The 96,161-nt window shown below is 62.0% G+C and carries 86 protein-coding genes, 1 tRNA gene and 1 riboswitch (1 of these 88 running past the window's edge); of the genes, 49 read left to right on the forward strand and 38 right to left on the reverse strand.

Annotated elements, in window-relative coordinates; genetic code table 11:
• From ACI3KQ_RS03420 to dinB, 3 genes are all read left to right on the forward strand, one after another.
• On the forward strand, window positions 1–375 hold the 3' portion of the coding sequence (locus ACI3KQ_RS03420; protein WP_404954803.1) for a ubiquinol-cytochrome C chaperone family protein. Its footprint begins 141 nt before the window's first position; the window shows 375 of its 516 coding nt (coding positions 142–516); its start codon lies beyond the left edge, outside the window; it ends in the stop codon at window positions 373–375.
• Window positions 372–899 carry a YceD family protein gene (locus ACI3KQ_RS03425; RefSeq protein WP_404954804.1) on the forward strand — a complete coding sequence of 176 codons (528 nt, stop codon included), beginning with the start codon at window positions 372–374 and terminating at the stop codon, window positions 897–899. The genes ACI3KQ_RS03420 and ACI3KQ_RS03425 overlap by 4 nt, the downstream gene beginning before the upstream one ends.
• Window positions 900–962: 63 nt before the next feature.
• Window positions 963–2,051: a DNA polymerase IV gene (gene dinB, locus ACI3KQ_RS03430; RefSeq protein ID WP_404954806.1), complete on the forward strand. Its 1,089-nt coding sequence runs from the start codon at window positions 963–965 to the stop codon at window positions 2,049–2,051.
• A 4-nt stretch (window positions 2,052–2,055) separates the two neighbouring features.
• Here the strand turns inward: dinB and ACI3KQ_RS03435 are convergent, their stop codons facing one another.
• Complete coding sequence (locus ACI3KQ_RS03435; protein WP_404954808.1) at window positions 2,056–2,838, reverse strand: EipA family protein; 783 nt, start codon at window positions 2,836–2,838, stop codon at window positions 2,056–2,058.
• Between the two features lie 234 nt (window positions 2,839–3,072).
• On the opposite strand from ACI3KQ_RS03435, the gene ACI3KQ_RS03440 reads away from it, so the two are divergent.
• From ACI3KQ_RS03440 to ACI3KQ_RS03450, 3 genes are all read left to right on the forward strand, one after another.
• Window positions 3,073–3,164: transfer RNA gene (locus ACI3KQ_RS03440), tRNA-Ser, on the forward strand.
• Window positions 3,165–3,360: 196 nt separating this feature from the next.
• Window positions 3,361–6,777, forward strand: a complete 3,417-nt coding sequence (locus ACI3KQ_RS03445; RefSeq protein WP_404954810.1) for a glycosyl hydrolase — start codon at window positions 3,361–3,363, stop codon at window positions 6,775–6,777.
• 163 nt (window positions 6,778–6,940) lie between these two features.
• Window positions 6,941–8,011 carry a hypothetical protein gene (locus tag ACI3KQ_RS03450; RefSeq protein WP_404954812.1) on the forward strand — a complete coding sequence of 357 codons (1,071 nt, stop codon included), beginning with the start codon at window positions 6,941–6,943 and terminating at the stop codon, window positions 8,009–8,011.
• Between the two features lie 99 nt (window positions 8,012–8,110).
• On the opposite strand, the gene ACI3KQ_RS03455 is transcribed toward ACI3KQ_RS03450, so the two are convergent.
• The 6 genes from ACI3KQ_RS03455 to ACI3KQ_RS03480 all read right to left on the reverse strand — a co-directional run bounded on the left by ACI3KQ_RS03455 (window position 8,111) and on the right by ACI3KQ_RS03480 (window position 16,936).
• On the reverse strand, window positions 8,111–8,818 hold the full coding sequence (locus tag ACI3KQ_RS03455; protein ID WP_404954813.1) for a TetR/AcrR family transcriptional regulator: 708 nt from the start codon (window positions 8,816–8,818) through the stop codon (window positions 8,111–8,113).
• 93 nt (window positions 8,819–8,911) lie between these two features.
• The gene (locus ACI3KQ_RS03460) at window positions 8,912–10,432 is read right to left on the reverse strand and encodes a PepSY domain-containing protein (protein WP_404954815.1); all 1,521 of its coding nucleotides are present in this window, start codon (window positions 10,430–10,432) and stop codon (window positions 8,912–8,914) included.
• On the reverse strand, window positions 10,419–12,545 hold the full coding sequence (locus ACI3KQ_RS03465) for a TonB-dependent receptor (RefSeq protein WP_404954817.1): 2,127 nt from the start codon (window positions 12,543–12,545) through the stop codon (window positions 10,419–10,421). The genes ACI3KQ_RS03460 and ACI3KQ_RS03465 overlap by 14 nt, the downstream gene beginning before the upstream one ends.
• Before the next feature lie 176 nt (window positions 12,546–12,721).
• Window positions 12,722–12,971: riboswitch (cobalamin riboswitch) on the reverse strand.
• Between the two features lie 116 nt (window positions 12,972–13,087).
• Window positions 13,088–14,083, reverse strand: a complete 996-nt coding sequence (locus ACI3KQ_RS03470) for a hypothetical protein (protein ID WP_404954819.1) — start codon at window positions 14,081–14,083, stop codon at window positions 13,088–13,090.
• 71 nt (window positions 14,084–14,154) lie between these two features.
• Window positions 14,155–14,649 carry a flavin reductase family protein gene (locus tag ACI3KQ_RS03475; RefSeq protein ID WP_404954821.1) on the reverse strand — a complete coding sequence of 165 codons (495 nt, stop codon included), beginning with the start codon at window positions 14,647–14,649 and terminating at the stop codon, window positions 14,155–14,157.
• A gap of 25 nt (window positions 14,650–14,674) precedes the next feature.
• Window positions 14,675–16,936 carry an NADP-dependent malic enzyme gene (locus tag ACI3KQ_RS03480; RefSeq protein ID WP_404954823.1) on the reverse strand — a complete coding sequence of 754 codons (2,262 nt, stop codon included), beginning with the start codon at window positions 16,934–16,936 and terminating at the stop codon, window positions 14,675–14,677.
• Window positions 16,937–17,061: 125 nt separating this feature from the next.
• Between ACI3KQ_RS03480 and mutS the strand changes: the two genes are divergently transcribed.
• Together mutS and ACI3KQ_RS03490 are read left to right on the forward strand one after the other, a co-directional pair.
• Complete coding sequence (mutS, locus tag ACI3KQ_RS03485; protein ID WP_404954825.1) at window positions 17,062–19,713, forward strand: DNA mismatch repair protein MutS; 2,652 nt, start codon at window positions 17,062–17,064, stop codon at window positions 19,711–19,713.
• Between the two features lie 9 nt (window positions 19,714–19,722).
• Window positions 19,723–22,485: a [protein-PII] uridylyltransferase gene (locus tag ACI3KQ_RS03490; RefSeq protein WP_404954827.1), complete on the forward strand. Its 2,763-nt coding sequence runs from the start codon at window positions 19,723–19,725 to the stop codon at window positions 22,483–22,485.
• On the opposite strand, the gene ACI3KQ_RS03495 is transcribed toward ACI3KQ_RS03490, so the two are convergent.
• From ACI3KQ_RS03495 to ACI3KQ_RS03545, 11 genes are all read right to left on the reverse strand, one after another.
• A complete protein-coding gene (locus ACI3KQ_RS03495; RefSeq protein ID WP_404954829.1) occupies window positions 22,482–22,982 on the reverse strand; it encodes a L,D-transpeptidase in 501 nt (166 codons plus the stop codon). The genes ACI3KQ_RS03490 and ACI3KQ_RS03495 overlap by 4 nt on opposite strands.
• Window positions 22,979–24,037 carry a GTP cyclohydrolase II gene (ribA, locus tag ACI3KQ_RS03500; protein WP_404954831.1) on the reverse strand — a complete coding sequence of 353 codons (1,059 nt, stop codon included), beginning with the start codon at window positions 24,035–24,037 and terminating at the stop codon, window positions 22,979–22,981. The genes ACI3KQ_RS03495 and ribA overlap by 4 nt, the downstream gene beginning before the upstream one ends.
• On the reverse strand, window positions 24,037–24,834 hold the full coding sequence (gene xth / locus ACI3KQ_RS03505) for an exodeoxyribonuclease III (protein WP_167302554.1): 798 nt from the start codon (window positions 24,832–24,834) through the stop codon (window positions 24,037–24,039). Before xth ends, ribA begins: the two co-directional genes overlap by 1 nt.
• Before the next feature lie 293 nt (window positions 24,835–25,127).
• Complete coding sequence (locus tag ACI3KQ_RS03510; protein ID WP_404954834.1) at window positions 25,128–25,763, reverse strand: LolA family protein; 636 nt, start codon at window positions 25,761–25,763, stop codon at window positions 25,128–25,130.
• A gap of 309 nt (window positions 25,764–26,072) precedes the next feature.
• Entirely contained in the window at window positions 26,073–28,403 is a 2,331-nt protein-coding gene (locus ACI3KQ_RS03515; RefSeq protein WP_404954836.1) for a DNA translocase FtsK 4TM domain-containing protein, read from the reverse strand.
• A 3-nt stretch (window positions 28,404–28,406) separates the two neighbouring features.
• Entirely contained in the window at window positions 28,407–29,381 is a 975-nt protein-coding gene (locus ACI3KQ_RS03520; protein WP_404954972.1) for a DMT family transporter, read from the reverse strand.
• Window positions 29,382–29,506: 125 nt separating this feature from the next.
• Window positions 29,507–30,667, reverse strand: coding sequence for a flavodoxin-dependent (E)-4-hydroxy-3-methylbut-2-enyl-diphosphate synthase (ispG, locus tag ACI3KQ_RS03525; protein ID WP_404954839.1), 1,161 nt, complete (start codon window positions 30,665–30,667; stop codon window positions 29,507–29,509).
• 52 nt (window positions 30,668–30,719) lie between these two features.
• Entirely contained in the window at window positions 30,720–32,018 is a 1,299-nt protein-coding gene (locus tag ACI3KQ_RS03530) for an OmpP1/FadL family transporter (RefSeq protein ID WP_404954841.1), read from the reverse strand.
• A 305-nt stretch (window positions 32,019–32,323) separates the two neighbouring features.
• The gene (gene pgmG, locus ACI3KQ_RS03535) at window positions 32,324–33,724 is read right to left on the reverse strand and encodes a phosphoglucomutase/phosphomannomutase PgmG (RefSeq protein ID WP_404954843.1); all 1,401 of its coding nucleotides are present in this window, start codon (window positions 33,722–33,724) and stop codon (window positions 32,324–32,326) included.
• Window positions 33,725–33,745: 21 nt separating this feature from the next.
• Window positions 33,746–34,195, reverse strand: a complete 450-nt coding sequence (locus ACI3KQ_RS03540) for a J domain-containing protein (RefSeq protein WP_404954845.1) — start codon at window positions 34,193–34,195, stop codon at window positions 33,746–33,748.
• On the reverse strand, window positions 34,195–35,001 hold the full coding sequence (locus ACI3KQ_RS03545) for a division plane positioning ATPase MipZ (protein WP_404954847.1): 807 nt from the start codon (window positions 34,999–35,001) through the stop codon (window positions 34,195–34,197). The genes ACI3KQ_RS03540 and ACI3KQ_RS03545 overlap by 1 nt, the downstream gene beginning before the upstream one ends.
• Before the next feature lie 110 nt (window positions 35,002–35,111).
• On the opposite strand from ACI3KQ_RS03545, the gene panC reads away from it, so the two are divergent.
• Window positions 35,112–35,957: a pantoate--beta-alanine ligase gene (panC, locus tag ACI3KQ_RS03550; protein ID WP_404954849.1), complete on the forward strand. Its 846-nt coding sequence runs from the start codon at window positions 35,112–35,114 to the stop codon at window positions 35,955–35,957.
• A 6-nt stretch (window positions 35,958–35,963) separates the two neighbouring features.
• Here the strand turns inward: panC and ACI3KQ_RS03555 are convergent, their stop codons facing one another.
• Window positions 35,964–36,404 (reverse strand): CopD family protein, encoded by a 441-nt coding sequence (locus ACI3KQ_RS03555; protein ID WP_404954850.1) that lies wholly within the window; start codon window positions 36,402–36,404, stop codon window positions 35,964–35,966.
• Complete coding sequence (gene hemE / locus ACI3KQ_RS03560) at window positions 36,404–37,468, reverse strand: uroporphyrinogen decarboxylase (RefSeq protein ID WP_404954852.1); 1,065 nt, start codon at window positions 37,466–37,468, stop codon at window positions 36,404–36,406. The genes ACI3KQ_RS03555 and hemE overlap by 1 nt, the downstream gene beginning before the upstream one ends.
• A 287-nt stretch (window positions 37,469–37,755) precedes the next feature.
• Between hemE and ACI3KQ_RS03565 the strand changes: the two genes are divergently transcribed.
• The 11 genes from ACI3KQ_RS03565 to ACI3KQ_RS03615 all read left to right on the forward strand — a co-directional run bounded on the left by ACI3KQ_RS03565 (window position 37,756) and on the right by ACI3KQ_RS03615 (window position 44,898).
• Window positions 37,756–38,583: a pyruvate, water dikinase regulatory protein gene (locus tag ACI3KQ_RS03565; RefSeq protein ID WP_404954854.1), complete on the forward strand. Its 828-nt coding sequence runs from the start codon at window positions 37,756–37,758 to the stop codon at window positions 38,581–38,583.
• The gene (locus ACI3KQ_RS03570; protein WP_404954856.1) at window positions 38,580–39,173 is read left to right on the forward strand and encodes a Maf family protein; all 594 of its coding nucleotides are present in this window, start codon (window positions 38,580–38,582) and stop codon (window positions 39,171–39,173) included. Before ACI3KQ_RS03565 ends, ACI3KQ_RS03570 begins: the two co-directional genes overlap by 4 nt.
• Window positions 39,170–39,991: a shikimate dehydrogenase gene (aroE, locus tag ACI3KQ_RS03575; RefSeq protein WP_404954858.1), complete on the forward strand. Its 822-nt coding sequence runs from the start codon at window positions 39,170–39,172 to the stop codon at window positions 39,989–39,991. The genes ACI3KQ_RS03570 and aroE overlap by 4 nt, the downstream gene beginning before the upstream one ends.
• 3 nt (window positions 39,992–39,994) lie before the next feature.
• Window positions 39,995–40,588 (forward strand): dephospho-CoA kinase, encoded by a 594-nt coding sequence (gene coaE, locus ACI3KQ_RS03580; RefSeq protein WP_404954860.1) that lies wholly within the window; start codon window positions 39,995–39,997, stop codon window positions 40,586–40,588.
• 34 nt (window positions 40,589–40,622) lie between these two features.
• Window positions 40,623–41,315, forward strand: coding sequence for a DNA polymerase III subunit epsilon (gene dnaQ, locus ACI3KQ_RS03585; protein WP_404954862.1), 693 nt, complete (start codon window positions 40,623–40,625; stop codon window positions 41,313–41,315).
• Between the two features lie 83 nt (window positions 41,316–41,398).
• Entirely contained in the window at window positions 41,399–41,992 is a 594-nt protein-coding gene (gene hpf, locus ACI3KQ_RS03590) for a ribosome hibernation-promoting factor, HPF/YfiA family (RefSeq protein ID WP_404954864.1), read from the forward strand.
• A gap of 129 nt (window positions 41,993–42,121) precedes the next feature.
• Window positions 42,122–42,589, forward strand: a complete 468-nt coding sequence (locus ACI3KQ_RS03595; protein WP_404954866.1) for a PTS sugar transporter subunit IIA — start codon at window positions 42,122–42,124, stop codon at window positions 42,587–42,589.
• Window positions 42,549–43,046: a PaaI family thioesterase gene (locus ACI3KQ_RS03600; RefSeq protein WP_404954868.1), complete on the forward strand. Its 498-nt coding sequence runs from the start codon at window positions 42,549–42,551 to the stop codon at window positions 43,044–43,046. Before ACI3KQ_RS03595 ends, ACI3KQ_RS03600 begins: the two co-directional genes overlap by 41 nt.
• The gene (locus tag ACI3KQ_RS03605) at window positions 43,036–43,374 is read left to right on the forward strand and encodes a DUF1491 family protein (protein WP_404954870.1); all 339 of its coding nucleotides are present in this window, start codon (window positions 43,036–43,038) and stop codon (window positions 43,372–43,374) included. Before ACI3KQ_RS03600 ends, ACI3KQ_RS03605 begins: the two co-directional genes overlap by 11 nt.
• Before the next feature lie 176 nt (window positions 43,375–43,550).
• On the forward strand, window positions 43,551–44,201 hold the full coding sequence (locus ACI3KQ_RS03610; RefSeq protein ID WP_404954872.1) for a cell wall hydrolase: 651 nt from the start codon (window positions 43,551–43,553) through the stop codon (window positions 44,199–44,201).
• Between the two features lie 193 nt (window positions 44,202–44,394).
• Window positions 44,395–44,898 carry an MmcB family DNA repair protein gene (locus tag ACI3KQ_RS03615; RefSeq protein ID WP_404954874.1) on the forward strand — a complete coding sequence of 168 codons (504 nt, stop codon included), beginning with the start codon at window positions 44,395–44,397 and terminating at the stop codon, window positions 44,896–44,898.
• A gap of 7 nt (window positions 44,899–44,905) precedes the next feature.
• Here ACI3KQ_RS03615 and ACI3KQ_RS03620 read toward each other — a convergent pair whose 3' ends face one another.
• Both ACI3KQ_RS03620 and ACI3KQ_RS03625 read right to left on the reverse strand, forming a co-directional pair.
• A complete protein-coding gene (locus ACI3KQ_RS03620) occupies window positions 44,906–45,145 on the reverse strand; it encodes a hypothetical protein (RefSeq protein ID WP_404954876.1) in 240 nt (79 codons plus the stop codon).
• Between the two features lie 120 nt (window positions 45,146–45,265).
• Entirely contained in the window at window positions 45,266–45,865 is a 600-nt protein-coding gene (locus ACI3KQ_RS03625) for an ankyrin repeat domain-containing protein (RefSeq protein WP_404954877.1), read from the reverse strand.
• A gap of 70 nt (window positions 45,866–45,935) precedes the next feature.
• Here ACI3KQ_RS03625 and ACI3KQ_RS03630 point away from each other — a divergent pair, with 70 nt between their 5' ends.
• The 3 genes from ACI3KQ_RS03630 to ACI3KQ_RS03640 are packed head-to-tail and all read left to right on the forward strand — an operon-like array spanning window position 45,936 to window position 47,709.
• Complete coding sequence (locus ACI3KQ_RS03630) at window positions 45,936–46,589, forward strand: SCO family protein (RefSeq protein ID WP_404954879.1); 654 nt, start codon at window positions 45,936–45,938, stop codon at window positions 46,587–46,589.
• A 3-nt stretch (window positions 46,590–46,592) separates the two neighbouring features.
• A complete protein-coding gene (locus ACI3KQ_RS03635) occupies window positions 46,593–47,018 on the forward strand; it encodes a YcgN family cysteine cluster protein (RefSeq protein ID WP_404954882.1) in 426 nt (141 codons plus the stop codon).
• Window positions 46,975–47,709, forward strand: a complete 735-nt coding sequence (locus ACI3KQ_RS03640; RefSeq protein WP_404954885.1) for a M48 family metallopeptidase — start codon at window positions 46,975–46,977, stop codon at window positions 47,707–47,709. The genes ACI3KQ_RS03635 and ACI3KQ_RS03640 overlap by 44 nt, the downstream gene beginning before the upstream one ends.
• Window positions 47,710–47,717: 8 nt before the next feature.
• On the opposite strand, the gene ACI3KQ_RS03645 is transcribed toward ACI3KQ_RS03640, so the two are convergent.
• Window positions 47,718–48,524: a rhodanese-related sulfurtransferase gene (locus ACI3KQ_RS03645; RefSeq protein WP_404954887.1), complete on the reverse strand. Its 807-nt coding sequence runs from the start codon at window positions 48,522–48,524 to the stop codon at window positions 47,718–47,720.
• Window positions 48,525–48,588: 64 nt separating this feature from the next.
• Here ACI3KQ_RS03645 and pdeM point away from each other — a divergent pair, with 64 nt between their 5' ends.
• Window positions 48,589–49,248, forward strand: a complete 660-nt coding sequence (gene pdeM, locus ACI3KQ_RS03650) for a ligase-associated DNA damage response endonuclease PdeM (protein ID WP_404954889.1) — start codon at window positions 48,589–48,591, stop codon at window positions 49,246–49,248.
• 187 nt (window positions 49,249–49,435) lie between these two features.
• On the forward strand, window positions 49,436–52,228 hold the full coding sequence (locus ACI3KQ_RS03655) for a TonB-dependent receptor (RefSeq protein WP_404954891.1): 2,793 nt from the start codon (window positions 49,436–49,438) through the stop codon (window positions 52,226–52,228).
• 59 nt (window positions 52,229–52,287) lie between these two features.
• On the opposite strand, the gene ACI3KQ_RS03660 is transcribed toward ACI3KQ_RS03655, so the two are convergent.
• Window positions 52,288–52,968: a YggS family pyridoxal phosphate-dependent enzyme gene (locus tag ACI3KQ_RS03660; protein WP_404954893.1), complete on the reverse strand. Its 681-nt coding sequence runs from the start codon at window positions 52,966–52,968 to the stop codon at window positions 52,288–52,290.
• Window positions 52,969–52,991: 23 nt separating this feature from the next.
• On the opposite strand from ACI3KQ_RS03660, the gene ACI3KQ_RS03665 reads away from it, so the two are divergent.
• Window positions 52,992–53,564 (forward strand): thiamine phosphate synthase, encoded by a 573-nt coding sequence (locus tag ACI3KQ_RS03665; RefSeq protein WP_404954895.1) that lies wholly within the window; start codon window positions 52,992–52,994, stop codon window positions 53,562–53,564.
• Between the two features lie 73 nt (window positions 53,565–53,637).
• Here the strand turns inward: ACI3KQ_RS03665 and ACI3KQ_RS03670 are convergent, their stop codons facing one another.
• Entirely contained in the window at window positions 53,638–54,366 is a 729-nt protein-coding gene (locus ACI3KQ_RS03670; protein ID WP_404954897.1) for a hypothetical protein, read from the reverse strand.
• Between the two features lie 230 nt (window positions 54,367–54,596).
• Between ACI3KQ_RS03670 and ACI3KQ_RS03675 the strand changes: the two genes are divergently transcribed.
• The 8 genes from ACI3KQ_RS03675 (at window position 54,597) to ACI3KQ_RS03710 (ending at window position 64,649) form a co-directional block, all read left to right on the forward strand.
• Entirely contained in the window at window positions 54,597–55,046 is a 450-nt protein-coding gene (locus tag ACI3KQ_RS03675) for a DUF3576 domain-containing protein (RefSeq protein WP_404954899.1), read from the forward strand.
• A gap of 87 nt (window positions 55,047–55,133) precedes the next feature.
• Window positions 55,134–57,734, forward strand: a complete 2,601-nt coding sequence (leuS, locus tag ACI3KQ_RS03680) for a leucine--tRNA ligase (protein WP_404954974.1) — start codon at window positions 55,134–55,136, stop codon at window positions 57,732–57,734.
• Between the two features lie 200 nt (window positions 57,735–57,934).
• Window positions 57,935–58,432: an LPS assembly lipoprotein LptE gene (gene lptE / locus ACI3KQ_RS03685; protein WP_404954901.1), complete on the forward strand. Its 498-nt coding sequence runs from the start codon at window positions 57,935–57,937 to the stop codon at window positions 58,430–58,432.
• Window positions 58,429–59,454, forward strand: a complete 1,026-nt coding sequence (gene holA / locus ACI3KQ_RS03690) for a DNA polymerase III subunit delta (RefSeq protein WP_404954903.1) — start codon at window positions 58,429–58,431, stop codon at window positions 59,452–59,454. Before lptE ends, holA begins: the two co-directional genes overlap by 4 nt.
• A gap of 58 nt (window positions 59,455–59,512) precedes the next feature.
• Window positions 59,513–59,917 carry a peptide-methionine (R)-S-oxide reductase MsrB gene (gene msrB, locus ACI3KQ_RS03695; protein WP_404954905.1) on the forward strand — a complete coding sequence of 135 codons (405 nt, stop codon included), beginning with the start codon at window positions 59,513–59,515 and terminating at the stop codon, window positions 59,915–59,917.
• A gap of 108 nt (window positions 59,918–60,025) precedes the next feature.
• Window positions 60,026–62,104 (forward strand): transglycosylase domain-containing protein, encoded by a 2,079-nt coding sequence (locus ACI3KQ_RS03700; protein WP_404954907.1) that lies wholly within the window; start codon window positions 60,026–60,028, stop codon window positions 62,102–62,104.
• Window positions 62,105–62,558: 454 nt separating this feature from the next.
• Window positions 62,559–63,815, forward strand: a complete 1,257-nt coding sequence (gene rho / locus ACI3KQ_RS03705; protein WP_404954909.1) for a transcription termination factor Rho — start codon at window positions 62,559–62,561, stop codon at window positions 63,813–63,815.
• Window positions 63,816–63,926: 111 nt separating this feature from the next.
• Window positions 63,927–64,649, forward strand: coding sequence for a YjbE family putative metal transport protein (locus ACI3KQ_RS03710; RefSeq protein WP_404954911.1), 723 nt, complete (start codon window positions 63,927–63,929; stop codon window positions 64,647–64,649).
• A gap of 56 nt (window positions 64,650–64,705) precedes the next feature.
• Here ACI3KQ_RS03710 and ACI3KQ_RS03715 read toward each other — a convergent pair whose 3' ends face one another.
• Entirely contained in the window at window positions 64,706–65,404 is a 699-nt protein-coding gene (locus ACI3KQ_RS03715; RefSeq protein WP_404954913.1) for a dienelactone hydrolase family protein, read from the reverse strand.
• A 150-nt stretch (window positions 65,405–65,554) separates the two neighbouring features.
• Here ACI3KQ_RS03715 and ACI3KQ_RS03720 point away from each other — a divergent pair, with 150 nt between their 5' ends.
• The 7 genes from ACI3KQ_RS03720 (at window position 65,555) to pepN (ending at window position 74,027) form a co-directional block, all read left to right on the forward strand.
• Complete coding sequence (locus tag ACI3KQ_RS03720; protein ID WP_404954916.1) at window positions 65,555–65,809, forward strand: DUF6489 family protein; 255 nt, start codon at window positions 65,555–65,557, stop codon at window positions 65,807–65,809.
• A gap of 4 nt (window positions 65,810–65,813) precedes the next feature.
• Window positions 65,814–67,094, forward strand: coding sequence for a tRNA uridine-5-carboxymethylaminomethyl(34) synthesis GTPase MnmE (mnmE, locus tag ACI3KQ_RS03725; RefSeq protein ID WP_404954918.1), 1,281 nt, complete (start codon window positions 65,814–65,816; stop codon window positions 67,092–67,094).
• Between the two features lie 62 nt (window positions 67,095–67,156).
• Window positions 67,157–69,007, forward strand: coding sequence for a tRNA uridine-5-carboxymethylaminomethyl(34) synthesis enzyme MnmG (gene mnmG, locus ACI3KQ_RS03730; protein WP_404954920.1), 1,851 nt, complete (start codon window positions 67,157–67,159; stop codon window positions 69,005–69,007).
• On the forward strand, window positions 69,004–69,645 hold the full coding sequence (gene rsmG, locus ACI3KQ_RS03735) for a 16S rRNA (guanine(527)-N(7))-methyltransferase RsmG (protein WP_404954922.1): 642 nt from the start codon (window positions 69,004–69,006) through the stop codon (window positions 69,643–69,645). The genes mnmG and rsmG overlap by 4 nt, the downstream gene beginning before the upstream one ends.
• Window positions 69,642–70,424, forward strand: a complete 783-nt coding sequence (locus ACI3KQ_RS03740) for a ParA family protein (RefSeq protein WP_404954924.1) — start codon at window positions 69,642–69,644, stop codon at window positions 70,422–70,424. The genes rsmG and ACI3KQ_RS03740 overlap by 4 nt, the downstream gene beginning before the upstream one ends.
• Window positions 70,421–71,347 carry a ParB/RepB/Spo0J family partition protein gene (locus ACI3KQ_RS03745; protein ID WP_404954926.1) on the forward strand — a complete coding sequence of 309 codons (927 nt, stop codon included), beginning with the start codon at window positions 70,421–70,423 and terminating at the stop codon, window positions 71,345–71,347. The genes ACI3KQ_RS03740 and ACI3KQ_RS03745 overlap by 4 nt, the downstream gene beginning before the upstream one ends.
• Window positions 71,348–71,426: 79 nt before the next feature.
• Window positions 71,427–74,027, forward strand: coding sequence for an aminopeptidase N (pepN, locus tag ACI3KQ_RS03750; RefSeq protein WP_404954927.1), 2,601 nt, complete (start codon window positions 71,427–71,429; stop codon window positions 74,025–74,027).
• 111 nt (window positions 74,028–74,138) lie between these two features.
• On the opposite strand, the gene ACI3KQ_RS03755 is transcribed toward pepN, so the two are convergent.
• Genes ACI3KQ_RS03755 through ACI3KQ_RS03770 form a run of 4 tightly spaced genes read right to left on the reverse strand, consistent with a single transcriptional unit; the run spans window position 74,139 to window position 77,712 of the window.
• Entirely contained in the window at window positions 74,139–74,753 is a 615-nt protein-coding gene (locus ACI3KQ_RS03755; protein ID WP_404954929.1) for an ABC-type transport auxiliary lipoprotein family protein, read from the reverse strand.
• Between the two features lie 11 nt (window positions 74,754–74,764).
• Window positions 74,765–75,727, reverse strand: coding sequence for an MlaD family protein (locus tag ACI3KQ_RS03760; protein ID WP_404954931.1), 963 nt, complete (start codon window positions 75,725–75,727; stop codon window positions 74,765–74,767).
• 3 nt (window positions 75,728–75,730) lie between these two features.
• The gene (locus tag ACI3KQ_RS03765) at window positions 75,731–76,603 is read right to left on the reverse strand and encodes an ABC transporter ATP-binding protein (protein ID WP_404954933.1); all 873 of its coding nucleotides are present in this window, start codon (window positions 76,601–76,603) and stop codon (window positions 75,731–75,733) included.
• The gene (locus ACI3KQ_RS03770; RefSeq protein ID WP_404954976.1) at window positions 76,603–77,712 is read right to left on the reverse strand and encodes an MlaE family lipid ABC transporter permease subunit; all 1,110 of its coding nucleotides are present in this window, start codon (window positions 77,710–77,712) and stop codon (window positions 76,603–76,605) included. The genes ACI3KQ_RS03765 and ACI3KQ_RS03770 overlap by 1 nt, the downstream gene beginning before the upstream one ends.
• Before the next feature lie 99 nt (window positions 77,713–77,811).
• On the opposite strand from ACI3KQ_RS03770, the gene ACI3KQ_RS03775 reads away from it, so the two are divergent.
• Window positions 77,812–78,486, forward strand: a complete 675-nt coding sequence (locus ACI3KQ_RS03775; RefSeq protein ID WP_404954934.1) for an HAD family hydrolase — start codon at window positions 77,812–77,814, stop codon at window positions 78,484–78,486.
• Window positions 78,487–78,518: 32 nt separating this feature from the next.
• On the opposite strand, the gene ACI3KQ_RS03780 is transcribed toward ACI3KQ_RS03775, so the two are convergent.
• Complete coding sequence (locus ACI3KQ_RS03780; RefSeq protein ID WP_404954936.1) at window positions 78,519–79,844, reverse strand: cystathionine gamma-synthase family protein; 1,326 nt, start codon at window positions 79,842–79,844, stop codon at window positions 78,519–78,521.
• Between the two features lie 177 nt (window positions 79,845–80,021).
• Between ACI3KQ_RS03780 and ACI3KQ_RS03785 the strand changes: the two genes are divergently transcribed.
• Window positions 80,022–82,433: a ligase-associated DNA damage response DEXH box helicase gene (locus ACI3KQ_RS03785; protein WP_404954978.1), complete on the forward strand. Its 2,412-nt coding sequence runs from the start codon at window positions 80,022–80,024 to the stop codon at window positions 82,431–82,433.
• Here ACI3KQ_RS03785 and ACI3KQ_RS03790 read toward each other — a convergent pair.
• On the reverse strand, window positions 82,430–82,978 hold the full coding sequence (locus ACI3KQ_RS03790) for a COG3650 family protein (protein ID WP_404954938.1): 549 nt from the start codon (window positions 82,976–82,978) through the stop codon (window positions 82,430–82,432). The two genes, ACI3KQ_RS03785 and ACI3KQ_RS03790, sit on opposite strands and share 4 nt — an antisense overlap.
• On the reverse strand, window positions 82,975–85,482 hold the full coding sequence (gene gyrB, locus ACI3KQ_RS03795) for a DNA topoisomerase (ATP-hydrolyzing) subunit B (protein ID WP_404954941.1): 2,508 nt from the start codon (window positions 85,480–85,482) through the stop codon (window positions 82,975–82,977). Before gyrB ends, ACI3KQ_RS03790 begins: the two co-directional genes overlap by 4 nt.
• 86 nt (window positions 85,483–85,568) lie before the next feature.
• Here gyrB and ACI3KQ_RS03800 point away from each other — a divergent pair, with 86 nt between their 5' ends.
• A complete protein-coding gene (locus ACI3KQ_RS03800; protein WP_404954980.1) occupies window positions 85,569–86,063 on the forward strand; it encodes a hypothetical protein in 495 nt (164 codons plus the stop codon).
• A gap of 85 nt (window positions 86,064–86,148) precedes the next feature.
• Here ACI3KQ_RS03800 and ppa read toward each other — a convergent pair whose 3' ends face one another.
• Together ppa and ACI3KQ_RS03810 are read right to left on the reverse strand one after the other, a co-directional pair.
• Window positions 86,149–86,691 carry an inorganic diphosphatase gene (gene ppa / locus ACI3KQ_RS03805; protein ID WP_404954943.1) on the reverse strand — a complete coding sequence of 181 codons (543 nt, stop codon included), beginning with the start codon at window positions 86,689–86,691 and terminating at the stop codon, window positions 86,149–86,151.
• 40 nt (window positions 86,692–86,731) lie between these two features.
• Window positions 86,732–88,648, reverse strand: coding sequence for a M61 family metallopeptidase (locus tag ACI3KQ_RS03810; protein WP_404954945.1), 1,917 nt, complete (start codon window positions 88,646–88,648; stop codon window positions 86,732–86,734).
• Between the two features lie 152 nt (window positions 88,649–88,800).
• Here ACI3KQ_RS03810 and hisS point away from each other — a divergent pair, with 152 nt between their 5' ends.
• The 4 genes from hisS to ACI3KQ_RS03830 all read left to right on the forward strand — a co-directional run bounded on the left by hisS (window position 88,801) and on the right by ACI3KQ_RS03830 (window position 93,083).
• Complete coding sequence (gene hisS / locus ACI3KQ_RS03815; protein WP_404954947.1) at window positions 88,801–90,078, forward strand: histidine--tRNA ligase; 1,278 nt, start codon at window positions 88,801–88,803, stop codon at window positions 90,076–90,078.
• Window positions 90,078–91,169, forward strand: a complete 1,092-nt coding sequence (gene prfA / locus ACI3KQ_RS03820) for a peptide chain release factor 1 (RefSeq protein ID WP_404954949.1) — start codon at window positions 90,078–90,080, stop codon at window positions 91,167–91,169. Before hisS ends, prfA begins: the two co-directional genes overlap by 1 nt.
• A complete protein-coding gene (gene prmC, locus ACI3KQ_RS03825) occupies window positions 91,166–91,996 on the forward strand; it encodes a peptide chain release factor N(5)-glutamine methyltransferase (protein ID WP_404954951.1) in 831 nt (276 codons plus the stop codon). The genes prfA and prmC overlap by 4 nt, the downstream gene beginning before the upstream one ends.
• Window positions 91,997–92,309: 313 nt before the next feature.
• Window positions 92,310–93,083, forward strand: coding sequence for a DUF4167 domain-containing protein (locus tag ACI3KQ_RS03830; RefSeq protein ID WP_404954953.1), 774 nt, complete (start codon window positions 92,310–92,312; stop codon window positions 93,081–93,083).
• Between the two features lie 122 nt (window positions 93,084–93,205).
• Here the strand turns inward: ACI3KQ_RS03830 and ACI3KQ_RS03835 are convergent, their stop codons facing one another.
• Both ACI3KQ_RS03835 and ACI3KQ_RS03840 read right to left on the reverse strand, forming a co-directional pair.
• Entirely contained in the window at window positions 93,206–93,583 is a 378-nt protein-coding gene (locus ACI3KQ_RS03835) for an acyl-CoA thioesterase (RefSeq protein ID WP_404954955.1), read from the reverse strand.
• Window positions 93,576–93,875, reverse strand: a complete 300-nt coding sequence (locus ACI3KQ_RS03840; protein WP_404954957.1) for a hypothetical protein — start codon at window positions 93,873–93,875, stop codon at window positions 93,576–93,578. The genes ACI3KQ_RS03835 and ACI3KQ_RS03840 overlap by 8 nt, the downstream gene beginning before the upstream one ends.
• 76 nt (window positions 93,876–93,951) lie before the next feature.
• Here ACI3KQ_RS03840 and ACI3KQ_RS03845 point away from each other — a divergent pair, with 76 nt between their 5' ends.
• The gene (locus ACI3KQ_RS03845; RefSeq protein ID WP_404954959.1) at window positions 93,952–94,380 is read left to right on the forward strand and encodes a CBS domain-containing protein; all 429 of its coding nucleotides are present in this window, start codon (window positions 93,952–93,954) and stop codon (window positions 94,378–94,380) included.
• Between the two features lie 4 nt (window positions 94,381–94,384).
• Here the strand turns inward: ACI3KQ_RS03845 and ACI3KQ_RS03850 are convergent, their stop codons facing one another.
• Entirely contained in the window at window positions 94,385–95,872 is a 1,488-nt protein-coding gene (locus ACI3KQ_RS03850; protein ID WP_404954961.1) for a lipopolysaccharide biosynthesis protein, read from the reverse strand.
• Window positions 95,873–96,161: the final 289 nt, after the last annotated feature.

Consider the following 96,161-nt stretch of genomic DNA (forward strand, 5'->3'; position numbering starts at 1 on the left):
TTTGACATGATCGTCGCCATCCTGGCGCAGGTGATGATGCGACTGGAAAGCCTGGACGCGGCGCAGGAAAGCGTGTGGCTGACGGAATTATTCATCGACGACATGGACGGACAGTTGCGGCAGGAAGGAATAGGCGATGTCGTCGTCGGCAAGCATATCGGAAGCATGATGAGCGCTCTTGGCGGCCGCCTGTCCGCCTATCGCGCAGCGCTGTCAGGCGAAACGGAATTGAGCGAAGCACTCAACCGCAACCTGTATCGCGGATCCCCCCCGACCGGTAGCGCGTTGGCTTATGTCGAATCGCGTCTGCGCGCTTATTGGGTCAGACTTGGCTCCGTCACCCGCCCCGCCCTTATTGCAGGAGAGTTGGGATGACGTCCCCCACCCCCGAATTTTCTCGGCCTGTCCGCATGGATCAGCTTGCCCGGCATGCGCAGGGCGTGACGATCAGCGCGGAGCCAGCCGAACGAGAAGCTTTGGCCCACCGATTCCATCTGTTGAGCCTTGACCGGTTGGAGGCGGAATATGGGCTGACCCAGGATTCGGGCGGCATATCGGCGCGTGGGCATCTGCGCGCGGAACTGGTACAAGCTTGCGTCGCAACTGGCCTGCCTGTCCCCGAAAGCATCGAAACCGACTTCGTGCTGCGCTTTGTCCCGGACAGCGAAACCGGTGGCGAAGGAGAAGAGCTGGAGATCGATTCGAACGATTGCGACGTCATTGGCTATGACGGGCAGGTGATCGACATGGGCGAAGCCGTCGCTGAAACCGTCGCGCTGGCAATGACGCCTTATCCCCGCTCCCCCGACGCGGACGCCCATCTTCGCGAAGCAGGGGTGTTGACGGAGGAACAGGCCAGCCCTTTCGCCGCGCTGCTGTCGCTCAAGGACAAGAAATGACCAAGGCGGGCTGAACCACCGCCTTGTTTCCCTTGGGTTCCTGCTGTGCCATAATCGCCCGCCATGGAAAGCCCGCCGACCGGCATACGCAAGATCATCCATGTCGATATGGACGCCTTTTACGCATCGGTCGAGCAGCGTGACGACCCAGCGTTGCGCGGGAAGCCGATCGCCGTGGGCGGAGGTGGGCCGCGCGGCGTGGTCGCGACCGCCAGCTACGAAGCGCGCATATTTGGCGTAAAGTCGGCCATGCCTGGTGCTCAAGCGCGGCGGCTCTGCCCGGATCTTTTGTTCGTAAAACCCCGTTTCGACGCCTATCGCGCCGCTTCATCCCAGATACGAACCATCTTTGGGCGCTTCACAGACATCATCCAGCCATTGTCACTGGACGAAGCCTATCTGGATGTAACCGTCAACAAACCCGGCCTCGCGTCGGCGACAATGATCGCTCAAGAGATTCGCCGCATGATCCAGGAAGAAACCGGCCTCACCGCCTCGGCTGGCGTGTCCTACAACAAGCTGATCGCCAAACTGGCATCGGACCAGAACAAGCCCGACGGCCTGTGCGTCGTTCGTCCCGATGAAGGGGCCCGCTTCATGGCCAGGATGCCAGTCCGTCGTATACACGGCGTCGGTCCGGTAACGGCACGGCGGATGCAGGAATTGGGCATAGAGACAGGCGCCGATCTTTGTGCGCGCGACCTTTCCTTTCTACAACAGCATTTCGGGAGTGCTGCCCCCTTCTACTATCGCGCGGCGCGGGGCGAAGACGACCGACCGGTACACGAACGGCAGGAGCGCAAATCTGTAAGTGTGGAGGACACGTTTTTTGGCGACCTTATCGCCGAAGATGCTCTGGTCACAGAATTGGAGCGCATCGCGGCTAGCCTGTGGACCAGGATCGAAAAAAGCGGTGCCTATGGCAGAACGATTGTGCTGAAGATCAAATTCGCTGATTTTCGCATCATTACGCGATCAAAGAGCTTTGCCGCGCCGGTACGCTCACCCGATCTGCTGGCGCAAACGGGTTGCGCGCTAATGCGGGCGCAACTGCCCTTGCGGATGGGCGCCAGGCTGCTGGGCCTTGGCATCCACAACCTCGATCATGAGGAGAGCGAAGACCCGGGGCCGCAGCTCAGCCTTCTTCTGTAGCCTGTCAAAAAGGCAGCCAGTTCCGCTTTTCAGTGAACTTCATATAGCCCGCGTTGATGCCGAGCCGATACCCGACACCCAGCCGGATCGGAATAAGCACGACGCTGCCCCAGCGGAGATAGCTGGCGGTGAAACCGCCGACCAGATAGGCCGTCCCCTCGGCTGCGGGGAACCGATGATACAGGTCCTGTGTGTCATAGAGATTATAGACGAGGACAAAGGTGTTGGCTGCGTTGCCGCCCACATCGAAACCGATCGACGGACCAGTCCAATAGACCTGACGGGTGCCTTCCACCTTATGGTTGAGCGTGCCGGACCCATAGCGCAGGCCGACAACGAATGCGCCGGAAGCCTCACGCCCGGCGATATAGGCATTTGGGCGGCCCTGATCCTTCAATATCTTTTCGATCAGGCCAGCCAGACCCTCTGCACCCTTGCCAAACACGCCTTCAGCCGCGCCGATCAGGTCATCCTCCTGATAGGATTCGCTGGCAGATGGAGCAGCCGGGGGTGAATTGGCGGTGACGGGTGCGCCCGTAGCCGTGTTGTCCGACATTGGGGGAACCGTTTCGGGCGCGGGTGTTCCGACAGGATCGAGCCCGGGATCGGTCGGCGTGTTATTCTGTGGTGGTACAGGAGCGAGATCGGAATCAATCGCACTGTTCGGATCGATCGTCCGAATCTGTGCCGATGCGGGGACCGGCGCCAGGGCAACCCCACCGATCGCCAGTATCAGCGTGCCCATGCGCGTCACGCGGGCTGTCGCCCGCTTCATTGTTCCGATCATGCCACTAGTCCCCGTTCTACCCGATCTTCAGTCATCCCGCAGATTATCCCGTTTCAAGCTGAAACGACAATGAACGAACGGCGACCGGAGTCGATTCCGCGCCGGAACGAATCGCCTGCCTGCCCTTCCCGTCAATTTTCGTGTCACAGGACCGTTGCCATGGGCAAAAGCCGCCGCTATAGCCCAATCCGCCTAGCCGCTGTCCCGCCCCAAGCGGGCGTTCAGGCCATGTTTGGAGACGTGGGTGAGTGGCTGAAACCAACGGTTTGCTAAACCGTCGTGCTGAGAATTCGGCACCGAGGGTTCGAATCCCTCCGTCTCCGCCATATTCCTTTATTTGTTGATCCTGGGGCTTCCCCCGCCCAATGCCTCCGCGTTTATACGGGCGATGGACCTGTCTTCACTGATTGGGTTGGCTCGCCACGTTTTCGCTGGTTTATCAGATCAAGCTCGCCCAGATTTCTTGAACTAACGCATGGCGAAGCCTACCACTTTGCGCAAAGCATCGTAGGAGGATAATCGTTGGCACGCTTTTCGCTGATCAAGCTCGCGTCCTGTGCGCTCACGATGGCTTTGCTATATTCTGGCGGCGTAGCTGCTGAAGACGTTTCTCTCGACTCTTTCCAGACCCCCCCGACCGCGGCCAAGCCTCGGGTGTGGTGGCACTGGAACAGCGGGCAAATTAGCAAGCAGGGGATCGACGCCGATCTGTCCTGGATGCAGCGTATCGGGTTGGGTGGATATCAGGCGTTTGACGTGGACGTTGGTGCGCCGCGGGTTTTGGAAGCGCCGCTGACATATATGAGTCCCGAGTGGAAGGATGCCTTCAAGCACGCGATCGACGGCAGCATCGCGCGAAATTTTGATATCGGCGTCGCCGGTTCCCCCGGCTGGAGCGAAAGCGGCGGCCCCTGGGTAAAGCCCGAACAGGCAATGAAGAAATATGTCTGGAGCGAGACACGGATCGACGGTGGCAAGCGCTTCACGGGCAAACTGGCGCAACCGCCGGGTACCGCTGGCCTGTTCCAGAACAACGCTAGTATCGACCCGCGAAACAGCACAGCCTTTTATCGGGATGCAAAGGTGGTCGCATTCCGTCTGCCCGCGCAATATATCCTGCCGCGCCCGGTCGCAACGGCCAGCGGCGGCAGCTTCAACACCGCCACCCTGAACGATGGCGATGTGGTTGCTACCAGCGAGCTGACAGCGAGCACGCCGGAAAGCGACGCCTGGCTGCAATATGATTATGGTCAGCCGGTGACGATCAGGGCGATTTCGATCGCGACCGGAAATTATGCGCCTATGGGTGGGACGGGCGGCGCGGGGCTTGGTCCGAACGCGCGGTTGGAAGCAAGTGATGACGGCCGATCCTGGAAAATGGTGGGTAGGCTGGAAACTGCGGGGCCGCAGCGCACGACTTCGGTGTCTACGACCACGGCCCGCATGTTCCGGGTCGTAGTTCCGACAGCTGTTAAGGAAGCACCGAAAAAGGACGCAATGCTGAACATCGGCGGGGGCGCCGCAGGTAGATTGTTGATTTCGGAGCTTGTGCTTCACGGCGCACCGATGATCAACGCCTGGGAAAGCAAGGCGGGATTTCAGGTGTCGCATGATTATTACGCATTGGCGACACCTGCCGAGCGAAGCGCTTTGCGGACTTCCGATGTCGTCGATCTGACAAGTAAACTGCGGGCCGATGGTTCCCTCGACTGGACCGCGCCGCGCGGTCAGTGGGTTGTGTTGCGCTTTGGTTATTCGCTTACGGGACAACATAACGCACCTGCTCAGGCGAGCGGATCGGGATTGGAGGTCGATAAGCTGAGTGGCGCGGACGTCACCAGCTATATCACCCAGTATCTCGACAAATATCGCGAGGCGAGTGGTGGCCGACTGGGGAAGCCCGGCGTCAGCAACATGATATTCGACAGCTGGGAAGCGGGAACGGCCAACTGGACCCCTGCAATGCTGGAGCAATTCAGACGACTGCGCGGCTATGATGCGGTGCCATATCTTCCCGCGCTGGCGGGCTATATCGTGGACAGCGCGGAAGTGAGTGATCGTTTCCTGTGGGATTTTCGTCGGACGCAGCAGGAGCTGGTGAAGACTGAGCATTATGACAGGCTGAGCGCGGAATTGCATAAGGTTGGGATGATCCGTTACGGCGAATCCCATGAAGGATCCCCCCATATGATTGGAGATGGGATGGAGATGAAGGCGTCGGCCGATGTGCCGATGGCGGCCATGTGGGTCCAGGGTGCGCCCGGATCATTCCGGGCGGAGCCGTTTGCGGATATTCGGGAATCGGCGTCGGTGGCCAATGTGTGGGGGCGCAATCTGGTTGCGGCGGAATCGCTGACGGCGGCGGGGTCGCCATGGTCGCTGTCGCCCCGTCTGCTAAAGCCCTATGCCGACCTGATGATGCTGGCCGGGGTCAACCGTTTCATCCTGCACAGCAGCGTTCACCAGCCGCTGATCGGCAAGGCGCCGGGGCTGGTGCTGGGGCCATTTGGCCATTGGTTCAACCGCAACGATACATGGGCGGAGCAGGCCGGACCCTGGATCAGCTATCTGGGGCGCGCATCCCACCTGTTGCAGCAGGGGCAGGCGGTCAATGATGTGGCGATTTTCTATGGCGAAGGCACGTCCATCGTCGCGCTGTTCGGCAAGGAGCCTCCGACCGTCCCGGAGGGCCTGCAATATGATTATGTCAACGCCGACGCCCTGAAGACCCGCCTGAGCGTCAAGGATGGACGCCTGGTGACGGAAAGCGGCATGTCGTGGCGGATATTGTACATGAGCGGACAGGTGCAGTGGGTGACGCTGCCCACGCTGGAACGGTTGCGCGACCTGGTGCGGGCAGGCGCTGTGCTGGTGGGCGAACGTCCGCTTGGGTCGCCCAGCCTGAGCGACGACCCGGCCAAGGTGCGCGCCGTCATAGCGGAACTGTGGCCGTCATCGAGTGGCGTGGCCAAGGTCGGCGCGGGCAAGGTATATGCGGCCAAACTGCCGGACGCCGCCCTGACCGCGGAAAAGATCGCCGCCGATTTCGAGCTGGTCCAGGCTCCTGCGGATGCGGAGGTCCGGTTCCTGCATCGGCGCGTGGGCGATAGCGACGTCTACTTCGTCGCCAACCGCAAGGACCGCGCCCAAAGGGTGCAGGCGTCGTTCCGCACGGCAGGCAAGGCGGCGGAACTGTGGGACCCCGTCACCGGAAAGGCCAGTCCGGCCAGCTATCGCACCGACAATGGGCGCACGATCGTCGATATCCCTTTCGATCCTTTCGGATCGACCTTCGTCGTCTTTCAGAAAGACGGACCGGATGCCCGGACCGTCCCGGCGGTTGCATCCCAGCAGATTGCCGACATGTCCGATGGCTGGTCGGTCGCGTTCCAGCCCGGACGGGGGGCACCGGCGAAACTTGCGCTGGGGCAATTGCGGGACCTGAGCAAAGATGCCGACCCTGGCGTCCGCTACTTTTCCGGCACGGCCAGTTACAAAAGGACGTTGAGCGTTCCCAAATCCTGGCTGAGCGGTGCGAGCGCCATCAAGCTGGACCTGGGTCAGGTTGAAGTCGTGGCGGAAGTGCTGGTCAACGGCCGGTCGGCGGGGATCGCATGGACGACGCCCTATCAGTTGGATGTCACCCCCCTGATCAAGCCGGGGGTGAACAAGTTCGAGGTTCGGGTCAGCAATTTGTGGGTGAACCGTGTCGTTGGGGACCGCCAGCCCGGCGTGACCAAACGGATCAGCTTCACCCATGAAGATGCGCCCAGCCTGGGATTGGAACAGCCCGCAACGGTGTTCGACAATATCGGCGCCGGGGGCAAGGCATTCGGCGCGACCCCTTATACAGCCGACACGCCGCTGCCGTCGTCAGGCCTGATCGGCCCGGTACGCCTGATCCGTGAAACCGGCGGGGGCGCTGCGGAGGGACGCTGACGCCTGCCACCATGGGGAACGGCCTTTGCTGCGGCGAGGGCACAATACGGGCCGTTCCCACCGCTTTCCATGGGTTCGGCATATTTCCGAAATGAATACGGATATTATTGCAGGCCGAGAAGCTGACTGCTACCATGGATCAAAGAGTCGAACGGAGTGGATCATGCCTGAGAACCTGCCCAACATCATTCGTCCCATTGCGCCTCCGCGCCTTCTGGAGGGCGTCTATAACGACGATCAGCATGGCCGGATCGTTCGCCTGATCCGCGACAAGGGTCCCTGGCAGATGATATTGGCGCAACATTTCGCGTCCGCCGAAGAGGTGGTGGCCACCATGTCCGGCGCGATGCCCGAAGGGGTTACGCCGACATTCGACATGTTCCTGACGCCGAATTTTCGCGGCTATCTGGCGAGGTTTGGCACATGCCTGCATCCAGAGATCGAGGATTGCTTCCTCAATTCGCCTTTCCTGGACATGGTGCGCAGTTACTGGAAGGCGGATTACGCCACCCCAGACAATATGCTGTTCAACATCAACGGCGCATGCGCCAGCCACGACCCGGCCCATATCGATGCAACGTCATTCCGGGGCATCAATCAACGCAACACGCCGATCTACATGTTGAACACCATGAGCAAATCAGGCCTGTTCACGCATTGGCGAACGAAAAAGGCGCAGATCGTGACCTGGTTCTACAAGGGTTCGACCGGCGGCGGCTTCACATACTGGCCCGATGGGCAATATGCCCAACCGGCCCGTATTGCGTCGCCGATGTGGAATCGCGCCGTCCTGGTCGAGAATGAAATGATGTTTCATCGGGCGGAAGCTGGTGGGCCGGTGGACCAGCGCAAACCTGAAGGCCTGGCGCTGAATACGCTGTTCGGGGCCGACCCCGATATCGCCGATGGGTGGCAGCTAACCACCGATGACAAGGTTATCCAGAAGGTGCCGGCACAGGAAATGCGCCTGATGGTGCATTGGGGCGCTGAAATCTTCATGGACTATGCAGAATTGAAGATGGTGATGGAGCATAGCGACGACCTGACCCACGACCAGATTTTCGACATATTCATCAAGGACCTGCGCGCGCGGGGCCATAGTTTCGAAATGCCTACCGACCCCATGCGCGACCAGGGCTTCATCAAGTTGCTGACCAATGTCTACGACCCCGGCGTTCCCCGTTTTTATCCCGCCGAAGCGCCGGGGCCGCACCAGCAGCAGATCGCAGCGTGAGAACAGGCGCGTGACATCAAGCGGGGGCCGGTTTCATGTCGGCCCCCGTCCGTTGCACAGCCTGGAGCATTTCCAAAGCCAGCAGATGGCTATATCTGCCTAGAAAATCCCCTGGTCGGTGGGCACCAGTGCCAGGACGCGCATGACCGCCTGCCGATCGAACGCCTCTCCCCTATCGGTTGCCACCGCCTCCAGCAGCAAGGCAAGCGTACTTTGCCACACGGGTTCGCGTTTGCTGAACATGGAGTGTTCCGACAGCAGAAGCGGTATTTCCCCTTCTTCGCGTTTCGCCATTGCGCGGATCGCCGCTTCTTCGAACGGTCCCCCGGCTGCTTCGAACGACCGCATGTGCATCAAGGTGACCGCTCCACCGATGACGATTTCGCCCATCTGGCGCTGAAGGCGAAGCGATTCACGCGGGTGGAAACCCCGCGCGGCCAGCGCCTCCAACCATGCTTCGGCGCGATCCAGCTCAACCTCTGGCCCCAGCCCGCCCGCGAAATATTGCGCGACCAGCTGGCCCGGCCCCGTGAGCAGCGAGAACAAGGCCGCGGCATGGCCAGCAACATAGAGCGTCCAATGCTGCCCGGCGTCGGCCGGAAAGTCATGGTCCTGCGCCGCACGCGCGGCGGCCAGACGGACCAGTTCCTCCCGGCCTGAAACATAGCCGTATAAAACGGTGATGGTCACGCCCAGCCGATCGGCAACCGCGCCCATCGTCAGACCGTCCAGACCCAGCGCAAGTCCGGCATCCAGAACCTGTTCAAGGGTCAATCGGCGCGGGCGACCCACGCCGCGTGTCTTCACGCCAGTCGGCGCCTTGGCAGCTTGTTTCATATGCGATGAATGGCAGCGGCGGCGCGACGCATCAAGACGGTTCCCGTCTTTCCGATCCGCAGGTCAGGGTTGCCTTGTTTTCTTTGGAAACAACCGTCGCCAACCGATCACGACGCCGCTTAAGGAAATGACCAGGCCAGCACCGGACAGAAGCCAGATGAAGATATGTCGCGCCGGGGGCCAGACCAGCAGCCATGGCAGGTCCAGGCTGTGCAGCGCGTTGAACAACCAGCGATAAGAGCGTCCTCCCGATCCCAATTGACCCAGCAAGGCTCCCGTCGCCGGATCGATGTGCAGCCATGTACGCGCCGGGTCGTCGAACTTCAGCCGCAATATCGGCAATGGGCGGCTGTCGTCACGAGGATCGCCGGTCGAATACCAGTAGCGATCGGGCTGTTCCAGCCGATCGGTCGTCGTCAGCCGGGCACCCGGCATGGCGCTTCGAGCGATCGCGGCGATATGCGCCCGGTCCGGGATCATCGCCTTGCCGCTGTTCGCATCCAGCAGCGCGGTCGGTCCATGGCCCCATATGCTGATGACAGGTCCACCGCCCAGATATGCAAAGCGCACTTCGCGGGCGCCATGGGCGGTGCGGGCCAATGTCGCTTTGTCGGTCGCCGGGAAGCTGTTGCGCGCGCCAGCATAGAGGCTGGCTACATCGCGCGCCTTGTCACGCAGTCCGCCCCAGGGACTCATGGACAGCCAGCCGCTGAACACCCAACAGATGAGGAAAATCCCGCCGAACAGCCCGACGACATGATGCCATTTCATCCAGCCGCGATAGGGACTGACCGACCCGGACTTGTACCGCCGGGCCAGGCGGACGCGCATCCAGCCGATCCAGAAGCCAGCGACCGCGCCCAACATGCCGATGCCCGATGTCCACAAGACGGTCTGTCGCCAGGGTTCCTGGAACAGGCGGAGCGCTTCGAAATAGATCCAGTGCGGCACCGCGCCCAGCCAGTTCCAGAAACGCTCATGCGAGGTCGTGTTCTGCACCACCTCGCCGGTCTTCTGGCTAACATAGACGTCGGTCGCCGCCGCGTCGGCCAGCCGCACCCGCCAGAAGGGAGCCATCGCCTTATAATGCCGGGTGACGACCCATTGGTCATGGTCGACCGGATCGACGGAAAGACTGGCCGCGCCGACAAGGGTCCCGGCGATCTGCCGGGCGTGCGATGCGTCGATGCCGTGGATTTCCCGACCGGTTCTTGCCGAGACCGCCCGCCTGCCCGCTTCGGTGGCAAAGCGATAGACCGGCTCTCCGCCTGTCATGCCGAGCCGCATTTTTGCGGGGAACTGCGGTTCTTTGAGGCGCGCCAGGGCCTGATCGGGACCGACATGCACTTGCCCCCAGTCGATCGGCGCTGCGGTCGCCACCCGCTCCGCCGCGCGGAAGGACGGGAAGGAGACATAGAGCATCACCAGCCCTGACAGAAACCAGATGGCGAAGAACAGGCACAGGACGATGCCTGTCCAGCGATGAAAGATATAAAGCCAGCGCTTGACCATCTTCCAGAGCGGCGCGGAGGCGGGAACCGATGGTCCCCGCCCCGCCACTCGTCCAAGGTCAGAAGCCGACATGCAGCGTCGCTTCCACCGTGCGCGGATCGCCCAGCACCCATTGCGTCATGCCATAGGTGGCGCGCGCGTAGGTTTCGTTGAAGACATTGCGCATGCGCAGGGCAAGGCTGGCCCCCGGCACCAGTTGCCACCGCACGCCTATGTCCGTCAGGGTATAGGCGGGGACGACGCGGCTGTTGGCGGCGTCCTGAAACCGCCGACCGACATGGCTGACGCCGCCGTCGGCGATCCAGCCCCTGGCGAATTCCCAACTCACAAAGGCGTTGGCGCTGTTTGCCGCCACATTGGTCGGGCGATTGCCAGTGCGATCGAACAGCGCGCCGCCTACCGATTCATTAAAGTCGTCGTAACGCGCGCGCAACAGGGCGGCGTTCAGGGAGATGCTCAGCCCGTCCAGCGGCTCCAGCGACAGCGATGCTTCGACGCCCCTGGACGATTGCTGGCCCACCTGCACCTGCAGCGTCGGGATCAGCGGATCGGATGTCAGCAGCTTTCGCTTGACGATATCATAGACGGCCAGGGTCCATTGGCCGCGCGATCCCCAGAAAATATGCTTGATCCCGGCCTCATATTGGCGGCCAGTCGACAGGTCGAAGCTGCTCTGGACGGTGCTGGTGGACACCAGCGCGCCGACCGGGTCGGCAGCCGTTGCATATTGCGCGTAAAAGGACAGGGTCGGCACGGGATTATAGACCGCCCCGGCGCGCCATGTGACCGCATCGGGCGTCGACGTGAAATTGTTGGCCGGGGTCACATGATCGGTCTTGGTGATTTCCGGGCGGTCGTAGCGGATTCCGCCCACCAGCGAGAAATGATCGCTGAACCTGATCCGGTCTTCGGCGAAGATCGAATATTGGCGGATCCGGTTGGTGTAGCGCGGCCTGGTCGGTGCGCCGGGTTGATGGATGAAGGTGCCAAGGCTGACCCCGTCCACATCCACGAAGCGGATCGCGTCATTGCCCGAATTGCTGACATTGGCATAGCTGATGCGGTTGAGATCGAAGCCCAGCACCATCTGATTTTCGACGCTGCCCAGGTCATGGCGCAGATTGGCGCTGACCCTGGCCCCGGTCTGTTTCTGGATATGATATAGTTCAAGGAAGCTAGACTGGCGAACCTGCGCGGGCGTCGTGCCGGTTTCGGGTATGAAGGTCAGACGTTCGGCATTCTTCCAATATTTATTGGCGGTCAGGCGATAGAGGGTGGCGTGCAACGTCAAGCCGTCCGAAGCGTCCCAATCGATCTTTGCCTGGGTCCAGTCGTCGCGAAAGCGCAACTGCGCGTCCGACACATTATAGTTTTTGCGACGCAAGGACGGGTCCAGCCTGTCATCCACCAGCGGCGTGCCGAACCATGTGCGCGGGCGTTGCTTGCTGTGATCATGCGACAATGTGACGGCAAGGTCGGGCGCGAGTTGCAGCTTTATCGCGCCAGCCACGGCGAATGCGTCGGAATCGCCGCGGTCCATCCATCCTTCCGACCGGCGATAGCTTGCGTCCGCGCGAAAGCTGAGGCCGTCGGTCAGGGGGCCGCCCGCGCCAGCCGCGACATTCAGGCTGTCATAGGATGCCACGCCGATGCGACCGCTGACCGTCATTTCATCGGACGGCTGCTTGCGCACCACGTTGACGGCGCCGCCGATCGCCCCTTCGCCATAAAGCACGGAGGCGGGGCCGCGAAGTATCTCAACGCTTTGCGCCATCCACGGATCGGCCGGGAAGGTCAGCGTATTATTGTACATGCGCATGCCGTCATACAGCGTCATCACCGAATTCTGCCCGGTGAAGCCACGGCTGGAGAGGCCATATCCAAAGACGCCCGATGTGTTGACAATGCCGGTGGCGCGGGCGGCGGCATCCTGAATGGTGAGGTCGCCGCGCAACCGGATCGCATCGCCGTCGATCGTTTCCACGCTCGCGGGCGTTTCCAGTGGGGTGAGGCCAAGGCGGCTGGCCCCTTCCACCCTGGTGTCGAGCCGCGGCGTTTCCACCGCGCCGGTTACGATGATCGCGGCGCTTTCCGCTTCGGGCGTGGCATCGGGTGTCGCCGCCCCGGCAAGGACAGGCACGGCATAAGCAATGGCCGCAGCAGCAGCCGAATATAGTCTGGTCATATATATACCCCGTCGGCGTCTTGCGACGTTCAGCAGGGGCGTGCCGTTCACGAACGGTCGGCAGCCGACATCGGCCGGACGCCAGGGGCGACCGACACGGCTTCCGATGCGGCCCCAGCCGCTCGGTCGTCGCTCAGACGGAGTTCACCGTGCCGCGGCCATCCCCTGGACCAAGGCAAGAGCGACCAGACGCCGGCAGGTCTCCTGGCTCATGGGTCATCGCTTGATATACGGCCTTCCCAGGCCTCGCAGGATTTAGCGTCCGGCCCAGTGGCTGGCGGAAGGGCGTGAATGCCGTCCGCACATGTATATCGCGCTCGCCACTTACAGTTGCAGGGACAGCCGCGGAATTGGGCCACTTGCGCAGCCCGCACCGCATTCCCTTTTCATCCCCGTTGCCGGGGAACCGACGCGATCTTGATCCTTCCCGCACCCATCGGATGCGGAATGGACAAGGCTCCTTATATTTCCGAATTTTACTATGCAAGGTCAGATCGACGGGGCCTGGACATGCCCGCAGCCACCGACGCAGACCCTTCGCCTCAGGCGGGGACGAGGCGCCGTTCATAGCGCCAGGTGCCCCAGATCTGCTGAGCCCGGCGCATGGCGGTGCGCATGCGGTTTGCAGGGAGGAGCGTCGGTTCGGCCCCTTTATCCGCCAATTCAGGTGGCAGGTCGTGGAATCCGGCGCTGCGGACGGTGGGTAGGCGTACAGCTTCCCGGCACAAGGCGGTGAAGCGCCGCATGACCCCATGGTTGGGCCGTCGCCGGTCGCGTGACAGCATTTCGAAACTGTGGGTCAGCGCAATGAAAGCGCCATGCCTGTCCTGCACCGCATGCCTGAGGCCTGCGCGCATTTCGCCAGCGGACATGGCGCATAGCTGGGCGGGGCGGAAGCTGCCGGGGCAGTCGATGATGCCGCTCACCGGCGCTTCCAGCACGCCCAGCTGGCGCGTGATCCCCGCCAGGGCGCGCGCGCCGGTGATGCGGCAGCCATGTCGGTGATAGGCCGGATTGACGCTGCTGTCCCAGGCGATGCCCAGCTGCGCCAGAGCGCGCAGCGTATCGTCATTCGCGCCGAAATTGCCCGCGCGGAAGGCGTTGATCGTTGGCGCGCCCGCGGCTTCGAGCCATGTTCGGGCCATGTGCAAAAGGATCAGCTGATCATCGAGCGAAAAGTCGCCGATATTGCGTCCTGTCCGCCCCTGAACCGGGGAACAGGCCGCGTCGGCCAGCCATTCGCTATGGATATGCAGCTGCACTTCATGCCCCCGCTGAACGATCGCGGAAACGATGGGCTTAAGGAAATCGGGCCCGAACACCAGCGCGGGCATGGGGTCGAGGAAGAAGACGCCTTTCAGCCCATATTCTTCCAACCGGTCCATCTGCCAGCCGATTCCGTAGCTGCCGCCATGCGCGTCCCCCCAGATCGAGCTGCGGATATTATCATCCAGGCTTATCCCCCGCTGATGCAGCAAGGCGGACAGTTCCGTGTCGACGGTGATCAACAGGGCGGTAGAGGGGTTATCGTCCAACATGATTCCGCACCCTAAGCGGTGCGGTTTAAGGAGCGGTAACTGCGCCCCGAAAGAAGAAACGGGGCGACAGATCAGACCAGCGGATTGAATTCCCCATAGCCGCCCTGGAAGAATAGCAGCGGTTTACCCGGCGTTCCCGCCTCCAGCGCCATGACGCGCCCGACGGCGATATAATGGTCGCCCACTTCATGGACCGCGTCCAGCGTGCAGTCGATCCAGGCGACCACCCCGTCCAGGATGGGGGAGCCATTGGCCGAGGCACGGTGCGTCACGCCGGAAAACCTGTCCTCCCCCTTGCCGGAAAGCTGCTGGCAGAGCGGCCTCTGGTCGCTACCCAGCACATTGACGCAGAATTTCCCCGCTCGTTCGATCAACGGCCAGCTGGTGGACGTCCTGGCAGGGAAAAAGGCGACGAGCGGCGGGTCCAGCGAGACCGAGGTGAAGGAACCAACCACCATGGCGACGGGGGCGCCCTGGTCCATGGCCGTCACGACGCAGACGCCGGTCGGATAATGGCCGAGCACGCGGCGGAAGGTTGCACTATCGATCGCCGCTATTTCCGTCATTGCCACGTGCCTGTTCCCGTCAAAATCAAAGCGCGACGCCTGCCGAGGCGAGCACCGCAAGCGTCAGAAGTTCCGAAGCGTTGGATGACATCGTCGCGATCTGCACCGATTTGTCCATGCCGACCAGCATCGGGCCGATGGTGGTGGACCCGCCGATTTCCCGCAGCAGCTTGGCCGAGATATTGGCCGATTGCAGGCCCGGCATCACCAGGACATTAGCCGGACCGGACAGGCGGCTGAACGGGTAGTTTTTCATGACGGTGGGATTGAGCGCCACGTCCGCCGCCATTTCCCCTTCATATTCGAAATCGACTTCCCGATTGTCGAGCACCTTGATGGCGTCACGCATATTTTCCAGATGCGCGCCGGGCGGATTGCCGAAGTTGGAATAGGACAGGAAGGCGACGCGCGGTTCATGGCCCATGCGGCGAGCGACGGCAGCGGTGCCTTCCGCAATATCGGCCAGTTCGCAAGCCGATGGCCGTTCATTGACCGTCGTATCGGCCAGGAACACCGTCTTGTCCTTCGAAATGACGACGTGGATGCCGAACGGCGTGCGGCCCGGCGCTGGGTCCATGACCCGCTTCACTTCGCGCAGGGTCTGGGCGAAAGGCCGGGTCATGCCGGTGATCATCGCATCGGCGACGCCCATGGTGACCAGCAGAGCGCCAAAGATGTTGCGATCGCGGTTCACCATGCGCTCGCAATCGCGTCGCAGATAGCCGCGCCGCTGCAACCGTTTGTAGAGGGCGTCCACCATGTCGGGCACCAGCGGCGAATTGACGCTGTTGTGCAGTTCAAAGCTTTCAGGGTCGCGCACGCCCAGGGCCTGCAGCTTTTCGATGACATTCTGCCGCCCGACCAGCACCGGAATGCCATAGCCAAGGTCGCGGAACTGGATGGCGGCGCGCAGCACCACTTCTTCTTCGGCTTCGGCGAAAACCACGCGCTTGGGGTTCGCCTTTGCCACTTCATAGGCGGTGGTCAGCACCGAGGTGGTCGGATTGAGACGGCCCTTGAGCGACTGGCGATATACGGCCATGTCCCCAATCGGCTTTTGAGCGACGCCCGATTCCATCGCCGCCTGCGCGACGGCGGCGGGCACGACTTCCATCAGGCGCGGGTCGAAGGGCGCGGGGATGATATAGTCGGGGCCAAAGCTGTGCGAACGGCCATAGGCCTTGGCCACTTCCTCAGGCACCTGTTCGCGCGCCAGTTCGGCAATGGCGTGCGCGGCGGCGACCTTCATCGGTTCGTTGATCGTCGTCGCCCGCACGTCGAGCGCCCCGCGGAAGATGAAGGGGAAGCCAAGGACGTTGTTGACCTGGTTGGCATAGTCCGACCGTCCGGTGGCGACGATGGCGTCGGGGCGCACCTCCAGCACGTCGGGTGGGGTGATTTCCGGGTCGGGATTGGCCATGGCGAAGATGATCGGGCGAGGAGCCATGGCCTTGACCATGTCCTGCGACACCGCGCCCGCGACCGACAGGCCCAGGAACACGTCCGCGCCCTTGATCGCTTCGCCCAGCGTGCGCGCGTCGGTTTTCACCGCATGCGCCGACTTCCACTGGTTCATGCCTTCGGTGCGGCCCTGGTAAATGACGCCCTTGCTGTCGCACATGATGACATTGTTGTGCGAAACGCCAATCGCCTTGATGAGTTCGGTGCAGGAAATGGAGGCCGCCCCTGCCCCGTTCACCACCACCTTCATGTCCTTTAGGTCACGGCCGGTCAGCATCGCCGCGTTGATGACGCCCGCCGCCGCGATGATCGCCGTGCCGTGCTGGTCATCATGAAAGACCGGAATGTTCATCCGTTCCTTCAGCGTCTGTTCGATGATGAAGCATTCGGGCGCCTTGATATCTTCAAGGTTGATGCCGCCAAAGGTCGGCTCCATCAATTCGACCGCATCGATGAACTTGTCGACATCCTCGGTCTTGAGCTCGATGTCGATCGAGTCCACGTCGGCGAAGCGTTTGAACAGGACCGCCTTGCCTTCCATCACCGGCTTGGACGCGAGCGCGCCCAGATTGCCCAGGCCCAGGATCGCCGTGCCGTTGGAGATGACCGCGACCAGATTACCCTTTGCGGTATAGTCGTAGGCGGTCGCCGGGTCTTCCGCGATGGCGCGCACCGGCACCGCGACGCCGGGGGAATAAGCGAGGCTAAGGTCGCGCTGCGTCGCCATCGGTTTGGACGCGATGATCTCAATCTTGCCCGGGCGGCCCGTCGAGTGGAAGAACAGCGCCTCGCGCTCTGAAAATTCCACACTCGACTTGTCGGCCATAGTCCCATCCATTCGCTTTTTTACTTCTAGCGGCCCTAGCGTCATGCCGTGCCTGTGGGCAAGCGCGAGAACGGATTTTTCGCGCTCTTCCCTCAACGAAGCCATGCGGCTATCGGCTGTAGGCGATGCCCACATCGAAGGATCCCGCCCCCTATCAACCCACGCCGATGATGGCGCAATATCTCGCGCTCAAGGGAGAGGCTCAGGATTGCCTGCTCTTTTACCGGATGGGGGATTTTTTCGAACTGTTCTTCGACGATGCGAAGGCGGCGGCGGCGACGCTCGACATCGCGCTCACCAGCCGGGGCGAACATGATGGCGCGCCGATCCCGATGTGCGGGGTGCCCGTGCACAGCGCGGAAAACTATCTGGCCCGGCTGATCAAGGCAGGGCATCGCGTCGCGATCGCCGAACAGACCGAAACCCCCGCCCAAGCCAAGGCGCGCGGGTCCAAGGCGTTGGTCGGACGCGCCATCGTCCGATATGTGACGGCGGGCACGCTGACCGAAGAAACATTGCTCGATTCCCGGCGCGACAACATGCTGGTGGCGATTTGCCAGACCGGCGGCGAAGGCGCGGGCGAATATGGCATTGCCGCCGCCGACATTTCGACCGGGCGTTTCGAAACGCTGATGCTGCGCGCGGGCGACCTGCCCGCTGAATTGGCCCGGCTGCGCCCCAGCGAAATCGTGATGCCAGAAGGCCTGGGCCTGGACCTGCCCGAAGCGCATCCCTTCGATCGTGCCGCCTTTTCAAGCGGCCGGGCCGAAGCCGCGATCAAGCGCCTGTTCGGCGTCGCCACGCTGGACGGCTTTGGTCAGTTCTCTCGCGCGGAACTGTCGGCGATGGGCGGGCTGCTGAGCTATCTGGACCATGCGGGCAAAGGCACCCTGCCCTTCCTGGCGCCGCCCATGCGCAAGGCGAGCGGGGCGCATGTCGCGATCGATGCGGCAACGCGCGAAAGCCTGGAAATCACCGCGACGATGAGCGGCGCGCGCGCGGGCAGCCTGTTGGGCGCGGTCGACCGCACGGTCACGGGGGCCGGGGCGCGGCTGCTGGCGCAGGATCTTTCCGCGCCATTGATGGACCGGGCCGCGATAGAAGCGCGGCTGGGGCTGGTCCAGCTGTTCCACGACGATCCGTTGCTGCGCGACCAGTTGCGCGCGGCCCTGCGCGCCCTGCCCGACATTGGGCGAGCGCTGGGGCGGGTGGCCATCGGTCGGGGCAGCCCCCGCGATCTGGGGCAATTGCGCGACGGGCTGGGCGAAGCGCGGCTGCTGCGCGAAAGGCTGGCGCGCTTGTCCGGCATGCCGCCGCTGCTTGCGCAACTACTGCCCGCGCTGGATGGTCATGGCGCGTTGGTCGATGGCCTTTCGCGCGCGCTGGTGCCCAGTCCGCCGACCGAGACGGCCAGTGGCGGCTATATCGCCGACGGTTACGATCCCGCCCTGGACGAACTGCGCCGTCTGGCGGGCGACGGACGACGGGCCATCGCGGCGCTGGAGGCGAAATATCGCGAGCAGACCGGCATCGCCAGCCTGAAAATCCGCCACAATGGCGTGCTGGGCTATCATGTCGAGGTTCCGGCACGGGCAGCCGACCCGTTGATGCAACCCGACAGCGGCTTTACCCACCGCCAGACGCTGGCCGGGGTTGTCCGCTTTAATTCGGTGGACCTGCATGAACAGGCCGGGCGCGTGTCGCAGGCAGGCGCACATGCGCTGATTGCCGAAGCGTCGCATCTGGAAGAACTGATTGCATCCGTGCTGGACCGGAAGGCCGAGATCGCGCTGGCCGCAGACGCGCTCGCGCGGCTGGACGTCGCCGCCGCTCTGGCCGAGCGCGCGGCGGAAGGCGGCTGGGCGCGGCCCCATTTCCTGGCCGATGATGGCGAGGGTCCCTGTCTGGAGATTGTCGGCGGTCGCCATCCGGTGGTGGAAGATTCGCTGCGCCGCGATGGCCAGCCCTTCATCGCCAACGACTGCCGCCTGGGCGATGCTGACCGGCTCTGGCTCGTCACCGGTCCCAATATGGGCGGTAAATCGACATTTTTGCGGCAGAATGCGCTGATCGTCCTGCTGGCGCAGGCGGGCGCCTATGTCCCGGCACAGTCGGCGACGCTGACCCTGGTCGACCGTCTGTTCAGCCGGGTTGGGGCATCGGACAATCTGGCGCGCGGCCGTTCGACCTTCATGGTCGAGATGGTGGAAACCGCCGCGATCCTGTCCCAGGCGACCGAACGCAGTTTCGTAATCCTGGACGAAGTGGGACGCGGCACGTCGACCTATGACGGTCTGGCGATCGCCTGGGCGGTGGTGGAGGCGGTGCATGAGATCAACCGTTGCCGCTGCCTGTTTGCGACCCATTATCATGAGCTGACGCGGCTCGCCGAAACGCTGCCGTCCCTGTCGCTCCATCACGTCCGCGCGCGCGAGTGGAAGGGCGATCTGGTCCTGCTGCACGAAGTGTCCGAAGGCCCGGCGGATCGCAGCTATGGCCTGGCGGTCGCGCGGCTGGCGGGGTTGCCGACCGCCGTGCTGAAGCGCGCCAAGGATGTCCTGTCCCGACTGGAAGCGGGGAAGGCAAAGACCGGCGGGATCGCCGCGGGGCTGGATGACCTGCCGCTGTTCGCCGCCGCCGCGGCCCAGGACGAGGAAAAGGCCGATCCGCTGCGCGCCGCAATCGACGCCATCGACGTGGACGCCCTGTCGCCGCGCGAGGCGCTGGATCAATTATACCGGCTGAAACAACTGGCCGCAGCGTCGGGCGAGGACTAGATTAGAGTCATGGTCATGCAGTTCCCCACATTGGGATCGCGCCGGGCGATCATCGACCGCCGCGCTATTTCCGACAGCATCAACGCCCTGGCGCAGGACCATCGAGGCGACACGATGAAGCTGCGCGGATTGATCGTGAAGGAACTGAAAGGCGCGCTGGACGAAGGTCGGCTGGAAGTCGCCCGTCGGCTTGACGCGAAGCCGACCAAGGGGCGGGAGGCCGTGAGCGCCTTTGCCTTTCTGATCGACCAGATATTGCGCGTGCTGTACGACGCGACCACCCATCATCTTTATCCCGCCAGCAACCGCAGCACGGGCGAACGGCTGGCCCTGTTGGCCGTGGGCGGATATGGCCGGGGCGAAATGGCGCCGCACAGCGACGTCGACATCGCCTTCATCACGCCATGGAAGCCGACCGGGTGGACCGAGCAGGTCATCGAATCCATGCTCTATTCGCTGTGGGACCTGGGTCTGAAGGTCGGCCATTCCAGCCGGTCGCTGGACGAAACGATGCGCATGGCCAAATCGGACCTGACCGTGCGCACCGCCTTGCTGGAGGCGCGCTACATCTGGGGCGATCGCGCCCTTTACGAAGAATCGGCCAAGCGGTTCGACGCCGAAATAATGCAGGGCACGGCCCGCGCGTTCGTGACGGAAAAGCTGGAGGAACGCGACGAGCGACATCGCCGGATGGGCGACAGCCGCTATGTGGTCGAACCCAATGTCAAGGAAGGCAAAGGCGGGCTGCGCGACCTGCACACGCTGTTCTGGATCGGCAAATATGTGAACCGCGTCCGGTCCGTCGCGGACCTGGTCGATGTGGGCCTGTTGACGCAGGTCGAACTGCGCCAGTTCCAGAAGGCAGAGGATTTCCTGTGGGCGGTGCGATGCCATTTGCACATGATCACAGGGCGGGCCGAAGACCGTCTGACATTCGACCTGCAGCTGGAAACGGCGACGCGCATGCACTTCACCGGACGGCAGGGCCGGTCCGGGGTGGAGCGTTTCATGCGCTATTATTTCCTGAACGCGAAAATCGTCGGCGACCTTACCGCCGTGTTCCTGGCGCATCTGGATGACCAGCTGGGCGCGAAGGGCCGCCGCTATATCCCGGCGATGTTCCGTCGTCCCAAGAAGCTGGACGGGTTCGTGCTGGACCGGGGGCGCCTTGCCCTGCCCGACGACGATTTCTTCAAGGCCGACCCCGTCCGGTTGCTGGAAATATTCGCCGTCGCCGACCGTCACGGGCTGGCCATCCATCCCAGCGCGATGCGGACGGCCAGCCGGGACGCTGGCCTGATCACCGCGAAGATCAGGCGCGACCCGCGCGCCAATGCCGCATTCATGGATGTGCTGACATCGCCCCGCGACCCCGAAACGGTGCTGCGATGGATGAACGAATCCACCGTTTTTGGCCGTTTCGTCCCCGATTTCCGCCGCGTCGTCGCGCAGATGCAGTTCGACATGTACCATCATTATACGGTCGACGAACACACGATCCGCGCCGTGGGCCTGCTGGCCAAGATTGAAAAGGGCGATCTGGCGCAGGATCACCCGCTGATGACCACGCTGATGGGCAAGCTGATTTCGCGGCGAGCGCTGTATGTTGCGGTGTTGCTGCACGACATCGCCAAGGGTCGTGGCGGCGATCACAGCGTCCTGGGGGCGGAGGTCGCCGAACATCTGTGCCCGCGCCTGGGCATGACCGCCGCCGAAACGGAAACGGTCGCCTGGCTGGTCCGCTATCATCTGCTGATGTCGGCCACAGCGTTCAAACGCGACCTGGCCGATTACAAGACGATCCTGGATTTCGTGGAGGTGGTGCAGAGCCCTGAGCGCCTGCGCCTGCTGCTGTGCCTGACGGTCGTCGATATCCGCGCGGTTGGTCCGGGCGTTTGGAACAGCTGGAAACGGCAATTATTGTCCGACCTATATGAGGCCGCCGAAGAAGTGCTGCGCCTGGGTCACAAGCAAAAGGGCCGGAGCGAGCGGGTCGCCGCCAAGCAGGAGGCGTTGCGGCAAGCGTTGGGGCTGACGGCAACCGACTTTGCGGCGCTGGCCAAGCGGCTGCCCGAATCCTACTGGATTGCCGAGCCTGAGGACATATTGATCCACAATGCCCAGCACATACTGGCGTCGACCGGGTCCCAGCTGTCGATCGCGGCGCAATATTATCCGCAGCGAGGCGCGACCCTGATCACCGTCTATGCCGCCGATCATCCGGGCCTGTTCTACCGTATCGCGGGCGCAATCCATCTGGCAGGCGGCAACATCATCGATGCGCGCATCCACACCACGCGCGACGGCGTGGCGGTCGACAATTTCCTGGTGCAGGACCCGTTGGGCGGCGCTTTCCACAGCCCCGACCAACTCACCCGCATCCGCAACGGCATCGAAGACGCCCTGTCGAACCGCCATCGCATGATCACGAGGCTGGAAGCGCGCCCCCTGCCCCGCACCCGCGCGGAAGCATTTCGCATCGAACCCAATGTTCTGATCGACAACAAGGCGTCGAACAGGTTCACCGTGATCGAAGTCAACGCCCGCGACCGCCCTGCCCTGCTGTTCAGCCTGGCCAACGCGTTGTTCCAGTCCAAGGTGACTGTCCACAGCGCCCATGTCGCCACCTATGGCGAGCGGGCGGTCGATACTTTCTATGTGACCGACCTGCTGGGCGGGAAGATTGAGAGCAAGGGGCGATTGCAGACGCTGGAGCGCAGGATGCTGGAAGCGGCAGGCGGCGGTGTTAATGAAACGCTGGAGCGGGCCTAGCTGATTTCCATCACGTCGCCCGGCGCGAGCAGCGGCAACAGCTTCAGCATGTCAGCCCGCTCCACGGCGACGCAGCCAGCGGTGGGCCGCCCTTCCGACAGGTGGAAGAAGATCGCGCTCCCCTGCCCCGGCACCGGTGGTGCGTCATTATGGCCCAGCACGACGATCACGTCATAGGCATCATCATCGCGCAGCAGCGATTCGGCTGAAAATGGGCGCGGCAACTGCACTGGCCGATTATAGGCAGGGTCAGCCGGATCGTCCGACCAGCCGTCCCCTTCCCTGATCCAGCGCCATGGCAGCCGGATGCCATCGGGCGCCGCCCTGCCCGGTCGCAGCAAGACGCCGCGCACCGGCCAGGACCCCAGCGGCGTGCAGCCGTCGCCTTCCCGCTTGTCCACCGCAGCGCAGACGCCGCCCCGACCGATGGTGCAGGGCATGTCGATCGCGCCGAAGCGGAGCCTGCCGGCTGCGCAATCGACGCGGATCGCCGTCACAATTGATGTCCCGTGCGGTCGCGCTTGGTCGCCAGATAATGTTCATTATGCGGGTTGGCGGGCAGGATGATCGGCAGGCGTTCCGCCACCTTGATACCTGCCGCCTCCAATCCCGCGACCTTGTTGGGATTGTTGGTCAGCAATCGCACCTGAGCCACGCCCAGCAGGTCCAGCATTCGCGCCGCCACCGAAAAATCGCGCGCGTCGATGGCAAAGCCCAGCCGGACATTGGCGTCCACCGTGTCGAAACCCTGGTCCTGCAAGGCATAGGCGCGCAGCTTGTTGATCAGGCCGATGCCGCGCCCTTCCTGCCGCAAATATAGCAGCACACCCCAGCGCGATCCTGCAATCTGGTGCAGGGCCTGATGCAATTGCGGTCCACAATCGCATTTCAGGCTGCCCAGCACATCGCCGGTCAGGCATTCGCTGTGCAGGCGAACAACCGGCAGGGAATCGTCGCGCTTGCCGATTACCAGCGCGACATGTTCGCGCGGTTCATCGGGACTGCGGAATGCGACGATTTCCGCCGTTTCGCTGGTGGATACCGGCAGCCGCGCCCGTGTTGCGATGGCCAGGTGCGAGGCATCGTCATAGGCATCGACATCTTCAGCGGCGACTTCCGCTTCGCTGGCGCCGGTGGAGGTCACGAAAAATGCGGGCAATATTCCGGCAAGCCGCGCGAGTTTCAGGCTGGTCTTGGCGGCGAGCGGGGCAGCCAGCGGCTTGGCGGAGAACGGCCCCTTCAGTGGTGACGCGAGATCCATCACCGGGTCCGCGATCGTCATCGCAACATCGCCGTCGATCCATGGCGCACGGGCAATCAGCACGGGCATGTCGGGATCAGCGGCGGCGAGCTGGTTTGCCAGCTTCAAGGTTTCGCCCCGCGCAGCCGCGATCAATATGTCCGCTTTGGCGGTCGGGTCGAAATCGGACAGGGTTACCGCGTCCGCTCCTTCGACCGCCATTACCCGGATTGCGCCATCGGCGGCGCTGACCGTCACCGCCCAGCCCCGTCGTAGCGCGTCAATGGCGCGAGCAGCGGCGCGCGCGCCCATCAGAAAGCGAATTCCGTGATGATCGGGATATGGTCCGACGGCTTGATCCAGCCGCGCGCGGGTTCGACGACACGGTGGCTGATCGCCTTGTCCGCCACGTCCTGCGTCATCCACATATGGTCCAGCCGCCGCCCGCGATCCGATTCCGCCCAGTCGCGGGCGCGATAGCTCCACCAAGTATAGAGCCGTTCAGGCGCGGGGTAAAATCGGCGGCCAATATCGACCCAATCGTTCGAATCCTGCAGGCGCGCCAGGATTTCGCATTCGATGGGGGTGTGGCTGACGACATTCAGCAGTTGCTTGTGGCTCCACACGTCGCATTCCATCGGGGCGACGTTGAAATCGCCGGTCAGGATGGTGGGCTTATCCTCCAACTGTGAGGACCATTCGATCATCCGTTCAAGAAAGTCGATTTTTTGGCCGAACTTCGGATTGACGGTGCGATCCGGCACATCGCCGCCGGCGGGCACATAGACATTTTCGATCCTGACCCCATTGTCGAGCCGCACGCCGACATGACGTGCTTCGCCATTGGCCTGCCAGTCGAGCCGGTCATCTTCCCACATCGGCACCTTGGAAAGGATCGCGACGCCATGGTGCATCCGCTGACCGTTCAGCACCTGATGCTGATAGCCCAGCTGGCGGAAATGCGCGGCGGGGAAAATGTCGTTCACCACCTTGGTTTCCTGAAGACATAATATGTCCGGCGCTTCTTCCCTCAGGAAATGTTCGACGATGTCGAGCCGGGCGCGAACGCTGTTGATATTCCAGGACGCGATGCTGAGTGTTTGCGGCATAAAGGTCCACTAGGACCCTGCGGCGAGCGGTGCAAGCTGCGGCAGGTTCACGCCCTCAATTCCACGGCGACGAAGTTGTGGCGCATCCACAAAGTAAGACCCCCGCTCCGGGGGCATGGAACGGGGGTCTCGATCGCGCCCTTGAAGCGCTTCGCGGAGAGAGTGAGTTCCGGGTAACAGGGGGGAAATCCCGGTCTTCGTCCCTCGCCGTGGACTTCCTATTAGGGGTCCTCATATGAGCGGCAGATGAACAATGCCGACGGTTTTTCCGTCCATCGCGCAGATGGAGCGATTCACCCTCCCGCAGCGCGGCCCTTTGGCCGGGGATCATTCCAGCGGAAGGTAGAATCGGACACCGGCACGCCATAGGCATGGTTGGAAAGCCGCACGGACGTCCGGTTATTCTGCGAATCCAGCGCGACCCATCCATAAAGCTGAAGTCCTGCCGGGCCGGACGGATCACGTTTGAAGATCATGGTGATCGTGCCGAATTCGGGACGACGCGGATCGCGCGCCTGCACGCTCAGCACCGACGGATCGCCGGTCTGAACGACCTTGCCGAATTTCGACAGGTCCTTTTTCGGATCGATCAGCGCGCCGAGCGGCGAATTGCCGATGGGCCAGCGCTGGACCTGCCGCACTTCATAATCGATCATGGTAAGCGCCTTGCCGTCGCCGACGATCAGCAGGGGGACGCCCTTTTGATACTGAAAGCGGATCTTGCCGGGCTGCTTGATCGTCAGCTTACCGCTGAGTGTCTGGCCGTTGCGATCGGTCTGGGTGAAATCAGCCGTCATCGTGGTGACGCCACGAATATAGGCGTTGACCCGGTCGAGCTGCTGGGCTTGCTGAGCGGCGGCGGTAGCCACCGGCAGCAGCACAGGTGCAGCGGCCAGGGCCATGATCAGGGGCGCTACGATGCGCTTCATGCAGTCTTCTCCGCTGTTGTTCTGATGATTTACCTAACGGGCGGGGTTTGAACCCGCTCTGAACTGTCTCGTTCCCTTTGAGACAGGTTTGGCGCGAAGAGCAACTCTGTTGCGCCGCCGCCGTCCTTCTGGAACAGACGGCGGCAAAGCAAAAAAAAGGCCGGTCCGAAGACCAGCCTGAAAAGTTTTAGGAGAGGATGCCTGAAAGGCAGGTCCCTTTTCCCTGATTCAGCTTCCCGTCGCAAATGCGAAAGGGGCGTTCACGATTGCGCTTTTTGCAATCAATGAAACGCCCTCGTTCATTTTCCCTTAAAGTGGGCTTCCATTCTCATCGCGCAGCACCTCGCGCCGCCCGACATGATTGGGGGGCCCCACCAGACCTTCTTCCTCCATGCGCTCGATTAGGCGGGCCGCGCTGTTATAGCCGATGCGCAACTGGCGCTGCAGCCAGCTGGTCGATGCCTTTTGATTTTCGAAAACCAGCTGACAGGCCTTGCGGAACAGCTGGGCGTCCGGGCTATCGTCGCCCAGGTCGACGCCATCCAGCGCGAAGCTGCCTTCCTCCGGCTCTTCGGTGACGGCGGCGATATAGTCGGGCTGTCCCTGGGCGCGCCAATGATCGGCGACCAACCGGACCTCATCATCCGAAACGAAGGGACCATGGACGCGCATCAGCCCCTTGCCGCCATGCATGTAGAGCATGTCGCCCTTGCCCAGCAACTGTTCGGCGCCCTGTTCACCCAAGATGGTGCGGCTGTCGATCTTTGATGTCACGAAGAAACTGATGCGGGTCGGCAGGTTCGCCTTGATGACGCCGGTGATGACATCGACCGACGGGCGCTGCGTCGCGAGGATCAGGTGGATGCCCGCCGCCCGCGCCTTTTGCGCCAGACGCTGGATCAGGAATTCCACTTCCTTGCCCGCCGTCATCATGAGGTCGGCCAGCTCGTCCACGACCACCACGATCTGTGGCAGCGGCTGGAAATCCAGCTGTTCCTCTTCGTAGATCGGCTTGCCGGTTTCGGGGTCGTAGCCGGTCTGGACGCGGCGGCCCAGCGGCTTGCCCTTGGCCTTCGCCGCCCGCACCTTTTCATTATAATTGGCAAGATTGCGGACGGAGATGGACGCCATCATGCGATAGCGATCCTCCATCTGTTCCACCGCCCATTTGAGCGCGCGGATCGCCTTGTTCGGTTCGGTGACGACGGGCGACAGGAGATGCGGGATGTCGTCATAGGTCGACAATTCCAACATCTTGGGATCGATCATGATCAGGCGCAGCTGGTCCGGCGTCATGCGGTAGAGCAAGGACAGGATCATGGCGTTGAGACCGACCGACTTGCCCGAACCGGTCGTACCCGCGATCAACAGGTGAGGCATGGGCGCCAGGTCGGCGATGATCGGTTCGCCGGAAATATTCTTGCCCAGGATGATCGGCAGGGTCGCGTCCTGCCCGAATTGTTCCGACGTAACCAGTTCGCGAAAGGACACGCCTTCGCGATTGGCGTTGGGCAGTTCGATGCCGATCACGGTGCGACCGGGAATCGTCGCCACGCGCGCAGAAAGCGCCGACATGTTGCGGGCGATGTCGTCGGCCAGCGCGATCACGCGGCTCGCCTTGATGCCGGGCGCAGGTTCCAGTTCATACATGGTGACGACGGGGCCGGGACGCACCTCGACAATGTTGCCCTTCACATGGAAGTCGTCGAGCACGCTTTCGAGCAGCCGGGCGTTGCGCTCCAGCGCGGCCTTGTCGATTTTCTGCCCCTGACTGGCGGGAATGGGATTGAGAAGATCGGCTGAGGGCAGCGAGCTGTTGCCGAACAGATCGTCCTGCGACACGGGCGCCATCTGCCGCTGGGCAGGCGCGGGTCGGGGCGTCTGGATATTGATGGGCGGCTTGGGTTCGCTAGTCACCGCGCGGCGGGGTGCGATGACGCGGTCTTCGACGTCATCATCGTCGTCAGCGTCGGACTGGGCAGCTGCGGATGCGCTCCCTGTCAGGGCAAAGCTGGGCCTGGGCAGGTTGAGTTGCGGCAATGTTGGACGCCGCAGCGCGATGATCGGCTTTTCCAGCGCCAGGCTGCGATACCAGATGAAAAAGCCGCTGATCAGCATCAGGACGATCAGGATGCCGGTGATCCAGCCCTGCGCCGCCGGAGCCTGCGCGGTAAGGCTGCGAACGCCGCTGGCCGTCGCCAGTCCCACCAACCCGCCCCAGCCCGATGGCAGGTCGATCAGGGAATCAGGCTGGAACATCGCCAGCCCGATGCTGACCATGGCTATGCCCAGCAGGCATTTGCCGAATTGGGCTTTCCAGTCGGCCATGTCCTGATCGCCCCACAAACGGCGGGCGGTGATCGCCAGCAACGGCAATATGAGTGCGACCGGCACGCCCAGCAGGGTCAGGAGCAGAGCGGACACCCATGCACCGGGCAGACCCATGATATTCTGGACGTGATTGTCGGCCACGGTCATCATCGAAGGGTCGCTCAGCCGAAAGCTCAGCAGCGCGAGCGCCAGGAACAACGTCGCCAGCATCAGCGTGATCGCGCTGATCAAAGCTCCGCTTCGGATCAGGCTGCGTTTCAGCATTTCGCGCCATTCCGGCGTGCGCTTGGCTCCGCGGCTGACAGCCATGGCTTAAATGTCCCCCAAATGTTCCGGTTTTGCACAATGCGCCGAGCGGGGAGTCCCCGTCAAGAGTCCGGCCGAACGGCTCGTCTTGCCCCGCCTGCCCGGCTTGCCGCCCCGATCGCCATAGGCAGCGATCAGGCATCCCGCGATGATCAGCGCCGCCCCCGCGACGGTGGCGAATGTCAGCCGTTCCCCAAAGATCAGCCAGCCCAGAATCGCGGCCCAGATGAAAGCGCTATATTCCACCGGGATGAGATATTGCGCCTCCGCCCGCGCATAGGCCCATGCGAATGCCGCGAGTGAGGTGAAGGCGAGGACGGTGGCAAGCAGGATCAGCAGCCAGGCGTGCAGTTGCGGCACGATCAAACCGGCGGCGAGGGCAGCGACGGCAAGGCCAGGCTGGCCCAGCAAGGCGATCAGGGGCGAGGGAGCAAGCCAGCTGACCAGCGCTGCGGCAGAAAATAGTCCGAGCATCACCAGATGCTGGAAGAAGGCGATTTCGATGGGCGAGGCAAGTTGCGCCTGCTGCCTTTGCAGGATGAGGTTCCAGGCAAAGAGCAGCGCCGACAGCAATACCGCGACCGCGCCGGGCAATGCATCCGCCCCATAATCGCCGCTCATCCGTCCTGAAAGGATGACGGCCACGCCTACGAGTCCCAATAGCGACGCGCCGACAGCCCGCCGCCCCACTTTTTCCTTCAGCAGGAGGGCGGCGAGGTAGAGTGCGACCAGCGGTGCGATGAAGGACAGGGCAATGGCTTCGGCCAGGGGCATGCGCATGATGCCCCAGAAAAACAGGCTGGCCATCACCGTCACGACCGCTCCGCGTAGCAGATGGAGCCGCAGCACCTGTGTCGACGGCCAACGCTGCCGCGTCAGCAGCATCAGGGAGACGCCCAGCACCGTGCCCGCCAGCGATCGCCAGAATAGCGCGTTGAACAGACCGATGGAAAGGCTGAGCCCCTTCATCACCGTGTCCATCACCGCAAAGAGGGCAACCGCCACGCAGCATAGCGCAAAGGCAATCGCGAACGGACGATGTGCGGGCGTGGACAGGGTATCGGACTGGGACGGAGCATCGAGCGGGGGCACGAGAGACGGCGGCCTTATTCCGCAGCGTGCGCCCGGCCTGCGTCGGTTGATTCCGCTTCCATCTTCGCCGCTTCGATTTCGGCGGCCTTGGCCTCCACCAGCTGCACGATGTGATCGATCATGCCTTCGTCCTGCACGACATGGTCGGTGACGCCGGACAGGTAGACCATATGCTTGCCCGCGCCGCCGCCAGTCAGGCCGATGTCGGTTTCGCGCGCTTCGCCGGGGCCGTTGACGACGCAGCCAAGCACGGACAGCGACAGGGGCGTGTGGATATGTTGCAGCCGTTCCTCCAGCGCCTGCACCGCGCGGATGACATCGAAGCCCTGACGCGCGCAACTGGGACAGGAAATGACCTTGACCCCGCGCGTGCGGATGCCGAGCGATTTCAGGATTTCATAGCCGACGCGCACCTCCTCCTCCGGTTCAGCTGAAAGGGAGACGCGGATCGTGTCGCCGACCCCGGCCCAGAGCAGATTGCCAATACCGATCGCGCTTTTCACGGTGCCGCCGATCAGCCCGCCCGCTTCGGTAATGCCCAGATGCAGGGGACAGTCCACCGCTTCGGCCAGTTGCATGTAGGCGGCGACCGCCAGGAATACGTCGCTGGCCTTCACCGCGACCTTATATTCGTGGAAATCCTGATCCTGCAGCAGCTTGATATGGTCAAGGGCGCTTTCGACCAGCGCTTCGGGGCAGGGTTCGCCATATTTTTCGAGCAGATCCTTTTCCAGGCTGCCTGCGTTGACGCCGATGCGTATGGCGCAACCATTCGCCTTGGCCGCATCGACCACTTCCTTGACGCGTGCGGACGATCCGATGTTGCCGGGGTTGATACGCAGGCACGCCGCGCCCGCGTCCGCCGCTTCCAGAGCGCGTTTATAGTGGAAATGGATGTCCGCGACGATCGGTACGCGCGCTGCGCGGACGATCTGCTTGAGCGCGGCGGTCGATTCTTCATCCGGGCAGGACACCCGAATGATGTCGACGCCCGCTTCTTCACAGCGCCGGATCTGATCGATCGTCGCGCGCGCGTCGGACGTCAGCGTGTTGGTCATGGTTTGCACCGTGACCGGCGCGCCACCACCCACCGGAACGTTGCCGACCATGATCTGGCGGCTGGGCCTGCGGGCTATGTCGCGCCAGGGGCGCAGGCCGGGATTATGATCGGACATGGAAAATGGGGCTCCAATATGATGAGGCCCCTATAGAGATATATGCCGCCGGTTAAAACCGCGCCGTGACCGATGCGGCAAGCTGATCAACATTGCCGCCAGCCCGTGACCGGGTCGTCGTCGTCACGGCAGCGCCGCCCGCATAATAATGGTCAGGACGGTTGATCGTCACGGACTGAATGAAATTATGCGCATAGCTGAGGTTCAGCGCCAGGGAGGGCGACAGATTCCAGGTCGCTCCGCCCGAAAGCCAGACCCGATCACCATCAGGCACGCGCGTGGTCAGATATTGCGGATTGGTCGGCGTGCGGTCGAACATCGTGCCCGCACGCAAGGTCAGCCGTTCGCTCACATCATATTCGCCGCCCGCGCTGACGCTGTAGCTGTCGCGATAGCGCACCTGCTTGACCGATGTGCCGGTGCCCGACCGGATGGTGATGGCCTGAAACACCGACCAATTATACCAACGCGCCGTCACCATCGCCCGTGCGCGCGGCGTCAGTCGACGCGTGACGCTGGCCGTGGCGATGTCGGGAAGGCTAAGGGGCGCGACCAGGTCCGACGTTCCGTTAAGGGCCGCGAGCGGTCCCTGCAGGTTTGAAAGCGTCGCCAGCCCTTCGATCCTATGTTTGATGCCCGACCGATAGTGAAGCCCGAACTGGGTGCCACCAGCATGATAGAACAGCCCGGCGTTCCAGCCGATCGACAGGTCGTCGCCCTTCATCCGGGCCAGTCCGTCGGTGGCGACGGGCGACAGATTCGGCAAGGCGTTGGTCAGCACCACCTTTACATATTGAACGTCCACGCCGCCGCCGATCGACAGGTTTTCGGTCAGGATGAAGGCAGCGGAAGGTTGAACATTATAGGTTTTAAGTTCGGTGTGGAGGGAGTCATAGCGCCCGAAAAAGTCTTCATCATAGTCCAGCTTCAATCCAAACGGCGCGGTTACGCCGACGCCCAGCCACAGGCGGTCGGTTACTTGCGCGGTAGCATGGAAGCTGGGGACCGCGATCAGGCTGGCGAAGGGCTTGCCGCCAGAACCGCCGCTGACGGATATTTCGCCGGGCGCGCCGGGCACCGTTCTGGTCGTACCAAGATCATTTTGCCGCGCGGTGACGGACAACAGCACTCCGCCTGTCGATATTTGCACGCCGGGCAAGGCGGTCATGCCAGCAGGATTGAAATAGACAATCGATGGATCATCCGCCGCCGCCGCGCCGCCGGACAGCGCCCGGCCCGTTTCCATGGGCGATTGTTCCTGCAGATAGAATCCGCCTGCCAAGGCCGGAGCGGGCATCATCGCGATGACCATGGGCAGCAGGCTGGCGATAGAACGGCGACGCAGGAACATGAGAATCCTCTTCAAGTCTGATCTGATGCCGGCGCTGCGCCGGACCGGGATTTTGATCTCAGTTAATCGGACATGGTTAAAATCCCGTTCATGGTTCGACCAGCCGCCAAAAACAAAAAAAAGCCGCCCCGAAGGACGGCTTGGAAGTTTTAGGAGAGGATGCCTGAAAGGCCCGTTCCTTTTGCGTTGCAGCAAAGATTCTCGCAAATGCGAAAGCCGCGTCGCCGATTGCGTTCAGCGCAATCGCTCCCGCATCCTCTGCTTTCCGTAGGGTCAGACGGTTGTGAAAAAATGTAGGGCAGCGATTATTTGCCGGTTCGTGGCGGTTCAGTCGAGCCGATGGCGGGGAGAACCCCTGATTCCGCCAGCTGCGAATCGAGCTGATTCATCAGCCGGTCCAATCCAGCCTGATCATGGGATTCGACACGCGCTACCAGCTCCGCCTGGGTGTTGGACGCGCGTAGCAGCCACCATCCGTCCGGGGTTGTCACCCGCGCACCGTCCGTTTCATTGACCTCGGCCCCAGCCATGCGGAGACGGTCGAGTATCCGGGTGACGATGGCGAACTTGCGTGCTTCCTCAACCGGGAATCGCAGTTCGGGGGTGGTCAGGAGGACCGGCATGGCGTCGCGAAGCGCGGTCACGCTGCTATCCAGCGTTGCCAGCGCGCGGATCAGCCGCACCGCTGCATAAAGTCCGTCGTCAAACCCATAATAGTCGTCCGCGAAGAAGATATGGCCGGTCATCTCACCGCCCAGGGGACTGCCGATGTCCTTCATTTTGGATTTGATCAGGCTGTGCCCGGTTTTCCACATGAGCGGTCGACCGCCCAGTTGCGCCACCCGGTCGAACAGGGCCTGACTGGCTTTTACATCCGCGACGATGGTGGCGCCGGGCATTTTCCGCAGCACGACCTCAGCAAACAGGCCCAGCAACTGATCGCCCCAGATCGGACGCCCCATCCCGTCGATCACGCCGATCCTGTCGCCGTCTCCGTCAAAAGCTACTCCGAAATCGAGCTTGTTAGAGAGGACAAGGGCGCGAAGATGCTCCAGATTCTTTTCGATTGTAGGATCGGGATGATGATGGGGAAAATTACCGTCTACCTGGGTGAAGAGCGTATGATGCTCACCCGGAAGCAGTTTGACGAGCTTTTCCACGACCGGTCCCGCGACACCACTGCCTGCGTCCCAGCCGATGCGGCAGGCGGGACCATCGAACCGTTCGACCAGGCGCGCCACATAGCGGTCCATGATGTCGACGGTTTCGACCCGCCCGTCGCCGGTCGTCCAGTCACCCGCCGCCGCGATTTCGCCGAGCCGCGCAATGTCCGCGCCAAAAAAAGGCTGATGGCCAAGTACCAGCTTGAAGCCATTGTGATCGGGGGGATTATGGCTGCCAGTTACCTGAATGCCGCCATCCACATCCAGGACCGCTTCGGCATAATAGAGCATTGGCGTGGGGCCAAGGCCTATGCGCAGCACATCAACACCGCCATCGGCCAGGCCGCGCACCACCTCGGCCTCCAATAAGGGTGAACTCAGTCTGCCATCATGGCCAAGCGCGACCCGTGATCCGCCCTGTTTCCTGACGACCGCCGCAAAGCTGCGGCCCAGGGCATAGCCATCCGCGGCGCCCAGCGTGTCGCCGAAGATGCCACGCATGTCATATTCACGCAGCAGGGATGGATGGAAGCAATGCGTCATGCGTCCTCCTTTGTCCCCTGATCAGGGCTTTGGCGCCGCATCCCGTTCAGCAAGGCGCGCCAGCAGCAGATCGCGCGCTGCGTTGAGCTGGGCGGCGAGCGCTTCGGTGCCGCCGCGATCGGGGTGGACGGATGCGATCAGCCTGCGATGGGCCGCGCGAATCTCCGCCGCATCGGCATCGGGCGTGACCCCTAGCAGCGCGCGGGCCTTGGCCACGTCATCCTGATCGGGGGCTGGCGGGGATTTGACCCTGCGACGGTGTGCCTTGTCCTTTTGCCCTTCCATGAAGAAGAACAGCGCCGCACCCAGCAGCAGAGGTGCGCCCATCACCGGCTTTCCCTTGGCCGCCATCACCGCGCCGACCAACGCCGCGCCCAGCACCATCCCGTCCTTCATGCTCATGCGCTGCAACCGTCCCGTCCAGATGAGCCAGGCAGCCAACCCGACGAACAAAAAGGCGAACAGCCCCATCAGGCTGCGCCAAGCAGGTCGACGGACGCCGTTTCCTCCCGCGCGGGCAGGGACAGGCCGGACACCATTTCGCGCAATTCCTGCCGCGCGGCGATGTGGCTGACGCCCAGTTCGCCCAGATGTCCCTTGTCCAGCAAGGTCAGGCCAGAGGGGAAAAGTTCACGAAAGATCACGCGTTCGGACAGGCCGGGGATCACCCGGAAGCCAACGCGGCGCGACAATTCCATCAGCGCGTCGCCCACACGCTTTTTGTTGCGGGCGTCATGATGCTGCACACGATTGCGCAACACCACCCAATCTATCGATACGCCGTCAGCTTTCGCCCGCGTCTTGCGTGCTTCGAAGATCAGTTCGGAATAGAAGGACAGGCGGCGGACCTTGAAGGTTTCGGCATCCACCTGGCCGATGAGGTCGAAATCGACAAAGCTGTCGTTCATCGGCGTCACCAGCGTATGGGCGCGCGCCGCCATGTGCCGTGCGAACAGATCGTCGCGACCCGGCGTATCCACCACCAGGAAATCCTTGCCCTCCGCGATCGCTCCGGCCTCTTCCTCCAGCGCTTCGATGCTATCGCCTTTCAGCACGGCAAAGTCGGGGGCGGGCAGGTCTATCCCGCGTCGCCGTGCTGTTTCCGCCCGATTTTCCAGATAACGGGTGACGGTGCGCTGGCGCGGATCAAGGTCGATCATCCCGACCCGATGGCCAAGCGCGGTCAGCGCGATCGCCGTGTGCACCGCTGTAGTCGATTTGCCGGTTCCGCCCTTTTCATTGGCGAAAACGATGTGATGCGTTTGGGCGTTCGCCATCGGACCTAGTTAACCCCGTTTTGAATGTCGCATGATTCTTGACCGTCCTGCCCGGCCATGCCTAGCAAGGATAACCCCTTGGCTGATGCCTTATCGGAGCCCCTCGTCCCGTGCAAATCTTCCGTGATATTCCCGCCCTGCGATCCGCCGTCGAGATGTTGAAAAGCGACGGGCGCGTCGCCCTGGTTCCCACGATGGGTGCGCTGCACGACGGCCATATCGCCCTGGTCGAGGAGGCCCGCCGCCACGCGGACCATGTCGTCGTGTCGATCTTCGTCAATCCACGCCAGTTCGGGCCGAATGAGGATCTGGACGCCTATCCCCGCAGGGAAGCCAAGGATGCGCAGATGCTTCAGGCGGCCGGCGTGGCGATACTATGGGCTCCCACGGTCGAAGTCATGTATCCCGATGGACATGCCACCAACATCAGCCTGTCAGGGGTTACCGAAGGGTTGGATGGGGCAGCGCGCCCCGGCCATTTCGACGGGGTGGCGACCGTCGTCACCAAATTATTCAATCAGGTACAGCCCAATGTCGCCCTGTTTGGCGAGAAGGATTATCAGCAGCTCGCCGTCATCCGCCGCATGGTGCGCGATCTGGACCTGCCCGTCGAGATCGTCGGCGTGCCGACCCAACGGGCCGAGGACGGGCTGGCCCTGTCATCACGTAACGCCTATCTGAGCGAAGACGAACGGCATAATGCCCTGGCCCTCCCCCGCGCATTGGGGGAAGCCGCGCGGCAGATGGAAAAGGGCGCAGCGGTCGATGCGGCCATTGCCAGGGCAATCGCCATGCTGGCCGCGCATGGATTCGATCCCGTCGACTATGTGAGCCTGTGCGACGCGCAAACGCTGGAACCGATGGCAGTGCTGGATCGACCGGCCCGGCTGCTGGGCGCGGCCAGGCTGGGGCGCACGCGGCTGATCGACAATATCGCCGTCAACCCGGCGGCCTGATCAGATTCAGAACGGCTTGACGATCACCGCGACGACAATGACGGCTGCGGCGACGCCGGGTATCTCGTTCAAGAGACGCAACCGTTTTTCGGTGAGTGGCCGCAAGCCCTGGGACAGCTTTTTCGTGTAGCTGGCGATCCAGCCATGATAGGCCGACAGACCCAGGACAAAGAGCAGTTTCAGGTGGAACCAGCCCAAACTCCACGCGCCGATTTCGACCATCAACATCAGGCCAAAGACCCAGACCAGTATCAGCGAAGGGTTGAGGATGATCTTGAGCAGGCGCCGTTCCCGATCGATCCACTTGCGGTCCTCTTCCGATCCCACTGGGCATTGATGGTGATAGACGAAGAAACGCGGCATCATGAACAATCCCGCCATCAGGAAGATGACGAAGATCAGATGGGCGGCCTTCACCCACAGATAGGCAGCGCCAAGATAAGGCATCAGCCCCCTCCTCCTTGCCGGACATAGGCGATCAAGGCTTCGACATGCGCGATCGGCGTGTCGGGCAGGATGCCATGGCCCAGGTTGAAGATATGCGGGCGACCTGCGAATCCAGCCCGGATATTGTCCACCGCGTCTTCCACCGCACGTCCCCCAGCAATCAGTGCGAGCGGGTCGAGATTTCCCTGAACCGGCAGCCCGACAGGCAAAGTGCGGTTGGCCCAGTGGGGATCGACGGTTTCGTCAACGCCCACGGCATCGACGCCCGTGCCCGTCGCATAATCCGCCAGCTTCGCCCCCGCCCCCTTGGGAAAGCCGATTATCGGAATGTTCGGGTGCAGGCGTTTCAGTCTTTCGACGATGGCCCGGTTGGGTTGAATCACCCAGCGGTCGAACTGTAGCGGCGCAAGGCTGCCGGCCCAGCTGTCAAACAGCTGCACGGCTTCTACGCCCGCATCGATCTGCCCGGACACATAGGTCACGGTGGCATCGACGATAGCATCGATGATCGCGCCGAAGCGCGCGGGGTCCTGATAGGCAAGCCGCCGGGCTGCGCCCTGATCCTTGCTGCCCTGCCCTGCGACCATATAGGTGGCGATCGTCCAGGGGCTGCCTGCAAAGCCGAGGAAGGTCACATTGGGGTCGAGTGCCGCCTTCACCTGCCGCACCGTTTCATAGATTGCGTCAAAGCGGGTGAAATCGGGTTTCAGCGCGGCAAGGTCGGTTTGATCAAGGGTTGGCGCGAGCCGTGGCCCCTCCCCCGTTTCGAACCACAGATTTTGACCCATGGCGTAGGGAACGATCAATATATCGGAAAAGAGGATCGCGCCGTCGAAGCCGAACCGGCGCAACGGTTGCAACGTGACTTCCGCAGCCGCCGCACTGTCATAGACCAGTTCGAGGAACCCGCCCTTTTCCGCGCGCAGATTGCGATATTCAGGCAGATATCGCCCCGCCTGCCGCATGAGCCACATTGGCGGCACGGTGGGTCGATTACCTTTCAGAACGGAAAGCAGCGGCTTGGGTGAAGTACCGCTTATATGGCCCATATCTGGTCCCGACATATACTCTCTTAATTAGATTCTAAATAGGATGATGGAGATAGTAGGCCGCTTGGCAGTGGGGTTTATGCGCTGCGCCCGGATTTGCCAACAGCTTGACTCTTTAGTGGCGGTTCGACCCCGTCGATTCACGGTGGTTATTCCCATTATCCACAGCATGTGGATGAAAATGAGGGTTTGTTGAAGGGCTGTGGATAAAAACAGGCTGATCGGAGAGAGGGAAATCAGCTCGATTTTCTCCGCAACCTATCCCTTGCTTTATCCACAGGCTCCACACAGAGATATGCTCCATGTCGCGCATCCATCTTCATCTGCTGTCGGACTCCACCGGCGAAACGTTGGAAAATATTGCCAAGGCAGCAATCGGCGCGTTCGAAAATGTGGAGGCGGTGCGCCATTTCTGGCCGATGGTCCGTTCGGACGTCCATCTGGACCGGATCATGGAGGAAATCGCGGCCAATCCGGGCCTTGTACTTTTCACCCTGTCCAATCACCAGTTGCGGCGGCGGCTGGAGACGCGATGCCGCGCACTGGGACTACCCCACGTCGCCGCACTCGACAGTGTTACCGATGCCTTGTCCAACATATTGGGCCAGGAAACCCGCAATCGCCCCGGTCGCAAGCATATCCTGGACGAAGCCTATTTCGCGCGGATCGAGGCGATCCAGTTCACCATCGCGCATGATGATGGCGTGGGTCATGAAAATTGGGAAGAGGCCGATATCGTCCTGGCCGGTGTGTCGCGCGCGTCCAAGACGCCGACCTCCATCTATCTGGCCAACAGGGGATATAAAACCGCCAATATCCCGCTGGTGCTGCAATCGCCCCCGCCCCAAAGCCTCTATTCTCTGAAGCATCCGATGGTCGTCGGCCTGACCGTAAGCCCGGAACGGCTGGTGCAGATCCGCCGCAATCGCTTGCTTTCGCTCAACCAGGCGCCCGAAACCAGCTATGTGAATATTGAGAAGGTGCAGGATGAACTGGCCTTTGCCCGTCGCATGTTCGCCGACAATGGATGGCCGGTGATCGACATGACTCGCCGGTCGATCGAGGAAGCAGCCGCGGCGATCATCAACCTGTTCAATGACCGCGTATTGGCGGAAGGAAATGACATATGATCGTGCTGGCGTCGCAAAGTTCGAGCCGCCGGGCGCTTTTGCAGGCCGCGCAGGTGCCGTTCGAGGCGCTGTCCCCTGGCGTGGATGAAGATGCAGCGAAGGACGCCCTGCGCGCTGATGGGCTGGACGCGCGGGCGCTGGCCGATGCATTGGCCGAATTGAAGGCCCTGCGGGTTTCGCGGCGCGTGCCTGGCGCCCTGGTGCTGGGCTGCGATCAGACGCTGAGCCTGGCCGACGGGACTATGATCGACAAGGCAGTGGATCGGGCGGACGCCGAACGGATATTGAAGCTGCTGTCGGGAAAGGTGCATCACCTCCACAGCGCCGCCGTCATCGTGATGAACGGCGAGCCGATCTGGCGGCATATTGAACGGGTGCGCATGACCGTGCGGCCGCTGTCCGACGCCTTCATTACATCCTATCTGGACAGCGAATGGGACCAATGCCGCTGGTGTGTCGGTTGTTATCGGATCGAAGGGCCTGGCGCGCAGCTGTTCAGCCGGATTGAGGGCAGCCAATTTGCGATTCAGGGCCTGCCCCTGCTCCCCTTGCTTGACTTTCTGCGGATACGGGGCGTTCTGCCGTCATGACTGACACGCTTCCTTATGCCGAAGTGATCGGTGATCCGATCGCGCACAGCAAATCGCCCCTCATCCACAATTTCTGGCTCGAATGCCTGGGGATCGAGGCGGAATATCGCAAGACTCATGTGACGAGCGAAGGGTTGGCCGCCTATTTCCTGGCGCGAAGGGCAGACCCGGACTGGCTGGGGTGCAACGTCACCATTCCCCACAAGATTGCGGTCATGGATTTTACCGACGACCCAGGCGGGGTGCGCGAACGGATCGGCGCGATGAACACTATCGCCAGTGAAACCGGCGGGCCGTTGATCGGCACCAACACGGATGCAGGCGGTTTCCTCCAGCCGCTTTTGCGGGACAAATGGAAGGGTGAGAGCGCCGTGCTGGTTGGCGCTGGCGGTGCGGCCCGAGCGATCCTGTTTGCGCTGACGAGTCTGGGCGTTGCCGACATCACCATCATGGTGAGGGACGCTGCAAAGGGGCAGGCGCTGCTTGACCGGGCCGGGATCAAGGGCCGGGTCATTGGAATGACCGACGCGCTGCCGCCCGCCGACCTGCTGGTCAATAGCAGTTCGCTGGGCATGGTGGGCCAGCCGACGCTGGACCTTGACCTGAAACCCCTGGCGGACGGGGCAACCGTATATGACATAGTCTATGCGCCGTTGGAGACGGCTTTGCTGACCGGCGCGCGGGCGCGTGGCCTCAAAGTGCTGGATGGCCTGGAGATGTTGATCGGGCAGGCAGCGCTGGCATTCGACATATTCTTTGACGCGCAAGCGCCCCGCGAAAGGGATGAGGAACTGCGCGCCCTGCTCCTCGCCGCCTGAGCGATGAAGATCTACGGACTGACTGGGTCGATTGGCATGGGCAAGTCAGCCGTCGCGCGCATGTTGCGGCGGGAAGGCGTGCCGGTGTTCGACGCCGATGCCGAGGTGCATCGGTTGCAGGGACCTGGCGGCGACCTGATCCCGGCGATCGAAGCGCGCTTTCCCGGCACCACTGGCCCCGCGGGCGTTGACCGGGTCAAGCTGGGCGCGGCGGTGTTTGGGCATCCCCATGAGCTGAAGGCCCTGGAGGCGATCGTCCATCCCGTGGTGGCGCAAAGGCGTGTCGTTTTCCTGCGCCGTCATCGAGCGCGTGCTTTCGTCGTGCTCGACATACCGCTGTTGTTCGAAAAGCATCATGACAGGAAGGTGGCGGGCGTCATCGTGGTCACGGCCCCCGCCTGGAAACAACGCAAGCGCGTGCTGGCGCGGCCGGGCATGACGGTCGCGAAATTCCGCCGGATCCTGCACCTTCAGACGCCCGACGCCGAAAAGCGTCGCCGCGCCGACCATGTGATCAATAGCGGAACGACATTTGCGTCCACACGGGCGCAAGTGCGTCGCTTGGTCGCTTGCCTTGAGGCCAAGACAGGCCGATAAGAGGAATCCGGCCAGAATCGGTTAAAAGAGGCCAATGCGCGAAATTATTTTCGATACCGAAACGACCGGGCTTGATCCCGCTTCAGGTGACCGCCTGGTGGAAATCGGGTGCATCGAACTGTTCAACCGCGTGCCGACCGGGCGCACGTTCCACGCATATTATAATCCACAAAGGCCGATGCCGTCGGCGGCTGAGGCTGTGCACGGGCTTTCCGATGTCTTCCTGAAGGACAAGCCGCTTTTTTCGGCCGGGGCGGAGCAGTTGCTGACCTTTCTGGAGGACAGCCATCTGGTTGCCCACAATGCCCGGTTCGATTTCGGCTTCCTCAATCATGAGTTGAAACGGTGCGGTTTGCCCGAAATCGGCCTGCACCGGATGATCGACACCGTTGCCATTGCGCGCCAGCTGCATCCGGGCGCGAAGCACAGCCTTGACGCGCTGTGCAGCCGTTATGGCATCGACCGCAGCCACCGCATCAAGCATGGCGCGCTGCTCGACGCCGAATTGCTGGCTCAACTCTATATCGAACTGACGGGCGGCCGTCAGATTGGCCTGGGCTTGGCACAGCAGGAGGAGAATGACGCTATTCAGGTGGAACTTGCGACCCTTGTCGCGGTTCGCCCTGTTCGCCCCGCGCGCATATTTCAGGCGAGCGTGGCGGAACTGGAACGGCATGCAGCGTTCATCGCGACGCTCGCAAAGCCGCTCTGGCTGGAAGAAGCCTGAAGGCCGGGTCTTAAAACCCGCTCTCCTGGCTTCCGCCAACCGGGTTGCTGTCCGGCGGCCCGGCAAGAACAAGGAGATGATATATGGATATTCGTGTTTCCGGGCATCAGGTCGACACAGGCGACGCGCTGAAGCAGCATGTCTGGACCCGGCTCGAAACGATGGCCGAGAAATATTTCGCCCGCACGATTTCCGCTCAGGTCACATTCCGGCCTGCTCCCCATGGAGCCTTCCATTGCGACATCGTCTGCCATGTCATGACTGGCCTGATCCTGAAGGGTTCAGGAGAAGCGCAGGAAGCCCATCCCGCCTTTGACCAGGCCGCTGAGCGGATTGAAAGGCAACTTACCCGTTATTTGCGCCGACTGAAGGATCGGCACCAGCAGGCAGTCGCGGCCGAGGCCCAGCGCGCCAACGGATTTGAGCTCAACGGTCTGGATGGGGCCGGTTATACGATCTTTGCTGGGGCAGAGATCGAGGAAGAACCTGCCGAAGCACCCCTGATCGTGGCGGAAACGCGCGTGGACATCCCGGAAGCCAGCGTATCCGACGCGGTGATGATGCTGGACCTGCGCAATACGAATGCATTGTTGTTCCGCAACGCAGGAACGGCGGCCTATAATATGGTGTATCGTCGCCAGGATGGCACGATCGGATGGGTCGAACCGCAGGTCTGACCCAACAGGCCCTGCCCTGGGCCGCCGGTTGACCTTGGTCAGCGGGCGGCTTATGGGGCCGGGCTTCATATTCCCGAGTAACGCGCAATTTGATGAATCCGGGCGCGGCTCGGCTGTTCCGGGTTGGTCATGGTCCATTTCACCGATATCCTCGCGCCTGACGCGCTTGCCACGAGCCTGTCGGTCAATGGCAAAAGAGCGCTTTTCCAAAAGGTGGGGCAGCTTGCCGCGACGGCTTATGGACTGGATGCCTCGGCAGTGGCCGAAGCCCTGTTCGAACGGGAACGGTTGGGCTCCACCGGCTTTGGCGGCGGAGTCGCCATCCCCCATGCGAAAATCCCCGGCCTTGACCGGATGCGCGCCGTGGTTGCCCTGCTCGACCCGGTGATGCCGTTCGACGCCGTTGACGATGCGCCGGTCGATATCGTCTTTGCCCTTCTGTCCCCGGTCGACAGCGGTGCCGAGCATCTCAAGACGCTGGCCCGCGTGTCGCGTTATTTGAGGGAAGAAGGACATGTCGCCCGGTTACGCGGGGCCAACTCACCAGAAGCGTTGCATGCGCTGCTGGCCGGGGGCGAAGCGCGTGACGCGGCCTGACGGGGCGGCCATTCCCAGCGGCGAAGCGGCGCATTTCCGCGCTCTGGAACATCTGTACCAGTCGGCGCCGATCAACAAATTGTTCAGGTCAGAGCTGGTCATCACCGAAGCGGGCCATTCGGTGATCGAATTTGATGTCGATGAAAGCCAGTTCCATGCGGCCGGGGCAATCCATGGGACGGTCTATTTCAAGATGCTGGACGATGCGGCCTTTTATGCCGCCAACAGCCTGGTCAGTGATCGTTTCCTGCTGACCACCGCGTTCAATCTGCTGTTTACGCGCCCCATCGGGCCGGGCCGGATTCGCGCGGAAGGACGATGGATCAGCGGCAAGCGCCGAGTCTTTGTCGCTGAAGCGAGCCTGATCGACATGGAGGGGGAGGAAGTGGGACGCGGGACCGGCACATTCATGCGGTCGCAATTCCCGCTGTCATCATTGCCGGGCTATGCAGGCTGACCGGCTGACCAGCGCCATGCTGATCGGCGTGCTGGTTCGCCGTGCCGCAGCCGCTGGAGGATTTGCCACGATATTGGTGAAGGGGGACGAAATTAGCGGCGTCATCCTGGTCCAGGCTGTTGAAAAGGGACGGGAATCGGGTCTTTTCGAGCGTGTTCCCAACCTGGATGGGGGCTACCGCCTGGCGCGCTGCGGACCCGATCCGGCAGAGGGCGGTGAAGCGCTGTCGCAATATATTGCACGTCGCCGCCGATCAGACCCCGACCTGTGGATCATTGAACTCGATATCGCGGAAGCGGAACGGTTCGCCGCTGAAACGATCTGCTGATCGTTGACTCTTTTCGCGCGGGAAGGCACTGGCCCCGCACGCTGAACGCGCAGGTTGCCGTTTTCGCCCGTGGGGGGCGGGCACGGTAAACACGCAGACGGGGGGCGGCCTGACGTCGATGCGAGTAGGGGTTTACGCGACGTCCCTGGCCAAGAACCGCACGTTTTTGAGAAGTAATGAGTTACCGTTTGAAGGCCGCGATTGCCGCGGCATTTGCCTTGTCCGCCAGTGCGGCGGTCACCGCAGCCGATATGTCGAGCGCCAGTGAAGCAGCTCCTTCGGCCAAAATGATCCCAGCTATTTCAGAGCTGAATGCAGCTCCGTCGGTGGCCACGAAGCCCGCCGTCGTTTTCGCCGCGCCGCGCGAAGTCGCGCAGCCGCTGGCCCCCCTTTCCGACAGCGCCGATTTCAAGGCGGATAATCTGGCCGCAATGGTCAACGCCCAGGGTGAAGCAGAATCGCTGGAAGGCGACATGAAGTGCCTTGCCGGAGCGGTTTATTTCGAATCGAAGGGCGAAAGCCTGGAAGGCCAGCTGGCCGTGGCGCGTGTCATCATCAATCGCGCCAAGTCGGGTCGTTTCGCCAGCAGCCTGTGCGGCGTCGTTTATCAGCCCGGCCAGTTCAGCTTTGTGCGCGGTCGCGGCATGCCGGCCATCCCGACGGCAAGCCAGAGCTGGCGCCGGGCGGTGGCCATCGCCCAGATCGCGATGGAAGACGCCTGGGACAGCCAGGCAGAAGGCGCTCTCTTTTTCCACGCCCGCCGTGTTTCGCCCGGCTGGGGCAAGGCCAAGCTGGCTGCGATCGACAATCATATTTTCTATCGCTGATCCAGCCGGGGCAGCAGAGATGAAGCAGGCCGGTTCGGGACATGCCGAATCGGCCTTTTCTTTTGTTCCTTCCCTGTTCTGGAGCAAGCCGCGCGACATGTGAATCGCGCAGCTTGCTCATATCTTTGTTGTCGCATCGCTTTTCGCGGAAAACCGGTTCCCACTTTTCCGCGCGATGCCCTAATATACCGCGATGACCGCACTGGCATCTACCTCACCCGATGGCTGCTCGCCCTTGACCGACGGCACTGCGATTGCGGTCGCGCGTGGCACTTTGCGCCTGTTTGTTCGGCATGACATGAGCGGGATATTGGAAGTGCCGCTTCCCAACGGCAGGCGAGCGGACATCATGGCGCTCGACAGTGCCGGGCGGATCACCATCGTCGAAATAAAATGCAGCCGCGCAGACCTGTTGGCTGACATGAAGTGGCCCGAATATTTCGACTTTTGCGATCGGTTCTTCTGGGCCGTTCCAGCGGGTTTCGATCTGTCGCCCTTCGACAGCGATGCGCTGTGGCCGGATCGCACCGGGTTGATCGTTGCCGATCAATATGATGCCGAACTGCTCCGCCCGGCGCCGATCGAGCCGCTGGCGGCTGCGCGGCGCAAGGCGGAAACGTTACGCTTTGCCCGCCGTGCGGCGCGAAGGCTGACCGCCATCGCCGACCCGGACCATGCTACTGAACTTCGCTGGTGAAGGTGGATCAGTAGAGGCGCTTGCCCCAATATTCGTCGGCCAGGCATCGCCCAAGGGTCGACGACCCCTGCCGCGCGGCCGTGCGGGCCATATGCTTGCGAATTTCGTAGCTGCTTGATCCCAGCGATGAGCCAAAGGCGTCGATCGCCTGAGCCACAGTGTCGCGGTCACTACCGGTATAGGGTTTGAAGATGTTACCGAGCGCCTGTTCCCAGGCTTTTTCGATCTGGATGCGTTTGCCGTCCATCGCCTTCCTCGTCGCGCAACGGATACAGGCATAAGATGGTGAGACGCGGGCGCGCGGACAAGGGGTCGGAAACGATTGGCGACGGGCGACCGCCGGTCGCGCCCGTCGCTGTAGCCAATGTCAGAATACCGGGCCTTGGACGGGACCCTTGGGCGCAGCCTTGTTCGTGGCGGCGCTCAACGCTTCCTCAAGCCCGGCGGTGCGGCCGTCCCGCTTTGCATAATCGCGCGCTGACATGCCTGCCAGAGTGTCGCGCCGGTCGGGATTGGCGCCCTGGGCCACCAACAGCCGGGTCAGCCCGATATCGCGCAACTGAACTGCCCGGATCAGGGGCGTTTCACCACTATTGTTGGTCTTGTCGATCTGAGCGCCATGGGTCAGCAGCGTGCGAACGCCATCTTCAAACCGGGTCTGCACCGCATCCATCAGCGGGGTGTTGCCGTCCCTGTCGGCAATGTCGGGATTGGCGCCCTTGCCCAGCAGGAATGCGAGCCAGGTGGCGTCCCGCCGCGCGATCACCAGGTGGAGCGCGGTTTCGCCGCTGGTGACATCGCGGCTGTTGATGACCGTGGAGCCGGGTTTCTGGATCAGATCCGTCACCTTTTGGCCGTCGGCATCCTTCACGGCCTTGAGGAAATTGTAATTGTCGGAAAATTGCGCATGCGCGGCGACCGGAGAAAGCAGCGCCAGCGCCAGGGCGGCTGCGCGGCCCACGCCCATCCAATGCGAAAAACATCCTGTCATCGTCTTATAGCCCCGTTGGGATTTGCAAAATGGGGGATAGCAGGGCATGGCTGGCGGCGCCATGAACAAAGCGCTTTTACCGCTCGCCCTGTCCCTTGGCGTCCTAGTGACCGCCTGCAATATGGGGGGCGGAGATGCCTCCAACAGCAGCCAGAGCGCGCCCGGCGATCTGGCCGGGGCGCGGATCGGCGCGCCCTTTACCTTGACCAACCAGGACGGGGCGAAAGTCCGCTGGGACGATTTCAAGGGCAGCTATCGCCTGGTCTATTTCGGTTACACCTATTGTCCTGACGTCTGCCCCGTGGACTTGCAGCGCATCATGCAGGCCTTCACCCGATTTGAAAAAGCGGACCCAGCGCGGGCTGCTAAGGTCCAGCCGATCTTCATCAGTCTGGATCCCGAACGCGACACGCCAGGGGTGATCAAAACCTATGTTGCCGCTTTTCATCCGCGCCTGACGGGCCTGACCGGCAGCAAGGACGATATTGCCAAGGTGGCGAAGGATTTCGTCGTCGTCTATGGCAAGGAAGAGGCCAAGGGCACGAGCGATTATCTGGTCAGCCACAGCCGCACGCCCTATCTGTTCGGCCCGGACGGAGAACCGGTGGCGCTGGTCCCGGTGGACGATCCCGGAACGGCGGACAAGGATGAAGGAGGGCCGGACGCAGTGCTCGCTTTCCTGGAAAAATGGGTCAAGTGACAGTTGGATTTTTGGGAAAAGCCTCTTGATCAGCTGGACCGGGCACAGTGGGAAGCCTTGTGCGACGGCTGCGGCAAATGTTGCCTGCACAAGGCCGAGGATGAGGACAGCGGTCGCATCTACCCCACCAATGTGGCCTGCAAGCTGCTGGACCGCCACAGCGGGCTTTGTTCCAACTACAAGGTTCGCCGCCGCTTCGTGCCTGACTGCGTCCGCCTGACGCCGCAGAAGGTGAAGACATTGAGCTGGCTGCCGCGCACCTGCGCCTATCGGCTGCGGGAAGAGGGACAGCCATTGCCGGAATGGCATTATCTGATCAGCGGCGACAGGGAATCGGTGCATCGCGCCCGTCAGTCGGTGCGCGGTTGGACAGTGGCCGAAGCGGATGCGGGCGACTGGGAAAACCATCTTGTCGATCGCGAAATCTGACGGCGCGATCCTGGTCGATGGCGTGACGGTGCCGGTGCGGGTCCGCCGGTCGGCCAAGGCGAAAACCTACCGCCTCTCACTCGACCGGGCGCTGGGTGAATTGCGGCTGTCCCTGCCCCTTCGCGCCGACGTCAAGCGCGCGCTGGGCTGGGCGCAGGGGCATGAAGGCTGGGTTCGGACACAACTGGCTGCCCAACCCGCCTTGGTGACGCTGGACGACGGCGTGACATTTCCGTTCGAAGGGCGCGACCTGCGGATATGCTGGACGGCGGGAACGTCCCGCAGCATCCGGGTTGAGGACAACCAGCTGCTGCTCGGTGGCGCGGCTGAATCCGTGCCGCAACGGGTGGTTCGTTGGCTCAAAGCGCGGGCCAGGGCGGTGCTGGAGACCGACACGCTGGCCATGGCGCAGGATCATGGGCTGATCGTCGCGTCGGTGGGCATTGGCGACCCGCGCAGCCGCTGGGCCAGTTGTTCTGCCAGCGGCGGCATCCGTTACAGCTGGCGGCTGATCCTGTGCCCGCCGGACGTGCGCAGGGCCACCGTCGCCCATGAATTGGCGCATCTGCTGCACATGGACCACAGCCCGGCCTTTCATGCGGCCCATCAGCGTATATTGGGCGAGGACCCCCGGCCAGCGCGTGCCTGGCTGCGGGCGCATGGATCAGCGTTGCATCGTTTTACGGACTGATCGCAGAGTCAGTCGCGTGCCGGGCAGGCATGATCTTCGTCCCGGCGATGGGGAAGGCCGCAGGCGCGGCAGAGGTCATGGCTACCCGATTTCAGGCCGTGTCCCACCGCCACCCGTTCATCGAAGACATAGCATTCGCCCTGCCATCGGCTTTGGCTTTCCGGCATTTCCTCCAGATAACGCAAAATGCCGCCGCGTAGATGATAGACATCGTCAAAGCCGCGCGCGCGGACCAGTGCCGTTGATTTTTCGCAGCGAATGCCGCCGGTGCAGAACATCGCGATCTTTGGCGTCCGGCCTTCGTCCCGCAGTTTTTGCGCAAAACCATCGAACCAGGCGGGGAAGTCTCCAAAGGAACGGGTGCCTGGATCGATCGCGCCTGCGAAGCTGCCTACCGACACTTCATAAGCGTTGCGGGTGTCGATGACGACGGTGTCGGGGTCGGCGATCAAGGCATTCCACGCATCGGGATCGAGATGGTGGCCAGCCTGGTGGGCGGGGTCCAGTTCCCCTGCGCCCAGCGTCACGATCTCACGCTTCACCTTTACCTTCATGCGGGCGAAAGGCGCTTCGATCGCCGTCGCATATTTGACGTCCAGATCGACGCAGCCCGGAAATGTGCGGATATGCGCGATCAGGGCGGCGATGGCGTCTTCGCTGCCCGCGACAGTGCCGTTAATCCCTTCGGTCGCGATGATCAGCGTGCCGCAGGTCTGCAATTCGGCGCAGACAGCGCGCAATTCCCGCGCCAGTCGGTCAGGATCGGGAAAGGTGGCGAAACGGTAAAGCGCGGCGATGGTGAAGGGAGCGGGCATGTCGGCCCCATAGCCGCTCCGCCGCCCTCTTGAAAGACGCGGCGCAAGCGCGCATAGGCGGGCGATGGTTCCCCTTTCGTTCGCAGGTCACGATTTTTTGGCGCTGCCCGAAGCGGCGCTCTTTTGGCCTGCAAAGCGCGCATTATTGGTGGCCGACCTCCATTTTGAAAAGGCCAGCTGGTTCGGACGGTTCGGCCAGTTCCTGCCGCCGCACGACAGCCAGGCCACGCTAGAGCTGATCGCGGCGCTGGTGGAGCGGACCGGCGCGCAGTCGGTCTGGTCGCTGGGCGACAGCTTTCACGACGCGGATGGCCCGGCCCGGCTGCCTTCGAAAGCGCGGGCGCGGCTGGCGGCACTGACAGAACAGGTCGACTGGGTTTGGATCACGGGCAATCATGATATCGGCATGACGGCGACCCCCGGCGGGCGGCGGCTGGCGGAAGCGGAGGTGGATGGCATCTGGCTGCGGCACGAAGCCGATCCCGCCGATACGCGTCCCGAAATTTCAGGCCATTTCCATCCAAAGCTGCGGCTGTCGCTGCGCGGTCGGCATGTGTCGCGGCGCTGCTTCGTCGGATCGTCGTCCAAGCTGATTCTACCCGCTTTGGGCACGTTGACCGGGGGCCTGGATGCCGGTCATGGAGAAATCCGCCGCGCCGTGGGGCCGGGCGCGACAGCGCTGGTGCCGCTTGCCGACCGATTGCTGCGCTTTCCGCTCGCATAGCGGACCGTTACGGAAACCTGGTTTTAAACTTGTTGACTGTATCGATTGTAGAGGAGCGCTCGACTGCTGGTGAGCAATTAAGGGAAGAATGGTTTGCTTTGCTTGTCTTAGACCGTTCGTAGCTGCATAATCATACATGGGTGACGACGTGGAAATACCATGCGTTCCAGGAGAGAAAGGGTCTGTCATGAACAAGAATTTCTGGCTGCTATCGGTCGGACTGGCGGCCTTGACCGCCCCATTTTCCATCGTTCACGCACAGGAAGCAGCGGAACAGGCTGCCGTTGAAGACAATGGCGCCGTGATCATCGTCACCGCGACCCGCCGGGCCAGTCCCTTGTCGGACGTGCCGATCGCTGTGTCCGCCGTAAGCGGGCAGGCCATGCAGAATAGCGGGGCGAGCGACATTCGCAGCCTGAACCAGCTGGCCCCTTCGCTGCTGGTGTCATCTACCGGATCGGAAGCCAATGCTTCGGCCCGCGTGCGCGGCATCGGCACGGTCGGCGACAATCCGGGGCTGGAAAGCTCCGTCGCGGTATTTATCGACGGCGTATATCGCTCCCGCACTGGCGCAGGCCTTAATGAACTGGGCGAGATTGAGCGGGTCGAAGTGCTGCGCGGGCCGCAGGGAACATTGTTCGGACGCAACGCGTCGGCAGGCCTGATCAACATCATCAGCAAGGCCCCGGAATTCAAGCTGGGAGGCAAGGCTGAGGTCACTTACGGCAATTATGACTTTTGGCGGCTCGCAGGGCGCATCACCGGTCCCGTCACCGACAGCCTGGCGCTCAGCCTGGACGGCGTGTGGTCGAAGCGGGACGGCTTTTTCGACCTGGTCGACACAAATGGAGACAAGGTCGGTGAAACGAACGACCGCGACCGCTATTTTCTGCGCGGGCAGGCGCTGTTTGAACCCAATGACGCGCTCTCCATCCGCCTGATCGGGGATTATACCAACCGCGATGAAAGCTGTTGCGGCGCGGCTTATATCGAAACGCGCGAACGGCAACCGCTGCCCGGCGGCGGCTACGCCACCGCACCTTTCAATCGCATCGCCGCCATCCTGTCGGGGCAGGGCAGCGTCTTTCCATCCGATCCCTATGACCGCGACCTGACGATCACCGAAGGGCGCAACTATGTCAGCAAGGTCAAGGATTGGGGCCTGTCGGGCGAGGTCAACTATGATCTGGACGGGGTGAAGCTGACCAGCATCACGGCCTATCGCGATTATAAGAGCCAGGACTATGGCGATTATGATTATAGCGGGGCCGACCTGCTCTATCGCGATCCCGACACTTATCGCCAGTTCAAGACCTTTACCCAGGAACTGCGCGCGCAGGGATCGGCCTTCAACGACGTGCTCGATTGGTTGGTCGGCGGCTATTATGCGAATGAAAAGCTGACGCTGGAGGACAATATCGTCTTTGGCGCGGATTATGGTCGCTTTGCCGCTTGCCGCCTGATGGCGGGCGCGGCGGTCAACAGTAATTTGACCGCTCCACAACTCGCCGCCTGTGGCAGCGGGCTGGCCACGCAGGCGTTGATCACCGGGACGCAGGCGCAGCTTAATGCAGCGCTGACCCCCGCCGTCGGCGCGGGGCAAGCGGGAGCGATCTCAACCGGACTGGGCAATGGATTGCGCGCGCTGGCCGCCATCCCGTCGGGGACCGGGGATGTCGGCTCCGTCTATCGTCAGAAGAGCGAAAACTGGGCGCTGTTCACGCACAATATCATCCATATTACCAAGCAGCTCGATCTGACGCTGGGCCTGCGTTACACGCATGAGACCAAGCGTTTCTCGGCCGATCTGAACAATAATAACGCGACCTGCGCGGCGTTGCAGGCGTCCAGCCTGCCGACATTGGCGACCACTCAGGCGCTGGGATCGGCTGCAGCGCTGGCGGGCGGCATATTGACGCTTGGCTGCCTGGGTAACAGCTCGACCGGCCTTAACGCGCTGAACCTGAACGACAGGATCAGCGACGGTGAGTTTTCGGGGACAGCGGTGCTGTCCTGGAAGCCGCTGGACGAAATGCTGGTCTATGGCAGCTATTCCAAGGGGTATAAGGCAGGTGGCTATAATCTGGATCGGTTCCAGCTTGGCACCACCGGCGTCAATCCGGTTCCCGCGGTATTTTCGCCCCGCAGCAACGCCGATGTGACCAGTTTGCGATTTGCCGCTGAAAAGGTGGATTCCTTTGAAATCGGCCTGAAATATACGCAGCCGAAATGGAGCGTGAACATCGCCGCGTTCCGGCAGGAGTTCAAGAATTTCCAGTTGAATACGTTCAACGGCACCAGCTTCATCGTGCAGAATATCAACGGTTGCGAAAGCGATTTGTCCATCGCGCGAACCTGCGACAATGACGATGTCGGGCCGGGCCTTATCAGCCAGGGCGTGGAACTGGAACTGGCGGCGTCGCCGGTCCGCAATGTTCGCCTGACCGGCGGGTTCACCTATGCGCGGGCGAAGTTCGCCAACCGGCTGGTTGGCAGCGCCGACGGCAGCGTGCCGCTGGATCAGGGAAGCGACGGGCGGTCGGGTCTGGTGCTGCTGCCGGGCCAGATCAATTCGCAAGCGCCAGAGCTGGTGACGACGGTGAGCGCCGCATGGACCCCTGAACTGGGGTCGAGCGGTTTGTCGGCGCTGTTCTACATCGATGGCCGCATGACCAGCGATTTCAATACCGGTTCGGACCTGTTCCCCGAAAAGGTGCAGGATGGCTATGCGGTCTTTAACGCGCGCGTCGGTATTCGTGGGCCGCAGCAGCGTTGGGCGGTCGAGTTCTGGGGGCAGAATATCTTCAACCAGGATTATACCCAGGTAGCGTTCAGCAGCCCGCTGCAATCGAGCAGCCCCGGAACCTCCACCACCGGCCAGTTCGCGCTGACGCCGCCGTCGCCGATGGCGAACCAGTTGATCTCTGGTTATCTGGGTGAGCCAAGGACGTACGGCATCACCTTGCGCGGCAGCTTCTAACCTGCCGCGTCAGGCATCAGGCCCGCTCCGCGATCGTGCGGAGCGGGCTTTTTTGTGACTCAGGTGGTTGGGCGTTCACCGAACAGGGCCGTGCCGACGCGGATGTCGGTCGCGCCCAGCATGATTGCCGTTTCGAAATCACCTGACATGCCCATGGACAGGCGGTCCAGTCCTTCTTCCCGCGCCATCTTGGCCAGCAGGGCAAAATAGGGCGCCGGTTCGACATCGGCGGGCGGGACGCACATCAGGCCGAGCAGCGGAATGTCAGCGTCCCGCGCTGCGCGGATGAGGGCAGGGGTTTCCGCGATCGGACAACCGCCCTTTTGCTCTTCTGCACCGACATTGACCTGAATGAAGCAGGGCACCCGCTTGTCGGCGGCATCCATTGCACGGGCGAGCGCCGTCAGCAGGGAAGGGCGGTCCAGCGAGTGGATGATATCGAACAGGGCCACGGCATCGGCTGCCTTGTTCGATTGAAGCTGGCCCACAAGATGCAGCGTGATGTCGGGCGTTTCCGTTCGCAGGAGCGGCCATTTGCTCTGTGCTTCCTGCACGCGATTTTCGCCGAAGCTGCGCTGTCCCGCCATGATCAGAGGGCGGATAGCGGAGGCTTCCTGCATTTTCGATACAGCGATCAGGTTGATGTCGTTGGCGGTGCGGCCCGTCAGGCGGGCGGCGCGCTGCGCTGCGTCGCGCACGGCGTTCAGCCTTTCGGCCGCTTCGATGCTTTCAGTCGTCATGGCGGCTGCTATAGGCGAGGGTGATGACGCGCCGCCACCGCAAAAATCTGCCTTCCAATTGGCTGATGACGGATGAACGCGTCGGCAACGATGCGTTGCTGGAGGCGGTGGGAAGGTTGCCAAGGGGGCAGGCGGGGATCATTTTTCGCCATCATCGCACCCCCCGTGCGGAGCGGCGCATGCTTTTCGATCAGTTGGCGCGGATAGCGCGTCGGCGGCGGCTGATGATCCTGGTCGCGGGACCGGAAAGGCTGGCAATCGCCTGGAAAGCGGATGGGTGGCATGGGCCGACATGGGGACGGGGGAATCGCGCCCTCATCCACAGCATGGCCGCCCATGATGCGCGCGAGTTGGCTGCGGCGCAGCGTTGCGGGGCGGATCTGATTTTCCTTTCACCGCTGTTCGCCACGCAGTCGCATCCTGGCGCGCGGGCGCTGGGGCGGGTGCGCTTTGGTGCTTTGGCGCGCCTGTCGTCAGTGCCCGTAATGGCGCTGGGGGGCGTGAATGCCGGTCATCGCAGGATGTTGAAGGCGCTCGGCGCTTCGGGATGGGGCGCGATTGATGGGCTGGTCTGCCGTGGTCGCGGGATAAGCTGAGACTGCAATAAGTACCGCAAGCCTAGCGCGAGATCAGAAATGTAGGAAATCGGGCCGATGCAGCGTCAGCGGATCAGAATTTGAAGACCGTACCCAGATAGACGGCCTGATTATCCTGCCGATCATCGGTCATCGGCGTCAACCGACCGATCACGCTGTTGTTATAACGCAGCCCGGCGGTCACGTTCAGGTTGCGCGTCAGCGAATAGGAGCTGGCCAGATCCAGCGAATAATCCTTTTCCGCAGCCGGATTGCGAACGGCTTCGCCCGGTTCACGGCGGTTTTCGATCATCACCTTGGTGCTGAACCGGGTCTTATGTTCCTGATCCAGCGAGAAATTCTTTGCACCGGCAACCTGATCCAGCGCAACCGGGTCCAGTTCCTTGCGGCCCATCGTTTCGGGCAAGGCGAATTTGCGCCAATTATGTGCGGTATTGAGGCTGAACGCCACGGGAGCGATGTTGAGCGAATCAAGCGTACGGCTGACTGTGACGCGATCATCGTCGCCTGCACGCACCATCACAGTGATCGACCGCTGGCCGCTGAGCGAGCCGCTGGTCGGGGTGAAACGAAAACTCTGCCGACCAGCCGAAGCGGCAATCCTGGCATAAGCGGCAGCGAGTCGCGGATCCTTCGTCGTGGGTGTGAACGAAGAAATGCTGCCAAGTGCACCGAGGGAGACAGGCGTGTTGGCGCGCATGCGCACAATGTCCGTCGCTGCGCCAATGGCGGGGGACAGCATAAAGCCAGCCACGGCGATCGCCGAGCCTGCCAATGCAATATATCCCCTATTCACACGCATGACGCGAATCTCTTCCCCACCGACCTTTTTGAAGTTCTACACGCGAAACGTCCCGATAGGTAGTGCGTGCGGCCTTTTTGTGCAATCTGTTGCAAGGAACACACAGGCGTCCCGCGCGCAGCCCGTTCTACCGAAGAAGGATGCCAGCGGCCCCCCTTGCCCCCCCTTGCCCATTGCCGCCGGTCCTCTATAGAAGCTGGGCGTTTTTCTTCAGATATGGGACATTCCTGATGGTCCGCCGCCTTCCTGCCTCTCTATCCGCCGGTCTGCTGCTGGCCGCACTTCTGCCGCTTGCCGCCTGTGGCGGTGGATCGAAGGAAAGGCCAAAGGCCGATCTTGCCGCGGCCAAGATCACGACGATCGGGGTCAACAGCTATTTGTGGCGCGCGACCCTGGACACGATTTCTTTCATGCCGCTGGTCCAGACGGATTCGAACGGCGGGGTGATCGTCACCGACTGGTACGCCAATCCCAACAGCCCCAATGAGCGCATGAAGCTGACAGTATCGATCCTGGACCAGGACCTGCGGGCCGATGCGCTGCGCGTGGCCGCCAGCCGTCAGGTCAGCCAGGGCGGCCAGTGGGTCGATGCGCCGGTACAGGCCGCTACCGTCCAGAAGCTGGAAGAGATCATCCTGACCAAGGCCCGCGACCTGCGCCGTATGGCGATCACGGGATAAGCTATTCCTTTTATTCCAATTTCTTGAACAACCGGGGGCTGGGCTTGGAAGAGCTCAGCCCGCATGCATTTTGAGGACGTGATACAGATGCAAAGGCGCTTCAACCCGCTTGAGGCCGATGCCCGCTGGCAGGCCGTTTGGGACGAGAAGCAGACGTTCAAGGCGTCGGACACGAGCGATAAGCCGCGTTCCTATGTGCTGGAGATGTTCCCCTATCCGTCCGGGCGCATCCATATCGGCCATGTGCGCAACTATTCGATGGGCGACGTGCTGGCGCGCTTTCGCCGGATGACCGGGCATGAAGTGCTGCATCCGATGGGTTGGGACGCGTTCGGCATGCCGGCGGAAAATGCCGCCATGGAAAAGAAGGTGCATCCGGGCGACTGGACCCGATCCAACATCGCGACGATGCGGGCGCAGCTGAAGAAGCTGGGCTTTGCGCTGGACTGGAGCCGGGAACTGGCGACCTGCGAGCCAGATTATTATGGGCAGGAGCAGGCGCTGTTCCTTGACATGATGGAAGCGGGGCTGGTTTACCGGAAGGAAAGCGCGGTCAATTGGGACCCGGTCGATATGACCGTGCTGGCCAATGAGCAGGTGATCGATGGCAAGGGTTGGCGTTCGGGTGCGCTGGTCGAGAAGCGGAAGCTTAGCCAATGGTTCCTGAAGATCACGCAATTTGCCGACGATTTGCTGGGGGGTCTCAAGACGCTGGATCAGTGGCCCGAGAAGGTGCGGTTGATGCAGGAGAATTGGATCGGCAAGTCGGTCGGTCTGCAATTCCGCTTCAAGCTGGATGAGGCTGTGGATGGTATCGGGGAACTGGAGGTCTTTTCGACCCGGCCCGATACGATCTTCGGGGCGAGCTTTGCGGCGATTGCGGCGGATCATCCGATTGCATTGGCGCTGGAGGCGAAGGATGCGGGTCTGGCTGCGTTCGCTGAGGAATGCCGTCATAGCGGCACTGCTGCGGCGGAGATCGAGACGCAGGAGAAGAAGGGTTATGACACCGGGCGGTCGGTGATCCATCCCTTTACCGGCCGCAAGCTGCCGCTGTTCGTCGCGAATTTCGTGCTGATGGAATATGGCACGGGTGCCGTGATGGCGGTGCCGGGGCATGACCAGCGCGACCTGGATTTCGCGCGCAAATATATGCTGTCCGTCGAGCGCGTGGTCGCAGCTGAGGGTGACGAGGACAAGGGCATCGGCGACGAGGCTTATGCCGGGCCGGGCAAGCTGGTAAATTCCGATTTCCTCAACGGCATGAGTGTCGAGGATGCCAAGGCCGAAATCATCCGCCGCGCCGAAGAGGGCGGTTGGGGGACCGGCACGACCGTGTTCCGCCTGCGCGACTGGGGCGTGTCGCGCCAGCGTTATTGGGGGACGCCGATCCCGGTCATCCATTGCGATGATTGCGGCGTGGTGGGCGTGCCCAAGGCGCAGTTGCCGGTGGTGCTGCCGGAGGATGTCAGCTTCGACATTCCGGGCAATCCGCTCGACCGCCATCCGACCTGGAAACATGTCGATTGCCCGAAGTGCGGCAAGGCCGCGCGGCGTGAGACCGATACGCTGGATACTTTTGCGGATTCAAGCTGGTATTTCATCCGCTTTGCGAGCCAGCCCAAGGACAAGCCGTTCGACCGGGAAACGGTCGAGAAGTGGCTGCCGGTGGGACAATATATTGGCGGCGTGGAACATGCGATCCTGCACCTGCTCTATGCGCGATTCTGGACGCGCGCGCTCCAGCATATGGGGCAGATCGGTTTTGCCGAGCCGTTCACCGGCCTGTTCACGCAGGGGATGGTGACGCACGAGACTTATAAACTTCCGAATGTCGTCAGAGCGATGACTGAGGAGGAGTTCAAAGCCTTTTGGCCGAACGATCAGTACGATCCTAAGACAGAAATGACGGAAATTGGTCCGTGGCTTGCGCCCTCCGAGATAGAGAAACGAGGCGATAAGGTTTTCGAAGCGGCAACCGGACGTGAAGCTATTCTCGGCCGCGTTGAGAAAATGTCCAAGTCCAAGAAGAATGTTGTCGATCCCGATGACATCATCGCCCAATATGGCGCGGATGCGGTGCGCTGGTTCATGCTGTCCGACAGCCCGCCGGAGCGCGACCTGCCCTGGACCGAAAGCGGCATTGAAGGGTCGTGGCGCTTCATCAACCGGCTGTGGAGGCTGTTTGGAGAGGCGGACAAGGCGGCCGAAGGTGAAGACAAGGCTCTGGACCGCAAGCTGCACCAGACGATTGACGGCATTGCCAAGGATATCGAGGCGCTGTCCTTCAACAAGGCGGTGGCGAAGATCTATGAGCTGACCAATGCTATCGAGAAGGCCAAGCCTTCGGCGAGCCGTAGCGCGGCGATCCGGGCGCTGGCATTGCTGGTCGCGCCGATGACGCCGCATCTGGCCGAGGAAGCATGGGCGGACATGGGCGAGCAGGGTCTGGTAGCGGATGCCGCTTGGCCGGAAGTGGATCCGGCGCTGCTGGTCGAGGATGAGGTTACCATCGCCTGCCAGGTCATGGGCAAGCTGCGCGATACCATCACGGTTCCCAAGGGAACGAGCAAGGATGAGCTGGAACGCCTCGCCCTCGCTGCGCCCAATGTGGTTCGCATCCTCGACGGCGCCACGCCCAAAAAGGTGATTGTGGTGCCGGATCGTCTGGTGAATCTGGTGATCTAAAGCATCGTGCGCGAAAGTGGGAACCGGTTTTGCGCCTAAAAGGATGCGATAACAAAAAACTGGAGCGCGCAACCTGCGTCCGATTAAACGCAGCGCGCTCTAACAACCAACCGTTGTCTGAACTTGTCGAAAAGCTCTCTTTTCCTCAAAAGAAGAACAGGGCTTCGACAGGCTCGGCCCGAACGGGTAGAGAGTGTTTCATGAAGCGCATTTTGCCACTGATCGGTCTAGCCGCCCTGCTTTCCGCTTGCGGACTTCGCCCCGTCTATAGCGGCGGCAGCCACGGTGCCGTCGCGCAGACGCTTGGCAATGTCGAGGTCCAGCCCATCGAAGGAAAAGGCGGCTGGCTGGTCCGCAACGCGCTGAATGACCGGCTGGCGGCGATGAGCGGCAATGGCCCGACCTACAAGCTGGTGGTGAAGCTGGACGACCAGATCAGCGGTTTTGGGCTGCGCGCCGATACGGCCATCACGCGCGAACGGCGGACGTTGCGCGCTCGCTATCAGCTGGTCGATGTCGCCACGGGCGCTCAGCTGATCGACGACACGGCTGGATCGGATGCCGGCATCGACGTTACCTCCAGCGAATATGCGACGATCGCGGCGGAAGACACCGCGCTTGAGCGGCTGTCGCAGACCCTGGCCGATCAGATCGTGGCGCGGATCGCCCTTTACGCGGCGCGGGACACGCAACGTTGAAGGCCAGTCGCGGCCAAATTGAAAAGGCGCTGGACGCTCCACCCGCTGACATTCGCCTCTTCCTGCTGCATGGTCCCGACGAAGCGGGCAGCATGGCGCTGGGCAAACGGCTGGAACGGGCGATGGGCGCGCAGGCGGAGCGCGTTGACCTGGATGGATCAGCGCTTCGCGACGATCCGGCACGGCTGGCGGACGAGGCCGCGTCCTTTTCCATGTTCGGGGATCGCCGCTGGATCCGCATCAACGGCATGGGCGATGAGTCCCTGCCTGCCGTCATGGCGTTGATGGAGGCCCAAGCGGCGGGCAACCCGGTGATCGCCGTCGCAGGCGCGATCAAATCCACGTCCAAATTGCTCAAGCTGGCGCTGGACAGCCCGATGGCGATGGTATTCGCTTCCTATCAGCCTGACGCGCGCGAGGCGGAGCAGATCGCTGCGGGAATCGCGCGGGAAGGGGGGCTGCGTCTGGGGCCTGAACTGGCCAGGCGCATTGTCGATCTTGCCAATGGCAACCGCGCGCTGATGACTGGCGAAATCGAAAAGCTGATCCTTTATCTGGATGCGTCGCCCGATAGCCCGCGCGACGCGACGGCAGAGGCGTTGGACGCCCTGTCTGCGGACAATCCCGATTCCGACGCGGCTCCTTTGGTCAACGCCGTTCTGGGGGGCGACTTGCCCGCGATGCACCGTGAACTGGGCAGGCTGGTCGAAACCGGAACCGCGATGGCGGCGGTGCTGCGGCCGTTGATCACCCGTGCCATGCTGATCGCCAACATAAGGATGTCCTTTGACGACAGCGGGCGGCTGGAGGCGGCCATAGACAGCGCTGGAAAGCAGATATTCTGGAAGGACAAACCGCTGGTGACCCGCCAGGTGCGCCTCTGGAACGCTCAAGGGATCGCTCGCGTCATCCAGCGGCTGGCGCAGGCGGAACGGGCGAGCAGGTCGGGCAAGGGGCTGGGCGACCTGCTGGTCCGTCACGAACTGTTGGCGATCACCCGGCAGGCGGCGCGGGAACGGTAGCGCGCGCAGGCAATGTTAAGCGCTTGAACGGGCGTGACCCCGCCGCCATATTGCCGGGATGGAAAAGCTCAACCTGACCGACGCTGAATGGCGCGAGCGCCTTTCGCCCGAACAATATCATGTCTTGCGGGAGGCAGGTACGGAACGGGCCTTTACCGGCAAATATAACAGCAACAAGGCCGAGGGCGTCTATTATTGCGCCGGATGCGGGGCCGAACTGTTCGATGCCGATGAGAAATATGACAGCGGGTCCGGCTGGCCCAGCTTTACAGCGCCGACGGACATCGATGCCGTCGAGGAAATTCGGGACAGCAGCCATGGCATGATGCGCACGGAAGTACGCTGCGCCAAGTGCGAAGGCCATTTAGGCCACGTCTTTCCCGACGGACCGGGCGTCAACGGCCTGCGCTATTGCATGAACAGTGCGTCGCTCGACTTCAAGCCGCGCGGCGAGGTTGAATAATCGTTCATCCCCGGTAAAGCGTCAGTCTCCTTGAGAAGCAGGGCTTTTCGTGCGGCTGCGTGATGATCGCTGGCCGCCTTCCGACTGAGCGGGTATTGCGCGAGACATATGGCACGATCAGGCAAGAGCAAGGGAACGCCGGGCAAGGCAAGGCTGTGGCTGATGCGAGCCGTGAAGGCTGGAATTGTCGCGGCGCTGGGCGGGCTGCTTGCCATCGTCATCGCAGTCGTCATCGCCTATCAATCCCTGCCCAGCTATGAATCGCTGAAATCATCGCCCAATGGCCAGATGATCCGCGTTCATGCGGCGGATGGCAGCGTCATCGTTTCGCTGGGACCAAGCTTTGGGCGGTGGCTGTCCTATGACCAGATTCCCGCTGTGATGGTCGACGCGATGGTGTCGACCGAGGATCGGCGTTTCTATCATCACCCCGGCGTCGATCCGATCGGCATGGGCCGCGCCGCCTGGGTGGCGGTTGAAAACCGGGGTAAGGGCCGACGCTGGCAGGGGGCGTCGACCATTACCCAGCAGGTGACGCGCAATATTTTCCTCAACAACAGCTACAGCTGGGGCCGCAAGGTCCGGGAAGTCATCCTGGCATTGGCGCTGGAACGCAAATTTTCCAAGCGGCAGATCCTGGAACTCTATTTGAACAAGGTCTATTTCGGCGGTGGCGCCTATGGCATCGACGCGGCCAGCCGGAAATTCTTTGGTCATCCCGCAACGGCAATCGACCTGCCAGAAGCAGCCATCATCGCGGGGCTGGTCAAGGCGCCGTCCAGCTATTCGCCGACCGCCGACGCGGAAGCCGCCATCGGCCGCGCGGGGGTCGTATTGGACCTGATGCAGGAAAATGGCGTGATCAGCCCGTCGGAACGGGCAGGCATAGACCTGAATGACGTCAAGATGGCGCCCGAACCGCCGCAGAACAGCGTCCGCTACTTCACCGACTGGGCGCTGCCGCAGCTGGACATATTGGTGGATGAACCCAACGAACCGTTGGAAGTCTATACCACCATCGACCTCAACATGCAGAAGGCGGCGACTGCGGCGATTCAGGCGAATGCCCCATCCGGGACGCAGGGCGCGCTGGTGTCGGTGGACCGCGACGGAGCTGTCCGTGCGATGGTGGGTGGCCTCGACTATGTGTCCTCCAACTATAATCGGGCAACCACCGCCACGCGCCAGCCCGGATCGGCGTGGAAGATATTCGTCTATATGGCGGCGCTGGAATCGGGCTACACACCCGATACGGGCGTGACCGACAGTCCGGTCAACATCAACGGCTGGAGTCCGCGCAACAGCAGCGGGCGCTATTCGGGCGAGATCGATATACGCACCGCCTTCGCCTATTCCATCAATACCGTGGCCGCGAAGCTGGGGGTCGAGGTGGGCTTTCCTACCGTCGCCGACATGGCCCGGCGGTTTGGCGTCACGACGCCCATCAATACACATCCCTCCATGGTTCTGGGCACGTCCGATGTGCGCCTGATCGACATGACGCGCGCCTTTGCGTCGATTGCGCGCAAGGGCGTGGCCGTCACGCCATATGGGATTACCAAGGTGACGACTGCCGACGGAAGGCTGCTGTACCAGCATCAGGACGACACCAGCCGAGTGCTGGTCGCGCCATGGGTGGCAGCGGGCATGACCGACCTTATGCAAACCGCCGTCAGCACCGGCACCGGGAAGGCAGCGCAGATCGGTCGCCCCGTGGCGGGCAAGACCGGCACCACCAGCAGCAACAAGGATGGTTGGTTCCTCGGCTTTTCCAGCGGCATCACGACCGGCGTCTGGATGGGGCGCGACGATGCGCGTGCGGTCGGGGTGCTGCAAGGTGGCCGCGCGCCGGCCCGCGCCTTTGCCGATTACATGAAGGTTGCCGTAGCGCGCCGTCCCGTTGAACAGTTCGAAACGCAGGTGACTTTGCCCGAATGGCAGTTGGAGCCGGACGAGGAAGCCTATTATGGCCAGCCTGATAACGGCCTGATCGTCGATGAAAATGGCTTGCCCGTGGAGGCAGGTCAGCAGCAGCCGCTGCCGCTGGAAGAAACGGAGCCGGGCGAGGAGGAGGAGGGGGTGTCACAGGCGCGGCCTGTTCGTCCCACTCCACCGCGCCTGGATCAGCAGTGGATCGATCAGGTTCTGGGCCGCGACCGGCAACGTTCGGCGCCGCAACCCCGTTAACGTCGCAGCGCCTCATGGACTTTGGCCGCCAACGCTTGCGGACTTAAGGCGCTGTCGTCGGGCGTCAGGAAGTCCATCTTTCCCGGCCGAAATCGATTGCGATCCGGATTTTCCTCCTGAGCCATCGCGGGCAGGGCCAAGGTCAGCAAAGTCACGCAGCGATGGAACGCAGCCGTTCCAGGAAACTCACCTCTCCGCCTGATGTGGTCATATTATCATGGTCGAAGCGGGGCGGTCTGTCGCCGCAAGTTGGGCACCATCTGGCGCGAAGCGGGAGCTTCATCCTGTTTTGGACGACTGGAGGTTCGCCAGCCGCCTTGACTTTTTGCAAAGCTCGCCGTTAAACGCGGAACGATCCTTCCCAGCCGTCCGGCGTGGGCGTCCCGGCATTTGCGGCCGGGCATCTTTCCCTGGCTTTCCATATCAGTTCCTCTTTCCATCGGACTCAAGTCGAATGCACCTCAAGGACCTCAAAAAGAAATCGCCCGCCGACCTTGTCACCATGGCGGAGGAGCTGGGCGTCGAAGGCGCGTCGACCCTGCGCAAGCAAGATCTGATGTTCGCAATCCTCAAGGCCGAGGCGGAAAATGGCGAACAGATCATGGGCGAGGGCACGATTGAGGTGTTGCCCGACGGCTTCGGCTTTCTGCGGTCGCCGGAAGCCAATTTTCTTGCCGGTCCCGATGACATCTATGTGTCGCCCAATCAGGTCCGCAAATTCGGCCTGCGCACCGGCGATACGGTGGAAGGCGAAATCCGCGCGCCCAAGGATGGGGAGCGTTATTTCGCCCTCACCAGGCTCATGTCGGTCAATTTCGATGATCCTGACGTCGTCCGCCATCGTGTCAATTTCGACAATCTGACGCCGCTTTATCCGACGGAAAAACTGGTGCTCGATACGCTCGACCCGACCGTAAAGGACAAGTCGGCACGCGTCATCGACATCGTGTCGCCGCAGGGCAAGGGCCAGCGCGCGCTGATCGTCGCGCCGCCGCGGACCGGCAAGACCGTGCTGCTGCAGAACATCGCCAAGGCGATTACCGACAATCACCCCGAAGTCTTTCTGATCGTGTTGTTGATCGACGAGCGGCCGGAAGAAGTCACCGATATGCAGCGCAGCGTGAAGGGGGAGGTTGTGTCCTCCACCTTTGACGAGCCTGCGTCGCGCCACGTCCAGGTCGCCGAAATGGTGCTGGAAAAGGCAAAGCGCCTCGTGGAACACAAGAAGGACGTGGTCATCCTGCTGGATTCGATCACGCGTCTGGGCCGCGCCTATAACACGGTCGTCCCAAGTTCTGGCAAGGTCTTGACGGGCGGTGTGGACGCAAACGCGCTCCAGCGGCCCAAGCGCTTCTTCGGCGCTGCGCGCAATATCGAGGAAGGCGGATCGCTGTCGATCATCGCCACCGCGCTGATCGATACCGGTAGCCGCATGGACGAAGTTATCTTCGAAGAATTCAAGGGCACCGGCAATTCCGAAATCGTCCTGGACCGCAAGGTGGCGGACAAGCGCATTTTCCCGGCGCTGGACGTCGGCAAATCGGGCACGCGCAAGGAAGAGCTGCTGGTCGACAAGGCCAAGCTCAGCAAGATGTGGGTGCTGCGCCGTATCCTGATGCAGATGGGCACGATCGATGCCATGGAATTCCTGCTCGACAAGATGAAGGATTCCAAGACCAACGAAGACTTCTTCGATTCCATGAACCAGTAATCGCAAGCGTTACGGTGCGGCGGAGCGGGCGCATATCCCTGCCTCCCCCGCCCCCTGTTTCGCACAAGATTTTCGATTGACCGATTTCCACTAAAGGGACGTCAGGCCGCCATGTTCGACCTATTCGCCACTGCCGCCGCCGCTGCTCAGGGACTTGGCTCTCCAGCCGATATCTGGGGCCATATTGTCACCGATTTCAGTAATATAGGATCGCCCCAGGCGCTCGCGGCCTTTGGCCAAGTGCTGATGATCGACATATTGCTGGCGGGCGACAATGCGATCGTGGTGGGCGCGCTGGCGGCCGGGCTTCCGGTGCAGCAGCGCCAGCGGGTCATCATGATCGGCATCATCGCCGCGCTGGTGCTGCGGATCGGCTTTGCATTGGTTGTGACGCAGCTGATGCAGATTGTCGGCCTGATCCTGGCGGGCGGGCTGCTGCTCTTGTGGGTCAGCTGGAAGATGTGGCGTGAATTGCACCCCAAGCGGGGTGGCGATACGCCCGATGATCCAAGCGACGATGATATTTCAGGCCTGCGCCCGGCCAAGAGCTTTGCAGCCGCTGCCTGGGCGGTTGCGGTTGCGGACGTGTCGATGAGCCTGGACAATGTGCTGGCCGTGGCAGGCGCGGCGCGCGATCATCCGGGCATCCTGATCATTGGCCTTATTCTGTCCGTTGCATTGATGGGCATCGCAGCCAACATCATCGCCAAATATATCGAGCGGTTCCGCTGGATCGCCTATGTTGGCCTGGTCGTCATCGTCTATGTTGCGGTGAAGATGATTTACGATGGCATCGTTGATCACCAGGTTGGCGTCTTGACGCTGTTCGTCTGACCACCTGTTCCCGATCCCGCTCAACGCGGGATCGGGCGTATGCGGTTATAGCCGCCTCACAGATTCTGGGCGAAGAAATCAGCGGTTCGTTTGTCGGCCAACTGGGCTGCTTCCTCGCGGCGACGATCACCCGTTTCCGCTGCGAAACCATGATCCAGCCCTTCATAATCATGCAGCGTAACGTGCCGGTTCCCCTTTAGCCCTTCGTGCATTTTCGCCTGCGCTTCCGGCGGGACAAAGCCGTCGGCTGTCGGAATATGAAGTAGGACCGGCTTCCCGATTGCGCGCTGTTCATCCAGCAGATTGTCGATGCCGACGCCATAATAGCCAACAAAGGCATCGCCATCGGTTCGGCAAGCCGCCATGAATGCCAACCGCCCACCCAGGCAATAGCCGACGACACCCACCTTCCCGGCGCCGCCCAGTTCAGCGCGAGCGGCCCTGATCGTGGCTTCGATGTCGCGGATGGCGCTGTCCTGATCGAGCCGCTGCATATGGCCGAGCGCCGCCTGGAAATCTTCCGGCTGGTCAGCGTCCAATTCTACATGCGCCTTGTCACGCCAGAACAGGTCCGGGGCGAGCGCCAGATACCCTTGCTCCGCCCACTTATCACACTTGCGCCGGATGCCGTCATTGACGCCGAAAATCTCCTGAATGACGATGATAGCCGCCTTGGGCGTGTCGGCCGGACGCGCGACATAGACGTCGAAGCTGGCGTCACCCTCCAGAGTCGCGACGGGCGTGTAAAGTGTCATGGCAGGATCCTTTCCGCTGTTTCTCGGCTTTGGCATGTAGGGATAATCGCCTTTGTCCGGCACGCCAACCGCTCGATAGCGCAAAAAATTTGCCATTATGGCCTATGTTGCGGCATGAGACGGGAAAGCCCATGGCAAGGAATTGGCAAGATGAAGGTTAGCCTGGACGTCGATTGCACCCCCGCGGAAGCTCGGGCATTTCTGGGCCTGCCAGATGTGACGCCTATTCACGACAAATATGTGAAGACCGTTCTGGACAGCATCGATGGCGTCACCAACATCGAACAGATTGAAACGATGATGAAGGGTTTCGCTCCCATGGGCGATGCCGGGATGAAATTGTTCAAGCAGATGATGGACATCGGCCTGTCCGGTATGACTTCCAAGGGTGGCGATAAGTCCTAGTCCAATGCAGGACACTATTTTCGCCCTGTCGAGCGGAGCACCGCCGGCGGGGATCGGCCTTATTCGCATAAGCGGCCCTGGTGCCGGGGCAGCGTTGAAGGCCTTGACGGCGCAAGCGTTGCCAACCCCTCGCCACGCGCGGCTTTCAAAATTGTATGACCCACGCACCGGTGAACTCCTCGACCGGGCCGTGACATTGTGGTTTCCCGGTCCATCGACGGTTACGGGCGAGGATTTGGCGGAGCTTCATTGCCATGGTGGCCGGGCGATCGTTGCAGCCGTGGAAAGTGCGTTGGCGTCGATCCCCGGCGTGCGGCTTGCCGATCCGGGTGAGTTTACCCGGCGGGCCTTCCTTAACGGGCGCATCGACCTCAACGCCGTGGAAGGCCTTTCAGACCTGTTGGCGGCGGAGACCCAGCAACAGCGTCGCGCTGCCCTGCTCATGGCGGAAGGGCATTTTTCAAGACGGGTTGAAAGCTGGCGGTCGGCATTGCTGGAGGTCTCCGCCATGGCCGAGGCCGCGCTCGACTTTTCCGATGAAGATGATGTTCCCGAAACGGGAATCGAAATACATATATATGATCAGCTGCAGCACTTGGCCGCACAGGTGCAAACCATATTGGCAGCGCCATCGGCAGAGCGTTTGCGAGATGGCGTCCGCGTGGTGCTCGCCGGGCCACCCAACGCCGGTAAGTCGACGCTGCTCAATGCCTTAGTGGGTAGGGAGGCGGCGATCGTTTCCGATATTGCAGGGACAACCCGCGACCGAATCGAAGTTCCTGCCGCTCTGGGCGGCGTTGCATTTCTGTTCACGGATACGGCGGGGCTGCGGGATCAGTCCGCAGATCCGGTGGAAATGATTGGTATCGAGCGCGCTCGCATGGCCCTGGCGGCTGCTGACATCATATTATGGCTTGGCGAAGCCGCAGAGTTGCCTCGGGATGACGCCATCCTTGTTTCGGCTCAGGCTGACCGGATGCCCCCCCGGAATGGGTTGCCCGTCTCTGCCGTCACGGGCGAAGGCATGGATCAGTTGGTGGATGTGCTACTTGAAGGGGCACGCAGCCTCCTGCCGGGGCAGGGCGACTATGCCCTACATCAGCGGCAGCGGGATGGAGCCTCTCAGCTCCTTCGTCATCTCATAGCTGCGCAAGAGGCTAGAGACTTGCTTATTACGGCAGAAGAGCTTCGGCAGGCCAGAAATGCAATAGATCAGCTGACGGGACAGGCGGGAACCGACGACATGCTCGACCGGCTTTTTGCAGGCTTCTGCATCGGGAAATAGCGCCTTTGTTCCACGTGGAACAACTTTGACCGGCAGCCCCAATATCTGATAAAGGCGCGCCCATGCAAAAGAGCTATGACGTGATTGTGGTTGGCGGTGGCCATGCGGGCTGCGAAGCTGCAGCGGCGGCCGCTCGAAAGGGTGCGCGTGTGGCGCTGTTGACCTTTTCGAGAGCGACGGTCGGATCGATGTCATGCAACCCGGCGATTGGCGGCCTCGGAAAGGGGCATCTTGTCCGTGAGGTTGACGCGCTCGACGGCCTTATCGCACGCGCAGCCGACGCGGCGGCGATCCATTACCGCATGTTGAACAGCAGTAAGGGGGCGGCTGTTCAGGGGCCACGTGTTCAGGCTGACAGGGCGCTGTACCGAGCAGCCATTCACCAGCTGCTGGCAACCTATCCGACCCTGGACATTGTCGAGGGTGAGGCGGCCGACATCGATTTGAAGCAGGGACAGGTGAGCGGACTGATCCTGGCCGATGGCACTAGGTTGGTCACAACTGCGATCATACTCGCGACGGGCACCTTTTTGGGAGGCAGGCTGTTCCGGGGCGAGGACGTTGACGTCGGCGGGCGCACCGGCGAACGGGCGGCCACACAACTGGGCGTTCGATTGAGAGCTATGGGCCTGCCGATCGGTCGCCTGAAAACCGGGACGCCGCCGCGACTGGACGGGCGGACGATAGAGTGGGCCAAGTTGGAAGAGCAGCCTTCTGACGAGGGTGACTGGACCATGTCCTCTCTCACGCCCGCTCGCATCTTGCCGCAACTCAGTTGCGCTGTGACGCGGACGAATGAGCGCACCCATGCGATCATCCGCGAGGGTTTGGGGCGTTCACCCTTGTTCAGCGGCGCGATCGAGGGAAGGGGGCCGCGATATTGTCCTTCGATTGAGGACAAGGTTGTGCGCTTCGGCGACCGCGATGGCCATCAGATTTTTCTGGAGCCTGAGGGGATTGCCGATCATCTCGTCTATCCAAATGGGATCAGCACGTCGCTGCCGACGGATGTCCAGAAGGCGATGGTCCAGTCCATGCCTGGCTTGGAGAAGGCAGAGATCATCGTTCCGGGTTATGCGGTTGAATATGATCATATCGACCCGCGCGCACTGGATTCGACACTGGAGGTGCGCGCGGTGCCGGGACTTTTCTGTGCTGGACAGATTAACGGCACGACGGGCTATGAAGAAGCCGCGGCTCAGGGGCTGGTTGCAGGCGTGAATGCTGCGGCGCGCGCTGCTGACGCTCCGCCCATGGTGCTGGACCGGGCCAGCAGCTACATCGGCGTGATGATTGACGACTTGGTGCTTCAGGGCGTTACCGAGCCATATCGGATGCTGACGGCACGGGCTGAATATCGGCTTCGGTTGCGCGCTGACAATGCAGGGAGTCGGCTTGGAGCTATTGGCCAGGACCATGGGATCATCGGAGCCGAGCGCCGAGCTCATTATGATGCGCGCAGGGCACAACGGCATGAAGCAGAGGGTCAGTTGGCGCGAAATTTGAGCGCCACGGAAATGGCGAGAGCAGGAGCTGCTGTTCGGCAGGATGGCGCTCGGCAGTCGCTCTTTGATTGGGCGCGCTTCCCTGAGGTGTCGCGCTCATTGCTTTTCGAACTAGCGCCCGTCCTTGCCGAGATGGATGCTGACGTGCGGAACGAGCTGCTGGAGGATGCGCACTATGCGCCGTACTTGGAAAGGCAGGATGCCGAAATTGCGGACCTGCGTCGCAACGAGCGGGTCGGCATACCGGCTGACTTCGATTATGGAGCCATCGGGGGTTTGTCGACGGAGATGGTCGAGCGGCTTGGGACTGCACGCCCCGATACGCTGGCGGCGGCGAGCCGCATAAGGGGCGTGACGCCTGCTGCGCTCGCGGCCGTTCTGGTTCATGTGCGGCGGCGCGCGGCGTGAGCGAAGATGAAGCGCGCGCTTGGCTAAGCGATCATTTTTCTGTTTCACGTGGAACATGGGAACTGCTGGAGCGCTACGTCGGGCTGCTGCTGGCGGAAATGTCCAATCAGAATCTGATTGCCGAATCGACCCGGTCTCAGATGTGGGCGCGCCATATCGTTGATTCGGCCCAACTATCGTTGTTGACAGGATCGGCGGGAACCGGCCCTTGGGTCGACTTGGGATCAGGAGCAGGATTGCCCGGTGTGGTCGTGGCGATCCTCTCCGAACGGGAAATGCTGATGATCGAAAGTCGGCGCAAGCGCGTCGAGTTCTTGAACACCGTTATTACCGAGCTGAAGTTGAGCAATGCGCGCATATATGGTGGACGTGTGGAGACTGCACCTGCCATCAACGCCGCTGTCATTAGCGCGCGGGCCTATGCGCCGCTTCCCAAATTGCTCGGCTCGGCGCTGCACTTTTCCACAGATGAAACGCTTTGGGTGCTGCCAAAGGGGCGAAATGCCGAAAATGAACTGGAGGCGGCGCGCTCATCATGGCAGGGTGTGTTTCACGTGGAACGCAGCGTCACTGACGCCGACAGTGCCATCATCGTGGGGCATGCCGTCAAACCCAAGGTCAGGAAAGGTCGAGGATGATTTGTATCGCCATCGCCAATCAGAAGGGGGGGGTGGGCAAGACCACGACCGCAATCAATCTGGCTACGGGCTTGGCCGCCACTGGCTTACGCGTTCTGCTGGTTGACCTTGATCCGCAGGGGAATGCTTCAACCGGGCTGGGCGTTACCCAATCCGACCGGACGAGGTCCAGCTACGACCTTCTGGTCGGCAATTGCGCTTTGGACGAAGCCGTTCTTTCCACGCGCGTTCCCAAACTCGATATCGTGCCCGCAACTCAAGACCTGTCGGGTGCGGAGATTGAGCTGATCGAATATGAGCAGCGCACCCACCGTCTGGAGCGGGTGTTGAGCGAAGCCCAGACGGGCCGCTGGGACATATGCCTGATCGATTGTCCGCCTTCTCTTGGGCTGTTGACGATCAACGCAATGGTCGCTGCGCAATTTCTGCTGGTGCCGTTGCAATGCGAGTTTTTCGCGCTGGAGGGACTGTCGCAATTGTTGCAGACGGTCGAACGCATCAGGGGGCGATTTAACCCCAATCTTTCCATCATGGGCGTTGCCCTGACAATGTATGACCGCCGCAACCGTTTGACCGATCAGGTTGCGGATGACGTTCGCGCCTGTCTGGGCGAACTGGTCTTCAACACTGTTATCCCCCGTAATGTGCGCCTTTCCGAAGCGCCGAGCCATGGCGTTCCCGCGTTGATTTACGATTTTCGCTGTTCAGGGTCGGAGGCTTATATGCGCTTGGCCCGTGAACTGATATCGCGATTGCCCGAACAGGAGGCTGCGGCTTGAGCAACGAAGTCGATAATAAGCTGAAGGTGGGCAAGCGCCCGCAAGGACTGGGACGCGGCTTATCAGCGTTGCTTGGCGATGTCGCAAGGGAAGCGCCGGTAGCGCCTGCGGAACCCGCTATTGCGTCCAGCAAAGCCATTCAGAATATCGAGGTCGCGCTGGTCCAGCCCCATCCTGAACAGCCACGCCGTCACTTTGACGAAGGTGCGCTGGCGGAGTTGGCGGACAGCATCAGCAAGCGGGGTGTCATTCAGCCCATCATCGTGCGCCCCCATGGCGGCGGCTTTCAGATCGTCGCCGGAGAGCGCCGCTGGCGTGCGGCGCAGCGCGCCCAGTTGCACCGCATTCCGGCCATTGTGCGAGATTTTGATGAAGCTGAAACGCTGGAAATCGCGTTGGTCGAAAATATCCAGCGCGAAGACCTGAACCCCATCGAAGAGGCGGAAGCCTATCGCAAGCTGATCGCGGACTTTAATCACAGCCAGGAAGCGCTGGGACGGCTGGTCGGGAAATCCCGTAGCCATATCGCGAATCTGATGCGCTTGCTGGACCTGCCCGCTTCGGTGCAGCAGCAAGTGGTCGAACAGAAGCTATCTATGGGACATGCTCGCGCGCTCATCGGTGCGCCCGATTGCGAAGGCCTGGCCCGCGCGGTGGAATCCAAGGGGCTGTCGGTCCGTGACACAGAGCAGCTTGTACGGCGTGCAAAAAAGGGTGAGGACGCATCGCCCCGCGAGCGGATGGGGCCAGTTGGGGATAAGGACCCCGACATTGCCGCTCTTGAGCAGCATCTGGCGGACATTCTGGGTTTGCGGATCGACATTGCCCATGCAGGCGGAGGCGCGGGCACCTTGTCACTGCGCTATTCCACGCTGGATCAGTTGGACATGCTGTGTCAGCGGCTGTCAGGCGAGCGGATTTAGTCTTCTTAAAACCCTGCAGACTTAGCTTTTATCGCCTGTCCCACTGGCCTTTTTCGCGGTCAGTGCCTAGCTTGTCCGCATGGCTGACATGCAATCTTCCGCTGGAACCGCGCCCCTGATCGTCCACCGTCAGGACTATCGCCCGCCTGATTGGCTGGTCCCGGACATTGCGCTTTTCCTTTCTCTGGACCCTCTGCATACGCAGGTTCGTTCCGTTTTGACCGTGCGCCGCAACGGGGAGCATGATCGGCCGCTGAAGCTGGACGGAGATGAACTCACAGCGATTGAAGTGAAGGTCGACGGTCACCTTCTCACGGCAGACCAGTGGTTCATGGAAGGGGGCGCGCTCGTCATCCCGCTTTTCGGGGCCGCGCATGAGGTTGAAACGCTGGTCGAACTCGCGCCGGAGAAGAATAGCAAGCTGATGGGACTTTACGCCAGCGGCGGTCTGCTATGCACCCAGTGCGAAGCCGAAGGCTTTCGTCGGATCACGTTCTTCCCCGACCGCCCGGATGTTCTTTCCCGTTACTCCGTCCGGCTGGAAGCGGATCAAGCCCTTTATCCAATCTTGCTGGCGAATGGCGATCCGGTCGAAAAGGGCAATCTGCCGGGCGGGCGCCACTGGGCATTGTGGACTGACCCCTACCCAAAGCCCTGTTATCTGTTCGCGTTGGTCGCCGGGGACCTGGCGTGCAACGTTGACAGCTTTGTCACGATGGGCGGGCGCACCGTGAAGCTGGGCATATGGGTCAAGGAAGGCGATCTGCCTAAAACCGCCCATGCCATGCAAGCGTTGAAGAACAGCATGGCCTGGGATGAGCGGGTTTATGGGCGCGAATATGATCTGGACGTGTTCAATATCGTCGCCGTTGCCGATTTCAACTTCGGCGCGATGGAGAACAAGGGGCTTAACATATTCAATTCACGCTATATTCTGGCCGATCCCGATACGGCGACTGACATCGACTATGACGGTGTCGAGGGCGTGGTCGCGCATGAATATTTTCACAACTGGTCGGGCAATCGTGTCACCTGTCGCGATTGGTTCCAGCTTTCCTTGAAGGAGGGCTTCACCGTCTTTCGCGATCAGGATTTTTCCGCCGACATGGGCAGCGCTGCGGTCAAGCGGATTGAAGATGTCCGCGTGTTGAGAGCTGCGCAGTTTCAGGAGGACTCAGGACCTCTGGCCCACCCCGTGCGCCCCGAATCCTACATGGAAATCAGTAACTTCTACACCGCGACCATCTATAATAAGGGCGCCGAACTGATCCGCATGATGGCCCTGATGTTGGGGCCAGAACGGTTTCGGTCGGGCTCGGACCTATATTTTGAAAGGCATGACGGGCAGGCGGCGACCTGTGAAGATTTTGTCCGGGCGATGGAAGATGGAGGAGGGATAGACCTTACCCAGTTCCGCCGCTGGTATGAGCAAGCAGGAACGCCTCGCGTGCGGGCCTTGCTAACCCATGACCCGGAGAGCCGGACGGCCGAACTGGTGCTGGAGCAGACCGTGCCCCCGACGCCCGGCCAATCAAACAAGCAGCCGATGGCCATTCCGTTGCGCATCGCGCTGTTCGATCGGGAAACCGGCGAAAGCCGGGGCGACGAGTTGCTGATGCTGACGGAAGCGCGCCAGAGCTTTGCCTTTAATGACTTCGCCACGCCGCCGCTGCTGTCGATCAATCGCGGCTTTTCAGCGCCGGTGGTGATCGAAACGGATCGCACCCAGGCCGATCTGGCCTTTCTATCCGCGCACGACGACGATCCCTTCGCCCGATATGAAGCGATGCAGCAACTGATGGTGAATGTGCTCGTAGGCCGGATTGGCGGGCAGATCGTTGATGAAGCCGCAGTGGTTGCCGCGATTCGGAACACCGCGACCGATCCCGCGCTGGACGATGCGTTCATAGCAGAGGCTATTCGCCTGCCGAGCGAGGCCTATATTGGCGACCAACTGGCCATGGTCGATCCCGATGCTATCCATTCCGCTCGTGATGCCCTCCAGCGCCGGATCGGGGCTGAACTGGAGCCGCTATGGCGCGATATCCATTGCAGAACCCAGTCAAACAGCTTTTCATTGTCCGCCGCGGCGAAGGGCGCCCGCAAGCTGCGCAACACCGCACTCCTTTACCTTTGCGCTTCAGGCATGGAGGAGGGCCCCACGGTCGCCTTTTCCCAGTTCAGCGATGCGGACAATATGACGGAGCGGCAGGCGGCGCTGGCCATATTGGCGAACGGGACCAGCGCGGAGCGGGAAGCCGCCCTTGATATTTTCTACAATCGCTACCGGGATGATGCGCTGACTTTGGACAAATGGTTCCAGACACAGGCCTTTGCCCTTCATCCCGATACTGTTGACCTGGTAGAGGAACTGGGCCGTCATCCTGACTTCACGTTGACCAATCCCAATCGGATCCGGTCGCTCTATGGCGCTTTTGCGGGCAATCAGTGGGCCTTTCACCATCGATCCGGCAAGGGCTACCGCCTGGTTGCCGACTGCATCATCGCTCTCGACAAGATCAATCCGCAGACGGCCGCTCGTCTGGTGCCGCCACTGGGGCGCTGGCGTCGTTTCGATGAAGAGCGTGCCGGTTTGATGCGGGCCGAACTGCAGCGCATCCTGGCTCAGCCCGGCCTATCAAGGGACGTGACTGAGCAAGCGAGCAAAAGCCTTGATTGAGCAAGGAGCAAACCACAGGCTTGCTGCGACCCGAACGTTGAGCCGCTGATCTACAAGGGCTGAAAACATAGTGGGGCCAGATGATCCGATGTCATCTGGCCTACCGCTTTTTTAGCGACCTGAAGCCGCCAGCCAGGCAGCGACATCGGTCGCCACCTTGTTGGCGGCGCTGTTCAAAGGCGCGCCGACGCTGGTGGCCGTGATCTTCGCGCCTACGGGGACGCTGGCGGTGAAGCGCTGGCGCGTGATGGCGGTGCCGCCTGGCCCTGCCAGGATCGCATCGAAAGTAACGATCGCGCTGTTGCTGGCTTCGTCCAGGCCAAATTCCACCAACTCCCCCATCAGCCGCTGACCCGCATCAGCCGAATATTGCCCAGGATCGAGCACGATTCGATTGCTGGTCGCGGCGATAGTTTCCGACAAAAGCCGCTGGAACAAATGGCGCGGCGTGTCCGCCCACTGCACATCGGTGACATAAGCGAGAGACGTGGGCGTGGTCCGCACCGGCACGCGCACGGTGTCCAGCAGCTTGGGCGCTTCCGGATCGGCGACTGTTATGCTGGTCCCCGACGCGGCGCTGCGCACTGTGCCTGGCGCGACCTTCTGGGCTGCATCAAGGGACAGCAACTGGGCAGGCGGCTTTCCGCCAATCGATATGCAGCCGGGCAACGTCAGGATGAGCGCGAGGGCTGCCGACATGGCGGCTTGTTTCTTGTGGAACATCATGTGGGTCCCTCTCATGGCTTATAATCGGGCAATTTGGGCGATCCGACGATCGACCCCGCGCCCTGCTGATCGAGCTTTTCGGCGACGCCACGGAAAGCGCGCGACATTTCACGCAGGTCGCGCACCAACTGGTTCACTTCCGGCATGGTCTGGTTGCTGAACGCGCGCACACCGGGTTGGGCTTCGGCGATGGTCTTGTCCAGCGTATCGATGCTGCGCGTGGCCGACTGCACGCTCTTGCGCAGGTCCGCCATCAGCGGGCGGCCTTCGTCATTCAGCAAGCTGTCGGTGGTCGCGGCCAGCTGACCGATCTGTTCCGCAGCAATGCCAGTCCGCTGCACCGCGATGCGGGCTTCGGCAAGCGTCGCCGCGATTTCGGGGCTGCGGTCGGCCAGGGAGGCGGACAGCCGCTCCACATTGGCCAGAATGCCAGCGATGGACTGCTGATTCTTGTCGTTCAGCAGTTCGGTCAGCCGTTCAGTCAGGGTCGAAAGCCGTTCCAGCAGTTGCGGCGCATTGTTGAGCAGTTCGCCCAACGCGCCTGGCTTGGTCGGAATCACCGGCACGCCATCGGGGCAGGCGGCCAGCAAATTTTGTTCCGGGCAGATGATGGGCGGCGCGCCCTTGACCGCGCCGTCGAGCACGATTTCACTGACACCGGTAAAGCCCACGCCGGCAATGGTTGCGGTGGTGCCCTGCAGCACCGGGGTGCCTTCTTTGACGGAAATGCGGACTTTGACGAAGCTGGGGTCGCGCTTCCACAATTCGATGCGCTCAACCTGACCGGATGGCACGCCGGAATAATTGACGCTCGACCCCTTCGCGAGGCCATTCACCGACTGTTTGAAGAAGATGTCATATTCCTTGTTATCGCCCTCGGACAGGCGCGAAAACCAGAAGGCGGCGATCATAATGGCCGCCAGCAGCAGCAGCGTGACCGTGCCCACCAGCACATGGTTGGATCGGGTTTCCATATCCTATTGCCTTCCGTCCGATGGGTGTTCAGCCCGCTTGCCGCTTTCGCGCGCCACTGCTGCTGTCGCCGCGCGGCCGCGCGGACCGTTGAAATATTCCTGAATCCACGGGTGATCGGTGGCCAGCAGTTCGTCTATCGTGCCCACGGCAATGACCTTTCCGTCGGCCAGCACCGCCACCCGGTCGCAGATTGAAAAAAGCGTGTCCAGGTCGTGCGTGATGAGAAAGACGGTAAGACCCAGTGTCTGCTGCAGCTTTCGCGTCTGTTCGTCGAACGCCGCCGCACCGATCGGGTCCAGTCCCGCCGTCGGTTCGTCCAGGAACAGCAGGTCAGGATCCAGCGCCAGGGCGCGGGCCAGACCCGCCCGCTTCTTCATGCCACCCGACAATTCGGCTGGATATTTTGGTCCGGCTTCGGCGGGGAGTCCGGTCATGCGAATCTTGTAGGCCGCGATCTCGTCACGCAGCTGCGCGCCGATATTGGGATAATATTCGCGGATCGGCACTTCGACATTTTCCGCCACAGTGAGCGTGGAGAAAAGTGCGCCCCCCTGAAACAGCACGCCCCACCGTTTGCGGATTGCCAGCGCCTCATCGTCCAGCCGACCGATCATTGATTCGCCAAAGACATGCACTTCGCCTTCATCGGGCGTCTGCAGGCCGATGATGGACCGCATCAGCACGGACTTGCCCGTGCCCGATCCCCCAACGACGCCCAATATTTCGCCCTTGCGGACGTCGAGGTCGAGCCCCTGGTGCACGACCTGGTCGCCAAAGCTGTTCTTGAGGCCACGCACGGAAATGGCGGTGCTGTCGCGTTTGACGGCTTCGTCGACCCGCGCTTCTTCGGCGACGATTTCCTCTTCCGGCGCCATCAGTTCCAGCCCAGCCAGGTGAAGAAGACCGCGAAAAAGGCGTCGATGACGATGACGAGGAAGATCGCCTGCACCACCGCCGATGTCGTGCGCATCCCCACTTCTTCGGCATTGCCCTTGACCTGCATGCCTTGGAAACAGCCCGCCAGCGCAATGATGACGCCAAAGACGGGAGCCTTGATCAAGCCCACCCACAGGTCGGTGATTGGCACGACTTCCCGCAGCCGCTGGATGAAGGTGATTGGCGGTATTTCCAGTGACACGGCGCACAGGAACCCGCCGCCGATGACCGCCATGATCGATGCATAAAAGCCGAGCAGCGGCATCATGACAACCACGGCCAAGGTGCGCGGCAGCACCAGCGCCTCCATCGGCGAAACGCCGATGGTGCGCATCGCGTCCACTTCCTCGGTCAGCTTCATGGTGCCAAGCTGGGCGGCAAAGGCGGAACCGGATCGCCCTGCGACCATGATGGCGGTCATCAGCACGCCCAGTTCGCGAAAGGTCAGTCGACCCACCAGGTTGATGGTCAGCATTTCCATGCCGAACTGCCGCAGCTGCACCGATCCTTGCTGCGCAATGACGATGCCGATCAGGAAGCTCATGAGGCCGATGATGCCCAGCGCCGAGACGCCGACCACTTCAAAGCGTTGGACGACGGCGTTCAGGCGAAAACGGCTTGGGTGCCGAATGACGTTCCAGCTTGCGACCAATGTGCTGCCGAAAAAGCCCAGCAGGCCCAGCAGCGTCGCTCCCGCATTGATCGTGGCTTCACCGATCTGTCCGACGACACGCTGCCATGGTGTCACATAGGCGGGGCGTACGCTGACGGGTTCATCCAGCTTTCCGACCGTTTCGATCAGGCGAAGCGAGTCCTTGTTGCCGCCGACAATTTCACAGTCCAGCCGCTTGGCCGTGCGATGGATGGTCCAGGCGCCGATTGTGTCCATGTGGTGCACATCGGAAACGTCGATTGCCGCAACCGGACCGGCCAGCGCGTCCAGTCGGGCGGGCAGATCGTGCAGGCAGGCAATCGATAAATGGCCTGAAAGCCGTACGATAGCACCGCCATCGCGCGGTTCTTCCACAAGATCGGCGACATTATTCATCAAGCGGATTTAGTGGTCCATTATCGGTTGCACGGCAAGCCGAAACGGCCCATCCGCAAGGCAGAACGACGGGCAAGGGCAAAAAGTTTCGGAAACGGCATGACGCATCGAATTGCGATATATGACATGGACCGCACGGTGACGTTCACCGGCACCTACACCGGCTTCCTGATTCACGTGGCCCGTCGGCTTGCGCCATGGCGGCTGGTCCTGTTCCCCTGCGTGATCCTGCTGATGCTCGCCTATGTGTTGAAGCTGATTTCGCGGCAGCGTTTGAAGGAACTCAATCAGGCGTTGATGATCGGCTATAATGTCGAACGTGCCAGGTTGATGCCCCATGTCGAAAGCTATGCTGCTAAGGTCGTGGCCACGAACGTCCGCGCCGGAGCGCTGGCGCAGATCGCCGGGGACAAGGCAGCGGGGTGCACGCTGGTGCTGGCCACCGCATCCTATCGCCTTTATGTCGAACCGATTGCCCGGCGCTTGGGTTTTGACGCGGTCATCGCCACGGATCATCTGAGCCAGGATCTGCGCTATGTCCGCGCCAGGATCGCGGGCGAAAATTGCTACGACACGGGAAAGCTGCGCATGATCAAGGCGTGGATGGCGGCGGAGGCGATCGACCGTTCGATGGCGCACATCCGGGCCTATTCCGACCATGTGTCCGACGCGCCGATGCTGGAATTCGCGGACATTGCCTTCGCGTCCAATCCGCACAAGCCGTTGGCGAAACTCGCGGCGCAGCGCGGCTGGACGCGGGTCGACTGGAACTGATCCCCGTCCGGTCCAAGCCGCCTGGCCGCCATTCACCCAATCGCCCGCAGCGCTTGGGAAAAATCGGCGATGAGATCGTCCGCATCCTCGCAGCCAATGGAGATGCGCACCATATTGTCGCTGATCGCCAGCGCCTTCTTGCGCTCTGTGGGCACTGACAAATGGGTCATCGCCGCCGGATGGCTCGCCAGTGTTTCGGTCCCACCCAAGCTGACCGCCAGCTTTGCGATCTTCAGCGCGTCGAGAAAGGCGAAGGCTTCGGCTTCTCCTCCCTTCAGATATAAGGAGAAGGTCGATCCCGCGCCGGTGCAATGACGCCGATAGACATCGGCCTGCCGGTCATTGTCCGGGAAGCCAAGATAGCCGACCTTTTCGACCTGCGGCTGGTCCTTGAGCCATGCGCAGACCTTTGCGGCATTTTCTCCCGCCCGGCTCATCCGCAGCTCCAGCGTCTCCAGGCTGCGCAACAGCATCCATGCGCTGTGCGGGTCCAATATCGTGCCGATCGTGTTGCGCATCATGCGGATGCCGTTGATGAGCGCGTTGGACCCCAGCACGCCGCCCGCGACCAGGTCGCTATGCCCGCCTGCATATTTGGTAAGGCTGTAGATGACGAGGTCAGCCCCATGCGCAATCGGATGGTGCCACAGCGGCCCCAGGAATGTGTTGTCGATTGCGATTGGCGGCACATGCGCTTCGCCGCCGAACATCTGGTCGCGCAGTGCGACGACAGCATCCAGGTCGACCAGAACGTTGGTCGGATTAGCCGGGCTTTCCAGATAGATAAGGGCGACCCGGCCAAGCGCCTTTGCCCGTGCCATCACCTCGCCAATCTCATCCCCGGTCGCGGCGGCGGGGAAGTCCAGCCATTGCACCCCGAACTTGCCCAATATCCGCCCGATCAGCGATTCGGTTGCTGCGTAGAGGGGCGCGGAATGGACGATCACGTCACCCGGCTGAACGAGCGCCAAAAGGGTGGTCGCGATTGCCGACATGCCGCTGGAAAAGAGCAGCGCGTCCTCTGCCTCCTCCCATATCGCCAGCCGGTCTTCGGCGATTTCCTGGTTGGGGCCGTTGAAGCGTGAGTAAACCAACCCTTCCGCGCGCCCCGGACGGATGCCCGTCACGCCTTCGAAATGCCGCTTGCCCGCCGCCGCGCTTTCAAAGGCAAAGGTGGATGTGAGGAATATCGGCGGCTTCAGCGATCCTTCGGACAGGCTGGGATCATAGCCATGGCCCATCATCATTGTTGCGGGTTTCAGCTTGCGACCGTCAATCTCCATGATCGACTGTTTGGGCCGACGCCGGTTGCGGGTTGGCTCTGCGCCGGTCAGGTCGGCTTCGGTTTCGCCGGTCATCTGTTTCTCCTGCGATCTTTCGGGGCGTCGGCTGCGCCTGCACCCCGCAAGTGTAACGCTTCGGACGGGCGAGGGGCCAGAGGCGCGGTGACTTTATTCCGCTGAGACAAACTTATATTGCCAAAGGATAATCGGGCCACCGATGACAGCCGCGCTTCGCCGCCCTACATCCTGGCCATGACGTCTAGCCTGCCCTTGCCGCTGGAGCATTGGTTCGCCTCCCGCGGCTGGACTCCGCGCCGCCATCAGATCGATATGCTCGCCGCAGCACGCGCTGGCGATCATGCGTTGCTGGTCGCGCCCACTGGGGCGGGCAAGACGCTGGCGGGATTCCTGCCGACCATCACCGACCTGATCGATGCGCCGGTTGATGGGCTTCACACCCTCTATGTTTCGCCGCTCAAGGCGCTGGCCGTCGATGTGCGCCGTAATCTGCTGACCCCGATTGAGGAAATGGGGCTGCCGATTCAGGTGGAAACCCGGACGGGGGATACCCCATCCGACAGGAAAGCGCGCCAACGCGCGCGACCGCCGCAGATATTGCTGACGACGCCTGAATCGCTGTCGCTGTTGCTCAGCTATCCCGACAGTTTTCTGCTGTTCTCAGGCTTGAAAACGGTCATCATCGATGAAGTTCACGCCTTCGCCAGCCAGAAGCGTGGCGACCTTCTCAACCTGTCGCTGTCCCGCCTGCAGGCGATCAATCCGGGGCTGCGGCGCGTGGCCCTGTCCGCCACCGTTGCGGATGTCGATGCCTATCGCGCCTGGCTTGCGCCCGACGGCGACATCAACGCCGTCGCGCCGGTCATGGGCGAAGCTGGCGCCGATCCCAATGTTGCAATCCTGATCCCGGAAGGGCGAATCCCCTGGTCGGGGCACTCCGGCAAATATGCAGCAAAGCAGGTGATGGCCGAGATTGAGCGGCGCGCGACCACCCTGATATTCTGCAACACTCGCGGGCTTGCCGAACTGATCTTTCAGGAACTCTGGTCCGCCAATGAAGCGAACCTGCCGATCGCGATTCATCATGGCAGCCTTTCCATCGATGCGCGACGCAAGGTGGAAAGCGCGATGGCGGCGGGCAAGCTGCGCGGGCTGGTCGCCACCGCCTCGCTCGACCTGGGCGTGGACTGGGGCAATGTGGATTGCGTCATCCAGATGGGCGCGCCCAAAGGCAGCTCGCGCCTGCTCCAGCGGATCGGCCGCGCCAATCACCGGCTCGACATGTCGAGCGAGGCGATCCTGATTCCGGGCAACCGCTTTGAATATCTGGAGGCGCGGGCGGCGCTGGACGCGGTGGAGGAAGGGGAGAGGGACGCCGATGATTTCCGCGCGGGCAGCCTGGATGTGTTGGCCCAGCATGTGATGGGGCTGGCTTGCGCCGCGCCCTTTCGACAGGAAGATCTGCTTCGCGAAATCCGGTCTTCCACGCCCTATAGTGCGCTGACGGATGACGCCTTCGTCAATGTCCTGCATTTTATCGAGGGCGGGGGCTATGCCCTGCGCGCCTATGACCGGTTCAAGCGGCTGACTCAGGAAGATGACGGGACGTGGCGTGTGTCTCACCCGCGATTCGTCCAGCAGCATCGGCTGAATGCAGGGATCATCGTCGACCAGCCGGCGCTGAATGTGCGCTTTGCAAACGGTCGCAAGCTCGGCACCGTGGAGGAGAGCTTTGCCGCGACGCTGCGACAGGGCGACAGCTTCTTCTTTTCGGGCATGGCGCTGGAAGTGGTGCGGATCGAACTGACCGACCTGGTCGTCCGCGCTACCGCCAAACAGGCGCGCATCCCCAGTTGGGGCGGCACGCGCATGGCAATGTCGACGCGGCTGGCCGACCGGGTCCGGCATTTCCTCGCTGAACCGGAAGAATGGCATCGTTTCCCCGAAGATGTCCGCGAATGGCTGGAAATGCAGAAATATCGGTCGGCATTGCCACAGCCGGGGCAGTTGCTGGTCGAAACATTCCCCCATGAAGGGCGGCATTATCTGGTCTGCTACAGTTTCGAAGGCTGGAATGCGCACCAGTCGCTCGGCATGCTGCTGACCCGCCGCATGGATGCCCAGGGACTGATGCCGCTGGGCTTCGTTTCGAATGACTATGCGCTTGCCATTTATGGGATGAAGCCGGTCACTGACCCGCAAAGCCTGTTTTCCGCCGACATATTGGACCATGAGTTCATTGACTGGGTCGAACAGTCCAGCCTTCTGAAGCGAGCCTTCCGCGATGTCGCGGTGATATCTGGCCTGATCGAGCGGCAACATCCCGGCAAGCGCAAGACGGGGCGGCAGGTCACTTTTTCGACCGACCTCATCTATGACGTGCTGCGCAAATATGAGCCTGGACATATGCTGCTAAAGGCCGCCTGGGCCGATGCGCGGGCGCGGATGACCGATGTGGGACGGCTGGGCGACCTGATCGACCGGGCCAGTGCGACCATGCTGCATGTCGCATTGGACAGGGTAAGTCCGCTTGCCGTGCCGGTCCTCATCATCATTGGCCGGGAACAGGTGGCGCAGGCCGCTGCCGAGGATGCGTTGTTGATCGAAGCGGAAGCACTGATCGCGCAGGCCATGCGCCCGGATTAGAACTGGGCGTCGTCAGGGTCCTGCCGATCACCGCCGCAGCCCTTCAGCGTTCCTTCGCCAAATGCGACTGAAACCTGATCGGACCAGATGGCGTCGCTCATCCCATCGCTGCACGGTCCGTCCGTCACCGTCATGGTGAACCCGTTGCCCTGAAAGCGGAGAGAACGACTCTCATCGGTCCGCGAAACGGCGAAGGAGGCTGGCTGCTTGTCCGGCCGTTCCAGGATCGCGGTCGTTCCCTTCACCGTCACGGCCCAGAAAGGCTCGGTGCCCAGCGCACGATAGCGTTCCGGCTGCGGCACTTTGGGATCAGGGGCAGGGACGGGCTTCCCATCGCCCTGAGCCGTTTCACCCTGCTGCTGCTCATTGCCAACAGTCTGGTTCACAATAGCTGTGTTGGCCACCGGCGCGCTGGAATTATCCCCGCGCACCGCGTTGATCTGAGCCGGTTCGGAACCGCATGCGGTCAGCAACAGCATGGCAAGGATGGCCGCCCCCCTGATGCCGCCACCATTGGCGAGGCGTGAGGGGGACGCCAGGATCATACGTCCAGATTGGCGACGTTCAGGGCGTTGTCCTGAATGAACTCGCGCCGGGGTTCGACCACATCGCCCATCAGGCGCGTGAAGATTTCGTCGGCGACGTCCGCCTGTTCGACCTCCACCCGCAGCATGGATCGGTTGTCGGGGTCCAGCGTGGTTTCCCACAGCTGTTCGGCGTTCATTTCGCCCAGACCCTTGTAGCGCTGGATCGCCAGGCCCTTACGCCCAGCGGCAAGCACCGCCTCCAGCAATTCGCTCGGACGGGTGACCAGCGTCGATCCCTTGGTCGCGACGGGCAGTTCGTCGTCGCCAGCCTCGTCAGCGGCCTGTGCCGACTTGGCGGTCACCAGTCGGCTCGGCGTGCGGTAACTGCCCGCTTCTTCCGCCGCGATACTGTGCAACTTGCGCGCTTCCGCCGATCCGATGAAGCCATGCTCGATCATGTGATGATCGGTGACGCCACGCCACAGCCGTTCGAAATGGAATCCGCCTTCTTCGGCGATCCGGCCGCTCCAGCGCCCTTCCTCATCCTGCGTGCCCATCCACTTGACCGTTTCGGTCAGGCGTTCCGCCTGCGCGTCATTGCCAAGTTCGGGGTCGAGTGCGCCATTGACGGCCAGCGCTTCGATGATCGCCGGATCATAGCGGCGTGGCACGTAACGCATCACCGCGCGGATGCGGCGGCCATGTTCGATCAGGTGGCGCAAATCTTCGCCGGAGCGGCGGCCCTCACTCGTTTCCAGCGCCATCGATTCGACGCCGTTGTCGATCAGATATTGCTCCAGCGCCGCTTCGTTCTTCAGATAGACTTCCGACCGCCCGCGCGTCGCCTTGTAGAGCGGCGGCTGGGCGATGTAGAGGTGTCCGGCCTCGATGATCTGCGGCATCTGGCGATAGAAGAAGGTCAGCAGCAGCGTGCGGATATGCGCGCCGTCGACGTCGGCGTCGGTCATGATGACGATCTTGTGGTAGCGCAGCTTTTCCAGATTGAAATCGTCGCGAATTCCGGTTCCCATCGCCTGGATGAGCGTGCCGACTTCCTTCGACGACAGCATCCGGTCGAACCGTGCGCGCTCGACGTTCAGGATCTTGCCCTTCAAGGGCAGGATCGCCTGATTGTGCCGGTTGCGGCCTTGCTTGGCCGACCCGCCTGCCGAATCGCCTTCGACCAGGAACAGTTCGGACTTGGCGGGGTCGCGTTCCTGACAGTCGGCCAGCTTGCCGGGCAGGGAGGCGATGTCCATCACGCCCTTGCGCCGGGTCAGCTCGCGCGCCTTCTTTGCAGCTTCGCGGGCGGCGGCGGCGTCGATCACCTTCTGGATGATCATCTTGCCATGGCCGGGATTTTCTTCCAGCCATTCCGCCATCTTGTCGGCCATCAGGCTTTCCAGCGGCTGGCGTACTTCGGAAGAGACCAGCTTGTCCTTGGTCTGTGAGGAGAATTTGGGATCAGGCAGCTTGACCGACACGATGGCGGTCAGCCCCTCGCGCATGTCTTCCCCGGTCAGGGTCACCTTTTCCTTCTTCAGCATGCCCGACTTGTCGGCATAATTGTTGAGCGTGCGGGTCAGCGCCGCGCGGAAGGCAGCAAGGTGGGTGCCGCCATCGCGCTGGGGAATATTGTTCGTGAAGCAGAGGACATTCTCATAATAGGAATCGTTCCATTCCAGCGCGACATCGATGGTCACATCGTCGCGACTGCCCGAGATGGCAATCGGATCGGGCATCAGCGGCGTCTTGTTGCGATCAAGATATTTGACGAAGGCCGCAATGCCGCCTTCATAGAACAGCTCGACCTCCTTCTTTTCCTCATGCCGTGCATCGGCCAGGAACAGCCGCACACCCGAATTGAGGAAAGCCAGCTCGCGATAGCGGTGCTCCAGCTTTTCGAAATCAAACTCAGTGTGATTTTTGAAGGTGCCGCCGTCGCCGGGCACTTTTTCGGTCGAAGGAAGGAAGGTGACGCGCGTGCCCTTCTTGCCTTCAGGGGCGTCGCCGATGATCTTGAGAGGGGCCACCGCATCTCCGTAGGCAAAGCGCATATAATGCTCCTTGCCATCCCGCCAGATGTTGAGGTCCAGAAATTCGGAAAGCGCATTCACCACGCTGACGCCCACGCCGTGCAGGCCGCCCGACACCTTATAGGCATTGTCGTCCGACGTATTCTCGAACTTACCGCCCGCGTGCAGCTGGGTCATGATGACCTCTGCCGCCGATACGCCTTCTTCCGTGTGGATGCCGGTCGGGATGCCGCGCCCATTATCTTCGACGCTGACGGAACCGTCCGGGTTCAGCGTGATCAGAATGCGGTCGCAATGTCCGGCCAGCGCCTCGTCGATTGCATTGTCGGAAACCTCGAACACCATGTGGTGCAGGCCCGATCCGTCATCGGTATCGCCGATATACATGCCGGGCCGCTTGCGCACCGCGTCCAGGCCTTTCAGGACCTTGATGCTGTCGGCGCCATAGGCGTTGTTGTTCGGGCTGTTTTGACTTTCCTCGCTCATGGCGGGCATATAGGGAATTGGGCCGCGAAACTAAAGCGAAACATGGCGGCTTTCGCCCCGCCCGGCCAGGGGCTATCACGCTGGATATGCGCAGCGTCCTGTCCTTGATCTTCCTCCTTTGCGCCTGTTCCGACAGCAGCGACGTGCTGGAGCAGTTGCCCAACAGCTCAATCGCTGGAGCGCCGCGGGACGCCATGCCCGAAACCCGGCTGGAAGCCAGGATCACGCGCCCCGTGACGATCGGCGAAGACGGGCCGCGTCTGGACGCCTGCGGTGCGATGGGGCAGGTCGTCCGCGTCGGCCCGTCCGGCCTTGCCCTGCGGGCGGCGCCTTTTACCGAAGCGCAGGAGATCGGGCGCTTGGGAGAAGGTTCGCGCGCCCATGTCTGCACCCGCAGCATCGACCAAAGATGGCTTGGCGTGGTCGTGGCGCCGCCCCCATCCCAGCCAGATTCCGGCGAGGCAGCGTCTGGCGATGTGGATTGCGGCGTGTCCGGGCCGGTAGATCGCAAGCAGCCTTATGACGGGCCTTGCCTTAGCGGTTGGGTCTCCAGCGCCTCGATCCGGCTTGTCGCAGGCTGACGCGGCGGAATCATTTATAAGGACAACAAAAAAGGCCGCGCAGGTCATCCCGGCGCGGCTCTTTTTCTAACGTGGATCGGTTGGCTTACGCGGCCTTTTTGTCGGCCTTGTAGCGCTCGATCGCTTCCAGCGTGATGCGCTTTGCATCTTCAGCGCCGCCCCAGGTGCCGATGCGCACCCACTTCTGCTTTTCCAGATCCTTATAGTGGGTGAAGAAATGTTCGATCTGCTCCATCACGATACCGGGCAGATCGTCCTTTTCATCGACGTCGCTATAATAGGGGAAGGTCTTGTTATCGGGAACGCAGACCAGCTTTTCGTCGCCGCCGGCTTCATCTTCCAGGTTAAGCACTGCAATCGGACGAGCGCGCACGACCGATCCGGGGACGAAGGGCGAACGGGCGATGACCAACGCGTCCAGCGGATCGCCATCGGGCGACAGGGTGTGCGGCACAAAGCCGTAATTGGCCGGATAGCGCATCGGCGTATGGAGGATGCGGTCAACGAACAGTGCGCCCGACGCCTTGTCGAACTCATATTTCACAGGCTCGCCGCCAATCGGCACCTCGATGATGACGTTCAGGCTGTTGGGCGGATCGTCGCCGACCGGAATCAGTTCGATATTCATGGACTTCAAGCCTTTTGATGCACGTTCGCGTTGCGGGTGATTATGTCCTTGGTTTTAGCAGCCGGTCGAGGCTGCCTTCACCCTCTCCTATTTTTGCGAGGCGCGGATAGCGCAGCCCGCCGGAATAAGCGAGCGTCAAAGTGCGATAGTATTTGTCCTGGCGGAGGATGATCTGCATCGGCTTTCCGGCTTTCAGCGCAGCCTTGAAGATATCGCTCGAATATTCATCGCCATTGATCGCGACGATCTTCGCCCCAGTCACCAGTCCCGCCTTGAACGCCGCGCTGTCCCAGACGACGTTCGAAATTTCCCCATCGCCCTTCACGATCAGGCCGACGCCGAAACTTTGATCTACATTCTTGCCCTCGGCCGCCTTGGTAAAGGCGTTGGGCGTGTCGCCATAGACGAGCTGGTAGCCGCCCATGGCAAAGCCGCCCTTGGGCGTTTCCTGTGTCGTGCCGTCGACATATCGGGCAAAAAATCCAGCCCAGTCATAGGATGGGGCGATGATATTCAGCGTCTTGATGACGTCCGCGCGGTTATAGACGACCTGGCCCCAGTCGCCGGGATTGATGCCGAAAAACGCCTTGGCAAAATCGTCCAGGCCCTTTGCGCCCCTGGTCTGGCGGCGGATGATCGCGTCGGCTTCCAGCCAGATCATCAGCCCTTCATTATAATAATCCTCCGACCGCTGCCAGCTGGACCACCCCTTGGGCCGACGGGCGGAAATGATGGGGTCATGAGTGGTGTCCTCCATCGGCCGCCATTCGCGCCCCCGCGTGGTGTCCAGCTTGGCGGCGATATGGGCATAGGCGTCCAGCGTTTCCTGCTTGGTGAACAGGCCCGATCGCGCGCCCAGCACATAGCCCCAGAATTGCGTCTGCCCTTCATAGACCCACAGCAGATTGTCCTGCATCGGCACGTTGAAGTCGGGCGTCCATAGCAGGTCCGGGCGGCGGAATTTGCCGTCCCAGCTATGGACGAATTCATGCGGCAACAGATTGCGGTCCAGCAGCGCCGCGCTCTCGCTCCATTTCTTGAAATAGCCCGGCTCAACCTGATTTTCCGAAGATCGGTGATGTTCCAGGCCGATGCCCCCCATCTCGTCGGTGATGGCGAACAGGAAATCATAATGGTCGAAATGAAACGTGCCGAACAGCGCCTGCGCCTCATCCACCAGTTTCTTGTGTTTCGCGATCTGGTCAGGCTTGGCGTCCAACTCGTCCGCATCGTCGGCAACGATGTTCAGCGTGACATTGTGGCCCAGGTCCACTGGCTTGAAATAACGCCCGGCGAAGACCGGCGAATCCTGCAGCGCTTCATAATCGATCGGGTCATAGGTGACCGTCGATCCGCTTTGCCTGCCACGCAGGGCGGTCGCGGCCTGCCATCCGTCGGGATAGGTCACGGTCGCCTGGATCGGGATCTGCCGCGTGTAATAGCCCGCAGGGTAGAGCGAAACCGATTCCCACTGAATGTTCAACATCTTGGGCGTCACCACCACGCGGCCCTGATTGGGCTGAGTGGCGGACAGGAACTGGAACGACGCCACGACTTCGCGCGCGCCCTGCGGCACATCGATCACAAAGCCGTACACGTTGAGCGGATCACGCTTCCAGCTGAGCGGCTTGCCATCCACGGTAAAGGTTACGCCGCTGATCTTTTCGATCTGCCCGCGGGGCGCGTGATTGCCTGGCAGCCATTGGGGCATCAGCAGCGTCATCGGGCCGCTCGAAACGACGGGGATATATTCCTTCACGCGGAAGATGCGCTGGGTCGTATCGCTTGCGTCAACCTCCAGCCTGATGGTGCCGCCGGGATAAGGAATGTCGCGCGGCGCCGGACTTGCGTCATTGACCGGCAGGGCGACCGGCTTTGACCTTACGGCATCCTGGGCGACAAGCGGGCTGGCGATGGCGGTGGAAAGCAGAAGGGCGGCAGCAAGGCTGCGGATCATGGCTGTCTCCAAAAAAGGATGAGGCTGGAACGCCTTATGAAGTCAGCATGACGAGCGAAGTAGTCCACGTCCACCCCGAAGAAGAGTTGTAAAATGATGCGTTGAAAAAGCGCGTTTCCTTAGCCCTTCTTTGCCGCTAAAGGCGCATTCCCATGGCGAAAATCGAAAACCCGCGCCCAAAGACACCCAATGCGGTGCGCGGCACGCAGGACATGCTGGGGGGCACGGCGCAAGCGTTCCAGGAACGCTTCGCGCATGTCGTGGCGACCTTTGACCGGGTGCGAAGCCTCTATGGCTTTCACCGGGTGGAAGTGCCGGTCTTCGAATCGACAGCTGTGTTCGCGCGGTCGCTCGGCGAAAGCACCGATGTCGTGTCGAAGGAAATGTACACCTTCGATGATCGCGGCGGCGACAGCATCACGCTGCGCCCCGAATTCACGGCCGGCATTGCCCGCGCCTACATCACCGAAGGCTGGCAGCAATATGCGCCGCTAAAGGTCGCGACCCACGGCCCGCTATTCCGTTATGAGCGCCCGCAAAAGGGCCGCTTCCGCCAGTTTCACCAGCTCGATGCGGAAATTATCGGCTCGGGTGAGCCGGGTGCCGATATCGAATTGCTGGTCTTTGCCGACCAACTGCTGCGCGAACTGGGCGTGTCGGAAGGCGTCACGCTGCACCTCAACACGCTGGGCGATGGGGAAAGCCGCGAAGCGTGGCGCGCCGCGCTCATCGCGCATTTCGAATCGCATCGCGACCAGCTTTCGGAAGAAAGCATCGATCGTCTTCACCGCAATCCGCTGCGCATTCTGGACAGCAAGGATCCACGCGACCGCCCGGTGGCCGACAGCGCCCCAGACATCGACGCCTATCTGACCGATGAGGCGCGCGGCTTTTTTGAAAAGGTGACGGCGGGCCTGGATGCGGCAGGCGTGGCGTGGGAACGCAACGCCCGGCTGGTGCGCGGCCTTGATTATTACCGCCACACCGCTTTCGAGTTCATCACCGACCGGCTGGGTGCGCAGGGCACGGTTCTGGGCGGTGGCCGCTATGATGGGCTGATCGAAAATCTGGGCGGTCCTTCGACGCCCGCGGTCGGCTGGGCGGCGGGGATCGAACGGCTGGCGATGTTGACTGATGCGCCGGAACTCGTGGCCCCCGCGATTGCCGTGATCCCGATGGGCGATGCGGCTGAGGCGAAGGCGGTCGGGATCATCGCCGACCTGCGTCGCGCCGGTCTGGCTTGCGACATGGGCTATCGCGGCAACATGAAAAAGCGGATGCAGCGGGCCAATGCATCGGGTGCAGCTTTCGCCATCATCCTGGGGGATGACGAACTGGCACGGGGCGAGGCGGCTGTGCGGGATCTTCAATCGGGCCAGCAGGAGGCGGTGGCCCTTGATCGTTTGATCGAAAAGTTCACGGCTCTCTGATGCACATTTCCGCCGAACGCATCGCGCAGATCGAGGCGCGCCGGGATGAAGTGCAGGCGTCGATGACGCGCGCGGACCTGCCGCCGGAGGAATTCGTGCGGCTGTCGAAGGAATATGCCGAAATTGAGCCGGTAGCGCGGGCGGCGCATGAAGTGCGGCGACTACGGCAGGAGTTGAAGGCGCTCGAATATATGGCAGGCGGTGAAGATGCCGACGCCGACGCCGCGATGCGCGAAATGGCGCAGGACGAAATGCGGCTGATCAAGGGTCAGCTGCCGGAAGCGGAACGCGCCCTTGCGCTCCAGTTGTTGCCCAGGGATTCCGCCGACGCGCGCCCGGCCATGCTGGAAATCCGGGCAGGGACGGGTGGCGACGAAGCCGCGCTGTTCGCGGGCGACCTTTTTCGCATGTATCAACGCTATGCCGACGCGCAGGGGTGGAAGGTCGAGATGATCTCCGCCAATGCGGCTGAAGTCGGCGGCTTCAAGGAAGTCGTGGCCAGCGTTACGGGCACGGGCGTCTTCGCCAGGTTCAAGTTCGAAAGCGGCGTCCATCGCGTCCAGCGCGTGCCGGTGACCGAAAGCGGGGGCCGCATCCATACGTCCGCCGCGACGGTGGCGGTGCTGCCCGAACCGGAAGAAGTCGATGTCCAGATCGCCGACAGCGACCTCAAGATCGACATCTACCGCGCGTCGGGCGCGGGCGGGCAGCATGTGAACACCACCGACAGCGCGGTGCGGATCACCCATTTGCCCAGCGGCATCGTCGTCACCCAGCAGGATGAACGATCCCAGCACAAGAACAAGGCGAAGGCGATGCAGGTGCTTCGCGCACGCCTGTATGAAGCGGAACGTGAACGCACGCAGAGCGAGCAGGCGGGCGCGCGCAAGGCGATGGTGGGATCGGGCGACCGGTCCGAGCGCATTCGCACCTATAATTTTCCGCAAGGCCGCGTCACCGACCATCGCATCAACCTGACGCTTCACCGCCTGCCTGAAATATTGGAAGGCCCCGGCCTTGCCGAAGTCATCGACGCGCTGGTGGCCCAGGATGAGGCCGCGCGGATCGCCCAGTTGGAGGGTATTGGGTGAGCGTTGCGCAGGCGCTTCGGGATGCGGCGCTTGTCTTGCAGCCGGTCAGCCCGACCGCTCGCCTGGATGCAGAATTGCTGCTGGCCCACGCGCTGGACATCCCCCGCAACATGTTGCTGCTGGACCAGCATGACCTGACGGTGCCGCCCGGTTTTGCAGACTTGGTGGATCGCCGCCTGGCCGGTGAACCTGTCGCCTATATTACCGGCGTGCGGGATTTCTGGACGATCAGCGTCCATGTGACGCCCGATGTCCTGATCCCGCGCCCCGACAGCGAGACATTGATCGAGGCTGCGATTGCACATTTCGGCGTGCGTTCGCCGCAGCGCATCCTTGACCTGGGCGCCGGGTCGGGCGCGCTGTTGCTGGCCGCGCTGGACCAGTGGCCAGCGGCGCAGGGCCGGGGCGTGGACATCTCGCCCGCGGCGCTGGCGGTCGCGCGCGGCAATGCCGACCGGCTGGGCATGGCCGACCGGGCGGTTTTCCAGCAAGGGGACTGGGCGGAAGGGGTGACGGACAGGTTTGACCTCATCCTCATCAACCCGCCTTATATCGCGCAGGACGAACCCCTGTTCGGCGATGTGCTGCGCGAACCGAGCGGTGCGCTGTTCGCGGGGCCGGAGGGGCTGGACGATTACAGAAGGATCGCACCCATCCTGCCGGGCCTGCTGGCGGAAGGCGGGGTCGCGGTGATCGAGATCGGCCATGACCAGCGCGAGAGCGTGTCCACATTGCTTTCAAATCAAGGGCTTGGTGTCGCCGTGCGCCGTGATCTGGCAGGCCATAGCCGCTGCCTGATCGCGACTCGCTATGGCAGCACTGGCTGATGAATGAAATTGCGGCCGGGTTGAGTGAAATCGCTTGGTTTATCGGCGCGGACCCACTACATGAGACGCAGGGACGGCACTATCCTGAGGATCAGCCCTGTTGGGGCCGCGACTGGAAGAGGCCGTTTACCCGCTCCTTCAAAGTCACGATGGCGCTGCTGCGCAGACGCCTCTGGCAGCATGAAAGACAAGGGCTGTCTTGCGGCCTCTGTCTTGCGGAGCCCTACCGGCCTGATGAGCAGGCGGTGCTTTAGGATGGCTACTGGACAGTGTTTTCAGTGAATGATGGCAAAGTGAACGCAAGGACCAGCTCTTGATCAATAACAGGCAGGCCGGTCGCCGTAATCGCGGCCGGAACAATAATGGTCGTCCCAGCGGCGGCAACCGGGGTGGTGGCGACAGCGGCAATCGTATCGACAACCGCGCCCGCGGTAACGCGACCCAGCTTCTTGAAAAATACAAGAATATGGCGCGCGACGCTCAAATGGTCGGTGATCGGGTGAACGCGGAATATTATCTGCAGTTCGCGGACCACTATTTCCGCGTTTTGGCCGACAATCGCGCCCGACAGGAAGAACAGCAGCCGCAGCAGCGTTTCCGCCGTCCCGATGAAAATCTCGATTATGACGGTGATGATTTCGACACGTCGGAATATGCGGGCGAGGAAGGCCGTTCCGAACAGCCTCAGGGCGAACGTTCGTTCGAAGGTGAACGCCGCCGTGAACAGCCGCGCGATCAGCAGCGGGATCAACGGGACGATCGCGATCACCAGAACCGCCGGGATCGTGGTCGTCGCGAGCGGCCAGTCTACGCCAACGCAGATGATCGGGCTGGGCAGGAGGCCGTAGCGCCAGAAGCCCCTGGAATCGAAAACGCACCGGCACCCCAGGTCGAAGCCGAAGCGCCTCGTCCCCGGCGCGGTCGTCCGCGCAAGGTGGACGCGACGCAATCCGGCGCTGAGGAAGGACTCGACGTCGCTGTGTTGCCGCCGTCGATCGCTCGCGCCGACAATGATGCTGAAGCTGCCGAGGAAGCACCGCGCAAGCGGACCCGCCGGGCACGCCCTGCGGCGGAAGCGGCTGAATAACGCTTCGGTCTGCGCAGGCGGAAAGAAAAAAGGGACGGCACGCAATGCGCCGTCCCTTTTTTCATGGGTCCTGCCGTTCCCGTACTCGTGACAGGCAATCGTTCAGATGATCGATGCCAGGGTCATCTCGACGGCAGCGGACGGGGCCGGTGATTTTCATCCAGCGCGACAAAGGTGAACAGACCGCTGGTAAGGTCAATCTGTTGCTGTTCGCTGCCCCTGGTCGCGATGACATCGACCCGTACACCGACGGAGGTGCGCCCACGCCGCTCCTCCCGCGCGTAAACGGATACAATGTCCCCCACCAACATGGGCGATATGAATTTCATGCTTTCGATGGCGACGGTCGCCACTGCGCCATCGGCGATCCTGCCCGCGACAATGCCACCGGCGATATCCATCTGGCCCAATATCCATCCGCCAAAAATATGGCCGTTCGTGTTGATCTGGCTAAGGTGCGGCACGACCCGCAGCACTACCTCGCCCTTGTCTTCAGTCATCAATGGATACCTCGTCTTTCATCGGGTCGATGACCTGTTGGTCATGGCCGGTCCCGCTGGACAGGAATGTCAGCGCCATCAGTCCGGTGCCCAGCATGAAAGTCAACCATACGCCCAGGATCGTCGCCAGAATCATGTGCAGCGGCATCGGCCCGTGCCACATCCGCAATACGGCCAAGGCCAGCCCGACGCAGACCGCACCGCCCAGCGCCATCCATCGCATGATCCTGCGAAAGCGCGTCCATGCCGCCGTCGCGATTCGCGGGTCGTCGAGGGCCTTCTTTTCTCTCATCCCTTTTCTTTGGGGACTGAAAGTGGGATCATCAAGTCACGGGGGCATGATGTCCGTAAGACGAGGAGATGGGGCCATGACGATCAGCGCGATTTTGCAGGGCAAGGGACGCGAAGTCATTCAGGTCGGTTCCCAGGAAAGCGTGCTTTCGGCGGTGCGGCTGCTTTCGGAAAAGCGGATCGGCTGCGTGCCGGTGGTGGATGATGGCAAGGTCTTGGGCATTTTTTCGGAACGCGACCTGCTCCACCATGTCGCACGTGACGGTGCGGCGGCGCTGGACCGTCGGGTGGGCGACATCATGACCGCCCCGGCAATCACCACGGATGAAAAGACGCCCGTCATCCACTGTCTGTCGCTGATGACCAAGAGGCGGGTTCGGCACCTGCCCGTGGTGGTCGATGGCCAGCTGATCGGGCTGGTTTCGATCGGCGATCTCGTCAAATTCCGTATCGACAGCATTGAAGCGGACGCCGACGCGCTTCGCAATTACATCCAGTCCGCCTGACCTTTCACGCCGCGGCGGTGGCCGGTGGCGTTCGCCTGATCACCAGCGCAACCAATTCCATCAATGTGCCGCGCGCGCACAGCGTCAGTGCGGCCAGGAAGGCAACCGCGCCCGTCGGGACCAACAGGCCAAGACGCGCGATGGAGGGGAGGGGCGGAAGCATCGAATCGACCGCCATCACGGCGCCCGCCATCAATATCGAACAGCCCAGGCCCGGCGCGGCCGCTCGCACCAGATCGCTCAATCTCAGCCCCATTGGCCCGCCCGCCAGCTTTGCGGTGACAGCAGTCAGCAGGGGAAAGCTGCACAGCCATGCCCAGGCAAGGCCGATCGCACCGAACTGGATGCCGATCAGAAACGCCGCTGGCATCAGCACCGCGCCCACTGCCGCGATTCGGGCGGTTAAACCCGGACGGCCCAGCGCATTGCTCACTGGCGCGAACATCACCTGCAGGGTCATGAACGGCATCGCGAGAGCAAGAATCGCGACAAAGGGCGCCATTGGCAGCCATTTTTCACCGAACAGCGTCTCGACCAAGGGCACTGCCGTCACTGCCATGCCCAGATAGACGGGGCAGGAAATCAGCAGCAGCAGCCGCACCGCCTTGCAAAAGGACCATGCGATTCGGCCAGGGTCCTTCTGCATTCGCGCATAGGCGGGAAAGGCGACATCATTCAGTGGGGGGATGAATTTCGACACGAATATCTGGGTCAGGAACAATGCCTCGGCATAGAGGCCAAGCTCATGGGGATCGAGCATCCGCCCGCCGATGAATATGTCCGCCTGGCTCTGCACGATCCAGAATAGCTGTCCGCCCAGCAGCGATGCCCCATAGGTGACCATCGCGCCCGTGCCACGAAAGTCGAAACTGGGAATCGGTCGGAAGCCGGTCGCCAGCACATAGCCCACGGCCTTGACCCAGAACCCCGCCATCGGCGCGAACACCAATGTCCACACGCCCCATCCCAGCAAGGCTCCGGTCAGGGCGACGGCGGCCGAAGCCGCGGCCGCGATCAGGTTGACGACCGCTGGCCGCCGGAAATCCAGCGCCCGGCCCATCAATGCTTCGGGGATCGAGATGAATGGGGTGGTAAGGTAGAGCAGCGCCTGCACCCGCAGCAAATCGGCGACCAGCGGCTGATCATAATAGTCCGCCGCGACGGGAGCGATCAGCAACTGGGCCACGGCCAGCCCGCCGTTCAGCAGCAACATCATCCCGAATGCCTGCCGCAACCGGTGCGAATCGAGCGTGTCTGACTGAACGAGCGCGCTCACCAGCCCATAGCCATTAAGGAAGGTGGCGAAGTTCAGGATCACCTGGGTCATGGCGAACAGGCCATAATCGGCCGGATCGAGCAGGCGAATGACCACCAGCGTCACCACCCAGCTGATCATTTGCGATACGATCTGGCTCCCCGAACGCCATAGCAGGGCGCTCTTTATGCGCGCGCCGAAACCAGCGTCGTTCGCGTCAGCATCCTGCAAATTCATTCGGTTCTTCTTCCTATGCCCCGTGTGGCGGTCGCTTAGCCTGTATCGCCTAACCCCCAAAAAATTCTGAAACAAAAGTGCAAAAAGTGTTTGACGGTTCAGGAAGCCTACCCTAGATGGCCTCTCACCGGACGGGACGCCGCCACTGAGCAGCGAAACAGACGGTCGCCAACATAAACGGGACGCCCCTCCCTCGGACCAAGTTTCGAGGAAGAATGGCTGTCCCTCTTAAGTTGTCGGTTCTTTGACATTGTTAGTATGATGAAGGGACATGTGGGCGGCGGCTCCG

The sequence above is a fragment of the Sphingobium sp. ZW T5_29 genome (assembly GCF_044987515.1).
Taxonomy (GTDB): domain Bacteria; phylum Pseudomonadota; class Alphaproteobacteria; order Sphingomonadales; family Sphingomonadaceae; genus Sphingobium.

What these genes read in the sequence shown, in the direction of transcription:
- ACI3KQ_RS03465 (WP_404954817.1), bottom strand. Translation starts at nt 12,545, where the DNA reads ATGACCAGACTATATTCGGCTGCTGCTGCGGCCATTGCTTATGCCGTG.
- ACI3KQ_RS03670 (WP_404954897.1), bottom strand. Translation starts at nt 54,366, where the DNA reads ATGCGTGTGAATAGGGGATATATTGCATTGGCAGGCTCGGCGATCGCC.
- ACI3KQ_RS03645 (WP_404954887.1), bottom strand. Translation starts at nt 48,524, where the DNA reads ATGCCCGCTCCCTTCACCATCGCCGCGCTTTACCGTTTCGCCACCTTT.
- ACI3KQ_RS03660 (WP_404954893.1), bottom strand. Translation starts at nt 52,968, where the DNA reads ATGACGACTGAAAGCATCGAAGCGGCCGAAAGGCTGAACGCCGTGCGC.
- ACI3KQ_RS03765 (WP_404954933.1), bottom strand. Translation starts at nt 76,603, where the DNA reads ATGGCGCCGGAAGAGGAAATCGTCGCCGAAGAAGCGCGGGTCGACGAA.
- ppa (WP_404954943.1), bottom strand. Translation starts at nt 86,691, where the DNA reads ATGAATATCGAACTGATTCCGGTCGGCGACGATCCGCCCAACAGCCTG.
- lptE (WP_404954901.1), top strand. Translation starts at nt 57,935, where the DNA reads ATGAAGCGCATTTTGCCACTGATCGGTCTAGCCGCCCTGCTTTCCGCT.
- ACI3KQ_RS03715 (WP_404954913.1), bottom strand. Translation starts at nt 65,404, where the DNA reads ATGACACTTTACACGCCCGTCGCGACTCTGGAGGGTGACGCCAGCTTC.
- ACI3KQ_RS03630 (WP_404954879.1), top strand. Translation starts at nt 45,936, where the DNA reads ATGGCTGGCGGCGCCATGAACAAAGCGCTTTTACCGCTCGCCCTGTCC.
- ACI3KQ_RS03840 (WP_404954957.1), bottom strand. Translation starts at nt 93,875, where the DNA reads ATGAGAGAAAAGAAGGCCCTCGACGACCCGCGAATCGCGACGGCGGCA.
- aroE (WP_404954858.1), top strand. Translation starts at nt 39,170, where the DNA reads ATGACTGACACGCTTCCTTATGCCGAAGTGATCGGTGATCCGATCGCG.
- ACI3KQ_RS03490 (WP_404954827.1), top strand. Translation starts at nt 19,723, where the DNA reads ATGGTCATGCAGTTCCCCACATTGGGATCGCGCCGGGCGATCATCGAC.
- pgmG (WP_404954843.1), bottom strand. Translation starts at nt 33,724, where the DNA reads ATGACGCATTGCTTCCATCCATCCCTGCTGCGTGAATATGACATGCGT.
- ACI3KQ_RS03625 (WP_404954877.1), bottom strand. Translation starts at nt 45,865, where the DNA reads ATGGGCGTGGGCCGCGCAGCCGCCCTGGCGCTGGCGCTGCTTTCTCCG.
- ACI3KQ_RS03785 (WP_404954978.1), top strand. Translation starts at nt 80,022, where the DNA reads ATGACGTCTAGCCTGCCCTTGCCGCTGGAGCATTGGTTCGCCTCCCGC.
- ACI3KQ_RS03470 (WP_404954819.1), bottom strand. Translation starts at nt 14,083, where the DNA reads ATGTTGGACGATAACCCCTCTACCGCCCTGTTGATCACCGTCGACACG.
- ACI3KQ_RS03780 (WP_404954936.1), bottom strand. Translation starts at nt 79,844, where the DNA reads ATGACCGGCGAAACCGAAGCCGACCTGACCGGCGCAGAGCCAACCCGC.
- ispG (WP_404954839.1), bottom strand. Translation starts at nt 30,667, where the DNA reads ATGTCCGATCATAATCCCGGCCTGCGCCCCTGGCGCGACATAGCCCGC.
- hemE (WP_404954852.1), bottom strand. Translation starts at nt 37,468, where the DNA reads ATGTCGGGACCAGATATGGGCCATATAAGCGGTACTTCACCCAAGCCG.
- hisS (WP_404954947.1), top strand. Translation starts at nt 88,801, where the DNA reads ATGGCGAAAATCGAAAACCCGCGCCCAAAGACACCCAATGCGGTGCGC.
- ACI3KQ_RS03565 (WP_404954854.1), top strand. Translation starts at nt 37,756, where the DNA reads ATGTCGCGCATCCATCTTCATCTGCTGTCGGACTCCACCGGCGAAACG.
- hpf (WP_404954864.1), top strand. Translation starts at nt 41,399, where the DNA reads ATGGATATTCGTGTTTCCGGGCATCAGGTCGACACAGGCGACGCGCTG.
- ACI3KQ_RS03740 (WP_404954924.1), top strand. Translation starts at nt 69,642, where the DNA reads ATGATTTGTATCGCCATCGCCAATCAGAAGGGGGGGGTGGGCAAGACC.
- ACI3KQ_RS03510 (WP_404954834.1), bottom strand. Translation starts at nt 25,763, where the DNA reads ATGAAGCGCATCGTAGCGCCCCTGATCATGGCCCTGGCCGCTGCACCT.
- ACI3KQ_RS03520 (WP_404954972.1), bottom strand. Translation starts at nt 29,381, where the DNA reads ATGGACACGGTGATGAAGGGGCTCAGCCTTTCCATCGGTCTGTTCAAC.
- msrB (WP_404954905.1), top strand. Translation starts at nt 59,513, where the DNA reads ATGGAAAAGCTCAACCTGACCGACGCTGAATGGCGCGAGCGCCTTTCG.
- coaE (WP_404954860.1), top strand. Translation starts at nt 39,995, where the DNA reads ATGAAGATCTACGGACTGACTGGGTCGATTGGCATGGGCAAGTCAGCC.
- ACI3KQ_RS03800 (WP_404954980.1), top strand. Translation starts at nt 85,569, where the DNA reads ATGCGCAGCGTCCTGTCCTTGATCTTCCTCCTTTGCGCCTGTTCCGAC.
- ACI3KQ_RS03605 (WP_404954870.1), top strand. Translation starts at nt 43,036, where the DNA reads ATGCAGGCTGACCGGCTGACCAGCGCCATGCTGATCGGCGTGCTGGTT.
- ACI3KQ_RS03845 (WP_404954959.1), top strand. Translation starts at nt 93,952, where the DNA reads ATGACGATCAGCGCGATTTTGCAGGGCAAGGGACGCGAAGTCATTCAG.
- mnmE (WP_404954918.1), top strand. Translation starts at nt 65,814, where the DNA reads ATGCAGGACACTATTTTCGCCCTGTCGAGCGGAGCACCGCCGGCGGGG.
- ACI3KQ_RS03480 (WP_404954823.1), bottom strand. Translation starts at nt 16,936, where the DNA reads ATGGCCGACAAGTCGAGTGTGGAATTTTCAGAGCGCGAGGCGCTGTTC.
- ACI3KQ_RS03570 (WP_404954856.1), top strand. Translation starts at nt 38,580, where the DNA reads ATGATCGTGCTGGCGTCGCAAAGTTCGAGCCGCCGGGCGCTTTTGCAG.
- ACI3KQ_RS03720 (WP_404954916.1), top strand. Translation starts at nt 65,555, where the DNA reads ATGAAGGTTAGCCTGGACGTCGATTGCACCCCCGCGGAAGCTCGGGCA.
- leuS (WP_404954974.1), top strand. Translation starts at nt 55,134, where the DNA reads ATGCAAAGGCGCTTCAACCCGCTTGAGGCCGATGCCCGCTGGCAGGCC.
- prfA (WP_404954949.1), top strand. Translation starts at nt 90,078, where the DNA reads ATGCACATTTCCGCCGAACGCATCGCGCAGATCGAGGCGCGCCGGGAT.
- ACI3KQ_RS03760 (WP_404954931.1), bottom strand. Translation starts at nt 75,727, where the DNA reads ATGGAAACCCGATCCAACCATGTGCTGGTGGGCACGGTCACGCTGCTG.
- ACI3KQ_RS03675 (WP_404954899.1), top strand. Translation starts at nt 54,597, where the DNA reads ATGGTCCGCCGCCTTCCTGCCTCTCTATCCGCCGGTCTGCTGCTGGCC.
- ACI3KQ_RS03700 (WP_404954907.1), top strand. Translation starts at nt 60,026, where the DNA reads ATGGCACGATCAGGCAAGAGCAAGGGAACGCCGGGCAAGGCAAGGCTG.
- mnmG (WP_404954920.1), top strand. Translation starts at nt 67,157, where the DNA reads ATGCAAAAGAGCTATGACGTGATTGTGGTTGGCGGTGGCCATGCGGGC.
- ACI3KQ_RS03460 (WP_404954815.1), bottom strand. Translation starts at nt 10,432, where the DNA reads ATGTCGGCTTCTGACCTTGGACGAGTGGCGGGGCGGGGACCATCGGTT.
- xth (WP_167302554.1), bottom strand. Translation starts at nt 24,834, where the DNA reads ATGCCGCAAACACTCAGCATCGCGTCCTGGAATATCAACAGCGTTCGC.
- ACI3KQ_RS03665 (WP_404954895.1), top strand. Translation starts at nt 52,992, where the DNA reads ATGACGCGCCGCCACCGCAAAAATCTGCCTTCCAATTGGCTGATGACG.
- pdeM (WP_404954889.1), top strand. Translation starts at nt 48,589, where the DNA reads ATGGTTCCCCTTTCGTTCGCAGGTCACGATTTTTTGGCGCTGCCCGAA.
- ACI3KQ_RS03515 (WP_404954836.1), bottom strand. Translation starts at nt 28,403, where the DNA reads ATGGCTGTCAGCCGCGGAGCCAAGCGCACGCCGGAATGGCGCGAAATG.
- ACI3KQ_RS03755 (WP_404954929.1), bottom strand. Translation starts at nt 74,753, where the DNA reads ATGATGTTCCACAAGAAACAAGCCGCCATGTCGGCAGCCCTCGCGCTC.
- dinB (WP_404954806.1), top strand. Translation starts at nt 963, where the DNA reads ATGGAAAGCCCGCCGACCGGCATACGCAAGATCATCCATGTCGATATG.
- ACI3KQ_RS03710 (WP_404954911.1), top strand. Translation starts at nt 63,927, where the DNA reads ATGTTCGACCTATTCGCCACTGCCGCCGCCGCTGCTCAGGGACTTGGC.
- ACI3KQ_RS03600 (WP_404954868.1), top strand. Translation starts at nt 42,549, where the DNA reads ATGCGCTGCTGGCCGGGGGCGAAGCGCGTGACGCGGCCTGACGGGGCG.
- ACI3KQ_RS03555 (WP_404954850.1), bottom strand. Translation starts at nt 36,404, where the DNA reads ATGCCTTATCTTGGCGCTGCCTATCTGTGGGTGAAGGCCGCCCATCTG.
- ACI3KQ_RS03615 (WP_404954874.1), top strand. Translation starts at nt 44,395, where the DNA reads ATGACCGCACTGGCATCTACCTCACCCGATGGCTGCTCGCCCTTGACC.
- ACI3KQ_RS03620 (WP_404954876.1), bottom strand. Translation starts at nt 45,145, where the DNA reads ATGGACGGCAAACGCATCCAGATCGAAAAAGCCTGGGAACAGGCGCTC.
- ribA (WP_404954831.1), bottom strand. Translation starts at nt 24,037, where the DNA reads ATGGGCGCGCGCGCCGCTGCTCGCGCCATTGACGCGCTACGACGGGGC.
- ACI3KQ_RS03775 (WP_404954934.1), top strand. Translation starts at nt 77,812, where the DNA reads ATGACGCATCGAATTGCGATATATGACATGGACCGCACGGTGACGTTC.
- ACI3KQ_RS03435 (WP_404954808.1), bottom strand. Translation starts at nt 2,838, where the DNA reads ATGATCGGAACAATGAAGCGGGCGACAGCCCGCGTGACGCGCATGGGC.
- ACI3KQ_RS03790 (WP_404954938.1), bottom strand. Translation starts at nt 82,978, where the DNA reads ATGATCCTGGCGTCCCCCTCACGCCTCGCCAATGGTGGCGGCATCAGG.
- ACI3KQ_RS03610 (WP_404954872.1), top strand. Translation starts at nt 43,551, where the DNA reads ATGAGTTACCGTTTGAAGGCCGCGATTGCCGCGGCATTTGCCTTGTCC.
- ACI3KQ_RS03425 (WP_404954804.1), top strand. Translation starts at nt 372, where the DNA reads ATGACGTCCCCCACCCCCGAATTTTCTCGGCCTGTCCGCATGGATCAG.
- ACI3KQ_RS03655 (WP_404954891.1), top strand. Translation starts at nt 49,436, where the DNA reads ATGAACAAGAATTTCTGGCTGCTATCGGTCGGACTGGCGGCCTTGACC.
- ACI3KQ_RS03850 (WP_404954961.1), bottom strand. Translation starts at nt 95,872, where the DNA reads ATGAATTTGCAGGATGCTGACGCGAACGACGCTGGTTTCGGCGCGCGC.
- rho (WP_404954909.1), top strand. Translation starts at nt 62,559, where the DNA reads ATGCACCTCAAGGACCTCAAAAAGAAATCGCCCGCCGACCTTGTCACC.
- ACI3KQ_RS03595 (WP_404954866.1), top strand. Translation starts at nt 42,122, where the DNA reads ATGGTCCATTTCACCGATATCCTCGCGCCTGACGCGCTTGCCACGAGC.
- pepN (WP_404954927.1), top strand. Translation starts at nt 71,427, where the DNA reads ATGGCTGACATGCAATCTTCCGCTGGAACCGCGCCCCTGATCGTCCAC.
- ACI3KQ_RS03540 (WP_404954845.1), bottom strand. Translation starts at nt 34,195, where the DNA reads ATGGGGCTGTTCGCCTTTTTGTTCGTCGGGTTGGCTGCCTGGCTCATC.
- ACI3KQ_RS03640 (WP_404954885.1), top strand. Translation starts at nt 46,975, where the DNA reads ATGCGGGCGACTGGGAAAACCATCTTGTCGATCGCGAAATCTGACGGC.
- mutS (WP_404954825.1), top strand. Translation starts at nt 17,062, where the DNA reads ATGCCCACATCGAAGGATCCCGCCCCCTATCAACCCACGCCGATGATG.
- ACI3KQ_RS03545 (WP_404954847.1), bottom strand. Translation starts at nt 35,001, where the DNA reads ATGGCGAACGCCCAAACGCATCACATCGTTTTCGCCAATGAAAAGGGC.
- ACI3KQ_RS03770 (WP_404954976.1), bottom strand. Translation starts at nt 77,712, where the DNA reads ATGAATAATGTCGCCGATCTTGTGGAAGAACCGCGCGATGGCGGTGCT.
- ACI3KQ_RS03475 (WP_404954821.1), bottom strand. Translation starts at nt 14,649, where the DNA reads ATGACGGAAATAGCGGCGATCGATAGTGCAACCTTCCGCCGCGTGCTC.
- dnaQ (WP_404954862.1), top strand. Translation starts at nt 40,623, where the DNA reads ATGCGCGAAATTATTTTCGATACCGAAACGACCGGGCTTGATCCCGCT.
- ACI3KQ_RS03835 (WP_404954955.1), bottom strand. Translation starts at nt 93,583, where the DNA reads ATGACTGAAGACAAGGGCGAGGTAGTGCTGCGGGTCGTGCCGCACCTT.
- ACI3KQ_RS03450 (WP_404954812.1), top strand. Translation starts at nt 6,941, where the DNA reads ATGCCTGAGAACCTGCCCAACATCATTCGTCCCATTGCGCCTCCGCGC.
- ACI3KQ_RS03530 (WP_404954841.1), bottom strand. Translation starts at nt 32,018, where the DNA reads ATGTTCCTGCGTCGCCGTTCTATCGCCAGCCTGCTGCCCATGGTCATC.
- ACI3KQ_RS03810 (WP_404954945.1), bottom strand. Translation starts at nt 88,648, where the DNA reads ATGATCCGCAGCCTTGCTGCCGCCCTTCTGCTTTCCACCGCCATCGCC.
- gyrB (WP_404954941.1), bottom strand. Translation starts at nt 85,482, where the DNA reads ATGAGCGAGGAAAGTCAAAACAGCCCGAACAACAACGCCTATGGCGCC.